Source organism: Gammaproteobacteria bacterium (assembly GCA_035501935.1).
Taxonomy (GTDB): Bacteria; Pseudomonadota; Gammaproteobacteria; order JAJPIJ01; family JAJPIJ01; genus JAJPIJ01.
On sequence record DATJVC010000008.1, the window covers coordinates 1 to 97,904 of the forward strand.

Annotated in this window: 103 protein-coding genes and 2 tRNA genes; 64 read left to right on the plus strand and 41 right to left on the minus strand. The window is 61.2% G+C overall.

Annotated elements, in window-relative coordinates; genetic code table 11:
* Positions 1–98: 98 nt before the first annotated feature.
* A tRNA-Lys gene (locus VMH34_01620) sits at positions 99–174 on the minus strand.
* A gap of 327 nt (positions 175–501) precedes the next feature.
* On the opposite strand from VMH34_01620, the gene VMH34_01625 reads away from it, so the two are divergent.
* The 19 genes from VMH34_01625 to VMH34_01715 all read left to right on the plus strand — a co-directional run bounded on the left by VMH34_01625 (position 502) and on the right by VMH34_01715 (position 15,595).
* A complete protein-coding gene (locus VMH34_01625; GenBank protein ID HTT07477.1) occupies positions 502–858 on the plus strand; it encodes a zinc ribbon domain-containing protein in 357 nt (118 codons plus the stop codon).
* Between the two features lie 275 nt (positions 859–1,133).
* Positions 1,134–2,921 carry an aspartate--tRNA ligase gene (gene aspS, locus VMH34_01630; GenBank protein ID HTT07478.1) on the plus strand — a complete coding sequence of 596 codons (1,788 nt, stop codon included), beginning with the start codon at positions 1,134–1,136 and terminating at the stop codon, positions 2,919–2,921.
* A 10-nt stretch (positions 2,922–2,931) separates the two neighbouring features.
* Positions 2,932–3,483 (plus strand): NUDIX hydrolase, encoded by a 552-nt coding sequence (locus VMH34_01635; protein ID HTT07479.1) that lies wholly within the window; start codon positions 2,932–2,934, stop codon positions 3,481–3,483.
* A 3-nt stretch (positions 3,484–3,486) separates the two neighbouring features.
* Positions 3,487–4,563, plus strand: coding sequence for a quinolinate synthase NadA (nadA, locus tag VMH34_01640; protein HTT07480.1), 1,077 nt, complete (start codon positions 3,487–3,489; stop codon positions 4,561–4,563).
* 38 nt (positions 4,564–4,601) lie between these two features.
* Positions 4,602–5,255 carry an alpha/beta hydrolase gene (locus VMH34_01645; GenBank protein ID HTT07481.1) on the plus strand — a complete coding sequence of 218 codons (654 nt, stop codon included), beginning with the start codon at positions 4,602–4,604 and terminating at the stop codon, positions 5,253–5,255.
* 37 nt (positions 5,256–5,292) lie between these two features.
* Positions 5,293–6,042 (plus strand): YebC/PmpR family DNA-binding transcriptional regulator, encoded by a 750-nt coding sequence (locus VMH34_01650; protein HTT07482.1) that lies wholly within the window; start codon positions 5,293–5,295, stop codon positions 6,040–6,042.
* Between the two features lie 24 nt (positions 6,043–6,066).
* A complete protein-coding gene (gene ruvC / locus VMH34_01655) occupies positions 6,067–6,585 on the plus strand; it encodes a crossover junction endodeoxyribonuclease RuvC (protein HTT07483.1) in 519 nt (172 codons plus the stop codon).
* Positions 6,582–7,196 carry a Holliday junction branch migration protein RuvA gene (gene ruvA / locus VMH34_01660; protein HTT07484.1) on the plus strand — a complete coding sequence of 205 codons (615 nt, stop codon included), beginning with the start codon at positions 6,582–6,584 and terminating at the stop codon, positions 7,194–7,196. Before ruvC ends, ruvA begins: the two co-directional genes overlap by 4 nt.
* A gap of 6 nt (positions 7,197–7,202) precedes the next feature.
* Positions 7,203–8,252, plus strand: a complete 1,050-nt coding sequence (gene ruvB, locus VMH34_01665) for a Holliday junction branch migration DNA helicase RuvB (protein HTT07485.1) — start codon at positions 7,203–7,205, stop codon at positions 8,250–8,252.
* Positions 8,249–8,674, plus strand: coding sequence for a tol-pal system-associated acyl-CoA thioesterase (gene ybgC, locus VMH34_01670; GenBank protein ID HTT07486.1), 426 nt, complete (start codon positions 8,249–8,251; stop codon positions 8,672–8,674). The genes ruvB and ybgC overlap by 4 nt, the downstream gene beginning before the upstream one ends.
* Positions 8,664–9,338, plus strand: coding sequence for a protein TolQ (gene tolQ, locus VMH34_01675; GenBank protein HTT07487.1), 675 nt, complete (start codon positions 8,664–8,666; stop codon positions 9,336–9,338). Before ybgC ends, tolQ begins: the two co-directional genes overlap by 11 nt.
* An 81-nt stretch (positions 9,339–9,419) precedes the next feature.
* On the plus strand, positions 9,420–9,824 hold the full coding sequence (gene tolR, locus VMH34_01680) for a protein TolR (protein ID HTT07488.1): 405 nt from the start codon (positions 9,420–9,422) through the stop codon (positions 9,822–9,824).
* Positions 9,825–9,827: 3 nt separating this feature from the next.
* A complete protein-coding gene (gene tolA / locus VMH34_01685; protein HTT07489.1) occupies positions 9,828–10,721 on the plus strand; it encodes a cell envelope integrity protein TolA in 894 nt (297 codons plus the stop codon).
* Between the two features lie 6 nt (positions 10,722–10,727).
* Positions 10,728–12,035: a Tol-Pal system beta propeller repeat protein TolB gene (gene tolB / locus VMH34_01690; protein ID HTT07490.1), complete on the plus strand. Its 1,308-nt coding sequence runs from the start codon at positions 10,728–10,730 to the stop codon at positions 12,033–12,035.
* Between the two features lie 62 nt (positions 12,036–12,097).
* Positions 12,098–12,634: a peptidoglycan-associated lipoprotein Pal gene (gene pal / locus VMH34_01695; protein ID HTT07491.1), complete on the plus strand. Its 537-nt coding sequence runs from the start codon at positions 12,098–12,100 to the stop codon at positions 12,632–12,634.
* A gap of 31 nt (positions 12,635–12,665) precedes the next feature.
* Positions 12,666–13,703, plus strand: a complete 1,038-nt coding sequence (gene ybgF / locus VMH34_01700; GenBank protein HTT07492.1) for a tol-pal system protein YbgF — start codon at positions 12,666–12,668, stop codon at positions 13,701–13,703.
* Positions 13,704–13,781: 78 nt separating this feature from the next.
* Positions 13,782–14,435, plus strand: a complete 654-nt coding sequence (gene queE, locus VMH34_01705) for a 7-carboxy-7-deazaguanine synthase QueE (GenBank protein ID HTT07493.1) — start codon at positions 13,782–13,784, stop codon at positions 14,433–14,435.
* 5 nt (positions 14,436–14,440) lie between these two features.
* Positions 14,441–15,121 carry a 7-cyano-7-deazaguanine synthase QueC gene (queC, locus tag VMH34_01710; GenBank protein ID HTT07494.1) on the plus strand — a complete coding sequence of 227 codons (681 nt, stop codon included), beginning with the start codon at positions 14,441–14,443 and terminating at the stop codon, positions 15,119–15,121.
* Positions 15,122–15,148: 27 nt separating this feature from the next.
* Positions 15,149–15,595: a hypothetical protein gene (locus VMH34_01715; GenBank protein HTT07495.1), complete on the plus strand. Its 447-nt coding sequence runs from the start codon at positions 15,149–15,151 to the stop codon at positions 15,593–15,595.
* On the opposite strand, the gene VMH34_01720 is transcribed toward VMH34_01715, so the two are convergent.
* From VMH34_01720 to VMH34_01740, 5 genes are all read right to left on the minus strand, one after another.
* A complete protein-coding gene (locus VMH34_01720) occupies positions 15,570–17,528 on the minus strand; it encodes a transporter substrate-binding domain-containing protein (GenBank protein ID HTT07496.1) in 1,959 nt (652 codons plus the stop codon). The genes VMH34_01715 and VMH34_01720 overlap by 26 nt on opposite strands.
* 342 nt (positions 17,529–17,870) lie before the next feature.
* On the minus strand, positions 17,871–18,551 hold the full coding sequence (locus tag VMH34_01725; protein HTT07497.1) for a nucleotidyltransferase family protein: 681 nt from the start codon (positions 18,549–18,551) through the stop codon (positions 17,871–17,873).
* Between the two features lie 7 nt (positions 18,552–18,558).
* Positions 18,559–19,584, minus strand: coding sequence for a phosphotransferase (locus VMH34_01730; protein ID HTT07498.1), 1,026 nt, complete (start codon positions 19,582–19,584; stop codon positions 18,559–18,561).
* 27 nt (positions 19,585–19,611) lie between these two features.
* Positions 19,612–19,923, minus strand: coding sequence for a pyrimidine/purine nucleoside phosphorylase (locus VMH34_01735; GenBank protein ID HTT07499.1), 312 nt, complete (start codon positions 19,921–19,923; stop codon positions 19,612–19,614).
* 92 nt (positions 19,924–20,015) lie between these two features.
* Positions 20,016–21,047: a patatin-like phospholipase family protein gene (locus tag VMH34_01740; protein HTT07500.1), complete on the minus strand. Its 1,032-nt coding sequence runs from the start codon at positions 21,045–21,047 to the stop codon at positions 20,016–20,018.
* 186 nt (positions 21,048–21,233) lie between these two features.
* Here VMH34_01740 and VMH34_01745 point away from each other — a divergent pair, with 186 nt between their 5' ends.
* The 10 genes from VMH34_01745 (at position 21,234) to ptsP (ending at position 29,643) form a co-directional block, all read left to right on the plus strand.
* Positions 21,234–22,247: a KpsF/GutQ family sugar-phosphate isomerase gene (locus VMH34_01745; GenBank protein HTT07501.1), complete on the plus strand. Its 1,014-nt coding sequence runs from the start codon at positions 21,234–21,236 to the stop codon at positions 22,245–22,247.
* A complete protein-coding gene (locus VMH34_01750; GenBank protein HTT07502.1) occupies positions 22,244–22,789 on the plus strand; it encodes an HAD-IIIA family hydrolase in 546 nt (181 codons plus the stop codon). Before VMH34_01745 ends, VMH34_01750 begins: the two co-directional genes overlap by 4 nt.
* 12 nt (positions 22,790–22,801) lie before the next feature.
* Positions 22,802–23,386 carry an LPS export ABC transporter periplasmic protein LptC gene (gene lptC / locus VMH34_01755; protein ID HTT07503.1) on the plus strand — a complete coding sequence of 195 codons (585 nt, stop codon included), beginning with the start codon at positions 22,802–22,804 and terminating at the stop codon, positions 23,384–23,386.
* Positions 23,361–23,909 (plus strand): lipopolysaccharide transport periplasmic protein LptA, encoded by a 549-nt coding sequence (gene lptA, locus VMH34_01760; GenBank protein ID HTT07504.1) that lies wholly within the window; start codon positions 23,361–23,363, stop codon positions 23,907–23,909. The genes lptC and lptA overlap by 26 nt, the downstream gene beginning before the upstream one ends.
* A gap of 3 nt (positions 23,910–23,912) precedes the next feature.
* Positions 23,913–24,638 (plus strand): LPS export ABC transporter ATP-binding protein, encoded by a 726-nt coding sequence (lptB, locus tag VMH34_01765; protein HTT07505.1) that lies wholly within the window; start codon positions 23,913–23,915, stop codon positions 24,636–24,638.
* A gap of 154 nt (positions 24,639–24,792) precedes the next feature.
* Positions 24,793–26,352 carry an RNA polymerase factor sigma-54 gene (locus VMH34_01770; GenBank protein ID HTT07506.1) on the plus strand — a complete coding sequence of 520 codons (1,560 nt, stop codon included), beginning with the start codon at positions 24,793–24,795 and terminating at the stop codon, positions 26,350–26,352.
* 35 nt (positions 26,353–26,387) lie between these two features.
* Positions 26,388–26,699: a ribosome-associated translation inhibitor RaiA gene (raiA, locus tag VMH34_01775; GenBank protein ID HTT07507.1), complete on the plus strand. Its 312-nt coding sequence runs from the start codon at positions 26,388–26,390 to the stop codon at positions 26,697–26,699.
* A gap of 18 nt (positions 26,700–26,717) precedes the next feature.
* The gene (rapZ, locus tag VMH34_01780; protein ID HTT07508.1) at positions 26,718–27,581 is read left to right on the plus strand and encodes an RNase adapter RapZ; all 864 of its coding nucleotides are present in this window, start codon (positions 26,718–26,720) and stop codon (positions 27,579–27,581) included.
* 32 nt (positions 27,582–27,613) lie between these two features.
* A complete protein-coding gene (locus VMH34_01785; protein ID HTT07509.1) occupies positions 27,614–27,883 on the plus strand; it encodes an HPr family phosphocarrier protein in 270 nt (89 codons plus the stop codon).
* Positions 27,880–29,643 (plus strand): phosphoenolpyruvate--protein phosphotransferase, encoded by a 1,764-nt coding sequence (gene ptsP / locus VMH34_01790; GenBank protein ID HTT07510.1) that lies wholly within the window; start codon positions 27,880–27,882, stop codon positions 29,641–29,643. Before VMH34_01785 ends, ptsP begins: the two co-directional genes overlap by 4 nt.
* A gap of 26 nt (positions 29,644–29,669) precedes the next feature.
* On the opposite strand, the gene VMH34_01795 is transcribed toward ptsP, so the two are convergent.
* Positions 29,670–29,891: a hypothetical protein gene (locus VMH34_01795; GenBank protein HTT07511.1), complete on the minus strand. Its 222-nt coding sequence runs from the start codon at positions 29,889–29,891 to the stop codon at positions 29,670–29,672.
* A 149-nt stretch (positions 29,892–30,040) separates the two neighbouring features.
* Positions 30,041–30,409, minus strand: coding sequence for a DUF2782 domain-containing protein (locus VMH34_01800; protein HTT07512.1), 369 nt, complete (start codon positions 30,407–30,409; stop codon positions 30,041–30,043).
* Positions 30,410–30,599: 190 nt separating this feature from the next.
* Between VMH34_01800 and polA the strand changes: the two genes are divergently transcribed.
* The 9 genes from polA (at position 30,600) to tatC (ending at position 38,127) form a co-directional block, all read left to right on the plus strand.
* Positions 30,600–33,332, plus strand: coding sequence for a DNA polymerase I (gene polA / locus VMH34_01805; protein ID HTT07513.1), 2,733 nt, complete (start codon positions 30,600–30,602; stop codon positions 33,330–33,332).
* A gap of 222 nt (positions 33,333–33,554) precedes the next feature.
* Complete coding sequence (gene hisA, locus VMH34_01810; GenBank protein ID HTT07514.1) at positions 33,555–34,298, plus strand: 1-(5-phosphoribosyl)-5-[(5-phosphoribosylamino)methylideneamino]imidazole-4-carboxamide isomerase; 744 nt, start codon at positions 33,555–33,557, stop codon at positions 34,296–34,298.
* A gap of 28 nt (positions 34,299–34,326) precedes the next feature.
* Positions 34,327–35,100: an imidazole glycerol phosphate synthase subunit HisF gene (hisF, locus tag VMH34_01815; GenBank protein HTT07515.1), complete on the plus strand. Its 774-nt coding sequence runs from the start codon at positions 34,327–34,329 to the stop codon at positions 35,098–35,100.
* Positions 35,101–35,194: 94 nt separating this feature from the next.
* Positions 35,195–35,572 carry a phosphoribosyl-AMP cyclohydrolase gene (gene hisI / locus VMH34_01820; protein HTT07516.1) on the plus strand — a complete coding sequence of 126 codons (378 nt, stop codon included), beginning with the start codon at positions 35,195–35,197 and terminating at the stop codon, positions 35,570–35,572.
* Positions 35,573–35,622: 50 nt separating this feature from the next.
* Positions 35,623–36,276 (plus strand): lipid-binding SYLF domain-containing protein, encoded by a 654-nt coding sequence (locus VMH34_01825; protein HTT07517.1) that lies wholly within the window; start codon positions 35,623–35,625, stop codon positions 36,274–36,276.
* A 2-nt stretch (positions 36,277–36,278) separates the two neighbouring features.
* Positions 36,279–36,599: a phosphoribosyl-ATP diphosphatase gene (locus tag VMH34_01830; protein HTT07518.1), complete on the plus strand. Its 321-nt coding sequence runs from the start codon at positions 36,279–36,281 to the stop codon at positions 36,597–36,599.
* Between the two features lie 11 nt (positions 36,600–36,610).
* Positions 36,611–36,832 carry a Sec-independent protein translocase subunit TatA gene (gene tatA / locus VMH34_01835; protein ID HTT07519.1) on the plus strand — a complete coding sequence of 74 codons (222 nt, stop codon included), beginning with the start codon at positions 36,611–36,613 and terminating at the stop codon, positions 36,830–36,832.
* Positions 36,833–37,020: 188 nt separating this feature from the next.
* Entirely contained in the window at positions 37,021–37,320 is a 300-nt protein-coding gene (tatB, locus tag VMH34_01840) for a Sec-independent protein translocase protein TatB (GenBank protein HTT07520.1), read from the plus strand.
* Between the two features lie 6 nt (positions 37,321–37,326).
* The gene (tatC, locus tag VMH34_01845; GenBank protein ID HTT07521.1) at positions 37,327–38,127 is read left to right on the plus strand and encodes a twin-arginine translocase subunit TatC; all 801 of its coding nucleotides are present in this window, start codon (positions 37,327–37,329) and stop codon (positions 38,125–38,127) included.
* On the opposite strand, the gene VMH34_01850 is transcribed toward tatC, so the two are convergent.
* The 3 genes from VMH34_01850 to rpiA form a co-directional block, all read right to left on the minus strand.
* On the minus strand, positions 38,128–39,012 hold the full coding sequence (locus VMH34_01850; GenBank protein HTT07522.1) for a sulfite exporter TauE/SafE family protein: 885 nt from the start codon (positions 39,010–39,012) through the stop codon (positions 38,128–38,130). It lies immediately after the preceding gene.
* Positions 39,013–39,134: 122 nt separating this feature from the next.
* Positions 39,135–39,335, minus strand: coding sequence for a DUF2905 domain-containing protein (locus tag VMH34_01855; protein ID HTT07523.1), 201 nt, complete (start codon positions 39,333–39,335; stop codon positions 39,135–39,137).
* 2 nt (positions 39,336–39,337) lie between these two features.
* A complete protein-coding gene (rpiA, locus tag VMH34_01860) occupies positions 39,338–39,991 on the minus strand; it encodes a ribose-5-phosphate isomerase RpiA (protein HTT07524.1) in 654 nt (217 codons plus the stop codon).
* Positions 39,992–40,183: 192 nt separating this feature from the next.
* On the opposite strand from rpiA, the gene ilvA reads away from it, so the two are divergent.
* From ilvA to VMH34_01885, 5 genes are all read left to right on the plus strand, one after another.
* Positions 40,184–41,698, plus strand: a complete 1,515-nt coding sequence (gene ilvA / locus VMH34_01865; GenBank protein HTT07525.1) for a threonine ammonia-lyase, biosynthetic — start codon at positions 40,184–40,186, stop codon at positions 41,696–41,698.
* Between the two features lies 1 nt (position 41,699).
* The gene (locus VMH34_01870) at positions 41,700–42,341 is read left to right on the plus strand and encodes a class II aldolase/adducin family protein (GenBank protein HTT07526.1); all 642 of its coding nucleotides are present in this window, start codon (positions 41,700–41,702) and stop codon (positions 42,339–42,341) included.
* Between the two features lie 11 nt (positions 42,342–42,352).
* Entirely contained in the window at positions 42,353–42,934 is a 582-nt protein-coding gene (locus VMH34_01875; protein ID HTT07527.1) for a YajG family lipoprotein, read from the plus strand.
* 94 nt (positions 42,935–43,028) lie between these two features.
* Complete coding sequence (locus VMH34_01880; GenBank protein HTT07528.1) at positions 43,029–43,358, plus strand: hypothetical protein; 330 nt, start codon at positions 43,029–43,031, stop codon at positions 43,356–43,358.
* Positions 43,359–43,756: 398 nt separating this feature from the next.
* Positions 43,757–44,131 carry an EF-hand domain-containing protein gene (locus VMH34_01885; protein ID HTT07529.1) on the plus strand — a complete coding sequence of 125 codons (375 nt, stop codon included), beginning with the start codon at positions 43,757–43,759 and terminating at the stop codon, positions 44,129–44,131.
* A gap of 82 nt (positions 44,132–44,213) precedes the next feature.
* Here the strand turns inward: VMH34_01885 and fae are convergent, their stop codons facing one another.
* The gene (fae, locus tag VMH34_01890; GenBank protein ID HTT07530.1) at positions 44,214–44,762 is read right to left on the minus strand and encodes a formaldehyde-activating enzyme; all 549 of its coding nucleotides are present in this window, start codon (positions 44,760–44,762) and stop codon (positions 44,214–44,216) included.
* A 149-nt stretch (positions 44,763–44,911) separates the two neighbouring features.
* Between fae and typA the strand changes: the two genes are divergently transcribed.
* Entirely contained in the window at positions 44,912–46,735 is a 1,824-nt protein-coding gene (typA, locus tag VMH34_01895; protein ID HTT07531.1) for a translational GTPase TypA, read from the plus strand.
* A 9-nt stretch (positions 46,736–46,744) separates the two neighbouring features.
* Positions 46,745–47,185, plus strand: coding sequence for a D-aminoacyl-tRNA deacylase (gene dtd, locus VMH34_01900; protein ID HTT07532.1), 441 nt, complete (start codon positions 46,745–46,747; stop codon positions 47,183–47,185).
* A 48-nt stretch (positions 47,186–47,233) separates the two neighbouring features.
* On the opposite strand, the gene VMH34_01905 is transcribed toward dtd, so the two are convergent.
* From VMH34_01905 to hemF, 3 genes are all read right to left on the minus strand, one after another.
* Positions 47,234–48,505 carry a DEAD/DEAH box helicase gene (locus tag VMH34_01905; protein HTT07533.1) on the minus strand — a complete coding sequence of 424 codons (1,272 nt, stop codon included), beginning with the start codon at positions 48,503–48,505 and terminating at the stop codon, positions 47,234–47,236.
* 305 nt (positions 48,506–48,810) lie between these two features.
* A complete protein-coding gene (locus VMH34_01910; GenBank protein HTT07534.1) occupies positions 48,811–49,773 on the minus strand; it encodes a methyltransferase domain-containing protein in 963 nt (320 codons plus the stop codon).
* A gap of 14 nt (positions 49,774–49,787) precedes the next feature.
* Positions 49,788–50,699 (minus strand): oxygen-dependent coproporphyrinogen oxidase, encoded by a 912-nt coding sequence (gene hemF / locus VMH34_01915; GenBank protein ID HTT07535.1) that lies wholly within the window; start codon positions 50,697–50,699, stop codon positions 49,788–49,790.
* Between the two features lie 119 nt (positions 50,700–50,818).
* Between hemF and hisB the strand changes: the two genes are divergently transcribed.
* Positions 50,819–51,412, plus strand: coding sequence for an imidazoleglycerol-phosphate dehydratase HisB (gene hisB, locus VMH34_01920; GenBank protein ID HTT07536.1), 594 nt, complete (start codon positions 50,819–50,821; stop codon positions 51,410–51,412).
* Between the two features lie 25 nt (positions 51,413–51,437).
* Positions 51,438–52,082, plus strand: a complete 645-nt coding sequence (gene hisH, locus VMH34_01925) for an imidazole glycerol phosphate synthase subunit HisH (protein HTT07537.1) — start codon at positions 51,438–51,440, stop codon at positions 52,080–52,082.
* A gap of 95 nt (positions 52,083–52,177) precedes the next feature.
* Here the strand turns inward: hisH and purD are convergent, their stop codons facing one another.
* From purD to cutA, 12 genes are all read right to left on the minus strand, one after another.
* Positions 52,178–53,470 (minus strand): phosphoribosylamine--glycine ligase, encoded by a 1,293-nt coding sequence (gene purD, locus VMH34_01930; protein HTT07538.1) that lies wholly within the window; start codon positions 53,468–53,470, stop codon positions 52,178–52,180.
* Between the two features lie 152 nt (positions 53,471–53,622).
* Positions 53,623–55,194: a bifunctional phosphoribosylaminoimidazolecarboxamide formyltransferase/IMP cyclohydrolase gene (gene purH, locus VMH34_01935; protein HTT07539.1), complete on the minus strand. Its 1,572-nt coding sequence runs from the start codon at positions 55,192–55,194 to the stop codon at positions 53,623–53,625.
* A complete protein-coding gene (locus tag VMH34_01940; GenBank protein HTT07540.1) occupies positions 55,191–55,499 on the minus strand; it encodes a helix-turn-helix domain-containing protein in 309 nt (102 codons plus the stop codon). Before VMH34_01940 ends, purH begins: the two co-directional genes overlap by 4 nt.
* Positions 55,496–56,476 carry a tRNA dihydrouridine synthase DusB gene (dusB, locus tag VMH34_01945; GenBank protein HTT07541.1) on the minus strand — a complete coding sequence of 327 codons (981 nt, stop codon included), beginning with the start codon at positions 56,474–56,476 and terminating at the stop codon, positions 55,496–55,498. The genes VMH34_01940 and dusB overlap by 4 nt, the downstream gene beginning before the upstream one ends.
* A 156-nt stretch (positions 56,477–56,632) precedes the next feature.
* Positions 56,633–57,544, minus strand: coding sequence for a zinc-ribbon and DUF3426 domain-containing protein (locus VMH34_01950; GenBank protein HTT07542.1), 912 nt, complete (start codon positions 57,542–57,544; stop codon positions 56,633–56,635).
* A gap of 30 nt (positions 57,545–57,574) precedes the next feature.
* Positions 57,575–58,456, minus strand: coding sequence for a 50S ribosomal protein L11 methyltransferase (gene prmA, locus VMH34_01955; protein HTT07543.1), 882 nt, complete (start codon positions 58,454–58,456; stop codon positions 57,575–57,577).
* A 161-nt stretch (positions 58,457–58,617) separates the two neighbouring features.
* Positions 58,618–59,958 (minus strand): acetyl-CoA carboxylase biotin carboxylase subunit, encoded by a 1,341-nt coding sequence (gene accC, locus VMH34_01960; GenBank protein HTT07544.1) that lies wholly within the window; start codon positions 59,956–59,958, stop codon positions 58,618–58,620.
* 8 nt (positions 59,959–59,966) lie between these two features.
* The gene (gene accB, locus VMH34_01965) at positions 59,967–60,401 is read right to left on the minus strand and encodes an acetyl-CoA carboxylase biotin carboxyl carrier protein (GenBank protein HTT07545.1); all 435 of its coding nucleotides are present in this window, start codon (positions 60,399–60,401) and stop codon (positions 59,967–59,969) included.
* A 27-nt stretch (positions 60,402–60,428) separates the two neighbouring features.
* Entirely contained in the window at positions 60,429–60,869 is a 441-nt protein-coding gene (gene aroQ / locus VMH34_01970) for a type II 3-dehydroquinate dehydratase (GenBank protein HTT07546.1), read from the minus strand.
* A 132-nt stretch (positions 60,870–61,001) separates the two neighbouring features.
* Complete coding sequence (locus VMH34_01975; GenBank protein ID HTT07547.1) at positions 61,002–61,526, minus strand: TlpA disulfide reductase family protein; 525 nt, start codon at positions 61,524–61,526, stop codon at positions 61,002–61,004.
* A complete protein-coding gene (gene dsbD / locus VMH34_01980; GenBank protein HTT07548.1) occupies positions 61,496–63,358 on the minus strand; it encodes a protein-disulfide reductase DsbD in 1,863 nt (620 codons plus the stop codon). The genes VMH34_01975 and dsbD overlap by 31 nt, the downstream gene beginning before the upstream one ends.
* The gene (cutA, locus tag VMH34_01985) at positions 63,346–63,666 is read right to left on the minus strand and encodes a divalent-cation tolerance protein CutA (protein ID HTT07549.1); all 321 of its coding nucleotides are present in this window, start codon (positions 63,664–63,666) and stop codon (positions 63,346–63,348) included. Before cutA ends, dsbD begins: the two co-directional genes overlap by 13 nt.
* 162 nt (positions 63,667–63,828) lie before the next feature.
* Between cutA and groES the strand changes: the two genes are divergently transcribed.
* The 3 genes from groES to VMH34_02000 all read left to right on the plus strand — a co-directional run bounded on the left by groES (position 63,829) and on the right by VMH34_02000 (position 66,125).
* Positions 63,829–64,116: a co-chaperone GroES gene (gene groES / locus VMH34_01990; protein ID HTT07550.1), complete on the plus strand. Its 288-nt coding sequence runs from the start codon at positions 63,829–63,831 to the stop codon at positions 64,114–64,116.
* A gap of 41 nt (positions 64,117–64,157) precedes the next feature.
* On the plus strand, positions 64,158–65,786 hold the full coding sequence (groL, locus tag VMH34_01995) for a chaperonin GroEL (protein ID HTT07551.1): 1,629 nt from the start codon (positions 64,158–64,160) through the stop codon (positions 65,784–65,786).
* 84 nt (positions 65,787–65,870) lie between these two features.
* Positions 65,871–66,125 carry a hypothetical protein gene (locus VMH34_02000; GenBank protein ID HTT07552.1) on the plus strand — a complete coding sequence of 85 codons (255 nt, stop codon included), beginning with the start codon at positions 65,871–65,873 and terminating at the stop codon, positions 66,123–66,125.
* Positions 66,126–66,169: 44 nt separating this feature from the next.
* Here the strand turns inward: VMH34_02000 and VMH34_02005 are convergent, their stop codons facing one another.
* Both VMH34_02005 and VMH34_02010 read right to left on the minus strand, forming a co-directional pair.
* Entirely contained in the window at positions 66,170–67,486 is a 1,317-nt protein-coding gene (locus VMH34_02005) for an EAL domain-containing protein (protein ID HTT07553.1), read from the minus strand.
* Positions 67,487–67,640: 154 nt separating this feature from the next.
* The gene (locus VMH34_02010) at positions 67,641–68,723 is read right to left on the minus strand and encodes a 3-deoxy-7-phosphoheptulonate synthase (protein ID HTT07554.1); all 1,083 of its coding nucleotides are present in this window, start codon (positions 68,721–68,723) and stop codon (positions 67,641–67,643) included.
* A gap of 135 nt (positions 68,724–68,858) precedes the next feature.
* Between VMH34_02010 and VMH34_02015 the strand changes: the two genes are divergently transcribed.
* Entirely contained in the window at positions 68,859–69,473 is a 615-nt protein-coding gene (locus tag VMH34_02015; GenBank protein HTT07555.1) for a hypothetical protein, read from the plus strand.
* 15 nt (positions 69,474–69,488) lie between these two features.
* Here the strand turns inward: VMH34_02015 and VMH34_02020 are convergent, their stop codons facing one another.
* Both VMH34_02020 and VMH34_02025 read right to left on the minus strand, forming a co-directional pair.
* Positions 69,489–69,884 carry a heme-binding protein gene (locus tag VMH34_02020; GenBank protein HTT07556.1) on the minus strand — a complete coding sequence of 132 codons (396 nt, stop codon included), beginning with the start codon at positions 69,882–69,884 and terminating at the stop codon, positions 69,489–69,491.
* Positions 69,885–69,913: 29 nt separating this feature from the next.
* Positions 69,914–70,297 carry a hypothetical protein gene (locus tag VMH34_02025; protein ID HTT07557.1) on the minus strand — a complete coding sequence of 128 codons (384 nt, stop codon included), beginning with the start codon at positions 70,295–70,297 and terminating at the stop codon, positions 69,914–69,916.
* Between the two features lie 357 nt (positions 70,298–70,654).
* Here VMH34_02025 and yrfG point away from each other — a divergent pair, with 357 nt between their 5' ends.
* A complete protein-coding gene (gene yrfG, locus VMH34_02030; protein ID HTT07558.1) occupies positions 70,655–71,332 on the plus strand; it encodes a GMP/IMP nucleotidase in 678 nt (225 codons plus the stop codon).
* A gap of 7 nt (positions 71,333–71,339) precedes the next feature.
* Here the strand turns inward: yrfG and trmB are convergent, their stop codons facing one another.
* The 5 genes from trmB to VMH34_02055 all read right to left on the minus strand — a co-directional run bounded on the left by trmB (position 71,340) and on the right by VMH34_02055 (position 74,641).
* Positions 71,340–72,035, minus strand: a complete 696-nt coding sequence (trmB, locus tag VMH34_02035; GenBank protein HTT07559.1) for a tRNA (guanosine(46)-N7)-methyltransferase TrmB — start codon at positions 72,033–72,035, stop codon at positions 71,340–71,342.
* Between the two features lie 229 nt (positions 72,036–72,264).
* Complete coding sequence (locus VMH34_02040; protein HTT07560.1) at positions 72,265–73,068, minus strand: thiazole synthase; 804 nt, start codon at positions 73,066–73,068, stop codon at positions 72,265–72,267.
* Positions 73,069–73,116: 48 nt separating this feature from the next.
* On the minus strand, positions 73,117–73,314 hold the full coding sequence (gene thiS, locus VMH34_02045) for a sulfur carrier protein ThiS (GenBank protein ID HTT07561.1): 198 nt from the start codon (positions 73,312–73,314) through the stop codon (positions 73,117–73,119).
* Positions 73,315–73,329: 15 nt separating this feature from the next.
* Positions 73,330–74,238 (minus strand): MBL fold metallo-hydrolase, encoded by a 909-nt coding sequence (locus tag VMH34_02050; protein ID HTT07562.1) that lies wholly within the window; start codon positions 74,236–74,238, stop codon positions 73,330–73,332.
* A complete protein-coding gene (locus VMH34_02055) occupies positions 74,231–74,641 on the minus strand; it encodes a response regulator (protein HTT07563.1) in 411 nt (136 codons plus the stop codon). Before VMH34_02055 ends, VMH34_02050 begins: the two co-directional genes overlap by 8 nt.
* Positions 74,642–75,008: 367 nt before the next feature.
* Here VMH34_02055 and VMH34_02060 point away from each other — a divergent pair.
* Positions 75,009–75,082: transfer RNA gene (locus VMH34_02060), tRNA-Gly, on the plus strand.
* A gap of 40 nt (positions 75,083–75,122) precedes the next feature.
* Positions 75,123–75,752, plus strand: coding sequence for a hypothetical protein (locus tag VMH34_02065; GenBank protein ID HTT07564.1), 630 nt, complete (start codon positions 75,123–75,125; stop codon positions 75,750–75,752).
* A gap of 51 nt (positions 75,753–75,803) precedes the next feature.
* Here the strand turns inward: VMH34_02065 and VMH34_02070 are convergent, their stop codons facing one another.
* From VMH34_02070 to VMH34_02090, 5 genes are read right to left on the minus strand one after another with little or no spacing between them, the layout of a single operon-like run.
* Positions 75,804–76,394, minus strand: a complete 591-nt coding sequence (locus VMH34_02070) for an SPOR domain-containing protein (protein ID HTT07565.1) — start codon at positions 76,392–76,394, stop codon at positions 75,804–75,806.
* Positions 76,394–78,175, minus strand: a complete 1,782-nt coding sequence (argS, locus tag VMH34_02075; GenBank protein ID HTT07566.1) for an arginine--tRNA ligase — start codon at positions 78,173–78,175, stop codon at positions 76,394–76,396. Before argS ends, VMH34_02070 begins: the two co-directional genes overlap by 1 nt.
* Positions 78,176–78,206: 31 nt before the next feature.
* Complete coding sequence (locus VMH34_02080; GenBank protein ID HTT07567.1) at positions 78,207–80,216, minus strand: primosomal protein N'; 2,010 nt, start codon at positions 80,214–80,216, stop codon at positions 78,207–78,209.
* Positions 80,203–80,841 carry a hypothetical protein gene (locus tag VMH34_02085; GenBank protein HTT07568.1) on the minus strand — a complete coding sequence of 213 codons (639 nt, stop codon included), beginning with the start codon at positions 80,839–80,841 and terminating at the stop codon, positions 80,203–80,205. Before VMH34_02085 ends, VMH34_02080 begins: the two co-directional genes overlap by 14 nt.
* Positions 80,842–80,855: 14 nt before the next feature.
* Positions 80,856–83,285, minus strand: coding sequence for a penicillin-binding protein 1A (locus VMH34_02090; GenBank protein HTT07569.1), 2,430 nt, complete (start codon positions 83,283–83,285; stop codon positions 80,856–80,858).
* Between the two features lie 221 nt (positions 83,286–83,506).
* Here VMH34_02090 and VMH34_02095 point away from each other — a divergent pair, with 221 nt between their 5' ends.
* The 10 genes from VMH34_02095 (at position 83,507) to VMH34_02140 (ending at position 97,805) form a co-directional block, all read left to right on the plus strand.
* On the plus strand, positions 83,507–84,568 hold the full coding sequence (locus tag VMH34_02095; GenBank protein ID HTT07570.1) for a pilus assembly protein PilM: 1,062 nt from the start codon (positions 83,507–83,509) through the stop codon (positions 84,566–84,568).
* Positions 84,568–85,179 carry a PilN domain-containing protein gene (locus VMH34_02100; GenBank protein ID HTT07571.1) on the plus strand — a complete coding sequence of 204 codons (612 nt, stop codon included), beginning with the start codon at positions 84,568–84,570 and terminating at the stop codon, positions 85,177–85,179. The genes VMH34_02095 and VMH34_02100 overlap by 1 nt, the downstream gene beginning before the upstream one ends.
* Entirely contained in the window at positions 85,179–85,814 is a 636-nt protein-coding gene (pilO, locus tag VMH34_02105; protein HTT07572.1) for a type 4a pilus biogenesis protein PilO, read from the plus strand. Before VMH34_02100 ends, pilO begins: the two co-directional genes overlap by 1 nt.
* Positions 85,815–85,878: 64 nt before the next feature.
* Complete coding sequence (locus tag VMH34_02110) at positions 85,879–86,379, plus strand: pilus assembly protein PilP (protein HTT07573.1); 501 nt, start codon at positions 85,879–85,881, stop codon at positions 86,377–86,379.
* Between the two features lie 17 nt (positions 86,380–86,396).
* Entirely contained in the window at positions 86,397–88,532 is a 2,136-nt protein-coding gene (locus VMH34_02115; protein HTT07574.1) for a type IV pilus secretin PilQ, read from the plus strand.
* Between the two features lie 146 nt (positions 88,533–88,678).
* Positions 88,679–89,182 carry a shikimate kinase AroK gene (gene aroK / locus VMH34_02120; protein ID HTT07575.1) on the plus strand — a complete coding sequence of 168 codons (504 nt, stop codon included), beginning with the start codon at positions 88,679–88,681 and terminating at the stop codon, positions 89,180–89,182.
* Positions 89,163–90,272, plus strand: a complete 1,110-nt coding sequence (gene aroB / locus VMH34_02125; GenBank protein ID HTT07576.1) for a 3-dehydroquinate synthase — start codon at positions 89,163–89,165, stop codon at positions 90,270–90,272. Before aroK ends, aroB begins: the two co-directional genes overlap by 20 nt.
* A gap of 20 nt (positions 90,273–90,292) precedes the next feature.
* Positions 90,293–91,696 (plus strand): AAA family ATPase, encoded by a 1,404-nt coding sequence (locus tag VMH34_02130; GenBank protein ID HTT07577.1) that lies wholly within the window; start codon positions 90,293–90,295, stop codon positions 91,694–91,696.
* Positions 91,697–91,807: 111 nt separating this feature from the next.
* On the plus strand, positions 91,808–96,361 hold the full coding sequence (gltB, locus tag VMH34_02135; GenBank protein ID HTT07578.1) for a glutamate synthase large subunit: 4,554 nt from the start codon (positions 91,808–91,810) through the stop codon (positions 96,359–96,361).
* On the plus strand, positions 96,354–97,805 hold the full coding sequence (locus VMH34_02140) for a glutamate synthase subunit beta (GenBank protein HTT07579.1): 1,452 nt from the start codon (positions 96,354–96,356) through the stop codon (positions 97,803–97,805). Before gltB ends, VMH34_02140 begins: the two co-directional genes overlap by 8 nt.
* Positions 97,806–97,904 lie beyond the last annotated feature (99 nt).

A 97,904-nucleotide genomic window follows, 5' to 3' on the forward strand; every position in this document is an offset into this window, starting at 1 on the left:
GACCATCTTAAACATGCGGCGAGCCGAATTGAGGACACAAAATTGGCACACTCCGCAAGGATGAATGTACATGCTGACGTGTAAGTTTATGTAAGAACTGGTGGGCCGTGCAGGAATCGAACCTGCGACCAACTGGTTAAAAGCCAGCTGCTCTACCGACTGAGCTCACGGCCCGTGTTTGATGGGCTCTGAATAAGTCCATCCTGGACTTCTCAGAGCACGTAAAGCAAAAAAACGTGGTTTTAGCTTTCCTCCATTTTCAATCACCTGACGGCTATTGAAAATGGCAGTGCCTCCCTGCACTGCAGAACCTCTGATTTAGTCAGGGGTTCTTTGATTCGCACTGAATAAAGTCATCCATGGGACAGTGCGCGAAGGGCGGCGATGATACCCCAAGCCCCTGCAGCAAGGAAGCCGACCGCAGCGTTCGCACTTGAAATTCAGCCTCTTTCCCCTCATCTTTCTGAGCCAGTCACATTTATATATGTTGGGATTGGACTTATGCCGATTTACGAATACGCCTGTTCCGCCTGCGGCAAGCAGGTGGAAGTCATGCAGTCCATCAACGACAGGCCGCTCAAGCAATGCCCGAGGTGCAGGCGCCGGACGTTGAAGAAACTGGTGTCGGCCGCCGGCTTCAAGCTCACGGGCACGGGCTGGTACGTGACCGATTTCCGCGACAAGCAGCCCCCCGGCAAGGACAAGGAAGCGGACAAGGGGAAAGCCCCCGGGGAGAAGAAGACCGAAGGCACCGGGAAAGAGGACAAGCCCAGCGAGACCAAGACCAAGCCCGCGAGCGAGGCCAAAGCCAGGCCCGCGAAGAAGGAAGGCGACAAGAAGAAGGGCGCCGCGGAGTAGAACCTATCTCAAAATACCGTTCGCCCTGAGGTATCGAAGGGCGAAAATTACCTAAGTATTTGAGTCGTCCGTGCTTCGATACCTCAGCACGAACGGCTTGCATGTTCTGACAACATTTTGAGACAGTTTCTAGTAAACTCGCCGCCCCGCTAAGGGCCGGCTATATAAACAGATTGCACCGCCGCCGCCCTGCCCGTAACATTCCCGCCCCGACCCGGCTTGCAAGCGCGATCGGCGGCCGGAAAGAGCCCCTTTAATAAATGACAGAGGCGGGTATGCGTAGTCATTACTGCGGCGAGGTTACCGCCGCGCAACTGGATCAAACCGTCACGATTTGCGGCTGGGTGCATCACCGCCGCGATCACGGCGGCGTCATCTTCATTGATTTGCGCGACCGCGCCGGCCGCGTGCAGGTGGTGTTCGATCCGGACGGGCGCGAGGGCTTCGCCGTCGCCGAGAAGGTGCGCAATGAATACGTGCTGAAGATCACCGGCCGGGTGCGCCGCCGCCCGCCGGGCACTGAAAATCCGCACATTGCCACCGGCGAGATTGAAATACTGGCGAAGGCGATCGAGGTGCTCAACCCCGCCGAGGCCCTGCCATTCCAGATCGACGAGGAGGGCGTCAACGAGGAGACGCGCCTCAAGTACCGCTACATCGACCTGCGCCGCGAGCAGATGCGCAAGAACCTCATGCTGCGCGCCAGGGTCGCCGGCATCATGCGCCGTTATCTCGACGCGCACGGCTTCATCGAGTTTGAGACGCCCATGCTCACCAAGGCCACGCCGGAGGGCGCGCGTGATTACCTGGTGCCGAGCCGCACCCACGAGGGCAAGTTCTTCGCGCTGCCGCAGTCGCCGCAGCTCTTCAAGCAGCTGCTGATGATGTCGGGCATGGATCGCTACTACCAGATCACGCGCTGCTTCCGCGACGAGGACCTGCGCGCCGATCGTCAGCCCGAGTTCACGCAGCTCGACATCGAGACGAGCTTCCTGGACGTCGCGGAAATCACCGCCATCATGGAGGACCTGGTCCGTACGCTGTTCCGCGAGGCCATCGGCGTCGAGCTGCCGGATCCGTTCCCGCGCCTGACGCACGCCGAGGCCGTGCGGCGCTTCGGCACCGATCGGCCGGACCTGCGCGTGCCGCTCGAGCTGGTCGAGATCGGCGATCTGCTGAAGCAGGTCGAGTTCAAGGTGTTCTCCGCGGCCGCGAATTCACCGGGCCATCGCATCGCCGCGCTGCGCGTTCCCGCCGCTGGCGAGCGGCTGTCGCGCAAACAGATCGACGATTACACGTCCTGGGTCGCCAACTACGGCGCCAGGGGTCTGGCCTACATCAAGGTCAACGATGCCGCCAGGGGCCGTGACGGACTGCAATCACCCATCCTCAAGTTCCTGCCGGACGACGCCATCGCCGCCATCATGCAACGCACGGGTGCGCAGACCGGGGATCTGGTTTTCTTCGGCGCCGACAAGAACAAGGTCGTCAACGATGCGCTGGGCAACCTGCGCGTGCGCGTCGCGCAGGACCTCGGCTTGGTGCAGGAGGGCTGGAAGCCGCTGTGGGTCGTCGATTTCCCGATGTTCGAGTGGAACGAGGACGAGAGGCGCTGGGACCCCATGCACCACCCCTTCACCTCGCCGGTGAACCTCGATCACGCCGCGCTGATGGCGGCGCCGGGCGAGGCCATCGCCAAGGCCTATGACGTGGTGCTGAACGGCTCCGAGATCGGCGGCGGCTCGGTGCGCATACACAATCAGACCCTGCAGCAGACCGTCTTCAATCTGCTCGGCATCGACGAACGGGCCGCGCAGGAGAAATTCGGCTTCCTGCTCGAGGCCTTCCGCTACGGCTGCCCGCCGCACGGCGGCATCGCCTTCGGCCTCGATCGCATCGTCATGCTGATGTCCGGCGCGCAGTCGATCCGTGACGTCATCGCCTTCCCGAAGACGCAGACCGCCACCTGCCCGCTGACCGGCGCGCCCTCGGAGGCGAGCGAACAGCAGCTGCGCGAGCTGCATATCAAGCTGCACCGCCCGCCGGGCAAGCCGGAAGTCTGAGGCACACCCCATGCCGTACACCTGCGACCATCCGCACCCAGCGGTGACGACGGATGTAGTGCTGTTCGCACGCGATCGCCGGCAGTTGAAGGTGCTGCTGATTCAGCGCGCGTACGATCCGTATGCGGGATGCTGGGCGCTGCCGGGCGGATTTCTCGACGCGGGCGAGGATTTGATCGACTGCGCGTTGCGCGAACTGCTGGAGGAGACCGGCATTCACGCCCCCATGCTGCAGCAGTTGCATGCGTTCGGCCGCGCGGATCGCGACCCCCGCGAGCGGGTGATCACGGTGGCGTATTACGGCCTGCTGCCGGGCGGCCCGGTCGAGCCACGGGCGGGCTCCGACGCGGACGCGGCGCGCTGGCACGATCTCAAGCGCCTGCCCCCGCTGGCCTTCGATCACCGGGACATCATCCAGATGGCCGTGGCCCGTCTCGGCAAGAACCCGCCGCCTCCGGGCCAGTCAAAAGTCGGAGGAAATGCAAAGCGCAGACAGGCGGCAGGCCCGCGGAGTAAAGTAGGCGCAAAGCGATCGAAACAACGGCATTCGCAGCGCAGGTGACGAATGAGCCCGCCGATACCCTCGATTATTCATCCGCACAGCACCCGCTTTGAGGTGCCGCCGACGGTCGTTGAGTCGCTCGGCGCCGGTGAGCGCGAGCGGCTGCGCGAAAAGATCAAGCGGCTGCTGAAGGAGCAGGACGCGGTGCTGGTGGCGCATTACTACACCGATCCGAACATCCAGCAACTGGCCGGCGAAACCGGCGGCTACGTGTCGGATTCGCTGGACATGGCGCGCTTCGGCCACGAGGCGAAGGCGCAGACCCTGATCGTGGCCGGCGTGCGGTTCATGGGCGAGACCGCGAAGATCCTCAATCCGGAGAAGCGCGTGCTGATGCCGGAGCTGAAGGCGGAATGCTCGCTCGATCTCGGCTGCCCGCCGGAGGAATTCTCGAAATTCTGCGATGCCAATCCGGATCGCGTGGTGGTGGTCTATGCCAACACCAGCGCGGCGGTGAAGGCCCGCGCCGACTGGATGGTGACCTCGAGCATCGGCGTGGACATCGTGCGCTACCTGCACGAGCAGGGCGAAAAGATCCTGTGGGCGCCGGACAAGTATCTGGGCGACTACATCCAGCGGCAGACCGGCGCCGACATGCTGTTGTGGAACGGCAGCTGCATCGTGCACGAGGAATTCAAGGCGCTGGAACTGGCGGCGCTGCGCAGGCAGTATCCGGACGCCAGGGTGCTGGTGCATCCGGAATCTCCGGCGCCGGTGATCGCGCTCGCCGACGCGGTGGGTTCCACCACGCAGCTCATCAGCGCCGCGAGGAAGATGAACGCCAGACGCTTCATCGTGGCGACCGACAAGGGCATCTTCTACAAAATGAAGGAGGCGGCGCCGGACAAGGAGTTCATCGAGGCGCCGACGGCGGGGCACGGCGCCACCTGCCGCAGCTGCGCGCACTGCCCGTGGATGGCGATGAACGGGCTGCGCAATCTCGCGCGCGTGCTGGAAACCGGCGAGGGCGAGATTCTCATCGACGAGGACGTCCGCCGCCGCGCGGTGGTGCCGATAGAGCGCATGCTCGATTTTGCGCGGGCGCGCAAGCGGCAGGTGCTGGGCGCCGGCTCTGCTTAATCGCTTCGTATCAATCAGCATAGGTTCGAGAGTACGAAATGGCCGCGGACATTGAGGCGGTGGTCCTGGTGCACGGCCTGTTCATGCGCGGCGCGATCATGCTGCCGCTGGCCTTGCAACTCGAGTTGGCCGGATATGAAACCCATCTGTTTTCCTATCCCACGCGCGCCAAATCGCCGGCGGAAAATGCCGTGGCCCTGCGCCGGTTCATACACAACATCGCCACCTGGCGAATGCATGTGGTGGCGCACAGTCTGGGCGGGCTGGTGCTGCGGCATGCCGCCGCCCAGGGGCTGTCGGGCCGATTCGGCCGGGCGGTGACCCTGGGCACGCCGCACCGGGCGAGCGCCACGGCGCGGTTGCTGGCGCGCTTTCCAGCCGGCCGGCAGTTGCTCAATCGCAGCCTGGAGCGGGGCCTGCTGGGCGATGACCTGCCGCCGTGGCCGAGGCCGCTGTCACTGGGCTCGGTGGCCGGCATGCTGCCGGTGGGCCTGGGCCGGCTGTTGCCCGGACTGCCGCAGCCCAACGACGGCACTGTCGCGGTCGAGGAAACGCGGCTCGAAGGCATGACCGACCACATCGTCATGCCGGTGTCGCACACCGGTCTTTTGCTCCGGCCCGCCGTCGCCGCGCAGGTCGCAAGCTTCCTGCGCCACGGCCATTTTCAACACGATGCCGCGGTGAAATGGTAAAATTTCGATTCGATATCACCGTCTTCAGGGGTTGTTCATGGCCGGGCACAGTAAATGGGCCAATATCCAGCATCGCAAGAACGCGCAGGACGCCAAGCGCGGCAAGCTGTTCACCAAACTCATCCGTGAGATCACCGTTGCCGCCCGGACCGGCGGCGGGGATCCGGCTTCCAATCCACGCCTGCGTGCCGCCATCGACGCGGCGTTGTCGGCCAACATGACCAGGGACACCGTCGAGCGCGCCATCAAGCGCGGCACCGGCGAGGCCGGCGGCGAGCAGCTCGAGGAAGTGCGTTACGAGGGTTACGGACCCGGCGGCGTGGCGCTGATGGTCGATTGCATGACCAACAACCGCAATCGCACCGTCGGTGAGGTGCGCCACGCCTTCACCAAGGGGGGCGGCAATCTGGGCACCGACGGCTCGGTGGCGTATCTGTTCAGCAAGTGCGGCGTGCTTGGGTACGCACCCGGCGCGTCCGAGGAAAAAATCATGGAAGCGGCGCTGGAAGCCGGTGCGCAGGACGTGATCACCGATGAGGATGGTGGTATAGAGGTGATCACCGCGGCGGATGATTTCGGCGGGGTGAAGGACGCGATGACGGCCGCACGGCTGCCGCCCGATCGCGCGGAGATCACCATGCGCGCCGCGACACAGGTATCGGTGGATGGCGAACAGGCCGAAAGAATGATCAAACTGCTGGAATTGCTCGAGGACCTCGACGACGTGCAAAAGGTGTATTCCAATGCGGCGATCAACAATGCGGTGCTGGCGCGACTGTCAGCATAAATTCCGCGCCCCTGGAGCGGTGGATTGATCTGCATCCTGGGCGTGGATCCCGGTTCTCGGGTGACCGGCTACGGCCTCGTACGCACCGCGGGTTCCCGGCTCGAGCATGTCGCCAACGGTTGCATCCGCACCCCGCAGGGCGAGCAGGCCGTCAGACTCCACGCCATTTTTGAGGCATTATGCGGAGTCATCGATCAATTCCGACCGGATGAAATGGCTGTTGAAAAGGTCTTCGTGAAGCGCAACATCGACTCCGCGCTGAAACTCGGTCAGGCCCGCGGCGCCGCCATCGTGGCGGGCGCCAGCCGCGGCCTGCCGGTGCATGAATTCACCCCGGCGCAGATCAAGCAGGCCATCGTCGGCCGCGGCGGCGCCGACAAGGTGCAGGTGCAGCACATGATCAAAATGTTGCTGCGCCTGGACGCACAGGCGCAGAGCGACGCGGCGGACGCGCTGGCGGTGGCGGTGTGCCACGCCCACACGCGCGAGGGCTTGCGGCGCATGCCGCAGCTGACCGGCAGTCGTGCGGGGCGGTGGCTGTGATCGGCCGGCTGCGGGGGAAGCTGATCGCGAAACACCCGCCGCTCCTGGTACTGGAGGTGCAGGGCGTGGGTTACGAGGTCGAGGCACCGATGACCACGTTCTACAAACTGCCGGAACTCGACTCCGACATCAGCCTGTTCACGCATTTGATCGTGCGCGAGGACGCCCATCTCCTGTTCGGGTTCGCCACCGACCGCGAGCGCGGTCTGTTCCGCAGCCTGCTCAAGGTCAACGGCATCGGCGCGCGCACGGCGCTGGCGATTCTTTCCGGCATGGACGCGGATCAATTCGCCGCCTGCGTACAGGGGGGCGATCTGGCGCAACTGACGCGCATTCCGGGCATCGGCAAGAAGACGGCCGAACGCCTGCTCGTGGAGATGCGCGACCGGCTCAGGGACTGGGAGCTGGCCGCGAAGGCCTCCCTCGCCGCGACGAGTGACGCCGGCGAAGCGCATGACGCCGTGGCGGACGCGGTGAGCGCGCTGATTGCATTGGGTTACCGGCCTCATGAAGCCAGCCGGCACGTGCACGCCGTGGCCGGGGCCGGCATGAACAGTGAAACCTTGATCCGCGAGGCGCTGAAAAATGTCGCCCGCGCCAGCGGCGGCTGATCGATCATGACCGACAAGGCAGATTCACTGATCCGGCCGGTGGCGCAGACGGACGAGGCGGTGTTCGAGGAGCAGATCCGCCCCAAGCGGCTGCGAGATTACGTCGGCCAGCCGCCGGTCAAGGAGCAGATGGAGATCTTCATCACGGCGGCGGCAAAGCGGCGCGACGCGCTGGATCACGTCTTGATCTTCGGGCCGCCGGGGCTGGGCAAGACCACGCTGGCGCACATCATTGCCCATGAGCTTGGCGTCAACCTGCGCCAGACCGCCGGCCCCGTGCTCGAGCGCCCCGGCGATCTGGCGGCGCTGCTGACCAATCTCGAGCCCCGCGACGTGCTGTTCATCGACGAGATCCATCGCCTGAGCCCGGTAGTGGAGGAGGTGCTCTATCCGGCGCTGGAGGACTTTCAACTCGACATCGTGATCGGCGAGGGACCGGCGGCGCGCGCCATCAAACTCGACCTGCCGCCCTTCACCCTGGTCGGCGCCACCACGCGCGCGGGCCTGCTGACCTCGCCGTTACGCGATCGTTTCGGTATCGTGCAGCGGCTGGAGTTCTACACCCCCGTCGATCTTGAAGCCATCGTCAGCCGCTCCGCGCGCATCCTGAACGTCGAGATCGACGCGGAGGGCGCGCGCGAAATCGCCCGCCGCTCGCGCGGCACGCCGCGCATCGCCAACCGGCTGCTGCGCCGGGTGCGCGATTATGCCGAGGTGCGCGCGCAGGGGCGCATCGAGAGCGAGGTCGCCCAGCGCGCGCTGGACCTGCTCAATGTCGACATGCTGGGATTTGACATGATGGATCGCAAGCTGCTGCTGACCCTGCTGCAAAAATTCGACGGCGGGCCCGTGGGCATCGACAGCCTGGCGGCCGCCATCGGCGAGGAGCGCGGTACAATCGAGGACGTCATCGAACCGTTTCTCATCCAGCAGGGTTATCTCATGCGCACCGCGCGCGGGCGCATGGCCACCCGCGGCGCCTGGCAGCACTTCGGCCTCACGCCGCCGCGCGAGCCGCCGCTTGACGCGGATTTGTTCAAGGAGGAGGGTGCTTGAAGCAGCGCCGCCGATCGGCGGAATTTGTCTGGCCGGTGCGGGTCTATTACGAAGACACCGATGCGGGCGGTGTGGTGTACTACGCGAATTATCTCAAGTTCATGGAGCGGGCGCGCACGGAATGGCTGCGGCAACTGGGATTTGAACAGGATCAGTTGCTGCGCGATGCCGGCATTGTGTTTCCGGTGCGGCGGCTCACCGTCGAGTATTTCAGACCAGCGCGGTTCAACGAACAATTGAGGATTATGAGCAAAATCATCAATCCAGCGCGGGCCAGTTTGGAGTTTCAACAGCGCGTCCTGCGCCGGGATGATACCCTCCTGTGCCAGGGGGCGGTGACCGTGGCCTGCGTGGACGCGCGAACCTTCAGACCGAAACCCCTGCCCGACAATCTGCGTGCGGAGATCGAACATGCAAGTTGATTTCTCCATCGCCAGCCTGGTGCTGAACGCCAGCTGGCTCGTCAAATTCGTGATGGCGGTGCTGCTGTTCGCCTCGCTGTGGTCATGGACCGTCATCTTCGCCAAGCGCAGCCTGCTCAACCGGGCGCGCAAGAACGCCGAGGAATTCGAAACCCGCTTCTGGAACGCGGACGATCTGGCGGCGCTCTACGGACGCCTGAACCAGGGCCGCCGCCAGCCCAGCGGCATGGAGAAGATCTTCGAGGCCGGGTTCAAGGAGTTCGCGCGGTTGCGCAAACGCGAGGGCATACAGCCCATGGCCATACTGGAGGGGGCGCAGCGCGCCATGCGGGTGGCATTGAACCGCGAGATCGAGGATATGGAGACGCACCTGCCGTTTCTGGCGACGGTCGGTTCGGTCAGCCCCTACATCGGCCTGTTCGGCACGGTGTGGGGCATCATGAATTCCTTCCAGGCGCTCAGCAACGTGCATCAGGCGACGCTGGCGATGGTGGCGCCCGGCATCTCCGAGGCGCTGATCGCGACCGCCATGGGCCTGTTCGCCGCCATTCCCGCGGTCATCGGCTACAACCGTTACGCCAATGACATTGAGCGATTGTACAGTCGCTACGATATTTTCCTTGAGGAATTTTCCTCGATTTTGCAACGTCAGGCGCATGTTTAGCGATTCGCTTAACCCTTACCGGCAGAACAAACGTTTAAGGATGAAGTGAACATGGCGCAACGCAGCCGTCGGAGAAAACTGATGTCCGACATGAACGTCGTGCCGTACATCGATGTCATGCTGGTGTTGCTCATCATCTTCATGGTCACGGCGCCGCTGGTGACCCAGGGTGTCAAGGTCGATCTGCCGCAGGCGCCTTCGGAGGTTGTCGATACCAGCAACAAGGAACCGGTGATGATTACGGTGGACGCGGAAGGCCGCTATTACATCAACTTCGGCGATGATCCGAAGAAGCCCGTGGATCTCGAAACATTGCTGACACGCGTCAGTGCACTCGCCAAATACACGCCCGGCATTCCGGTGCTGGTCGGCGGGGATCGCAACGTGCCCTACGGACGGGTGGTGGAGCTGATGGCCGCGTTGAGCAGCGCCGGCGTCGGCGGCGTGGGACTGTTGACGGAATCGCCTGAAAAACCGGGGAAGTGAGTTTTGCAACAGCCACGCATCGATCGCTTTCAGGCGTTTGTATGGGCCGTGGCCCTGCACGTCGCCGCCCTGATCCTGCTGATGGTCAGCCTGCACTTCAACAAACCGCAGGTCATCACGCCGCCGTCGAGCCGGGTCATGAACGCCGTGGCCGTCGATCAGAACAAGGTCGAAGCGGAGATCAACAAACTGCGGGAGCAGGATCAGAAAAAACTGGACCAGCAAAAGGCCCTGGAGGAAAAGCGCAAGGCGGAGGAAAAAAAGATTGAGGATTTGAAACAGGAACAGGAAAAGCTCAAACAGCAAAAAGAGGAGGAACAGAAGCGTCTGAAGGAGGTCGAAGCACAAAAACAGAAGCAGGAAGAGGAAAAAGCGAAGATAGAAGCGGAAAAGCAGAAGGCCCTGGCCGAGAAAAAGCAGCTGGAGGATGAGAAGAAACAGGCCGAGGAACAGAAGCGCAAGGCGGAAGCGGACAAGAAACGCCAGGCCGAGGAAAAAAAGAAGGCGCTGGAGGCGCAAAGACGTCAGGAAGCGGAGGAGCTGGAGAAACAACGGCAACAGGAGTTGGATGCCGCGGAAAAGGCGCGCGAGGCGCAGGAACAGGCAAAGGCGGACAAGAGTCTCATCGATCAGTATGCGGCCCAGATCAAGGACAAGATAGAAGGTGTGTTCATCAACCCGGTGCCGGAGCAGGATTTGTCCTGCAAGATATTTGTGCGCTTGAGTCCGGCCGGGGACGTGCTGGAGGCGAAAATTGTGGAATCGAGCGGTAATCCGGCCTTCGATCAACAGGCCAACACCGCCGTGTTCGCGGCGCAGCCCCTGCCGGTGCCGGCCGACCCGCGCGTGTTTGATAAGATGCGGGCCTTCAATTTTATTTTTCATCCCACGAGGTAGCCGTAGATGAAGAAAAAAATATTGTTGTCCGTGTGCGGCCTGTTATGGTTGAGCGCCGCGGCCGTCGGGGCCGAGGAGGCGCAGTTCGACGTGGTCATCGACAAGGGCGTCGAAAAACCACTGCCAATCGCCGTGGTGCCGTTCCGCGCGAACGATCCCAACATGCCGGTGGACGTGGCGGCGGTGATCAGCGGTGATCTGGAGCGTAGCGGCCGGTTTGCCCCCATGCCGCCGCAGGACATGGTGAGCCGTCCCGCGGACTTCAACGAGATTCATTTCGACGATTGGCGCCGGTTGAGCATGCCGCACATGGTGATTGGCAAGGTGGACGCCGCCGGCGGCGGCGCCGACGTCGAATTCCGGCTGGTCGATGTCTATACCACCCGGCAGTTGACCGGCTACCGCTTGAACAGCTCGCCTGCGCGCCTGCGGTTCACGGCGCACCAGATCGCCGACATCATCTACGAGCAGTTGCTGGGCCAGAAGGGCGCGTTCGCCACGCGCATCGCCTACGTGACCGTGCACAAACTGGCCGCCGACAAGAAACAGTACAAGCTGGAAATCGCCGACGCCGATGGTTACAACCCCCAGGTACTGCTGGAGTCGCCGCAGCCGATCCTGTCTCCGGCATGGTCGCCGGACGGCAGCCGGATCGCCTACGTGTCCTTCGAGGGTCACAATTCGGCCATTTATGTGCAGGACATCAGTACGGGGCGGCGCGAGGCGGTGGCCGCGGGCGAAGGCATCAACAGCGCGCCGGCGTGGTCTCCCGATGGCACCCGGCTCGCGATGACCCGCTCCGCCGAGGGCAATCCGGACATTTATGTATTGACGCTGGCCGATCGACAGTTCCAGCGCGTGACTACCGAACCGGCCATCGACACCGAACCCGTATGGTCGCCGGACGGCGGCCGGCTGGCCTTCACCTCGGATCGCGGCGGTCAACCGCAAATCTATGAGAAGGACTTGGCGAATTCGCAGGTCCGGCGTATTACTTTCAATGCGGGAGGTTATAATGTCCGTCCCAGATATTCGCCCGATGGCAATATGATGGCGATGGTGCACCGGGACGACAACGGCGATCACATTGCGGTGCTGAATATGAAATCAGGCCAGTACAATACCGTAACCAGCGGCCGTTTCGATGAATCGCCAAGCTTTGCCCCGAACGGCAGCATGATCATTTATTCCACCACCGGGACTGGCGGCACCGAGCTGGCGGCGGTGTCGGTCGACGGCCGGGTACGGCAGCGACTCGCCTCACCGGCCGGTGCGGAAGTCCGCGAACCGGCTTGGGGGCCGTTCCGCAAATAATCGCAGATGACAGGAACCCAACGTCCGACGGTAACTCAAGAGTGAGTGATAAGGAGGGAACGATGCTGAAGCCCATGATTTCGTTAGTGTTGATGTTCATCACCCTGTTTGTGCTGGCGGCTTGTTCCAGCGAGAGCACCAAGGAAGGCAATGCCGCCGTCGTCGACAAAACGGGCCTGAGCGACGAGGAGAAGAATGCCAAGGCACATGCCGTCCCCGGCTCGGGCGATTTGCAAGGCAACGCTCTGGAGGGCGCCAGCAACCCGCTGTCGAGAACGGTGGTCTATTTTGATTACGACAGCAGCGATGTTCATGCCGACGACCGGCCGGTGGTCGAGGCCCATGCCGCCAAGCTGGCCGGCAATCACGATCTGATCGTGACGCTGGAAGGCCACGCCGACGAGCGTGGTTCGCGTGAATACAACCTTGCCCTCGGCGAGCGCCGCGCACAGGCGGTGAAGAAGCAGATGGTGTTGCTGGGCGTGGCGGCGGATCAAATCCGCACTGTGAGCTACGGCGAGGAGCGTCCCGCCGATCCCGGCCACGATGAGGCCGCCTACAGCAAAAATCGCCGCGTAGAAATCATCTACGCGAAGTGAGGCGGAATCGGGAAATCTCGAGGGCCTGACCATGGGCGTCATCCGGATGATGAAACTTGGAGCGATGGCGCTCGGCATGCTTGCGGCGTTGCCTGCGCTCGCCGATCCGCGCGAGGATGTCCCGGTGGTGCATGCCGCCGGCAGCGGCGATCTGGAGGCGCGCGTGGGGCGGCTGGAAAATCTGGTGCAGAGCAATGGCCTGCTGGATTTGTTGTCGCAGGTGGAAAAGTTGCAGGAGGAAGTGCGCCAACTGCGCGGCCAGGTTGAAACCCAGTCACACCAGATGGACGAGTTGGACGCCAAGCAAGCCAAACTCTACGACGACCTTGAACGCCGCCTGCAGGCCCTGGATCACGGCGGCGCGCCCGCCATCGCGGCGGCGATGCCGCCCCCCGCCAATCCGCCGCTGCCCACTGTTCCCGCCGCCGCTTCGCCTGTTCCCAATCAGGCTGCTGGCGGTCAGGGGCTGAATCCGCCGGCCCAAAATTCCGCTGTTGCCGACAACGCCGGTGGCGATGCCACCGCGCCCAATACCGCGCCAGCCGCAACGGCTGCGGGTGGCGGTCAGCCATCAAATCAACCGGTACCGAGTGCAACGCCTCCCAATCCAACCGGCAGCCCGGGCGGCGGCACCAATGTCGCTGCATTGGCGCCGGCAGGCGGCACGGCGAATACGAGCGGTAATCCGGACCAGGATTATAAACAAGCGCTCGAGTTGCTCAAACGCAACCGCTACGACGAAGCCATCGCGGTGCTCAACAATTTTCTGGTGAGTTATCCCACCCATCCGAATGCGGAATCGGCCGAATACTGGTTGGGCGAGGCCTACTATGTCTCCAAGCAATATCCCGCGGCGATTTCTGAATTCCAGAAATTCGTCCAGGCCTATCCGAAGAGCACCAAGCTGTCGCAGGTGCTGCTCAAGACCGGTTTCAGCTACCACGAGATGGGCCAGATCGATCAGGCCAAGTCCACGCTGGAGGACGTCAAGCAACGTTTCCCCGGCACCACTGCCGCGAACATGGCGGACCAGCGGCTGCAGCGTATACGTATGGAGCAGAAACCCTGAGAGGTAGATGCATAATCCGCGGCGTGCGCCCCGGATTGCTTTGTCACGTTCTGCACCAACCTGTTTTCTGCCATGACCATGTCGCTTACCGAACCCGCGCTGCGCGTCACGGAAATTTTCTTCTCCCTGCAGGGTGAAACCAGCCGCATGGGTTTGCCGACGGTGTTCATCCGGCTGACGGGCTGCCCGCTGCGCTGCCTGTATTGCGATACCGCTTATGCCTTCCACGGCGGCGAGAATCGCAGCATCGAGGAAATACTGAAGGAAGTGGAACGCCATCGCACGCGCTACGTCACCGTCACGGGCGGTGAGCCGCTGGCGCAGAAGAAATGCCACGCCCTGCTGAAGGAACTGTGCGACCGCGGTTATGACGTGTCGCTGGAAACCAGCGGCGCCATCGATGTCTCCGCCGTCGATCCGCGGGTGGTGAAGATTCTCGATCTGAAGACCCCGGGTTCGGGTGAAGTCGGGAAAAACCGGTACGAGAATCTCGCCTGTCTCACTGCAACCGATCAAATCAAGTTCGTCATCTGCGATCGCGACGATTACGAATGGTGCAAAACCCAGCTTGGCAGGCATCAGCTGACGGAGCGCTGCGAAGTATTGTTCTCACCCAGCCACGAGCAATTGAGCGCGCGTGAACTGGCCTCATGGATACTTGCCGACAACCTGCCGGTGCGCCTGCAGATCCAACTGCATAAATATCTCTGGGGCAACCAGCGGGGGAGGTGACGCCGATGGCCGCCCCACACCGTGCCGTGATCCTGCTCTCCGGTGGATTGGATTCCGCCACGGTGCTCGCCATCGCCAAATCGCGTGGGTTTGCCTGTTACAGCCTGAGCATCGATTACGGACAGCGCCACCGCGTGGAGCTGGACGCGGCGCGACGGATCGCGCAGAGCCTGGGCGCGGTCGAACACAAAGTGCTGGGGCTGGACCTCTCGGGGATCGGCGGCTCCGCGCTAACCGACCGGCAGCTCGCCGTGCCGGAAACCCCGACCGAGGGCATCCCCATCACCTACGTGCCGGCACGCAATACGCTGATGCTGGCCCTGGCGCTCGGCTGGTCAGAGGTGTTGCAGTCCCGTGATATCTTCATCGGTGTCAACGCCGTGGACTACCCGGGTTATCCGGATTGCCGCCCGGCATTCATCGAGGCATTCAATGCACTGGCGCAAGTGGCCACGCGCGCGGGCGTGGAAGGACAGCGCCTTGCGATCCACGCGCCGCTGATTGAACTCAGCAAGGCGCAGATCATCGAGGCGGGAACGAAACTGGGCGTTGATTATGGCCTCACGGTCTCCTGCTATCAGGCCGATGCAAAGGGCCGCGCCTGCGGCAGATGTGATTCCTGCCGCTTCCGCATCATGGGCTTTGCCCAGGCCGGTATTCCTGATCCCACCCGCTACTACCGGTGATCGTCGCGCGTATCAAAGATGGAGCGCTTGATCGGAAATTTGCATCGCTGGTTTGGCCTCGCCACGCTGGTTTTGTTCATGTTCACGGGACAGATCATGATTCACCACCAGCCGCCGGTGGCGGACATGGAGATGCCCTTGCGGCTTTTGTTCCGATCCCGGCATATCTACGTCCTGCTCGGCGGGCTGGTTAATCTCCTCGTCGGTTTGCGGTACGTGCTTCCCGCCGCGGGTTGGCGTCGCATCGCGGCCCTGTCCGCCTCGGGTCTTGCGCTGTCTTCAGCCCCTTTGCTCGGCGCCGCGTTTTTCGCCGAAGCCGCAGGCACCGGTCGTCCCGGACCGCTCAGCCCGTTGGGATTGGTGGCTGCTTTTTTGGGCGCGTGTGTTTATGCGTCAGTGACGTGGAATTTGCCACCGGATGGCAGGAGGGAATGCCGGACTGTGACTATCAGGAACGCGGCCGGCGAAAATTGATGTCGGATGACACCGCAACGGCGGCCGGCTGCAGTTGCAGATAAGCTTCATAGCGCGAGCGGATCTCGCGCACGTAGCGGACGGTGGTATTACTCCAGGACTGGACCGCATCCCGCGGCGCATTCATGCCGGGCATGGCCCGCTCCACCTGGCCGAACCAGCGGTTGGGATCCAGCCCCAGCCGCGTGGCACGCAATCGCGCCGCCCGGATCTGATCGAAACCGGCGTGATAGGCGGCGATGGCAAACCATGTCCGGTCCTCAACCGCCAGACTGTTCTCGAAACGCCGCCGCAGATTGCCAAGATAACGAATACCGCCGTGCACCGACAGTTCAGGGTCGTCAAGATTGCCGTGGTAACCCAGCGTCTGTGCGGTCTCCGGCATCAGTTGCATCAGGCCGCAGGCGCCCAGCACTGAACGGGCCCGCGGATCAAACCGGCTTTCCTGATACATCTGCGCGACGATCAGCCGCCAGTCAAACCCGTAACGTTCCGCATACTGCCGCACCAGTTGATCGTAGGGCGACAGACGCCACAGCGGATCATTCGACCTGGGGGGGAATTCATTTTTATCGAAGTATCGGGCCAGCAGCAGATTATGAAATTCCGAGCCTTGCACGTGCCTGAGGAAATCGGTCAGTACGGCGGTCAATCGGGGGTTAATGGCGCGGGTGGTAAATCGGTAGGCGTAGGGGTCGGGCAGCGACATGATCGGTTTCAGATTTGGATGAGCGATCATCGCCATCGCCAAATCGGGTGCATTGATGATGGTGTATTCCGCTCTGCCGCCAGCCACCGCATTCACCATGTTCATCGACGGTTCATCATCCGCGGTCTCGATGATTTTGAGCCCCGAAGGCACGGCCAGCGGATCCTTGCGCCAGGCACGCGCCAACGTGCTGTTGTGGCGAATCAATACGCGGCGGCCCCGGGTCGCCGCCGCCGCGTCGATGTCTGTACGCGCCAGCAGCACGGGAGCAACATAATTGTAGACCGGTGTCGTTGTCAGATCTGCGGCCGATTCCGTCCGCCGGCCGTCCAGGCGGGCGGTGATCACGTCACCATAACCCTGGCGCAGCCAGGCCAGCATCTGCTCCTCATTGTCGGCAATGAGAAATTCCACGCGCCAGCCTTTGCGCCGTGCGAGTTCGCGGATTAATTCATATTCATAACCGGCGCGTTCGCCATTGCGGATGAAATAATTCTCCGGGTCCGGGCGCGTGATCACCCGCAATAACCGCCTCTTCTCGATGGAATCCAGATCGCTTTGATAAATTTCATGTTGATGCCAGGCGATTGGGTGCAGATTAATGTGACGGTTCAAGGCCTCGCGCAACACCGGATTGTTCTTGCGCACCAGCCACGATACCGGTTCCTCGCCATTCAATTCGAAGGCGATGCGCAAATCCCGCCGCGCTTGCAGGGCATTGTCCGCCTGGTTTCTTTCCATCACCGTGAAGTCGTAAAGCCCGTTGGACAGGCCGTCGAGCAACTCCGATTGCATCGTGCGATCAGCGAGGGAAACCAGGCGCAAAGGCGCATGGCCGGCGTTGATCTGTTGCAACAGGGGCCACACGGGCGAGGCGGCGTTCAATCCGACCCGCAGTCCCGCAAGGTCTTGCGCGCCGAGCACGCGCACGTCGTGGGCGCGGGCGACGGCGGCGTAGCGAATGCGTTTCAGCGTGGTGGTCGGCTCCACCCCGCTGCCTGGCCAGCGCAGCGGAACATCCCCAATCACGACGTCGCCGCGACCTCGTTCCAAATCCGACAACAGTGACGACGGGCCATCGCATGTCAGCCAGGTGAGCTTGAGTTTCTGATCGGAAGCGAAACCTTGCAGCATTTCGCGTTCCTGATCGATGTCCCGCCCCAGGGCCTCGCCGCCCTGTTCCCGCAGCATCAACACGCGCAGATCGCCATGCTGGCGGATCACGGATAGATCGCCGATCCCGAGTGCAGGGACAGGAACGGAACGGGACGGGTGCGCGTTGAAGGAAGACGAAGTGAATCGTGCCCAATAGGTTGGGGAGAACGCGGGGACCGCGAGCGCCCATCCTGGGGAAATATCGCTTCCCGCCAGGAGCAGGCATAGCGCAGTAACGGCAGTGGCCAGCGGTTTACGCTTAGTCATCAACAACTCCGTTATAGTTTTATTGGGGGTACGACGATGCAAGTCAAGCTTGCAGAACAAATAACAAAAGAAAAACAAAGAGTTAATATGTATATAATAAGTTTAACACGAATAGATATTGCGTTGCAACAACCACGTCCTTTTTCAACTTCCCATGGGTAAGACATCCAATTTCAGCGATTGCTCCAACTCGTGCAGCCGTTCTGGCGTGCCGATGTCCAGCCAACGCCCTTCATAAAGATGACCGGTCAGCAAGCCGTGGGAGGCGGCTTGACGGAGCAGGGGTGCGAGAGGGAAGCGGCCTGGCGAGCATTCATCGAATAGCGCAGCTTGGAAAACACCCATCCCACCGTATGTATGGCGCGGTCCGTCATCCAACGAAATATATCTGCCCTTGAGGGCGAAGTCGCCATCGATGTGGTGGGCGGGATTGGGGACGAGTACAAGGTGGGCATGGGCATCCAGGGCCTGTGGCAGCCGGGCATAGTCCATATCGCTCCAGACGTCGGCATTGACCAGAATAAACGGCCCCGTGCCTAGTAGCGGCAATGCCCGAAATATCCCGCCGCCGGTGTCCAGGGGTTCGTCACCCTCGGCGGAATAGATGATTTTCATACCGTAGCATTCCGTCCCCACGGCCTGCTCAATCTGACGGCCTAGGCGGCCATGATTGATGATTACTTCCCGTACACCCGCCGCCGCCAGTTTTTCCAGATGATAATCAATCAACGTCCTGCCACGCGCCTTGAGAAGCGGCTTGGGCAGCGTGTCCGTGAGCGGACGCATGCGCTCGCCCCTGCCCGCCGCCAGTATCATCGCCTTCATGGGGGGGTCATGTGGTCTGATGATTCAACGCCGTCTGCTTCTCCAGTTCATCAAGCAAACGGAGCAATGGCGTCAGTGCGGAATAACGCGCGGCGGCATGACGCACGTAATTCACGAAGCGCGGCGTGTCGCTGAGATAACGCGGTTTGCCGTCGCGGTGATGAATGCGGGCGAAGATGCCAAGCACCTTCAGATGGCGCTGCAAACCCATCCATTCCAGATCGCGGTAATACTCGCCGAAATCCGCGGGCACGGGCAGTCCCGCTTTTCTGGCCTTTTCCCAATAGCGGATGACCCAATCCAGCACCTGCTCCTCCTCCCAGCTGATGAAGGCGTCTTTGAACAGTGAAATCACATCGTAAGTGACGGGCCCGTAGACCGCGTCCTGGAAATCGATAATGCCTGGATTCGGATCGCTTACCATGAGATTGCGCGGCATGTAGTCGCGGTGCACGAACACCCGCGGTTGCGACAGATTCTGCCGGATGATCGACGTGAATGCCGCCGTCAATATTTGCTGTTGCCGCGATGTGAGCGTCAGTTTCAAATGCCGCCCCACGTACCATTCCGGAAAAAGATCGAGTTCGCGCCGCAGCAGCGCCTCATCATAAGACGGCAGGATTTCAGGCCGGCTGGCCAGCTGCCATAGAATCAAGGCATCGACTGCATCGCGGAAGAGCGAAGCGGCGTTTTCATTGTTCAGCACATCGAGGTAAGTCCGGGTACCCAGATCGCTCAGCAGCAGAAACCCCTGCGCCAGATCCTGGGCGAGAATTTCCGGTGCATGCAGTCGCGCTGCATGCAGCAGCCCCGCCACCTTGATGAATTGCCGGCAGTCCTCCTTGTCCGGCGGCGCGTCCATGACGATGACGGTGCGACCGGGCAGTTGCGCGCGGAAATGGCGGCGGAAGCTCGCGTCCACCGAAACGGGCTGCAAATCCAGCACCGGCTCGGCAACCGCCTGCCGCAACCATTGACGCAACGACTCCAGCCGAGAGTCAGCAGCAGTGGTGAAATCCGCAGCAGTGCTCACGTGGGGGCCGGATGGGGGAAACGGTTTCTAGCCGAAATGGCAGACATAATCTAGCGTCTCCAGCGTCTCAATTTCAAAGTTCGAATTGCCCGGTACGCGAAACTGCCCGCCCGTCTTGAAAGTATGCCAATCCGGCGAACCTGCAAATTTCACGCGGCACACGCCGCTGTTGATCTCCATTAACTCCGGGGTGGACGTATTGAAGGTCAGTTTGCCCGGGAGAATCACCCCCACCGTCTTGCGTGCGCCGTCCGCAAACAAAACGGTGTGGCTGACGCATTTTCCGTCGAAATAAACATTGGCCTTTTTGATGATGCTGACGTTGTCGAATCGTGACATGAAAAAATTATCCGGAAGTGAAATGAATGACGAATGGTAGCAAATACCGCTGCGTGGACGGAACTTGGTGATAACGGCGGGAAGGCGGAGGGCTACAAAAACAATCCAGGCAAATCCACGCTGGAACGTTCTCCAAGCGCGTCGAAATTGGACGCAAGCCAGATCCCGGCGCGTTGCCGGCCTTCATCCCGCAAATGGCCTAGAAACGAGGGCAGGGTATTGTAATGGCTGCCGGCGCCGAGTTTCTGCATCATGTCATTGGCCTCGATGATGTGCAGGCGCAGCTGGCGTAGACGACGCTCAAGCTTACCGCCCGGAAACCAGCTTTGTTCAATCTGCTCCTTGCACAATGTGATGGCGCGCATCTCGCGCAGAAACGCGGTATTAAAACTGATTTCCTGCTGGCGGCGGCGTATGCCGGCCACCGTGGTCGGCACTTTTTTCCGTTCCAGCGGCTCGAGCATGATGACGGTGATGTCGGGACAGTTGACGTTGAAAATCAGCGGGAAGAGCGGTGGATTGCCGGCATAGCCGCCATCCCAATAATGCTGGCCGTCGATCTCGATCGCGTGATGCAAGGACGGCAGACAGGCGGAAGCCAGCACCGCGTCGAGCGAAAGCTCGTGGTTTTCAAAGACACGAATCTTGCCCGTCTGGACATTGGTGGCGCTGATGAACACGCGGATGGCGTTCTTGCTGCGCAGGCGATCGAAATCCACCAACGGCGCCAGGACATCCTTGATGGGGTTCAGCCCCAGCGGATTCATCTCATACGGCGACCAGACCTGGTACAAATCAAGATAAGACTTCAAGGCGGGCAGGGGTGAAGCGGTCTTCCGCCAGGCCGCGAGCGGGTGCGCTGCCTGAGCACCGAGCGAACTGAGTTCGGCGATTCCGGTCCAGAACTGGTGGAGGGCGGTGCGCGCCGCTTCCGGCCCGCCGCAAGCCAGGCCGTGGGCCAGCACCACCGCATTGATGGCGCCGGAACTGGTGCCGCTGACGCCGTCAATGCAGATGTGATTGTCTTCGAGCAGACGGTCGAGCACGCCCCAGGTAAATGCACCATGCGAACCGCCGCCCTGCAGGGCGAGGCTGGTGCTCTTAAGGTTGTTATTCGGGATCATCCAAACATCATATTGCAGTGCAGCAAATACCACAACGCCATTCGGGATATTAGTGCGTACTTATTGACCAACTATATGATGGGACAACCGTTTTATTTACTTAAACGAATAATTGCGAGCGCCGGTTTGCGCCCAACGGCGGGATCAGTTGAAATACGTCCACAAGAACCGATTTCGCAACCACTCATGCCAAAAATCAAATCCTCCAGCGCGGCCAAATCGCCGACGCCGGCGTCATCTGGTGTACTGATTCTGGGCCGGGCCGTCATTGAAACGGAAGCGGCGGCCATTGGTGCGCTGGCGACACGGGTGGATGAGAATTTTGCCGCTGCGGTGCGCTGCATGCTCACCTGCACGGGCCGCATCGTGGTCATCGGCATGGGCAAGAGCGGCCACATCGGCGGCAAGATCGCCGCGACACTTGCCAGCACCGGCACGCCCGCCTTTTTTGTACACCCCGGCGAGGCCAGCCACGGCGACATGGGCATGATCACGGCCAAGGATGTCGTGCTGGCATTATCAAATTCCGGCGAGACCACCGAATTGCTGGTGCTGCTGCCGCAGATCAAGCGGCTGGGTGTGCCATTAATCGCGCTGACCGGCAGCCCCGCCTCCACGCTCGGAAGGGCGGCAACCGTCGTGATCAATGTCTCGGTGGCGCAGGAGGCCTGCCCGCTCGGTCTGGCGCCGACGTCCAGTACCACAGCGGCGCTGGCGATGGGCGACGCGCTGGCGGTGGCGCTGCTCGACGCGCGCGGTTTTTCACCGGAGGATTTCGCCCAGGCGCATCCGGGCGGCAGTCTCGGACGGCGTTTGCTGCTCAGGATCAGCGACATCATGCACACCGGCGATGACATGCCGGCGGTGGCGGAGGATACGCTGCTGCGCGACGCGCTGATGGTGATGACGCAGAAAGGCCTGGGCATGACGGCGGTGGTGGACGGGAACCGCCGCGTGCTGGGCGTGTTCACCGACGGCGATCTGCGCCGGGCGCTGGATGGCGGCATCGATGTGCACCGCGTGCGGGTGGGCGGGGTCATGACGCGCAACGGCAAGACCGCGCGCGCCGATCAACTGGCGGCCGAGGCGCTGGCGCTGATGCAAAAACACAAGATCAACGCGCTCCTGATTGTCGACGACCGGCAAACGCTGCAAGGCGTGCTCAACATGCATGACCTGCTGCGCGCGGGGGTGGTGTGAGCAAAGGAGGCAAGGCGCTGCGCAAACGCGCCGCGGCGATCAAACTGGTGGTGTTCGACGTGGATGGCACGCTCACCGACGGTGGCCTGGTGCTCGGCCCCAACGGCCAGGAATTCAAGGTATTCCACGTCCGCGACGGCCAGGGGATGGTGATGTTGCGCGAGGCGGGGCTGGAGGTGGCGATTGTCACCAGCCGCAGTTCCGAGGTCGTGGCCGATCGCATGCGCGCGCTGGGCATCCGCTACGTGTACCAGGGCTACAGCGACAAGCTGTCGATATTTCAGGAGTTACTGACGGCGTTGAATCTGCGGCCGGTGCAGTGTGCCTGTGTCGGCGATGATCTGACTGATCTGCCGCTGCTGACGCGCGCCGGGCTGGCGGTGGCCGTGGCCGACGCGCACCCGGCGGTGCTTGACAGCGCCCACTGGTGCACGCAATTGCCGGGTGGCCGGGGCGCGGCGCGCGAGGTGTGTGATTTCATACTGGATGCCCAGGGGCGCCTGGCCGCCATGACCGCAAGATATGCGGGTGGCAAATTCTGATGCCGATCGACCATGTGGCGTGATTTAGCGCGGCGCCACGGTGTGCAACTGGCGTTGCTGGTGGCGGTGCTGCTGACCGGCTGGTGGCTGTACGACCTCGATCGTGAAGCCATGCGCGCCAAGGCGTTGAAAACGCATGAGCCGGATTATTTCATGGAAAATTTTGTACGCACACAGCTGGACACCGCGGGGCAGAAGAAACACCGCCTGCAGGCCAAAATGATGCTGCACTATCCCGATGATGGCAGCACCGAGCTGGTTCAACCGCTGCTGGAAGTCTACAATGCCGACGGCCCGCCCTGGCACGTCAAGTCGGAACGCGGTTGGATCAGCGCGAAACACGATCTGGTATTGTTGCGGGGCGAGGTGCAGATTTGGCGCGAGACCGCGGGTGGCGCGCGCGATTTCGAGGTGCTGACGCGCGATGTGCGCGTACTGCCCGATGATCGTTACGCCGAGACCGCGCAGCCCGCAATCATCCGCTCGCCGAGCGCCGAATATCACGCCGTGGGCATGCGGGCATGGCTCGACGAAAACCGGCTGGAACTGCTGAAGCAGGTGCGAGGACATCATGAAGTCCATGCGAATGCGTCGTAAATCCGCGTGGTGGCTGTGTCTCTGGATGGCGTGGGGAGCCGCCCATGCCCTGTCCACCGACAAGGACCAACCCATAGAAATCGAAGCGGACACCGCGCAACTCGACAAGGGCAAACAGGTGACGATATACACCGGCAATGTCGTGGTGGTTCAGGGCAGCATCCGCATGACCGGAGACAAACTGACGGTATATTACGATGACAGCCAGCAACTCAAAGACGCCTTCCTCGACGGCCATCCGGCCTATTTCAAGCAGCGTCCGGATGGCAAAAAGGAGGATTTCGAAGGCTGGGCGCTCAAGATGGAATATCACGCCAAGGAAAATCTGCTGCACTTGATCGATCAGGCCAAACTCAAGCAGGGCGATCAGGTCATGACCGGCGCCCGTATCAGCTACGATACCCAAAACAGCGTGCTCACCGCCCGCGGCGCGGCCGCCGTCAAGACCGGCCCAGAAACCGGCAAGGCCGGCGCGCCGTCCGGCCGCGTAAAGATCATCATCCCGCCCAAGAAGAAACCCTGACGCATGAGCGTATTGGCCGCCCGCCATCTCAGCAAGAAATACAAACAGCGCGAGGTGGTGAAGGATGTCAGTCTCACGATCCAGGATGGTGAGGTTGTCGGTCTGCTGGGGCCGAACGGCGCCGGAAAGACCACCAGCTTTTACATGATCGTCGGACTGGTGCCGTGCGACGAAGGCACCATCCATCTGGATGACCATGATCTGACCCGGCTGCCCATCGACCGCCGCGCCCGGCTGGGTCTCGGCTATCTGCCGCAAGAGGCCTCAATATTCCGCAAACTGACGGTCGAGGAAAACCTGCTGGCGGTGTTGCAGGTGGTGCCGGGATTGTCCCCCGAACAACAAAGGCGGCAGATGGAGGAACTGCTGCGCGAATTCCATCTGGAGACGGTACGCAGATCCCAGGGCGTGAGTCTTTCAGGCGGCGAGCGGCGCCGCGTCGAGATCGCGCGGGCATTGGCCCTGCGGCCGCGGTTTCTGCTGCTGGACGAACCCTTCGCCGGCGTCGATCCGATCTCAGTCAACGGCATACAGGAGATCATCCGGAAGCTTTCAGGCAAAGGCATCGGCGTGCTGGTCACCGATCACAACGTGCGCGAGACGCTGACCATCTGCCACCGCGCCTACATCGTCAACGAAGGGCGCATTATCGCCGAGGGCGGCCCGAAAACCATCCTTGAACACAAGCAGGTCCGAGACGTATATCTCGGCGACGGATTCCGCATGTAATTGATTGTTAATGTAAATTCAAATCAATAGTCGAGAGGTGCAGCGCAGTATGCATTTCTCATGCCTGTTGCTGTTTTTGAGCTAAACTAAAAGTATAAAATAAGCTCAAAACAGAAAATCACCCAACGATAAAAAACAGGCGGCGCGCGGCGACATGAAGCAGTCCATTCAACTCCGGTTGGGCCACAGTCTGACCATGACACCGCAATTGCAACAGGCGATCCGGCTGTTGCAATTGTCGAGCATGGAATTAAGCGCCGAGATTCAACAGGCGCTGGAATCCAACATGATGTTGGAAATGGCCGATGATGAAAACGAACCGGCGGCCGCGGATTCAAATAACGGCGGGGAGCATGTGGCTGATGCCGCCGCCCCGGCGTCTTCTCCGGAGACGGAACCGGCGGCCGAATCACGGACGGAATGGGAGTCTGAAGTCGATCGTTCCGCGCCTGCCGAGGCGTCGTCTGCCGAGGAATCGGAAACAGATTCTGAAACGGCCCGTGAAAGAGAAATTCCCGATGATCTGCCCGTGGATACAGCCTGGGATGATATTTACGACGGCACGCCAGTGCGCACGCCATCAGGCGGCGAGGCGGATTCGGAATGGGAGGAACAGCGATGCGCCGCCGAGTCGCTCAGGGATCACTTGTCCTGGCAGCTCAACGTGACGCCGATGAATGAATCCGACCGCGCCATCGCCGTTGCGGTCATCGACGCCATCAACGCCGATGGTTACCTGACCGCCACGCCCGAGGAGATCAAGGAGACACTGGGACCGGACAGCAGCGTGGAGCTCGATGAAGTCGTCGCGGTCATCAAGCATATCCAGCAGTTTGATCCGCCCGGCGTGGCCGCCCGCGATCTGGGGGAGTCGCTGCGCCTGCAGTTGGATCAGTGTCCGCCGGAGATGCCATGGCTGGCCGAGGCCCGGAAGCTGGTCAACGAACATCTGGCCCTGCTGGCAGAGCGTGATTTCCAGCAGCTCATGCGGCGCCTGAAACTGACGCGCGAGGAATTACAGCAGGTGGTGGCGCTCATCCAGACCCTCGACCCCCGCCCCGGCACCCGCTACAGCAGCGAGGCAGTGGAGTACGTCACGCCGGACGTCTATGTGCGCAAAAAAAACGGCGCCTGGCTGGTCGAACTCAACCCGGATCTGCTGCCCAATCTACGCATCAATCGGCGCTATGCCGCCATGATCCGGCGCGCCGACAACAGCCCCGATAACGCCTCGCTGCGCGCCCATCTGCAGGAGGCGCGCTGGTTCATCAAAAGCCTGCAGAGCCGCGGCGAAACCCTGCTCAAAGTCGCCACCGCCATCGTCGAGCGCCAGCGGGCCTTCCTCGAGCACGGCCCGGAGGCGATGAAGCCGCTGGTGCTTGCGGACATCGCCGAGGCACTGGGCCTGCACGAATCCACCATCTCGCGCGTGACCACGCGCAAATACATGCACACTCCGCGCGGTATTTACGAACTCAAATACTTTTTCTCCAGTCACGTCAGCACCGCCGGCGGCGGCGAGGCCTCCTCCACCGCCATCCGCGCCGTGATTAAGAAACTGATCGACGCCGAGACACCGTCAAAACCCTTGAGTGACAGCGCGCTTGCGAAGATATTGACGGAGCAGGGCGTCAACGTGGCCCGCCGCACGGTGGCGAAATACCGCGAGGCGATGAACATCGCGCCGTCGCACGAACGCAAGCGGCTGACTTGAAATTTAATTCACGGATAACAAATGAGGAAACAACAATGCGCATCAATCTGACCGGCAGCCATCTCGAGGTGACCCCCGCGCTGCGCGAATACGTGCAGGACAAATTCGCCCGTGTCGAGCGGCATTTTGATCATGTCACGGCCATCCACATCATCCTGGCGGTGGAGAAGCAGCGGCACAAGGCGGAGGCGGAACTGCATGTCAGCGGCGCCAATCTGTACGCCGGTGCCGAACACGACGACATGTACGCCGCCATCGATCTCATGATGGACAAGCTCGACCGGCAGGTGAAGAAGCACAAGGAAAAACTCACCGATCACCACCGCCGCGAGGCCAGAAGGCGCTGATGCCGGAGACAATCGATCATGGGCCCCAAACGGCTGGTCGTGATTTCAGGGCTGTCCGGCGCCGGCAAGACCGAGGCGCTGCACACCCTGGAAGACACGGGTTTCTATTGTGTCGACAACCTGCCGCTGGGGTTTCTGGCGGAATTCGCGGGCGAGGTCGCCGCCAGCCGCTGGCCAGGCTATCAACAGGTGGCGGTGGGCATCGATGCGCGCAGTGCGGTGGAAAATCTCACCGGCCTTCCGCCTGCGCTGCGGCAACTGAAGTCCGCTGCCCTGGCGGTGGAACTTGTCTTCATTGAGGCCAGCGATGAGATACTGCTTAAACGCTTCAGCGAAACACGACGGCGGCACCCGTTATCGGGCGAAAGTCTGCCGCTTCCGGGCGCCATCGCCGCGGAGCGGGAACGGCTGGCGCCGCTGGCCGAGTACGCCGATCTGCGCGTAGATACCAGCGCCATGCACGTCCACCGGCTGCGCGAATGGGTTCGGGAACGAGTGGCCCGTCGCGTTGTCGGACGGTTATCGCTGCAATTGCTGTCCTTCGGCTATAAAAACGGGGTGCCGCCGGAATCGGATTTTGTTTTCGATGCGCGGGGCCTGCCCAATCCGCACTGGGAGGCGGAATTGCGCGATCGATCTGGTCTGGATGCGGAGGTGCGGGCGTTTCTGGACGCCTCCCCGCTGGCGCAGGAGCTGGCGGAGCAAATCGGGCGATTCATGCTGGCTTGGATACCGCGGTTTGAAGCGGAAGATCGGCCCTATTTGACCGTGGCGGTGGGCTGCACTGGCGGCCGCCACCGTTCGGTCTATGTGACGGAACGCCTGGCCGAGTCCCTGCGCGACGGTGGCCGTGCGGTGCTCATCAGTCACCGCGATTTGTAAATCGTGCTTAACATGACGAAGAGAGAATGAAAATGATGCGGCAGACGGTGATGATCAGCAACAAGCTCGGGCTGCATGCCCGTGCCGCCGCCAAGTTCGTGCAGCTGGCCTCCAGCATGGCCAGCGATATCAAGGTACTGCGCGCGGGCCGCGAAGTGGACGGCAAGAGCATCATGGGCATGATGATGCTGGCGGTGGGCCAGGGCGTGGCCATCGAAATCACCGCCAACGGTCCCGACGAGGAACGGGCCCTCAATGAACTCACGCGGCTGGTGCAGGCGCGCTTCGGGGAGGAGCAATGAGTTTCACGATGCACGGCGTCGGCGTCTCCCGCGGGATCGTCATCGGCCGCGTACATCTGCTCGAGCGCAATCAGCTGGAGGTCACGGAGTACGCCATCCCGCGCGAGCAGGTCAACACGGAAATACTGCGCTTGCAAAACGCCATCACCGCCGCCCGCTTGCAGCTGCGAACGGTCCGCGAGCACATCCCGCGGGGCGCGGCGGCGGATGTCGCCGCCTTCATCGATACGCACCTGATGATGCTGGAAGACTCCTCGCTGACACAGGAGCCGGTGCGGCTGATCGCCGAGTTGCGCTGTAACGCGGAGTGGGCGCTCAAGTTGCAGCGCGACGCCCTGGTTGCGGTGTTCGACGAGATGGAGGACCCCTATCTGCGCAGCCGGCGCGATGACGTCGATCACGTGGTCAATCGTATCCAGCGCATTCTGTTGAACCACGGCCCGCTCAGGCACGAGACGCCGGACGAACGCCTGAAAGACTGCATCATCCTTTCCGATGACCTGACGCCCGCCGACACCGTGCTGTTGCAGCATCATGGCATCGCCGCCTTCATCACCGAGTACGGCGGCCCCACCTCGCACACGGCAATCCTGGCCCGCAGCCTCGGCATACCCGCCATCGTCGGCCTGCACCAGGCGCGCCGCTACATCCGCGACGAGGAGCAGGTCGTCGTGGACGGCACCCAGGGCGTCGTTGTCGTCGATCCGGATGATGCGCTGCTGGCCTACTACCGGGAGGGACAGGAACAAGAGCGTCGCTACTTCGCCGAACTGATCAAGCTCAAGGAGGCGCCGGCGATCACGGCCGACGGCGTCGCCGTCGAGTTGCACGCCAATATCGAACTGCCCTCGGATTTCGAGGCCGTGCGCCGGGTAGGCGCCAAGGGCGTGGGGCTGTATCGCACCGAGTATCTGTTCATGAATCGTGAGGCGCCGCCGGACGAGGCGGAGCAGTATGAAAACTACCGCGAGATGATCAGCCAACTCAATGGCATCCCCGTCACCATACGCACGCTGGATCTGGGCGCTGATAAGGCCGTTAATGGCGGCAACCAGGACCGTCCGCTGGCCGCCAATCCCGCGCTGGGTCTGCGCGCTGTGCGGCTGTGTCTGAAGGATGCCGCGCTGTTCCGTCCGCAGCTGCGCGCCATTCTGCGCGCCTCGGCATCGGGGCCGGTGCGATTGCTGATTCCCATGTTGTCGATGGTGCAGGAGGTCGAGCAGGTACTGGGCATGCTGCGCGAAATCCGGGAGGAATTTGACCGCCACGGCGTCGCCCATGATCGGAACATGCCGGTCGGCGGCATGATCGAGGTGCCCGCCGCCGCCGTCTGTGCCGACGTGTTCGCGCGCCAGCTGGATTTTCTATCCATCGGCACCAACGATCTCATCCAGTACACGATGGCCATCGACCGGGTGAATGATGAGGTCAATTATCTCTATGAACCGCTGCATCCGGGCGTGCTGCGTCTCATCCGGGCCACCATCCAGGCCGGCGAGCAATACGGCAAGCCGGTGGGACTCTGTGGTGAGATGGCGAGCGATCCGCGCTACGTGCGCCTGCTGCTGGCCCTGGGCCTGCGGGAATTCAGCGTCCATCCCGCTGCGTTGCTGGAAGTCAAGCACATCATTCAGCAAACGAATCTGAAATCTCTGGCGGGGTTGAGCGCCCGCGTCCTCGGCTGCGCCACCGGCGCGGAGATTGCCGCCCTCCTGAATGACATCAATTCACCGCCCGTCGTAAGCGGCGTGGCGGCGTGAATTATATTGAAGGCCGGCTGGAAAATTCAGCGGCGCAGGATGTCATCGCCCACGTCTTCCTGAAGCGCCTCCGCCAGGCGTTTCCGCTCCCGGTATTCCTCTATGCGTTGCCTGGAAGTTTTTGCGCAACCCGCGCCCGGCGCCAGCGATGCCCCCTCGATATCACCGAGACCGTCATCGCCATCGTACTCTTCATCCTGCCACGAGCTGATCTTGGGCTCTGGTTCCGACGGGATTTTTTTCCCCATCCGGCGTTCCTCCACACGCATCTTTTACGTTTGAAGAACAGCGAATGTTAATTATCTAGAACAAAAAGACCTGCTTGTAAAGTGGCATGATTGCCACAGGATGAAAAATGCAAAGCAGCGCACATTAACGGTGCGGGATTAACGCCGGACTATTCCCAACTGAAGATGACCCACTGAGGGATGACGAAATTGGAATAGAGCTGACTCATGCGGCTTTCCAGCACCCCGTTGCCATCGGTGTCGAACAGGTAATACGGTTTGCCGATCTTGGGCGTGATCTTGACGTACTGGAGGCGGCCGCCGACCTTGTGTTCCTCCACTTTGGCGCCGCCCTTGACGTCGCGCTCGACCTGCTCCGGGCTGATGGTCACTTCCGGCTCCAGCGCCACGCCGCTTTGCACCGCGGGGGGTGGCGGAGGCGCGGCGTCGGGCAACGCCTCCAACGGTTGTGACTCCTCCGCAGTCAGGTGCGTGGTTGACGCCAGCAGGGTTGCCAATAAAATCGAGTGCAAACGCATGGGCATGCTCTTTAGTATTTGTTTAGTCAGTGAAACACCATCCGCCTCGTTGGAGAATGGTCAGCAACTTCCAGCCGCCCTTATATGTGGGGAGAAAGCGGCAATTCAAGATAGGATAGCATCGATCACTTCCGGCGGTTTGTCCAATGCAGCAGCGTCGATGTACGGGGAAGAGGGAGAAACGACACAGATGACGGCCAAACCCACGCTGGCGCTGGTCGATGGTTCATCCTACCTCTATCGGGCCTTTCACGCGCTTCCGGCGCTGACCACGTCAACCGGCCAGCCGACCGGCGCCATCCACGGCGTCATCGCCATGCTGCGGCGGCTGATCAAGGATCACGCCCCCGCCTGTATGGCCGTGGTATTCGATGCGCGCGGCCCGACCTTCCGCGACGATCTGTACCCCGCCTACAAGGCCAACCGCGCGCCCATGCCGGATGAGTTGGGCGCGCAGGTCGAGCCGTTGCACGCCATCATCCGCGCGCTGGGGCTGCCGCTGATCTCGGTGGAAGGCGTGGAGGCGGATGACGTAATCGGCACGCTTGCCACGCAGGCGCATGCCGCCGGCATGAAGACGCTGATCGCCACCGGCGACAAGGACATGGCGCAACTGGTGACGGACGATATCGTGCTGGTCAACACCATGGACAATTCCACCCTCGACCCCGCCGGCGTGCAGACCAAATTCGGCGTCGCACCGGCGCAGATGATTGATTACCTGACCCTGATCGGGGACAGCTCGGACAACGTGCCCGGCGTGCCCAAGGTCGGCCCCAAGACCGCCGTCAAATGGCTGGCGGACTATGTGACGCTCGACAACCTCACCGCCCATGCCGCGGAGATCGGCGGCAAGGTGGGCGAAAATCTGCGCGCAAGCCTGGGTCAATTGCCGCTGTCACGCCAGCTCCTTACCATCAAGCGAGATGTGCCGTTGCCCTTTGAACCGCGGGATTTGACGCCGGCGCCGCCGGATACGCAAACGCTGCGCGAGTGGTATACAAAACTGGAGTTCAAAACCTGGTTGAACGAACTGCTGGGCGGCGGTTCGCCGGCGTCAAGCCCGGCACTGGAGGCATCACCCTCTGCGATTGCCGCCCCGCCGCCGTCTGCACCCGTCAAATATGATTGCGTGCTCACACGAGAGGATTTTGCGCGCTGGCTCGAGCGGTTGCGGCAGGCGGAGTTGTTCGCATTCGATACCGAGACCACCAGCCTGGACTACATGCAGGCGCGCGTCGTTGGCGTTTCCTTTGCGGTCGAACCCGACCAAGCTGCTTATGTGCCCTTGGCGCATGACTATGCCGGCGTGCCGGATCAAATTGATCGGGAGTGGGCGCTGGCTCAATTGCGGCCGCTGCTCGAAGACACCGGCAGGCCCAAGCTGGGACAGCATCTCAAGTACGACCGCAACGTGCTGTCACATCACGGCATCCTGCTTGCCGGCATCCGGCATGATTCCATGCTGGAGTCCTACGTGCTGGACAGCACGGCGACGCGCCATGATCTCGATTCTCTCGCGCTCAAATATCTGGGCCATCGCACCATCCATTTCGAGGATGTCGCTGGGAAGGGCGCCAATCAGATCACCTTCAATCAAGTGCCCGTGGAACAGGCCGCGCCCTATGCCGCCGAGGACGCCGACGTGAGTTTGAAGCTGCATCGGCACTTGTGGCCGCGCCTTGAGGCGGAGCCCGCCTTGAGGAGGCTGTACGAAGAAATCGAAATCCCGCTCATTCCCGTGCTCTCGCGCATGGAATTGACCGGCGTGGCGATCGACACCGCCATGCTGGCGCGGCAGGGCGCGGAACTGGCCCAACGCATGCGGGAGGTCGAGGAGGCCGCCTACAAGGCGGCGGGTCAGCCGTTCAATCTGGGATCGCCCAAGCAGATCCAGCAAATCCTCTTCGAAAAGCTCAACATCCCGCCGCTGGAGAAGACGCCAGGCGGCCAGCCGTCCACTGCCGAGTCCGTGCTCGCCGAACTGGCGCAGGAACACAAACTGCCCGGCCTCATCCTGGAGCATCGATCCTTGAGCAAGCTCAAATCGACCTACACCGACACCCTGCCGCTGCAGGTTTCTCCAGCCACGGGCCGCGTGCATACGAGTTATCATCAGGCGGTGGCCGCCACCGGCCGGCTGTCCTCCTCCGATCCCAATCTGCAAAACATCCCCATCCGCACCGAGGAGGGCCGCCGCATCCGTCAGGCGTTCGTCGCGCCAGCGGGGCATGTGCTGCTGGCCGCGGATTACTCCCAGATTGAACTGCGCATCATGGCGCACCTGTCCGGCGATCGCGGGCTGATCGAGGCCTTCGCGCGCGGCGAGGACATCCATCGCGCCACGGCGGCGGAGGTGTTCGGTCTGCCGCCCGCGCAGGTCAGCGACGATCAGCGCCGTGCCGCCAAGGCCATCAATTTCGGCCTGATTTACGGCATGTCCGCCTTCGGACTCGCCCGCCAGCTCGGCATCGAACGCGGCGCGGCGCAACAGTATGTTGATCTTTACTTCACCCGCTATCCGGGCGTGAAGGCATACATGGAGCGCACGCGCGAACAGGCCCGGGAACGCGGCTTTGTGGAAACCCTGTTCGGCCGCCGCCTTTATCTCCCGGATATCCGTTCGCGCAACAATCCCCGCCGCCAGTACGCCGAGCGCACCGCCATCAACGCACCCATGCAGGGATCGGCGGCGGATATCATCAAACGGGCGATGATCAGCGTCGATCGATGGCTGACGCAAAGCCGAATACCGGCGCGGATGATCATGCAGGTGCACGATGAATTGGTGCTGGAGGTGGCAGCGGGCGCCGCCGCCGAGGTGGCGGGAAAATTACGCGAGTTAATGAGTGGCGCGGCATCATTGTCGATACCATTGGTGGTCGATGTCGGCACCGGCGCCAACTGGGACGAGGCGCATTAATTCATCAGTTACCCATGTTGTGATGCAATGTATGACAGCCGTGTGACTGCTTGACGCGGAGACGAAAAAAGCGGAGGCTAAAGGTTAATGAAATGCACAAGTTAAAATCCGTGCTACGCTTTATATAACCACACCAACATCAACAACAAAGGCGCGAATCCACCTCTCGCTTTTTCGCCGCACCCAACCGCTTTTATTTGAGTACAACCATCGCGTCGCCGCATGCTGCTCATACCGGCCATTGATATCAAGGATGGAAAGTGCGTCCGCCTGCGCCAGGGTCGGATGAACGATGACACCGTTTATTCCGAGGATCCGGCGGCGATGGCGGCGCGCTGGATCGCGGCCGGCGCGCGGCGGCTGCACATCGTGGATTTGAACGGCGCGGCCAAGGGCAGGCCGGTCAACGCCGAGATCATCCATCGTATCTGCGCCACGCACCCCGACATCCCCATCCAGGTCGGCGGCGGCATCCGCGATGAGGACACCATACAGCAATACCTCGACGCGGGCGTGAGTTACGTGATTTTGGGCACCAAGGCGGTGACGGCACCGCACTTCGTGGCCGACATGTGCATGGAATTTCCCAGCCATATCATCGTGGGCCTGGATGTCCGCGACGGCAAGGTGGCGATCGACGGCTGGTCCAAGCTGTCGCGGCACGATGCCGTCGATCTGGCGAAAAAATTCGAACAGGACGGCATCGCCGCCATCATTTACACAGATATCAGCCGCGACGGCATGTTGAACGGCATCAGCCTGGAATCGACGGTGGCCTTTGCCCGCGAACTGGCCGTCCCCGTCATTGCCTCCGGGGGGCTCACCAATCTGGAGGACATCAAGGCGTTGTGCCGGGTCGAGGGCGAGGGCATTGCCGGCGCCATCACCGGCCGCGCCATCTACGAAGGGTCGCTCGATTTCGCCGCCGCGCAAAAGCTCGCGGATCGGCTCGGTAAAGCCGGGTAAGACCCCGCTGCCTGACCCGGACACGTTGATGGCCCTGGCCAAACGCATCATCCCCTGTCTCGACGTGGACGCCGGCCGCGTCGTCAAGGGCGTAAGATTTGTCGACATCCGCGATGCCGGCGATCCGGTGGAGATCGCCCGCCGCTACGATGAACAGGGCGCCGATGAGATCGCCTTTCTCGATATCACCGCCAGCAGCGATGACCGCGAGACCCTGATGCACGTGGTGGAGGCGGTGGCCGCGCAGGTTTTCATTCCGCTGACCGTGGGCGGCGGCATCCGCAGCGTGGAGGATGTCCGGCGGCTGCTGAATGCCGGCGCCGACAAGGTCAGCATAAACACCGCCGCGGTCGCCCGGCCCGAATTGATCGCCGAGGCCTCCGCGCATTTCGGGGCGCAGTGTATCGTGGTGGCCATCGACGCCCGCCGCGCCGCGGGTGCGGGAACGCCGCCGCGTTGGGAGGTGTACACGCACGGTGGCCGGCGGCCGACGGGACTCGATGCGGTGGCGTGGGCGCAGAAAATGAACGCGTTCGGCGCCGGGGAAATCCTGCTGACCAGCATGGATCGGGACGGTACGCGCGATGGTTTTGACCTGGCGCTGACCCGCGCCGTCTCGGATGCGGTCGGCATCCCGGTCATCGCTTCCGGCGGCGTGGGTGGGTTACAGCACCTGGCCGATGGGGTTACGATGGGCCATGCCGACGCCGTGCTGGCGGCGAGCATCTTCCATTTTGGCGAATACACCATCGGGGATGCCAAACGCCACATGGCGGCGGCGGGTATTCCGGTGCGGTTGTAAGTAAACTCTGAATCAGTCCATCCCGGACTTTTCGGAGTCGGGAAACAAAAAACGTGGTTTTTGTTTCCCTTCCGTTTCTCAATGGACCCAAACCATGTCATGGCTTGATGCGGTGAAGTGGAATCCCGACGGCCTCGTGCCGGCGATCGCCCAGGAGGTGAAGACGGGCCGGGTGTTGACGCTCGCCTGGATGAACCGGGAGGCCCTGCGCTTGACGCTTGATGAGGGGCGCGCGGTGTACTGGTCGCGTTCGCGTCGGAAACTGTGGCGCAAAGGCGAGGAATCCGGCCATGTGCAGACCGTGCACGAGATTCGCCTCGATTGCGACAACGATGCTATCCTGTTGCATGTGACGCAGCAGGACGGCATCGCCTGCCACACCGGGCGGCACAGCTGCTTCTTTCAGCGGCTGGAAAACGGCGCGTGGGTGAACGCCGATCCCGTCATTGATGCCCGCAAATCTTCCACTTGAACTGGAGATATTCCATGCGACTACGCCACTTGTTTCATTGGATGATGCTGATGTTCGCGGCGGCGGTGCTGCATTCCGTCCCGGTGCGCGCCGACGATGAACAGAGCGCCAAGGTGCGGGAGGCTGATGAAGTCATGGGAGAGATCATGGCCATACCGGAGAGCAGCATTCCGCCTGCGTTGCTCGCCGAGGCGCACGCCATCGCCATCATTCCCAGCGTACTCAAGGCCGGGTTTATCGTCGGCGGCCGTTTTGGCAAGGGGGTTGTGATGGTGCGCGGCAAGGCGGGCTGGAGTGACCCCGTGTTTCTGACGCTGGCCGGCGGCAGTTTTGGCTGGCAGATCGGCGCGCAGGCCGCGGACGTGATCCTGGTGTTCAAGAACCGCCGCGGGCTGGACAGCCTGGTCAACGGTAAATTCACACTGGGGGCGGATGCCGCGGTATCGGCCGGGCCGGTCGGTCGCAATGCGGCGGCGGCCACCGACGTGCAGTTGAAATCCGAAATTTATTCCTATTCGCGCAGTCGCGGCCTGTTTGCGGGCGTGGCGCTGGACGGCTCGGTGCTGGACATCGACAAGGATGCAGATGCCGCCTATTACGGCAAGGCCGGGATAACGGCGACGGAGATATTCGACGGCAACGCGCCCAAACACCCCGCTGATTCCCAGAAGCTCAAGTCCACATTGGGAAAATACGCACGCTGAGTGTGGATACGACATTGGACAAACTGGCGGAGGTTCTGGAGTCGCGCAAGACGGCGGGCGCCGACACCTCCTACGTTGCCGGTTTGTACCGTCAGGGGCTGGATGCCATCCTGAAAAAGATGGGCGAGGAAGCGACTGAAACGATCATTGCCGCCAAAAGCGGGAAGCGCGAGGAGATCATTCATGAGACGGCGGACCTGTGGTTCCACACGCTGGTCATGCTGAGCCATTTGAACCTCAAACCGGCGGAGGTGCTGGCGGAACTCGATCGCCGCTTTGGCCGTTCGGGGCTGGAAGAAAAGGCAGCGCGCCAGAAACAGTAGGAGGAAGACTTATGGGCGGATTGAGCATATGGCACTGGCTGATCGTTCTTGCCATCGTGGTTCTGCTGTTTGGCACCAAAAAGCTCAAAAATGTGGGCACGGATCTGGGCGAGGCCATCAAAGGCTTCCGCTCCGCCATGCGTGAAGGCGAGCAGGACGCTGCGGCCCGGAAAACGCCGGAAGGCAAGGTCATCGAGGGCGAAACCGAAAAGAAGGAACCGCCCGCCGGCTGACAGATTGATGTAAAACTATTGCGGAGGCCGTCTGCGTTGTTGCTGCTCGCCCGAAAGCTTGCCGTACTGTCCTGTAGTCTCGCCTTCTCGCTCGCGGCGCCTAGCAGCCGGGCCTCCTCACAACGTTTTACATCAATCTGCCGGGTAAACTGACGGCGCTATTTTATTTTTCTTAGCGGATTTCTCTCATGTTCGGCGTCGGATTCTGGGAACTCATCGTCATCGCCGCAGTGGCGCTGATTGTCTTCGGCCCGGACAAACTGCCGGGTCTGGCGCGTACGGTGGGATTCTGGGCGGGCAGGGCGCGGCGCCAACTGGCCGAGTTCCGCAGGCAGGTCGAGCGCGAGATGGCCTTCGGGGAGATGCAGCGCCTGCAGGAGCAGTTGCGCGCCACGGCCAAAAACACCCCCAGCATTCATCCCGGCGAAACCGCGACAGAATCGGCCGAAAAGAAAGCGGCTGATGAAAAGCCGGCGCCGCAGGAATGACGTGTCGTGAATGAATCCGACGCGCCGCCCGGGGATCAGGAACAATCCCTCATTGCCCACCTGACCGAACTGCGCACGCGCATCATCCGGAGCGGCCTCGCGGTGATCGCGGTGTTCGTGGTGCTGTCGTTTTTCGCCAATTCCCTCTACACGTGGCTGGCGCAGCCGCTGATGAGACTACTGCCGCCGAACACGACCATGATAGCGACCGAGGTCACCGCGCCGTTCTTCGCGCCCTTCAAGCTCGCCGCCGTCGTGTCGCTGTGCGTGGCCATGCCATACGTGCTGTATCAGGCGTGGGCGTTCGTGGCGCCGGGACTGTATCTGCACGAGCGCCGCCTGGCCCTGCCGCTCATCGTCTCCAGCACCACGCTGTTTTATCTGGGCATGGCCTTCGCCTATTACGTCGTCTTCCCGGTGCTGTTCCGGTTCTTTACCCGCACCGCGCCGGCGGGCGTGGCGGTGATGACCGACATCAGCCGTTATCTGGATTTCGTTCTGTCGATGTTTGTCGCCTTCGGTGTGGTGTTCGAGATTCCGGTGGCGACCGTGCTTTTGCTGTCGACGGGCGTCGTCAGCCGCGCGCAACTCATCGCGCTGCGCCCTTATATCATTGTCGGTTGTTTCGTCGTCGGTGCCGTGCTGACGCCGCCGGACGTGCTGTCGCAGGTGATGCTGGCGGTGCCGATGTGGCTTTTGTTCGAGGCGGGCCTGTGGGCGGGCCGGTTCATCCGTTTCCCGGCTTCGACCGACGTATCCACGCGAACAACCGCATCTGAAACCGGATCTCCGGTCAACCCGGAGTAATCAACGCGGACGATCCTCGCGGTACGCTGAATAGAGCATGGCGATGGCGGTGTAGAAGACAACAACCGCCACCAGCCAGCGCACGGTTTCGAGCGGCAGCGACTTGACCATGAAGGCGGCCAGCAGCACCGCCGGCACGCCGCCCAAGGTCAGGCCCAGCGCCGCCTTCAACTGATAGCGGCCGCTGTCGATGAAACGCACGGCGCCCACGGGCATTAAAAAGGCGCAGGAACCCATCATGATTGGAAACGCGGCGCTGGGGTTCATGCCCAGCAGCGCGACCGTAATCATGCATGGCGCATAGAGGCCGATCCCGAGCGTCATCAGCGCGCCCAGCACCAGATTGATCCCGACCGCCAGCCACAGGTGCACTCCCGATAGCGCCAGCGTATCGCCGCCCGCCGGCAATAGGTTGAGATTTTTCATGACGAACAACATCCCGGCGATGGCGAGCGCGATACCCATCCCCAGACGTATCGGACGGCGCGGCCAGCGCGACACGACGCCGGCTCCGAACCAGGCGCCGATCACCGACGCCGCGATCATCGACGCGAGTGTCCGGGCGTCGACCTCGATGATGGCGATGTAAATGAACGCCTGTACAACGGATGGCAGGGTGTGGCCGACGTTGAGCGTGCCGGGAATGAGTTCATCGGGCACCAGCCGGAACAATTTGAACAGCGCCGTAGTGGTGGCGAACGAGCCGATGCCCAGCGTGTCGAAGAAATCCGCCCCCAGACCAATGGCCGTCTGTTTCAGGCCGGTAATCCCGCGGCCCATCCGGTGATCGCCGGCGCGGATCAGGGTGGCCAGCCAGCGGCCACAGAAAATTACAGTGAACAGGGCAAGAATGATGAACAACCAGCTTTTAAGATCAGGGCTCATCCTGGATCCCCGCCCCGTCCGTTCGCCCTGAGCTTGTCGAAGGGTTTCTACGAATGGGCGGGGCGCCTAGGACAGGTTCCGCAAGAAATCTTGAAAGATTCCTCATCGTTTGCCTCATCCTGTCAGCGGCGCAAAAGCCAGAGTAAAAGCGAAATGACAGCGCTGATCAAAAGACACGTTACGATCGGAAAATAAAACCGGAAGCCTTCGCGCTCGATCACAATGTCCCCCGGCAACCTGCCCAATCCCAGTTTCGCGATCCACGGCCAGGCTGCTCCCAACAACAACAAACACACTCCCAGCGCCAGTAGTAATTTTTGCATCTTTACAATGTCCGGACGCCAGCATCAGTGCCCACCAGCAGCACGTCCGCCGGGCGGCGGGCGAAGAGGCCATTGCAGACCACGCCGGTGATTTGATTGATCTCGGATTCCAGCTTCACCGGATCGAGGATTTGCAGGTTGCGCACGTCGAGGATGACGTTGCCGTTGTCGGTGGTGAATCCCTGTCGCAATTCGGGCTGGCCGCCCAGTTTGACCAGTTGCCGGGCGACGTAACTGCGGGCCATGGGAATCACCTCGACCGGCAGCGGAAAGCGGCCCAGTACATCGACCAGCTTGGAATCATCGACGACGCAGACGAACTTGCGGCTGGCCGCCGCCACGATCTTCTCGCGCGTGAGCGCGCCGCCGCCGCCCTTGATAAGCTGCCGGTGGCGGGTGGCCTCATCGGCGCCATCGACGTAAACGCTTAGATCGAACTGCGCGGTCAGATCCACCACAGGGATGTTGTTTTTTTTGAGCAGCGCCGCGGTGGCACTGGAGCTTGCTACCGCGCCGTTGATGCGATGCTTGATGCGCGCGAGCTGAGCGATGAAATAATTGGCCGTGCTGCCGGTGCCCACGCCGATGACCGCGTCATCCTCGATGTAGGCCAGCGCCGCCTCGGCGACCTTTTGCTTTTTCTCGTCCTGGGTCATTGCCATCTTTCCCGGTTTTCGTTACTCAATGTTATTCTAGCAGGGTAATGCAAAACGTTATGAGGAGGACCGGATGCTAGGCGCTGTGAGCGAGAAAGCGAGACAGTACGTAAGCAGTACGGCGAGCTTTCGAGCGAACAGCAACAACGCAGATGGCCTCCGCAATAGTTTTGCATGAGCCTGCTGACCATGATGAATCCCGACTATCCAAAAATGATCAAGGGAGCGCGCGTCTACGACGTGGCGCGCGAAACGCCGCTCGATCGCCTGCCGGAGATATCGCGCCGCTTGGAGAATGAGATCTGGCTCAAGCGCGAAGACCTGCAACCGGTGTTTTCCTACAAATTGCGCGGCGCCTACAATCTGATGGCTTCTTTGCCGGCGGACCAGCGCGCCCGCGGCGTAATCACGGCTTCTGCCGGCAATCACGCCCAGGGCGTGGCGCTGGCGGCGCAAAAAATGGGCGTACCGGCGCTGATCGTGATGCCCAAGACCACGCCGGAGATCAAGGTCGCCGCCGTGCGCCGTCTGGGCGCGGACATCCTGTTGCACGGCAACACCTACGATGAGGCAAGCGAACACGCCCACAAACTCGCGCAAGAGCGCGCGCTGAGCTACATTCCGCCCTACGATCACCCGCTGGTCATCGCCGGCCAGGGCACGGTGGCCATGGAGATCCTGCGCCAGCATCCTCAACCCATCGATGCCGTATTCGTGCCGGTCGGCGGCGGCGGACTTATCGCCGGCGTCGCGGCGTACGTCAAATCGGTGTCGCCGCAGACGCGCGTCATCGGCGTGGAATCGGATGAGGCACCGACGCTGCACGCCGCCATGCGCGCGGGCAAACGCGTGGTGCTGGAGCACATCGGCATCTTCGTGGACGGCGCCGCGGTGCGCCAGATCGGCGAGGAAACCTTTCGCGTGGCGCGCGAGCTGGTGGACGAGGTCCTGCTGGTGAGCAACGATGAGGTCTGCGCCGCGATCAAGGACATCTTCGAGGACACTCGCTCCATCGCCGAGCCCGCCGGTGCGCTGGCACTGGCCGGTTTGAAGCAATACGTGGCCGCGTCAGGAGCGCGCGGGCGCGAACTGGTCGCCATTTTCAGCGGCGCCAACGTCAATTTCGACCGCCTGCGCCACATCGCCGAACTGGCCGAATTGGGCGAACAGCGCGAGGCGCTCCTGGGCGTGACCATCCCGGAGCGCGCCGGCAGTTTCCGCAGGTTCTGCGAGGCGCTGGGGGCGCGCGCCATCACTGAATTCAATTACCGCTACTCCGATCCCAAGGTGGCGCACGTGTTCGTCGGCGTGCGCATCCGGCACGGCGTCGAGGAAAAGGATCAATTGATTGAAACCCTGCGCGGCGAGGGTTATGAGGTGGCCGATTTTTCCGCCGACGAGATGGCGAAGATGCACGTGCGTTACATGGTCGGCGGGCACGGCCGGCAGGTGGAGAATGAGCGCCTGTATCGCTTTGAATTTCCCGAGCGCACCGGCGCGCTGTTGCATTTTCTGACCGAGATGGGCAGCCGCTGGAACATCAGCCTGTTTCATTACCGCAATCATGGCGCCGCCTATGGACGGGTGCTGATGGGCATGCAGGTACCGCCCAAGGAACAGAACGAATTCGAAGCTTTCCTTAAAGGTCTCGGCATGAATCATGCCGAGGAAACCCGCAATCCGGCCTATCAAATGTTCCTGCGCTGACATGAACGAAGCCGCCCTGCGGCGAGCGGTCATCATCACCGCCCGCGCCATCAACGACTCCGGCCTGAACCCCGGCAAGGCCGGCAACGTCAGCGCCCGACTGCGCGGCGGCTTTTTAATCACGCCGACCGGCGTGACTTACGACCTGCTGCGGCCGGCGATGATTGTGCGGATGCTAAGTAACGGCACCGCGCCCGGCGGGCAGCTCAAGCCCTCCAGCGAATGGCGTTTTCATCGCGATGTCTACCGCGCCCGCCCGGAGGTTGGAGCCATCGTGCACGTCCATTCACCTTATGCCACCGCGCTGGCCTGCCAGCGCCGCGGCATCCCGGCGTTTCACTACATGGTGGCGGTGGCAGGGGGTGATTCCATCCGCTGCGCGCCGTACGCCACCTTCGGCACTCAGGCGCTGTCCAATCATGCCGTGCGCGCCTTGCGTGGTCGACGCGCCTGTCTGCTGGCCAATCATGGACTGATCGCCCTGGGGGACGGCCTGCCGTCCGCCTTGGCGCTGGCGGTGGAAGTGGAATTTCTTGCCCGCCAGTACTGTCTCAGTCTACAAGTGGGTGATCCCGTGATGCTCGGCAAACGGGAGATGCGCGTGGTGTTGGAGAAGTTCAAGACCTACGGCAGTCAAGACTGACTGAGGTGGCCATGATGCGCAAACCAGCGGCTGGATGGCTTTTGTTTTTAATGGCGATGTGCGGTCTGGCGGCCTGCGCGTTGAGTCCGCAGACGGTGGACATCGCGCCATCGATCTCCGTCAATCCCGAAACCATTGGACATGAGCGCCGCGTGGCTCTCTCCGTCATCGATGCGCGCGTGCGTCCGGTACTCGGGACGCGCGGCGGCGTTTATGGGGATACCGCCACTCTTTCCCCGAGCGGTGATATCACCGCGGGGGTCAGAAAAGCAGTGGCGGAAGCGCTGGTGACCAAAGGTTTCAAGATTGCAGATGCGCCACCCGCGGATCTGAGTATGCGGATTGAGGTGAACGATGTGGGTTATGCCGGCAAGGGCGCGCCCGTGGTGCGCAAGGTGGGAACAGCCGCGAAGGTGAGCGTGATCGCAAGCCGCGAAGGCAGGGAATATACGAGCCATGCCGCTGTCACCCAGTCCAAGGAAGTGCTGGAGGCGCCGGATGTGGCCGAAAACCAGACCCTCATCAACACCACCCTTTCCAAGGCACTGGAAAAACTGCTCAATGATCCGGGTTTGATGGATTTTCTGCGTTGATGGGCATGCCCCATAGCCGCATGCTTGGGCCTGTTCTACGGAACCTTTCAAAATGAATCAGGACAGAATGACTGCCAAGAGGCGGGAGATGGGCATGCGCTGGATATTCTTATGTATGGGTTTGCTTGCAGGCGCCGGCGGTCTGGCCGCCGACAATCAGGTGCCGTGGACGGAAGCGGTGAAGGCGGCGGATACTGATGGCGACCACCAGATCAGCATGAGCGAAGTCAGTGGATTTTCCCGGCAAAAGGAGTTCAAGGGGTTCCAGGCATTCATGGCCGATCATTTTGTTGATTTCGACACCGATGGCGATGGCAAGGTCAGCGAACAGGAACTGAAGCTCGGCATAGCGAGGCTTGGGATCAGCGAACCGCAATTATCGCAGGGCTTCCGGGAGGGTTTCGCCTTTATGCCCAAGGATTAAAGGGCCTCGCTGCAGAATAGTTACGCCCGCTTTTGTGCCGATTGTCCGTAGTCAGTTCTATATTCAAATACCGCCGCAGAATTTGGTGGCGCCACGAAGGTCGGTGGCCCCACTCGTGACGAACAGTACCGTCAGACGCCCTCAATAATTTGTTAACCCGATGATCTTGATACATTTTGGTGTAAACGAATACAATTGGCATGGGGTTTGTAATAGGGCTGTTAACGGTGGAAGTAACTGCTAAAATGACGAAGTTGTGAAACCCCTGTAAGTTTTACGGCATCGAATTTGGCAGACCGGAAGATGCTTTGGATGGAGAATGACGACGGTAACAAGGGTGGGCCAGTACCGGCGCATTCAGTCACAACCACGGCCCTCGATAGTTTAGGAGAATGAAAATGAAGAAGACTTTGCTTGCAGTCAGCTTGGCCGTGGCGATGTGTGCAATGGGCACGGCGTCGGCCGCGGGTGGTTTCATGCCGTGGTCGAACATGATGAAGGACATTTGGAAGGCCTATGACAAAAATGGCGACGGCAAACTCAGCATGGAGGAGATGGAGGAGATGGATCATGTGCTGGGCCAGGACGTTCCGGGCTTCGCCCCATGGTTCAAGGATCACTTTTCCGACCTCGATGCCAACCACGATGGCGTGGTCGACAAGAAAGAACTTCACAATATGATGGTGAAGATGAGCTGGACGGACAAGGACATGGTCAACGGCTGGTACAAAAACACCGGCTTTATGCCGCTCAATCCCGCCAACAAGCAATAATTTGACAGTAGCGGAAGCCGTTTCCCCGCTTGGTAAAAAGCCCATCCCTACGGATGGGCTTTTTGCTTTTTAAGGCGCGGGATCAATACCAGGCGCCGCTGGCGGCATCAAACATGTCGTGCCTTATCTTTTTGCGCGTTTTGATCAAATCCTGAATCGTCGGCTCACCCTTCATGGCCCGCCGCACGGCGAGTTTCATGGCCTCGTAGTTGTTGCGATAGAGTTCATCCTTGTCCATGTTCTTGTCTTTGGGCGCCCGCGGATCGATCCACACCAGGCACAAAATGCAAAGATCATTCACCTGCTTCTTCGGCAACACCCCCCCGGCGACGCAATCGACCACGGCGTCGGCGATGGCCGACTGTACAACGCCGCCAAACAGGTTGACGTAGGCCTCATCCTGAATGGTCACCTTGGTGGCCATCATGGTGGCGGGGCGGACCTGATGGTTGCAGGCCCGCACGGCGAACATGCAGGTGTGCCCCTTGCTTTGTGCCATCATGTTGGCGAAGGCATGACCGACCGGTCCGCTGACATCACCGATCAGCACCTCCGGCATGGCATCCGTATATTGACCTTCCGAGGCGAACACGGTCGCCTCGCCGCTTTTGAAGATGATCTTTTTGGGCATGGTTCTCTCCGGAATGAGGGATGACAGGTAATTTTGGAGCGCACATTATACCGGGTGACCCCGCCGCCGGTTTCCTGTCGCGCTGGCTTTCGCGCCCCGCATCCGTATAATGGCGGGCCTTTTGCTGATGCCTGTTCCGGGTTTACCTCATGATTGAGAATCTACGCAATATCGCCATCATCGCCCACGTCGATCATGGCAAGACCACGCTGGTCGACAAGCTGCTGCAACAGTCCGGCACGCTCGGCGCGCGCGCCGCCGCGCCGGAGCGCATCATGGACAGCAATGATCTGGAGCGCGAGCGCGGCATCACCATCCTGGCCAAGAACACCACCCTGCAGTGGCGCGATTTCCGCATCAATGTCGTCGATACGCCGGGTCACGCCGATTTCGGCGGCGAGGTGGAACGCATCCTGTCCATGGTGGACTCGGTACTGCTGCTGGTGGACGCCGTCGACGGGCCCATGCCGCAGACCCGCTTCGTGACGCAGAAGGCCTTTGCGCAGGGACTGCGCCCCATCGTGGTGGTCAACAAGGTGGATCGCCCCGGCGCGCGCCCCCACTGGGTGGTGGATCAGACCTTCGATTTGTTCGATCGTCTCGGGGCCAGCGAGGCGCAACTGGATTTTCCCATTGTGTACGCCTCGGCGCTGGAAGGCTGGGCGGTCAAATCGCTCGAGGGCGAACCGCGGACCGACATGACGCCGTTGTTCGAGACGATTATCGAGCATGTGCCGCCACCGCGGGTGCAGATCGACGGGCCGTTCCAGATGCAGATCAGCGCGCTGGATTATTCGAGCTATGTCGGCGCCATCGGCATCGGCCGGGTGACGCGCGGCGCCATCCAGCCGAACACCGCCATTGTGCGGCTCGGAGCCGCCGGCGAACAGCAATCCGGACGCATATTGCAGGTGCTGGGTTTCAGCGGATTGCAACGCGTCGAACGCGCCATCGCCCAGGCGGGCGACATCATCGCCGTCACCGGCATCGAAGGCATACGCATCTCGGACACTCTGTGCGATCCAAAATGCGTGGAGGCGCTGCCGCGGCTGACTGTCGATGAACCGACGGTCGGCATGACATTCCAGGTCAACGATTCGCCTTTCGCCGGCCGTGATGGCAAATATGTCACCAGCCGCCAGATCAGGGAACGGCTGGATCGTGAATTAATTCACAACGTCGCGTTGCGCGTCGAGGACACCGGCGATCCCAGTTCGTTTCTGGTCTCCGGCCGTGGTGAACTGCACCTCGCCATTTTGATCGAGAACATGCGCCGCGAGGGCTATGAACTGGCGGTCGGCCGCCCGCGCGTGATCGTCAAGACCATTGATGGAGTGGTGCACGAGCCCTTTGAACAGCTCGCCATCGATGTGGAACAGCAGCACCAGGGCGCGATCATGGAGCAACTGGGCGCGCGCCGCGGCGATTTCCTCAATATGACACCGGACAGCCGCGGCCGGGTGCGTCTGGAGTATTCCATCCCGGCGCGTGGGCTGATTGGGTTCCGCACCGAGTTCATGACGCTCACCTCCGGCACGGGGTTGATGTATCACTCCTTCGACAGCTACAAACCCGCCAAGGCCGGCGCCATTGGCCAGCGCATAAACGGCGTGCTGATCGCCATCGATCAGGGCCAGGCGCTGGGCTATGCGTTGTTCAATCTCCAGGACCGGGGACGTCTGTTCATCGGCCATGGCGAGGAAGTTTACGAAGGCATGATCATAGGCCAGCATTCGCGTGACAACGATCTGATTGTAAATCCACTCAAGGGCAAGAAGCTGACCAACATCCGCGCCGCGGGGTCGGACGAAAACATCATCCTGACGCCGCCCATCCGCATGGAACTGGAGCAGGCGCTGGAATTCATCGATGACGACGAACTGGTCGAGGTGACTCCCAAGGCCATCCGCCTGCGCAAGAAGAAGCTCAAGGGACACGAGCGCAAGCGCGCCGACCGCGTCGCCGCCGCCTAGCGGGCACGCATGATCGGCCTGTTGCAGCGCGTGACCGAAGCCCGTGTGACCGTCGATGGGCGGACGGCGGGTGAAATCAATTCCGGACTCTTGGTGCTCATCGGCGTGGAGCGCGAGGACACGGAGGTTGATGCCGATCGCCTGCTCGAAAGATTGCTCGGCTATCGCATTTTCCCGGATGCGGAAGGCAAAATGAATCTGAGCGTGCAGGATACGCGCGGCGGCCTGTTGTTGGTGCCACAGTTCACCCTGCCGGCGGACACCCGGAAGGGCATGCGCCCCAGCTTCACGCCCGCCGCGCCACCCGAAGAAGGCAAAAAGCTGTTCGATTATCTGGTGGCGAAGGCCCGCACCGCACATTCGCCGGTGGAAACTGGCGCCTTCGGCACGCACATGCAAATCTCGCTCATCAACGACGGCCCCGTCACTTTCTGGCTGCAAACCAAATAAAAACCCCGCCGGAGCGGGGTTTTTGTTCTTGTCATTAGAATGCGTCTGTTACGACGCCCAATGGCGACGATTGCCGCTGGAGCGACCGCCGGCCGCCCCGCTGTTCCTGTGGGCGCGGTGTTTCTTCTGCGCCTGATGGTTGTGCCGGCGATGTGCGGCAGGCTGTGGCTGCGCCGGCCGCTGCACAATTGCCGGCGGCGAAAAGTCCTCCACCACCGATGACGGTATGGATCGCTTCAACAGGCGCTCGATGTCCTTGAGTTGCTGCCGTTCCTCGGGGCAAACCAGCGACACGGCCACGCCGCTGGCGCTGGCGCGTCCGGTGCGGCCGATGCGGTGGATGTAGTCCTCCGGCACGTGCGGCAACTCGTAGTTGACCACCTGCGGCAACTGCTCGATGTCGATGCCGCGCGCGGCGATATCGGTCGCCACCAATACGCGCACCCGGCCGGCCTTGAATTCAGACAGCGCCCGCGTGCGCGCACCCTGCGATTTGTCGCCATGGATGGCGGCGGTGCTGATGCCGTCCTGCTCGAGCTGACGGGCCAGTCGATCGGCCCCATGCTTGGTGCGTGTAAACACCAATGTCTGGCCCCAGTTGCGGGAACTGACGAGATGCGACAGCAGCGCCCGCTTGTATTCCCTGCTGACCGGATGAACATGCTGGGTCACGCGTTCGGCTGTCGCGTTGCGCGGCGCCACTTCAATGACTTCGGGATTGTGCATGAAGGAAGCCGCCAGTGTTCGCACCTCCGTCGGGAAGGTGGCGGAGAACAGCAGGTTTTGCCGGCGTTGTGGCAACACGGAAAGAATCCGGCGGACGGCGGGAATGAAGCCCATGTCCAGCATGCGATCGGCCTCATCCAGCACCAGGACTTCGATGCCGGAAAGCCGCACGGTTTTCTGCTCGAGATGATCGATCAATCGTCCCGGAGTGGCGACCAGAATATCCACGCCACCACGGAGCGCCCTGATCTGTGGATGTATGCCGACGCCGCCAAAGACGGCCTCGATTTTGAGCGACAGGTGTCGACTGTAGGCGCGCAGGCTTGCGGCCACCTGCGCCGCGAGTTCGCGCGTCGGGGTGAGGATCAACGCACGCGGCAGGCCGCTGGACGCGCGTCCGGATTTCAGTCGCTCCAAGAGCGGCACGCCGAACGCGCCGGTCTTGCCAGTGCCGGTCTGTGCCGCCGCGAGTACGTCGCGGCCGGCAAGGATGACCGGAATGGCCTTGGATTGTATGGGTGTAGGCGTGCCATGGCCTTGATCGGCAATGGCGCGCAATAAGGCCTCCGAGAGGCCAAGTGATGCAAATGACATTATGTAACTCCAATATTATTTGGCCTCTGGCGAGGCCGAGTGGCTGTCTGCCGGTGCGCAATGTACGACGCACAGGACCGGTCCAGACAGCGGTATTGATAAATCGGGGAACAGCCGATGAAGGCGATAACCGCGACAGGTTTGCGGGAGGAAGGACGGACGATGCGCCCGTTTATTGGCAATTTGCCCGGAACTGCAAGGGATGGATTTGCCGGAACCTCAAGGCATGGACCGGACCATGCCGCTACAAACTCGGGGCGCACTCTACCACATCATTGCGTATTTACCTAATCAAACGATCACCGTCATCCCGTCTTGCGTAATTTGAACAGGACATAGCGCCACGAACCTTCCAGATAATGACGATACCGCGCACGCCAGGTTGCCGCGACTCCTGCAATGATCATGCGGGCGAGACGCTCGTCGGCGAGCCAATGAGCCCGCTCGCGCTCGAGCAGTTCCGCAGCCAGTGTCGCCCCCCCGGAAGATTTCCCCCGCGCGGCCGTCAGATATCCGATGATCGCGCAAAAGGCCGCCAGTTCTTCGTCCGACACGGCCGCCCTGTCGGCCGGCGAGAGCTGATCAAATTCCCGGAATGCGATGAGCAGCCCATCCAACAGCGTGGCACGAGCCAGTTCCCGGGCCAGACGCGGGCCGTGACGGTCGATCAATTCGATCAAATGCGCGCAGGAATCGCACGCCTGGCGCGTGAGGTCCGTGAGTTCTTCTGCAACCAGCCCCGTGTCCGGTAGAATTTCGCGCAGCCGCTTCAATTTGGTCAGCGGGAACTCATCCATACCCGCAACTGTCCCGTGCGGCGCCAGGTGGCGCGCAGAATCCAGCAGCAACCTTTCTGCGGGCTGTATGTATTGCGCAGATTCCTGGAACAGAACGACATCGAACGATGGGGATGCCGCCTCCATGTCCTCAAAGCGCGTACAGATCAGACGACCGGCGCCCCCGGCACGATTTTGCACCGCCTTGATTTGCTGGTGATCGGGAGTGACCCCGGTAACCTCGTATCCCGATCGCGAAAGGCGCTCAAAGGTCTTACCCAAGCCAATACCGACCTCCAGTACGCGACAGGGGGGCGGCGGCAGCAGTGCCAGCAATCGCTCGGTTGCCCGCGCCTGTGCGCGCGCCAGCGAGGCATCCCCCGACTCCATGAGCCCCAGGTGCAGGCTGTCGACCGCACCATATTCCAGCCGCAGGGCTTCGGCGTATACATTGAGCGGAAAGACCAATGTGGTCAGCGGAGTTTCCATCATCCGTGTCCCACCCGTCAGAGCCAATCACGGACACGGAGGAATTTTTCATAGAGCGCGGCCTCGGGCGTGCCGGGGGCCGGACGCCAGTCATAGCGCCAATGCACCTGCGGCGGCAACGACATCAATATAGATTCGGTGCGGCCGCCGGATTGCAGACCGAACAACGTGCCGCGATCGTAGACCAGATTGAACTCGACATAGCGACCACGGCGGTATAGTTGAAAATCGCGTTCGCGCTCGCCATAGGGTGTCGCCTTGCGCCGCTGGACAATGGGCAGGTAGGCCTTGAGGTAACCTTCGCCCACGCCGCGCAAAAAGGCGAGGCAACGCTCGAATCCCCATTCGTTCAAGTCGTCGAAGAACAGACCGCCGATGCCGCGCGGTTCCCGGCGGTGCTTGAGGAAGAAATATTCGTCGCACCATTTTTTGAAGCGCGGATAGATATCATCGCCATACGGCGCGCAGGTGTCACGGGCAACGGCGTGCCAGTGACGCGCGTCATCCTCGAAGCCATAGTACGGCGTGAGATCGAAACCGCCGCCAAACCACCAGATCGGCGGTTCGGTGGAATGATGGGCGATGAAGAATCGCACATTGGCATGTGAGGTGGGCACATAAGGGTTGCACGGATGAACAACAATGGACACACCCATCGCTTCAAAGGCCCGGCCGGCGAGTTGAGGGCGCTGGACGGTCGCCGAGGCCGGCAGGCTCGGGCCGCTGACGTGTGAAAATCCCACTCCCGCCTGTTCGAAGACCGCGCCGTCGCTCAAGACAGAGGTGCGGCCACCGCCGCCTTCGGGGCGTTGCCAGACATCGGTCTGGAAACTTTGCCGCCCATCTTCCCGGGTGAACGCGGTCACTACCTGATCCTGATATCCCCACAGGTGGTCACGCACTGATTGGACATCCATTTTGGTCGTCATTTTTTTAATTTGATCGTGTAAAGGTCTGAGTATGACAATAACACGAAGCGTGGGATTTTTGAGATGGGCCCTGATTAAGGTAAAGTAACGGCCCCATAAACTCGTCCCGGCAATCTGTCATGAAAGCACGCAAGGCGCAGATCCAGCGCGACACCAAGGAAACGCAAATCCGCATTGCCGTCAATCTCGACGGCAGCGGTAAATCCAGGCTCAGTCTCGGCGTGCCGTTTCTGGAGCACATGCTGGATCAGGTCGCCCGCCACGGCATGATCGATCTCGAGATCACGGCCAGGGGCGATCTCCAGATCGACGCGCATCACACCGTGGAGGACGTCGGCATCACCCTGGGCCAGGCCTTCAATCAGGCGCTGGGCGGCAAGAAGGACATCCGCCGCTACGGCCATGCCTACGTGCCGCTGGACGAGGCGCTGTCGCGCGTGGTCGTGGACTGCTCCGGGCGGCCCGGCCTGGAATACCACATTCAGTTCCCGCGCGCGCAGGTGGGCGATTTCGACGTGGATTTGTTCTACGAATTTTTCCAGGGTTTCGTGAACCATGCCCTGGTGACGCTGCACATCGACAACGTGCGTGGCCGCAACGCGCACCACATCGTCGAAACCGTGTTCAAGGCTTTTGGCCGGGCGCTGCGCATGGCGGTCGAGATCGATCCGCGCAGTACCGGCAAGGTGCCGTCCACCAAGGGTTCGCTGTAGCCGCCGACATCCGCAGGCCGCACGCATGCAAACGGTCGCCGTCATCGACTACGGCATGAGCAATCTGCGCTCCGTGGCCAAGGCCCTGGAGTTTGCAGCCGTGGGCGAACATCGCATCGTCGTCAGCAATGAGGCCGATGCCATTCTTAACGCGGATCGCGTGGTGTTTCCGGGGCAGGGGGCCATGGGTACTTGCATGCGCAATCTGCGCGAACAGGCCCTGCTGGAGGTGGTCAGCGAGGCGATCTGCGCCAAGCCCTTCCTCGGCATCTGTCTTGGATTGCAATCACTGATGGAAACGAGCGATGAGGACAGTGGACAGCAGGGCCTGGGCGTGCTGCGCGGCCGCGTGGTGCGTTTCTCACAGGCGATGACCGATGCGCGGGGTGAACGGCTCAAGGTGCCGCACATGGGCTGGAACCAGGTGACGCAGGCGAAAAAGCATCCACTCTGGACCGGCATTCCCTCGGGCGCCTATTTTTATTTCGTGCACAGCTATTATGTCCAGCCGCAGGATGGGAATGTTGTCACAGGTACGACGGACTACGGCGTGAACTTTGTTTCCGCGGTCGCCCGCAGCAACTATTTCGCGACTCAATTCCATCCCGAGAAAAGCCAGAAGGCCGGCATCGCACTGCTCAAGAATTTTCTCGCCTGGGACGGCGGATAATTTAGCAAGCTCCGAATAAGTCCATCTTGGACTTTTCAGAGCCGGGAAACAAAAAAGTGGTTTTTGTTTCCCTCTACTTTTTCAGAGGTTCCTTATTATTTCGTGTTTGCTCGCTCGCGGGCGATGGCGCGGTAGCCGATGTCCCGCCGGTATTGCATGCCGGGCCAGCGGATTTCAGCGATCTGTTCGTAAGCGCGTTGCCCGGCCAGCCGCACGTTCTCACCCAACGCGCTGACGCAAAGCACGCGGCCGCCGGCGGTGACAACGGCACCATCCTTTAATGCCGTGCCGGCATGAAAAACCTTGACGTGTTTATGTGTGGTGCCCAGACCCCCGATCACGTCACCCTGGCGCACCGTGCCGGGATAACCTTCGGCGGCGAGCACAACCCCCAGCGCCGCACGCGGGTCCCAATCGCATTTCACAGTATCTAATTTTTTATCGAGCGCGGCTTCGCACAGTGTCACCAGATCGGTGCGCAGGCGCATCAGGATCGGCTGCGTCTCTGGATCGCCAAAGCGGCAGTTGAACTCCAGTACCTTGGGTTCTCCTTCGGGAGAAAGCATGAGACCGGCATATAGGAAACCGGTGAAGGGGCAGCCCTCGGTGGCCATGCCGCGCAGCGTCGGTTCTATCACCTCGCGCAGCACGCGCTCGTGCACGGCGGGCGTCACCACCGGCGCGGGTGAGTAGGCGCCCATGCCGCCGGTGTTGGGTCCGCGATCACCGTCCAGCAGCGCCTTGTGATCCTGCGACGACGCCAGCGGCAGGTAATGCTCGCCGTCGGCCATGACGATGAAGCTCGCCTCCTCACCGCGCAGGAATTCCTCAATGACCACGTGTGATCCGGCCTGACCGAAGATATGGGCGTCCAGCATGTCACGCACCGCCTGCTCCGCCTGCGTCGTCGTCTCCGCAAGGATGACGCCCTTGCCGGAGGCAAGCCCATCGGCCTTGATTACCATGGGCGGCGTCCGCTGCCGCAAATAGGCGCAGGCCGCGTGCAGATCGGTGAAGGTCTCGTATCGCGCCGTGGGGATGCGATGACGCGACAAAAAGTTCTTGGCGTGCACCTTCGATCCCTCCAGCCGCGCCGCTGCCTGCGATGGTCCGAAGCAGCGCAACCCGGCGGCGGTGAATTGATCGACGATGCCCGCGACCAACGGCCCCTCTGGTCCGACGATGGTCAGCTCGATCCGCCGTTCCAGTGCGAATCGAAGCAGCGCGGGAATGTCCGTTGCCGCGATGGATGCATTCTCTGACTTGGGTTCACCGGCGGTGCCGGCGTTGCCCGGTGCGACATACACTTTTTCAACGCGCGCCGACTGCGCCGCCTTCCATGCCAGTGCATGCTCACGCCCGCCGCCGCCGACAATCAACACCTTCATATTGTCAGGTTCCTGCCACTGTCAGCATGTTGAAATGCAGGCATCCTGGCTCAAGACAAGGCGCGGTGATGTCGAGCAGCGGAGCATACACGCCGGTATGTGAGCAGCGCAGGCGGACCGCAACGCAGTATTGAGACAAGAGGCGCCGCTTTTCAGTGGCGGAAGTGGCGGACGCCCGTGAAGACCATCGCCATGTCGTGTTGGTCCGCGGCAGCGATGATTTCATTGTCGCGGATCGATCCGCCAGGCTGGATGACGGCCGTGATCCCGACGGAGGCGGCGAAGTCGATGCCATCGCGGAATGGGAAGAAGGCATCGGAGGCCATGACCGACCCGCGTACCTCGAGTCCTGCGTCGACGGCCTTGATGCCAGCGACCTTGGCGCCGACCACGCGGCTTGTCTGCCCGGCGCCGATGCCAACGGTGCGCGCCCCCCTGGCATAAACGATGGCGTTGGATTTGACGCAGCGAATCACCCGCCAGGCGAAGAAGAGATCGCGGATCTCGTTGTCAGTGGGCGCGCGGCTGCTCACGATCTTGAGTGTGTCGAGGCTCAACTCCTGCGGCGGTGTATCGCGATCCTGAATGAGTACGCCGCCGCTGACCCGGCGCAAGTCCAGAGCGGTGGCGTAGTGCGCGTCAAGCGAGCTGCATGCAAGCACGCGCACATCGGCCTTTTGGGAAAGTATGGCCAGGGCGTCGGAATCCACCGCCGGCGCGACGATGACCTCCACGAATTGGCGATCGATAATGGTCCGCGCGGTGGCCCCATCCAGCGGCCTGTTGAAGGCGATGATGCCGCCGAACGCCGACTTCGGATCGGCCGCATGGGCGCGGTCGTAGGCCTGTAGTGGCGTATGGCCGGTCGCCACGCCGCAGGGATTGGAATGCTTGACGATCACACAGACCGGTTCTTCGAACGCCGCCGCGCAATCGAGCGCCGCGTCGGCGTCGGCGATGTTGTTGAAGGAAAGTTCCTTGCCCTGCAACTGTCTGGCCGTGGCGATACTGCCGGGTACCGGCTTGAGTTCTCCGTAAAAAGCCGCCTTCTGATGTGGATTCTCGCCGTATCTCAGGTCTTGTCTCTTTTCAAACTGCAGGGTGAGCATGCGGGGAAAAGCAACACGCGTGCCGCCGGCCTGGCAGGAATCAAGATAATTGCTGATGGCGGCGTCATAACGGGCGGTGTGTTCGTAGGCCTTTATTGCCAGTGAGTAGCGACTTTCCTTACTCAAGGCCCCCTGATTGGCGGTCATCTCCTCGAGTACGGCGCGGTAGTCGGCAGGATCAACAATGACCGCCACATCGCGATGATTCTTGGCGGCGGCGCGTATCATCGCCGGACCGCCGATGTCTATGTTTTCCACGGCCTCATCCAGCGTGCAGCCGGCTTTGGCGATGGTCTGCTCGAAGGGATAGAGATTCACGACCACTAGATCAATCGGCATGATGCCTTGCTGCGCCATGACCGCATCATCCCGTCCGCGCCGGCCGAGGATGCCGCCATGGATCTTCGGATGCAGTGTTTTTATCCGGCCATCCATGATCTCGGGGGACCCCGTGTATGCGCTTGCTTCCTTTACGGCGATCCCCGCATCTGCCAGGAACTTGGCGGTGCCGCCGGTGGAGAGTATTTCCACCTTCAACGAGGCCAGTCCACGACAAAATTCCGCCAGTCCCGTCTTATCCGAGACACTGATCATTGCACGCCGGATCGAATTCATTCGCGCAGCTCCTTTTTGTTGAGCCGGTATTTCCTGAGCTTTTTGCGCAGCGTGGCGCGGGTCAGGCCCAGCATGCCGGCGGCGCGCGTCAGGTTGCAGCGCGTCTCGCGCAACACCACCCGCAGCAGCGGCGGTTCGATCTCGGAAAGCACGAGTTCGTACACTTCGCCAGCCTCGTGGCCATTGAGCTCGCGGAAATAGTTTTCGATGGAGCGGCGCACGCACTCCGACAGGGGGGGCAGCGGCCCGTCACCCGACAGCCCCGGCGGCGCTGACGCGCGTGTCCTGCCGCGGCGCCTTCTCATGCCGCGATCCCTCCGCTCAAGCGCATGAAATAACCGCGCACGAGATCGATTTGCCGCGTTCCCGATTCCTCGCGATTGACGACCTGCAGGAAGACCTGCGCGCCCGGCAGGGCCTTGAGGTACCAGGAGAGATGTTTGCGGCCGATGCGCACGCCGTCGCGTTCGCCATAAAGATCATGGAGGTCCGTGAGATGCTCAATCAGCGTGCCGCCGATTTCCTCATGCGACGGCGGCGCCAGCCGCCGGCCGTGCACCAGGTAATGGGCGATTTCGCGGAACAGCCACGGGTTGCCCTGCGCGCCGCGGCCGATCATGACCGCATCGGCGCCGGTCTGTTGCAACACGGTCCGCGCCTGTTCCGGTGTGGAGACGTCGCCGTTGGCGATCACGGGTATGCGCACGGCGGCCTTGATGTCCCGTATCGTGTCGTATTCGGCATGGCCGGTGAACCCATCGGCCCGCGTGCGGCCGTGCACGGCCAGAGCCCGTATGCCGGCGGCCTCGGCCAGCCGCGCGATGGCCACGCCATTGCGGCGTTCCGGTGACCAGCCAGTGCGTATTTTGAGTGTCACCGGCACTGCTACCGCAGTCACCACCGCTTCCAGGATCCGCGTCACCAGCGGTTCATCGCGCAGCAGGGCGGAGCCGGCGGAGACCCCGCAGACCTTTTTCGCCGGGCAGCCCATGTTGATGTCGATGATCTGGGCGCCGCGATCCACGTTATAGCGCGCGAAGTCGGCCATCTGCCGGGGATCGCTGCCGGCGATCTGCACCGAGTGCGGTCCCGGTTCGCCCGTGTGGTCCCGGCGGCGGCGGCTGACAAGCGTGTCCCGCAATTGCGGGTGGCTGCTGAGCATCTCCGAGGCCGCCAGCCCGGCGCCAAGCCGGCGGCACAGCAGCCGGAACGGGCGGTCTGTGACACCCGCCATGGGCGCCAGCACCGCCGGGGCGGCTATTGCGTACGGTCCTATATGCATCACGAGGCGACTCAGGAATCGGCCGGTCAAAAAACCAGCCGGTGAATTTTTATATTTACTGTGGAAATGATAGCGGCAAAGCGGGCGCCGAGAAAGCGCTGATGTTCGGAAATGTGCCGCGCACCGCACGAATTACTGCTTAACCCGGAGATTCCCTTATAAAAAATTGAACTCGAAGCTGGCGGCCTCATCCATGGAGGGGGCGGCGAGTTCCAGCACGGCGTAGATCGACTGCCCCGGCGGCATGCCGCTTTCAACCACGGTGCCTGCGGGCAGGTACTCGCGTGGCTGGAAGCGGCGCTCGCCAATGGCCTGCCCCGCCTGATTAAACAGCACCAGGTCAAGCACGGGATAAGGTTGCACGAATCCCGCTTGATTCATGAAGGTGAGTTTGAGCAACAGACCGTGCTGGAAGCGCGGATGCTCGCTCACATCGCGGTTGACGATGTGAATAGCACCCAGGTCGCGCCGTACCCCGACAGTACAATGTAAGCGCTGGCATACCTGCTCAACAATGGGGCGCAATTGCGGCCACCGTCCGAGCACCTCGTCGTACTGCCACCAGGCCAACTGGCCCGCCAGCAGCAACAGCAAAAGCATGGAAAAAAACGTCCAGATGGAGGAAGTTCTTTTTTTGGCGGGCGCAGCCTCCAGCGGGTAGGGCAGTTCCTCATCGAAGGATATTTGTGATGATTCTTCGCCTTCTTCGGACGGAACGTCCTCATCGCCGATTACAGCCCCTTCCACTTCAACGGATGATTGGTCCATTTCTTGGAGCGGGACGTTTCCCATCTCCGGTTCATTGGGGGAGAAGGACAGGTCCTCGTCCATGGTTGTGTCCGGCACGGCGGCCGGCTGCGGTACGGGCATGAGTCTGGGGGTCGACGGTTCTCCGCTGACGGCGCCGTCGGTGGTGAACGGCGGCGACCCGGCGGCGGCATCGATCAGGTTTTCCAGGGCATCGAACTGGATGTAGCAACGCCCGCATTGCACGCGCCCGTGCGCCGCGCGCAGATGTTCGGCCAGCAGCTTGAAGGTTGCGCTACAACGTGGGCAACGGGTCATCATGAGTGTGATGGCTTCGGAACGCCGGGTAACTCAGCGCCGCCGCCCGGTCAACATGGCCCAATCCCCCTCGACATGTGGCGGGTTCATGTTAAATGAGGTCCGGTAGGCGGCCAAGCAGTCGTTGACCTGATCGGAGAGCAGGCCGGAGAGCACCAAATCGCCGTCCGGTTTGAGCAGACCGGCAAACACGGGGACCAACTGAACCAGTGGGCCGGCAAGAATATTGGCGAGCAACGCATCAGCACCGATTTCCACGGGCAGCTGGTCCGGCGGTCCCGTCCACAACTCATCGCCTATGTCGTTGCGCCCCGCGTTTTCGCGCGTGGTGATCAGACATTGCGGATCGACATCCACGGCGTAAGCGCGCGCCGCGCCCAGCTTGAGTGCGGCAATGGCGAGGATGCCGGAGCCGCAGCCGTAGTCGATGACGACCCTGCCACGCAGTTCCGCCCGTTCCAGCCAGCGGAGGCACATCGCGGTGGTGGGATGCGTGCCGGTGCCGAAGGCCATGCCCGGATCAAGGCGGAGATTGACCGCCGAAGGGTCCGGCGGCTCATGCCAGCTGGGCACCACCCACAGGCGGCGGCCGAATCGCAGCGGCTGGAAGCGATCCATCCACAGCCGGTTCCAGTCCTGATCGTCGAGATGCGCCACCTCGCAGGGGGGCAGGGGCAATGGATCAAGCGCATCCGTGACCTGGAGAATGATGAAATCCGTTTCGGCGTCGGCGTCGAATAACGCGGTCAGTCGGGTTTGCCGCCACAAGGTCGGCGATTCGTCGACCTGATCAAAAACGGCTTCGTTGCCACCGGATCGCAGTGTGACCGCCAGCGCGCCGAGTTCTTCTAGGATCGGTGACAGGCGCTCGGCGCCGTCACTGTCGACGGCAAACGATATTTCTATCCAAGCCATGTGATGAATTACCCGGGGGGAACCGCTTGGAAGCGTTACGAGCGGGTGTCAGATGAGGGCGGACGGAGCGCAGGAACCGGGGCATACCAATCAGTATGTGACGATTCCGGGCACCGCCCGACCCCGGATCACACTCGCGCAGTAGCTCTCCAAGCGGTTTTTCAGGCCAGGCCCAGCTTCTTTTCCAGATAATGGTTGTCGATGCCGCCGGTCTGAAAGGCGGCGTCCGCCATCATGTCCCGGTGCAACGGCAGGTTGGTCTTGATGCCCTCGATGACGATCTCGTTCAGCGCATTCGACATGCGGGCGATGGCAAATTCGCGTGTCTCGCCATGAGCAATCAGCTTGCCGATCATCGAGTCGTAATAGGGCGGCACCTTGTAGCCCTCATAAATGTGCGTGTCGATGCGGATGCCCGGACCGCCCGGGGGATGATACAGCGTAATGGTGCCGGGTGAGGGCGTGAACGTCTCCGGATCCTCGGCGTTGATGCGGCACTCAATGGCATGGCCGCGGAGCATGATGTCCTTCTGCTTGAACAACAAAGGTTCGCCGGCGGCGATGCGGATCTGCTCCTTGACGATGTCTATGCCCGTGATCATCTCGGTAACGGGATGCTCAACCTGCAGGCGGGTGTTCATCTCGATGAAATAGAATTCACCTTCCTCGAACAGGAATTCAAAGGTACCGGCGCCACGGTAGCCGATCTCCTTGCAGGCATCCGAGCAGAGCCTGCCGATCCTGTGGCGCTGGTTGTCCGTGAGACCCGGCGCCGGCGCCTCCTCAATGACCTTCTGGTGATGGCGCTGCGTCGAGCAATCGCGCTCACCGAGAAACACCGCGTTGCCGTGGGTGTCGGCCAGCACCTGGATTTCAATATGACGCGGGGATTCCAGATATTTTTCCAGATACAGCACCGGATTGCCGAAGGCCGCCTGTGCCTCGCCCTGCGTCACGGTAATGGCGCTGCGCAATGCCGCGTCGCCATGCACCACCCGCATGCCGCGTCCGCCGCCGCCCGCCGCCTTGATGATGACCGGATAGCCGATGTCACGCGCGATCCTGCCGCATTCATCGAGATCGGCCGGCAACGGGCCATCGGAGCCAGGCACACAGGGCACGCCGGCCTCCTGCATGGCGTTGATCGCGGAGATTTTGTCGCCCATGAGCCGGATGGTCTCGGCGCGGGGACCGATGAAGATGAAGCCGCTCTGTTCGACTCGGTCGGCAAAATCGGCGTTTTCCGACAGAAAACCATACCCCGGGTGGATGGCCACGGCGTCGGTGACCTCGGCGGCGCTGATGATGGCCGGGATATTGAGATAGCTGTCCGTTGAACGCGGCGGGCCGATGCAAACGGATTCGTCCGCCAGGCGCACGTGCTTCAGATCGCGATCGGCGGTGGAATGAACCGCCACCGTTTTGATGCCCAGTTCGCGGCAGGCGCGAAGAATGCGCAGCGCGATCTCGCCACGATTGGCAATGACGATTTTTTCCAGCATGGCGGCGGTTACTGGACGGCGAACAGCGGCTGGCCGAATTCGACCGGTTGTCCGTTTTCAACCAGCACCGCGGTGATCACGCCATCGCGATCCGCTTCGATCTGGTTCATGATTTTCATCGCCTCAATGATGCAGAGAATGTCACCCTTCTTGATTTGCTGGCCGATGGCTACAAACGCCGGCGTGCCGGGAGTGGGCGAGGCAAAGAAGGTGCCGACCATGGGCGCATTGACGGTATACCGTTCCGATATCGCGGGCTCGGCCCCGGTTTGCGATGGGGCCGCCGGCGCAGAGGTGAGGGCGGGCACGGTGTGCACCACGGTCGTGGCGGCCGGACTGCCACGGTTGATGCGTACGGATTCCTCGCCTTCCTTGATTTCAATCTCGGCCAGGCCGGATTCCTGCAGTAGTTCAATCAGTTTTTTTATTTTCCGTATGTCCATGGCCATAAAATTGTCAGAATCTTCGAACTAGTGGGGAAGACGGTGGATCGCCGACTGCAGCGCAAACTCGTAGCCGGCTGAACCCAGGCCCGTGATCACGCCGACGGCGAGGTCCGACAGATAGGAATGGCGTCGAAACGCCTCGCGCGCGTGAACGTTCGACAGATGTACCTCGATAAACGGGATTTTTACGCTGGCAAAGGCATCGCGCAGCGCGATGCTGGTATGCGTGAAGGCGCCGGGATTGATCAATATGAAGGCGACACCCTCTTTGCGCGCCGAGTGGATGCGGTTGATGAGATCATGTTCGGCGTTGCTTTGAAAATTCAAAAGCTCGTGACCCGCCGCCCTGGCCTGCGCAGTCAGCCGCTGCATGATGTCCTGCAGCGTGTCGCGACCGTAGATTTCAGGTTCCCGCTCACCCAGAAGATTCAGGTTGGGGCCGTTGAGGACCAATATTTTCGCCATTTATATTTCTGCTAATTTGACGACGTTCACGTCATATTAGCATATGATATACGCTAAATCGAAGAAATTACGACAGTACGAGGATATTTGCTCTTTTTGGAACCCCTGTCCTTGGGACAAGACTTGATGGGGTTAAGGAATTAACAGCTTTTTAATGGCGGCCTCCAAGTCTGCATGGTGGAACTGGCCACGGCTGGTGACGCTGATTTTTCCCTTGCGATCGATGACCGCAGTGTAGGGGAGGGCGCCGATGTTGTTGCCAAACTGTTTTGAGAGCGAACCCTCTTCGTCGCCGACCAGTATAGGGTAATTGATGGGTTGTGTCTTGATGAAATCGCGGATGGCGTCCGGTTGATCCGCCGCGACGCCGACGAACTGCACTCCCGCCACGGCGTATTTTTCCTGCAATTGCACGAAGTCCGGAATTTCCTTGCGGCAGGGCGGGCACCAGGTGGCCCAGAAATTGACGATGATGATTTTGCCGGCCCACTCACTCAAATGGTGGACCTTGCCATCGAGATCGGGCAGCGCAAAGTCGATGCGCGGCTGTTCAATGGCGGGCGCGTTCGAACCGCTGACATGCCGACTGACGACGAATCCCGCCGCCAGCGCCAGCAGCGCGGTGATCAGCAGGCCAGCGTTTCTGGCGCTGAGCATGGCGCGCGCGCATTATCCAGGTGCTTGATAAACGGCGCGGGCTCAACGAAGCCCTGCAAGCGGGAAGTACGCCGCTCGCGGCCTTCACCGTCGAAGAACAAAATCGCCGGCGGGCCAAAAAGACCGAGGTCTTTCAGCAGCGATTGATCGGTTGCATCGTTGGCGGTCACATCGGCGCGCAACAGCACGGCGCCTTGCAGCGCCTTTTGCACGGTCTGGTCGGTAAAGGTTTCGCGTTCCAGGCGTTTGCATTCGACGCACCAGTCGGCATAAAGGTCGAGCATCACCGGCTTGCCCGCGGCCTGCGTCAACGCGGATTTAAGCTCGTCACTGCCATGCACCGGCGTGAAAACCGGGGTTGGCCTGGCCGCCGATGCCGCCGCGCCGGAAGCCAGCGAGAATTTCTGCAGGGGATGGAACGGATCCTGTCCACCGGTCGCCACGCCAACCAGCATCAGCACGCCATAAAGACTTAACGCCAGACCCAGCGCCTTGGCCGTCTGGCGGCCGCCGCCGCTGTGGGCTGTATGCGTGAACGTACCCATGAAAACACCGGCCGTCAACGCCAGCAAGGCCCACAACAGCAGGATGACGTGGCCGGGCAGCAGCCGGCTCAAAAACCAGATCGCCACGCCCAACATGACGAAGCCGAAGAACCGTTTGATGGCGTCCATCCAGGCGCCGGCGCGCGGCAGCAAGGCGCCGGCCGATGCGCCCACGAGCAAAAGCGGCAGGCCCATTCCCAACGCCATGGCGAAGAGCGCGAACCCGCCCAGCACTGCGTTGCCATTCTGGCCTATGTAGATCAACGCGCCGGCAAGCGGCGGCGCCACGCAAGGGCCGACAATCAACGCCGAAAACACACCCATGACTCCGGCGCCGATCAGGGAGCCGCCGCGTTGCCGGCCGCTAACAGCGGACAGCCATGTCTGCCAGCGTGCGGGCAGTTGCAGCGTGAATACCCCGAACATGGACAGGGCCAGTATCACGAATATCAGCGCAAAGGCGACAAGCAATGCGGGTTGCTGAAACCAGGCCTGCAGGTTCTGGCCGAATGAACCGGCGGCCACGCCGGCCAGCGCATAAGTGCAGGCCATCGCGATGACATAAACAAGCGAGAGTACCAGGGCCCGACCGCGGTAGGCCTGCTGGCCCACGATCAGGCCGGAGAGAATGGGCACCATGGGATAAACGCAAGGGGTGAAGGCAAGCACCAATCCAATCAGGAAAAAGACGCCAGCGATGTTCCACAACGAGCCATGGGCCAGAATCGAACTGTAGTGATCGGTGTCGTTGGTACCGGGCAGCAGGGTGGTGGATGTGGGCATCAATCCGCCTGCACTTGCGGGCAGATTGATCGTCAGGGTCTTGTGGATGGGGGGATAGCAGATTCCATCCTTGGCGCAGCCCTGGTAATTCATGGTCAACTGCACGGGTTGTGCGATGGCCTGCTGCCGTTGCAGCGGCAGCAGGATATCGAACTGATGCAACATGATTTCGACGCGGCCGAATGTCGGGTCCTCTTCCATCTCGCCCGCCGGGATCATGACCTGGCCCAGCGTCATGCCATCGCCCTTGATGGAGAATGAAAAGCGCTGGTGATAAAGGTAGTAGCCATCGGCGACGTCCCAATGGGCACGCAAGGTCTTCGCGTCTGTTGCATCCACTATGACCTTGAAGGCATCCTCAGGATCGAGGAATTCACGCTCTCCACTCTGGCCTGCAGCACTCTTCAGCACGGCGAGCGGACTAACGCCGGAATCGGCCGCCACCGATGTCGTAAGCAGCAGTCCCAAGCCAAAGCCGGCCAGCAGGTAGACTAGTTTTTGCATTGCTCGTCCATCCACTTCAGGTACTCCGTCAATCCTTCGACAATGGGAACGGCAATAATTTCCGGAAGCTCATAGGGGTGATGGGCGCGCAGGGTATCCTGGACGCGGTCATAGCATTCACGTTGGGTTTTGATGATGAGTAGATGCTCATCCACAGTTTCGCGTTTCCCCTGCCAGCGGTAAATCGAACGTATCCCCGGCAATACATTAACGCAGGCAGCCAGCTTCATATCGATGAGCTTGATGGCCATGGTTTCCGCAGTGCTTTTATCCGGGCATGTATTGATAATTAGTATGTGCTCACTCATCAAAGTCGATTGATTTTAATAAAGTATTTTAATGTAACTTAAATAAATTTTTCCTTGACAAGCCCATGGCCATATTTATAATTAGCACTCACAAATACAGAGTGCTAACAGCATACTCAACTACAAGCTTACCATCAACTCGAAGAACAGGAGATTCAAGTCATGAAACTTCGTCCTCTACACGACCGGGTCATCGTCAAGCGCCTGGAAGAAGAGCGTAAAAGCGCCGGCGGCATCGTCATCCCCGACACCGCCGCGGAGAAACCCATGCGTGGCAAGGTACTGGGCGTCGGCCCCGGCAAAATGAACGACAAAGGCACCCTCAACGCGATGAGCGTCAAGAAGGGCGACACGGTGTTATTCGGCAAGTACTCCGGCACCGAGGTCAAGATGGACGGCGAGGAAATCGTCGTGATGCGCGAAGACGACATCATGGCCGTCATCGAATAACGCCAACCACCACGATACAACCCATTTAAGGAACGAAAGCAATGAGCGCAAAAGATATTCGTTTTGGTGAAGAAGTCCGCCAGCGCATGCTGCGCGGCGTCAACGTCCTGGCCAACGCCGTCAAGGTGACGCTGGGTCCCAAGGGCCGCAATGTGGTGCTGGATAAGAGCTTCGGCGCCCCCACGGTGACCAAGGACGGCGTCTCCGTCGCCAAGGAAATCGAGCTGGCGGACAAGTTTGAGAACATGGGCGCGCAGATGGTGAAGGAAGTCGCTTCCAAGACCTCTGACGAGGCCGGCGATGGCACCACCACCGCCACCGTGCTGGCGCAGTCCATCGTCACCGAGGGCGTCAAGGCCGTCGCCGCGGGCATGAATCCGATGGATCTCAAGCGCGGCATCGACAAGGCCGTGATCGCCGTCGTCGAGGAACTGAAGAATCTCTCCAAGCCCTGCAAGGACGACAAGTCCATCGCCCAGGTCGGCACCATCTCCGCGAACTCCGACGAGGACATCGGCAACAAGATCGCCGAGGCCATGGGCAAGGTCGGCAAGGAAGGCGTCATCACCGTTGAGGAAGGTTCCTCGCTGCAGATGGAGCTGGAAGTGGTCGAGGGCATGCAGTTCGACCGCGGCTACCTGTCTCCTTATTTCATCAACAACCAGCAGAACATGACGGTCGATTTGGAAAACCCAGTCATCCTGCTGCACGACAAGAAGGTGTCCAGCATCCGTGACATGCTGCCGCTGCTGGAACAAGTCGCCAAGGGCGGCCGTCCGCTGTTGGTCATCGCTGAGGAAGTCGAAGGCGAGGCGCTGGCGACGCTGGTCGTCAACAACATCCGTGGCATCGTCAAGTGCTGCGCCGTCAAGGCGCCGGGTTTCGGCGACCGCCGCAAGGCCATGCTGGAGGACATCGCCATCCTGACCAACGGCACCGTGATCTCCGATGAGGTCGGCCTGTCGCTGGAGAAGGCGAGCATGGACGACCTCGGCACCTGCAAGCGCGTCACCGTCACCAAGGAGGAGACCACCATCGTCGACGGCGCCGGCGCCAAGAAGAACATCGAGGGCCGCATCAACCAGATCCGCGCCCAGATCGAAGAGACCACCTCCGACTACGACAAGGAGAAGTTGCAGGAGCGCGTCGCCAAGCTGGCGGGCGGTGTGGCCGTCATCAAGGTCGGCGCCGCCACCGAGGTCGAGATGAAGGAAAAGAAGGCCCGCGTCGAAGACGCCCTGCACGCCACGCGTGCGGCGGTCGAGGAAGGCGTGGTGCCGGGCGGCGGCGTCGCGCTGGTGCGCGCCATCGCCGCGGCCAAACTCAAGGGCGACAACGAGGACCAGAACACCGGCATCGCCATCGCCCGCCGCGCGCTGACCGAACCGCTGCGCCAGATCGTCGCCAACAGCGGCGCCGAGCCGTCCGTCGTGCTGGCCAAGGTGGAGGAAGGCAAGGGCACCTTCGGTTACAACGCCGCCACCGGCGAATATGGCGACATGATCAAGATGGGTATCCTCGATCCGACCAAGGTCACGCGCATGGCGCTGCAGAACGCAGCCTCCGTCGCTGGCCTGATGATCACGACCGAGGCCATGGTCGCGGAACTGCCGAAGAAGGAAGAGCACAAGCATGGACCCGGCGGTGGCGGCATGGAAGACATGATGTAATGCTGTTGCCGACTTTTTCAAAAGTCATCAGTAAACAAAAGCCCCGCTTATGCGGGGCTTTTTCTTTAAGTTGAGGAGAACAAAATGATCTCTGAAAGAGAACGACTTCAATATCAAGAAAGTATAATTTTTGTGAATAAAAAAACTATAGAAATAGCGAATCAAAAAAATATCCGTTTGCGGGCGCCTAGATGGGATGACGGAACGACAAAGATAGTGACGGGATTACACCATTTAGAGCTCATGACTAATAATGCGTCAGTAACGGTAAAGTTGAAACACGAATGGTTAATAAATCACGCCGATTACTACGACAAAGTTTATAAAGCCACTTCTTAATGAAGCGGTCGATAACTTGAGAGCAAAAGAAGGCGCTAAGTAAATTAAGGATTTTCGTCGTCGATATCAAAGCACAGCACACGGCGTTGACCTTCCACATCGGTGCAAATGGACAGCGTGATGCACATGCGCCCATCGGGCAGGGAGAGATAGGGCCGCGTCACCTGTATTTCGCCGGGATGATCGACGGCCTGGCGGAAGTAGGGGCGTTGGAACCAGTTGGCGCCTTTGGCGACGCTGAGCGGCTGTAATCTTGGATCGCTCTTGTGCCGCTTCGATTCGTGGTTGATGTTGTGAGTGGACTGGCCGCCGTGCGTGTCCAGCATGTAAAAGCGGATTCCCCGTTCCAGTCGGAATAACCGTTCGGTGATTGTCTCGACGTTGCCGCCGCTCAAAAGCGCCTTGACGGCCTGATCGAAGGCCTGGATGTAGGGCGCCATCTTGCGCCGCGCTTCCTGCGTCTGCTGATTGCTGTGGTCGATGAAGCGCATGTGAATGCCGCGCAATGTCGGCAGATCCATCGCCCTCGGGTCGTTGATCGGGAACGGATGCGCGAACAGATGTCCCTGCGCCAGATCGACGTTGGCGTCCAGCATGAGCATCGCCTCTTCCTCGGTCTCCACGCCCTCGGCCAGCACCATGCAGCCGGCTTCGTGCAAGAGGCTCACCAGTCCCGGCAGGCTGCGGCGGATCAGATCGCGCCGCGTGGCCTCGGCGATCATCCGGCGATCCAGTTTGACGATGTCCGGTTCCAACCGCCATATCCGTTCGAAGTTGGAATGGCCGGCGCCGAAGTCATCCACCGCGACCAGACAACCTTGATCGCGGTAATAATGCACGGCCTCCTCCAGAACTTCCTCGTTGGCGATGGCATTCTCCAGTATTTCGACCACGACCTGATGCACGGGAAAGTGGAAATGGTCCAGCATGTCGCGGAAAAAATGGCCGCGCTTGCGACCGTGAATGACCACCATCGGATTGATATTCAGAAACAGCCAGGCCGGCGAGTTGAGCGCCTGAAAATTGCCGACGTGCAGTGTCCGGCACAGACGATCGAGATGGATTAGATCCGGCGTGCGATTGGCGCATCCGAACAGGAGTGGCGGCGGGACGTCGATGCCGGTGTTGTCATGGGCGCGGACCAGCGCCTCGCATCCCACCGGCCGCTGGTGCGACAGGCTGTAGATCGGCTGGAATACGCTGCCGAGATGAAAGCGATCATAATTGGCGGTGAGCGCGCCTTGCTCAAAAATCGTATTCTGCAGGGTCGCGGCCAGCGGATCGCTGCCATACTTTTTGCGCGCAGTTTTAGGCTTGGGCTGCGCAACGCTGGGGATGGGCTGATCCGGCGGGTTTTCCATGATGATCCTTGCCGACTAATCCGTTTTGCTCATTTATCAGGCAAAAGCCATGCCCGACCTTTTCTGAATAGTAATCAGCCTGCGCAGGGTTTACTGTGAACTGCGTCACACCTGAATGGAAACTCATTGCCCTAGAACCGGGCAATGCAAGAGATTAGTTCGTTGCGGCTCTCGGGCGTGCCGATGAACGTCGTCGGCGAGCGGCGACAGCGAATTCTCGCAGCACCGGCTCGGTGTCTTCCCAGCCTATGCAGGCGTCGGTAATACTCCGGCCATATTCGAGCGGTACGCCGGGTTTCAGATCCTGGCGACCGGCGTGTATGTGGCTCTCAAGCATGACGGCGAAGATGCGCTGTTCGCCGGCGGCAAGTTGCGCGGCGACCGCGTGCGCAACATCGATCTGCTTGCGGTGATCCTTCTCGCTGTTGGCGTGGCTGCAATCGACGCAAATCACGGGCTTCAAACCGGCCGTGACGAGCCTCGCCCCCGCCGCCTCGATGCTGGCGGCATCGTAATTGGGCCGCTCGCTGCCGCCGCGCAGGATAAGGTGGCAATCCGGGTTGCCGCTGGTGGCGAAGATCGCCGAGTGGCCCTCTTTGCTGACGCCGAGAAAATGATGCGGATGTGACGCCGCCTTGATGGCATCCACCGCGACCTGGACCGTGCCGTCGGTCGAGTTCTTGAAGCCGATGGGGCAGGAAAGTCCGGAGGCCAGTTCGCGATGCACCTGACTCTCGGTGGTGCGCGCGCCGATCGCGCCCCAGGCGATGAGATCGGCCACGTATTGAGGGCTGATGGGATCCAGAAACTCCGTGCCCGCCGGCACCCCCATTTCGTTCAAGTCCACCAGCAGGCGGCGGGCAATACGCAGGCCGTCGTTGATGCGGAAGCTGCCGTCGAGGCCCGGATCGTTGATGAGTCCCTTCCAGCCCACGGTGGTGCGCGGCTTCTCGAAATACACGCGCATGATGATGAGCAAGTCATCCTTGAGTTCGTTGATCAGCGGTTTGAGCCGCCCGGCGTAATCGCGCGCGGCCTCGGTGTCATGGATCGAGCAGGGACCGGTGATGACAAGGAGCCGGTGATCCTCGCCGCGCAGGATGTTCTGTACGGCTCGTCTCGCCTGCACCACGGTCTGCGCCGCGCGGTCGCTCACGGGAATCTCGGACAAAAGCTGCTCCGGCGGGATCACCTCCTGCAGCGAGCGAATGCGTAAATCGTCGGTTCTTATGGACATGCGGTTCCTTTCGGGCGCGCTATTGTAATTTAGTCCGTTATAATTCCAAAAATGCACAGTGGCACTTTGGCAATCGTTGGTTTTCTTTCTGTTCTTCTCAGCGCCTGTGGCTCCAGTGAAGAAAGTTATTTCCCGTTGGATGCCGGACGTACCTGGCAATACGATCTGGACATACAAACCATGGATGGCCTCCAGCACCGCCGTTATGTGGTGGAAAATCTGCCGGCGGTGAAATCAGATCAACAGCGCTGGGTGCCGCGCCGCAAGGGCGACAACAGCATCTCGTACTTTTTCGAGGACGAACAAGGCATAAGCCGCGTGGCGGAACGGAATGCCGAGGGCGCGCTCGTCACGTTGCAGGCGCCGGAAGCCGTGTTGCGTTATCCGTTGACGGCGGGCTCAAAGTGGAGCGGCAGGGGCCGTACCGTGACGCTGGAACGCAGGACACCGCCGGAGGAATCGCTGACCAAGATCGACGTGGAAATGGACATGGAATACACCGTCACCGATGTTGATGCCACCGTGACGGTGCCGGCTGGAAATTTCGCGCATTGCCTCGTGGTCAGGGGTTCCGGCGATGCCAGTCGCGACGTTGGCTATTACATCGGCCAGACCAATCTGCACATCGAATCCACGGAATGGTACGCGCCGGATGTGGGACTGGTGAAGGTGACGCGCACCGAGACCACGACCGACAGCTCGATCCCGCACGGCGAATACACGCTGCAACTCACCGCATACCGCAGGTAATGGTGTGAAGTGACGTCACAACGCGGCGGCGCCGGCCTGCGCGATCTGGCTGTCTTCGGAGGACTTGACGCCGCTGACGCCGATGGCGCCGACGATCTCGCCATCGTGGATCAGCGGCACGCCGCCTTCGAGCGGCAACATGCCCGGCATGGCGAGATACCCCAACCGTCCGCCTGCCAGTGTTTCCTCCCATATCTTGGTCGGGCGGCGGAATTTGAGCGCCACCTGGGCCTTGGCGATGGCCACCTCGATGCTGCCCAGTTGCGCCTTGTCACGCTGCAGGTACAAGAGATGACCGCCGTCATCGACCACGGCGATGACCACGTTCCAATTGTTGCGCCTGGCCTCCGTCTCGGCGGCGGCGGCGATGCGCCTGGCATCACCCAGTTCCAGTGTTTTTTTATCTTGCATGCATTCCCCCGGGTCGAAAGTTGATGTATTTAATTGGAATGGTCGCCGGTTAATTGTTTTACGGCTTGATAGAACGGCGCATCTTTATGCGCTTCGCAGTAATTGATCAGTGTGTAGTTAAGTCCGCCGGGATCAATGGCAATGTCACGGCCCTGCGAGTTCAGCCAGTTGTATCCACTCAGGAAGCCTTGTGCCCAGGACACGTAGCCGTTGATATCCACTTCGGATTTCAATTTGATCGCTTCGAGAAAGTCACCGCAATGCCTGCCCCCTGCGCCGGAGATCGTGGCCGCCCTGGCTGGTATAGGGGCAACCGCGAATAACAGCATGGTCAATGCCAACCGCCCACGGAATGACATGAATCCCTCGAAGGTTGTGATCTGAAAATAAATTTCTAGACCGTTCAGCGCCAATTAAGTTTACCGCATTACAGTGCATTTTGACTGGCGCATTCCGCGACGAACCGGGGTATAATTTCCCACCTATGAATATATTCAAGACATTCAGAATCGTCCTCGCCGCGGGGGTGGTTTGCGTGGCGGTGAACGTGTTCGCCGATGAACCTGCCACCCCGCCCGCGGATACGACCGCCGCACCGACCCCGCCGCCACCGTCCACTCCCCCGGCCGCTCCGGATCAATCGTCTTCCGGCAACAAGGAAAAAGGCAAGGATTGCATTTGGACCTGTCTCCAATGGACCAAGGACTGCAATGTTGATCCCCGCGGAGTTTATAAATGCAACCGTGTCTGTGCGCAATTCGGCGAGCAATGTGAGTAATACTGAAGTGTTGTCCGGCCTGCGCTGGCGGGCCATCGATACCGTCCTCCTCGACATGGACGGCACCCTGCTGGATCTTTATTTTGATAGTTACCTGTGGCGGGACTGTCTGCCCAGGCGTTACGCCGAGCGCCATAACATCACCTTCAGCGCGGCGGAGGCGCATATCAATCCGCGCATCAAGGCCAGGGAAGGTACGCTCAAGTGGTATTGTCTGGACCATTGGACGCAGGAGTTCGGGATCGACATTTCCGGGTTGGAATACGAACATCGCGAGCGGATCACCGTGCGTCCGCAGGCCAGGGAATTCCTGCACTGGCTCAGGACGCAGGGAAAGCAACTGGTGCTGACCACCAATGCCCACCGCCGCAGTCTGGATCTCAAGTTACGGCAGACCGGGATCGGCGTTTTCTTCGATGAGATCTTCAGCGCCCATGATTTCGGCGCGCCAAAGGAAGAGGTGGAATTCTGGCGGCGACTGCAAACCCGTTGCGGGTTTCAGCCGGCGCGCAGCCTGCTGGTGGATGACAACCCGCGAGTGCTGCGTTCGGCGCGGAATTTCGGCATCGCTTTCGTCCTGGGCGTGCATCTCCCCGACAGCCGGGCGCCCGCGCGTTCTTCCACGGAGTTCCCGCACCTGGAGGATTTTCGCGAAATCATGGCCGCGTAATGGGCCGTCAAATGCGGCCGTAGGCAAGGTCGTAAATTCGATGTCCCGGCTTCAATGCGCGTTGCTCATAGCGCGTGAGTGGACGCCAGTGAGGGCGTGGCGACCACAACGCGGCGCCGGCCAGGTTGATCACGCCGTGAACGCCGTGCATCACCTCCGCCATCTGCCTGGCATAATCCTCCCAATCCGTGGCCAGAAACAACCGGCCATGAGAGGCCAGCTTGTCGCATAATGTCCCGGCAAAATCCGGCTGCAACAAGCGGCGTTTATGATGGCGTTTCTTCGGCCACGGGTCGGGAAAAAACACACAGATGTGTTCGAATTCGCGTGCCGGCAACAGCGCCAGCGTCTCCGCGGCATCACCGTTCAGCAGGCGGATGTTGTACAGGCCCAGTTTGTGGGCACGGCGCAGCAGGCTGCCCAAACCCGGGCGATGCACATCGATGCCGAGGTAATTATTGTCGGGCCCCGATTGGGCCAGGGCCAGCAAGGTGTCGCCATTGCCGCAGCCGATTTCCAGATGACTTGCCGCCGCCCGCCCGAAGAAGCATGACAACGATTGCCGTTCCAACGCGCCGGGATCGATGCCGTAACGAGGCCACAACTCGGCAAGGGCGTGTTCCTGCCCCGGCGTCATCCGGCCTTCACGGCGGACGTAACTGCGAACCGCGCGCCGCGGCCTCGAATCTATTGAGTCGGCCATTATCGTGGTGAAATTTGTTTTAAGCGTAGCGAGGCGCCCCGGACACGAGGCTGCAGAGCAGCGCTTTCGGGGAGGGGGGCAAACGGTTGCGCTCGATGCTGGACCGGGCCGCAGCCGCGGCAGAACAAGGCGCGTGCAGGCGGAAAACCGGAGTTGACGCGCCAGCCAATGAGGATATTGAGTCTGCGTGCAACACAGCCATGCCAAGCGCGGCAGCTTAAAACGAATTTCAGAAGAAGGTGCCGTCGATGGGGGACGAGGCGCTGGCATACGCACGGCGGGGGATGCGCCCGGCGAGATAAGCCTCGCGGCCGGCCTCCACCGCCTTGCGCATCGCCGAGGCCATCAGCACGGGATTTTTCGCCTGCGCGATGGCGGTGTTCATCAGCACGCCGTCGCAGCCCAGTTCCATGGCGATGCTGGCATCCGAAGCGGTGCCGACGCCGGCGTCCACGATGATGGGGAGGCTGGCGTTTTCAACGATGGTGCGGATGTTATAAGGATTGCGGATGCCCAGCCCCGAACCGATCGGTGCCGCCAGCGGCATCACCGCGACGCAACCCATTTTCTCGAAACGTCTGGCGATGACCGGATCGTCATTGGTGTATACCATCACTTGAAAGCCATCCTTGATCAGCGCCTCGGTGGCCTTCAGAGTTTCGGGAATGTCGGGGAAAAGCGTTTTTTCGTCACCCAGTACTTCCAGCTTGACCAAATCGTGGCCCTCCAGCAGTTCGCGCGCCAGTTGGCAGGTGCGGATCGCAGACCCCGCATCATAACAACCGGCGGTATTGGGCAATATCGTGTAATGGGCCGGCGACAGCATGTCGAGCAGATTGGGCTGACCGGCGTCCTGGCCGATGTTGGTGCGGCGCAGGGCAACGGTGACGATCTCGGCGCCGCTGGCCTCGACCGCCCTGCGGGTCTCCTCAAAATCGCGGTACTTGCCGGTGCCGATCAGCAGGCGCGAATGGAACCGGCGGGCGCCGACGCGCCAGCTGTCGAGATTTGCCGTTGAATTCTCCAAGCCCATGACATGCGCGGAAAGTAATGGCCGCGAGTATAGCTCCCGATCCTCGGACTAACCACCGCCGACGGCATGCACAATCTCAATCCGATCGCCCGGCCGCAAGCGGTGATCCGCATGACTGGATCGGGGAATGATTTCGGCGTTCACTTCCACGGCAAAGCGCCCGGATACCGCCAGCCGTTGCAGCAATGTCTGAAGAACGCAATCCTCCGGTGTCTCCACGGGCCGGCCATTGACGGTGAGTTGCATACGCCAATGCCGCGATCAGAGATCGACGATCAGGCCCTCACGGGCGATGTGGCATTCCATGTGCGACCCCCGCTCGCGGATGATCGCGAGTGCATTCGTGTGCATCGACTCAATATGCTGATCATCGTAGGTCGGATCATGGTGGTAAAGGTAAAGCACCTTGACGCCGGCTTCGATCGCGCTGTTGACCGTGTCCACGTAGCACGAATGTCCCCAGCCGCGCTTGCGGTTGTAATCCTCCGGCGTGTACTGCGCGTCGTGGATCAAAATATCGGCGTTTCGTATGCGCTGCAATTCATTGGCGCGTTCCTCGTTGCGCATGTTGTCCAGCAGTTCGCGTTCCTCGTGGTCGAATTCGTCATAGCGCTGGGCGATGGATTTTTCCAGAAACAGGAATTCATTGTCGGAGATGTAGACAATGTCCTTGCCCCGCAGGGTGATGCGGTAACCGTAGGTCACGCCCGGATGATGGACGTTGTGGTAGGAGAATGTCATGGGCCCATGCCGGATCCCCTGCCTGCCCGGCGTCAGGTATTCGATATTGGCCATCCAGTTTTCCGTCTCCACGGGAAAATAAGGCGCCTTCATCTGATCGGCGATGCGCCGCTGAATGTCGGTTTTATTTTCGCCAGGCCCGAAAAAGCGGATGTTCCAATCGCGCGCGAACGCGGGCTGGAAGAAAGGCAGGCCGCAGATGTGATCCCAGTGATAATGGGTGAGGATGATAAGCACCTCATGGCGGCCGTCCTCGGCGATCAGCTTTTCGCCCAGCGGAATGATGCCCGTACCGCCGTCGCAGATCAGCACGTAATCATCGGCGCGGATCTCGACGCAAGAGGTGTTGCCGCCGATCTTGAGGTGGCTGGGAAACGGCGCGGCATGGGAACCCCGCACGCCCCAGAAGCGCAGATAAGCCTTACCCATCCTTCACCGGCTTGCTTTGCTTCTGGCGGGCGCCGGTGTGAAGGATGATGAGATCCCGTATCGCTTGAGTGTTCATTGGCTTGGCCACGAAATCAACCGCCCCCAGTTTCTTGGCAATGGCGCGATCCTGCATGTAGTCCTTGGAGCTGATCACGATCACCTTGGTATGTTCCCAACCGGCGATGCGGCGCAGCTCCTGCAGGAAGGTCAACCCATCCTTCTCCGGCATGATGATATCAAGAAATAGCAGTTCCGGTTGATGAGTGCCGAGAGAATCCATTGCTTCGGAGGCGGAGGCGTAGGCCTTGAAATCCACGGCCAGCGGCTCCACACAGCGTTGAAAAAACTGCCGCACGCTGAGGCTGTCGTCAATCACCGCAATTGTAGGGGCCGTCGAATTCATGTATGTGCAGCAAGGGCGCGCGACCACATTATTATTAGCTTAGGCCGGGCATTAGTATAACCTTTTGAGTTGACGATGGAATCCATGGCTGTTCCCGCCGCGAAGCGGAACCGGTATCAGCGGTATTCTGTTTCTTCACCGATCTTTTCGAGACGCGAAGCCTGCATTTGGCCGCCAGTAAAGACGTAACAAAGCCACACTTTTCATTGGTTTAAATTTACATGTCACGCGAAATGAGCTGTTCCCGCCCGCGCCGCGCCGGCAGGCTGTCAGACTTCACCGCCTCGGTTAGAATGCAGACCTCTGTCCAGCGTTGGCTGGCAAAGGGGGGCATGCGACCGCCGGTTGCCGACGCGTGCGGGGAACAGCGGGTGTAGTTCAATGGCAGAACTGTAGCTTCCCAAGCTACTAACGTGGGTTCGATTCCCATCACCCGCTCCAAAAACACTAGCGACAACGACCAGCAGGTGGGACCACACCGATGGTACGCGATAAAGAGCTTGAGCAATATGCCGCGACCCTATACAGCGATACGCTGCCCTACCACAATTTTACCCACGCCCTCCAATGCATTGAGGCCGGCCACGAATTAGTTCGCCGCTGCCGCGAGGAGGGCGTGGCGATTGACGAACACGTGGTGTATTACGCCCTGCTGTTCCACGACGCCGGCTATCACGAGGATCATTTCGGCAAAGGCTACCCGACCAAGGAGGCCTATTCCGCGGCCCTGGCAGAGGCGGCCTTGAACCAGCGTGGCGTCGCGCCTGCGACGGTGCAACAAGTCACGGCCGCCATCCTCGCCACCCGGCGTGACGCCCGATTTGTGTCGGTCGAGGAGAAAGCGGTGCGTGCAGCGGATCTCTCGGGGTTGGCAGCCGACTATGGTGTATTCCGCGCCAATACCGAAAAACTGAAATACGAGTATGAAATCATGACCGGCGGCCCCATTTCCTGGGATGAATGGATAGCCATGGCGGATGAAGTGGTGAGCTATTTTCTGTCGCAGGACATCCGGCTCACCCGGTATTATTTCGACGAAAGCGGCGATTCCATTTTTCACAAGCGCACGATGGCAAATCTCAATCGCTTGCGCGCCGAACGCGGCGCCTAAGCGGGATTGGCCGGCCGTGAACCGGCCGCGACTGACGTTTTTGGGTGTGCGCTAAGTCTGCCCGTCCTTGACCCGCAGCAGCATGAAGTCCTGACCGTTATCCATCAGCTTGGCGCGCATGGCCTGCACTTCACTTATATCCTTGAATGGCCCGATGCGTACCCGAAACCAGGTGTCGCCGCCATTGACGACCACCTTCTGAATGTCGGCGCTGATGCCGTGGAGCGCCAGGTTGGCCTTGGCCTTGTCAGCTTCTTCGAAGCGCTGATACGAGCCGACCTGCAACACGTAGGCCCCCGGAGCCAGTGTAGGCTGGTTGCCCTTGTCGGTATTGCCCAGCTGCCAGTCCGGTACCTTGACCTCCATTTCGGGCAGGATGGTGTAAAAGTCAAAGCGGGGTTTGACAGCTGGCGCCGGTTTGGCTGCCGCGGCCGCCGGCGCCGGCTGGGTCGCCGCGGCAGGCGAACGGCTCAAGGCCGGGACACCGGCAACGGGGGTGGCCACGGGCGCCGGCCGGTGCAGGTAAACGAACAACGTGATCAAAAGCCCCAATCCCAGTCCCGACGCAAAGGCGAGCCAGGCCGGTGTCGCTGCCGGCTTGTTTTTTTTGCGTGATGTCGCGTGTTTGTAATCGCGGGCCATTACATGACCTCGGGGGCCGATACCCCCAGCAGCGACAACCCGTTTTTCACCACCAAACGGGTCGCGGCGCAGACGTTAAGCCGGGCCTCGCGTAGCGTCTCGCTCGCACTCAGAAATTTGTGCGCGTTGTAGTAGGCATGAAATTGGTTGGCCAATTCCGTCAAATAATGCGCGAGTTGATGTGGTTCACGCAACTGCGCCGCTGACTCCACCACCTCCGGATAACGTGACAGCGTGCCAAGCAGCCGGCGTTCATGGGGCTCCGTCAACTGATGCAAATGGGCGTTGCCGCGCGCCGGATCCCAGGCCAGCCCTTTTTCGGTCAGTTGCCGGAAGACGCTGCAAATGCGTGCATGGGCGTACTGCACGTAATACACCGGGTTGTCGCTGGTCTGGGAACGCGCCAGATCGACGTCGAATTCCAGATGCTGGTCATGCGAGCGCATGAGGTAGAAAAAGCGCGTGGCATCACGTCCCGCCTCATCGACAAGCTCCTTCAGGGTGACGAAGTTGCCGCTGCGCTTGCCCATGCGGCCGGAGGCCAGCGTGACGAATTGGATCATCAGCACTTCCAGCGCATCGTTGCGGCCGGTGAGCGATTCAAGCGCCGCGCGCATGCGCACCAGCAAACCATGGTGATCCGCCCCCCACACGTCGATCAATTGCGGCCAGCCGCGTTCCAGTTTATCCACATGATAGGCCAGATCGTTGCCGAAATAAGTCGGAGAGCCGTCCGCCTTGATGAGGACGCGATCCTTGTCATCGCCATGTTCGGTGGTGCGAAACCACAACGCCCCGTCCTTTTCATACGTATGGCCGGACTTGACCAACTCCTTGCGCCGCTTGTCCGCCAGTCCGGATTCGACCAACTCGCGCTCGGAATACCAGTTGTCGAAGCGTACGCCAAACGCTTCAAGTGCGGCCCGGATGTCAGCGAGCTGGCTGTCAAGGGCAAACCGACGCAAATCGATGAAGGCCGCGTTTCCCAGATTCTGTTTGCACACCTTGATCAGGGAATCGAGGTAATGTTCCTGCTGCTTCTTCAGGGACTCTTTTTCGGATTCGTCTGCGGTCTCTGGAATTTCCGGATCGACGGGCAATTGAAATTGCAGATCAGCCCGCAGCTTGAGCCGGTCGCCGTTTAGTTGGTGATATTTTTCGGCAATGGCCTTGACGTAAGCACCGGGATATCCGCGCTTGGGAAAGGAAATGGCGGCCGGCCCAAGCAGTTCAAGGTACCGCACCCATGCACTGACGGCGAGCGCCTCCACCTGCCGGCCTGCGTCGTTGATGTAGAACTCGCGGAAAACTTCGTAACCCGCCGCCTCCATGATGTTACAGAGGCTGTCGCCATAGGCGGCATTGCGGCCGTGGCCCACGTGCAGCGGGCCGGTCGGGTTGGCGGAGACGAATTCGACCAATACTCGGCCGCGCGATCCCGCACGCTCGCGACCGTAGTTCTCCCCCGCCGCAAGGATGTCCACGATAACATCCGCATAAGCGCTGGAGGTCAGAAAAAAATTGATAAAACCCGGACCCGCGATTTCTATTTTTTCTACGTGCGGGGAAGCAGACAGGCTGGCCTTGATCTTTTCCGCCAGGGCGCGCGGCGGCATGCCGCACGCCCTGGCTATGGTGAGGGCGAAATTTGAGGTGAAATCGCCGTGCTGCTCGTCGCGAGTGCGCTGCAGCTGAATATCCACCACCGCAGGCAGGGCGACACCGGATTCACGTACCCGGTCCAGTGCTTTTCCCAGCTCTTTGCGCAAGACTGATTTCAACAAGATGCAGTATCCTCAAAGGCGTCGCATTCTAAAACATATCCTGTGGGTCAACATCCAGTGACCAGCGCACCCGCCGGGCCGCCGGCAACGTCTCCAGTGCCGGCAGCCACTGCATCAACACCCTGTGCAAAGGCTGGCGGTGGGCGGCCTGCAGCCATAGCTGGGCGCGGTGATGACCGGCACGGCGGGGGCGCGGCGCGGGCAGCGGGCCATGCGCCTGCATGCTGGAGGGCAGCGGGGGGAGCAAGCCGCGCGCCTGCTCGAGAAATTGCCGGGCGGCTTCCATGCGCGCCGCTTCGGCGCGCAGAAGGGCCAGATGGGAGTAAGGCGGCAGATGTGTCTCGCGTCGCTCCGCGAGCAGTTGCATGCCGTAAGCGGAATAATCCTGCCGCAGCAGGGCTTGCAGCAGCGGGTGATCGGGATGATGCGTCTGTACCATGACCTCGCCCTGATGTCGCACGCGTCCCGCCCGCCCGGCGACCTGCAGCAGGAGTTGCATCAGGTGTTCGGCGGCGCGGAAATCGGCGCTGTACAAGGCGCCATCGGCATCGACGACACAGACCAGCGTCACTCGCGGGAAATCATGGCCCTTGGAAAGCATTTGGGTGCCGACCAGAATGGATGCCTGTCCAGTGTGCGCCTGCTCAATCGCAGCGGCGAGCGCGCCCTTGCGGCGCGTACTGTCACGATCTATGCGCATAATCGCCGCATCGTGAAAACGTTGTCGCAGGCTTTCCACCAGCCGTTCCGTGCCCTGACCGGCCTTCACCCAGGCTGCCGCCGCGCCGCACTCACCGCAGTGATCCGGTAGTGCCCGCTGACTGCCGCAGTGGTGGCAACACAAGCAGCCACTCTCCCGATGATAAGTCAGATGTGCGTCACAACGCGGACAGTCCAGCACCCGGCCGCATTCATGGCACAATACTGCCGGTGCATAGCCACGCCGGTTGAGGAACACCAGTACTTGTTCCTGCGACGCCAGCCGCCGGGCGATGGCGTCTATCATGGGCTGGCTCAAGCCACCGGCGAGCGACCGCTGCCGCAGATCGACAAGCCGCAGGACGGGCATGGGCACGCCGGTGGCGCGTTCCGGCAGGCTGAGGCGCGTATACCGTCCGCGGCTGACGTTGTGCAGCGTCTCCAAACTGGGCGTGGCCGATCCCAGCACGACGGGTATCTGCTCCTGCTGTGCGCGGGTGATGGCCACGTCACGCGCCGAATAGCGAAAGCCTTCCTGCTGTTTGTAGGAACCGTCATGTTCCTCATCGACGATGATGGCACCCGGCCGCGCCAGCGGCAGCCACACCGCCGAACGCGTGCCGATAATGATCGGTGCCTCACCGCGTTTGGCGCGCCACCACGTGTGCGCCCGTTCGGCGTCCGTCAGCGTCGAATGATAGAGCGCCACCGGATGTCGCAGCCGCTGTTCAAAACGTCGCACGGTCTGCGGGCTCATGCCGATCTCCGGGATGAGCACCAGGATTTGCCTGCCTTTGGCGAGCGAGTCCATGGCGATTTCCAAATACACCTCGGTTTTACCGCTGCCCGTCACTCCGTGTAACACGAAAACCTGGAAATGATCCCTGGCGGCCAGGATCTGGGTGACAGCACCCTGCTGCGCCGGTGTGAGCACGGGTACATCGCCGGCCTGTGGGTCGACGTCTGTTACCGTCTCGGCGCTGATCTCCCGTGGACTGCGACCCAGGCGCAGAGACTGCGGCAGCGCCGCGGCGATGACCTCACCCAGGGGATGGTGATAATACGTCGCTGCCCAACGCAGTAATCTGCGGGCGGGCGCATCGAGTAACGGCGTTTCGTCGACCAGGGCATGGATGGACTTGAGACGCTCACGGGGCAGTTCGCTTTCCGTGGTTCGATCCCAGAGGATGCCGATGCAATCCCGGCGGCCAAAAGGCACCCGCGCCCGCGCGCCGATATGCGCCTGCGCCCGCAGCGGCTCCGGGATCAAATAATCAAAGCAGCGGCGGAAGGGAACAGGCAGCGCGACCCGCGCGATCGGACCATCAGAAGTGGACATCTGGATTCCACGTCATCGACGCGCCCTGCTCGCCGAGCAGGCGGCGCACCGCACCGATGTCCGCGCGCCGGACGGGACGGCCGTCGATGGGGCTCACCGGCGCGGCCCGATGTTGCGCGCCGGTGGGGAACAGAACCAGCCGTATGGATTGTCCGCCCGCGAGGAAGGAGAGGGTGATGTACATGCGGTCGCTGCCGGCGTAACGGCGCTCGCCCAGTTGATGGGGGATGCCGCGTTCCTCCAGGAATCCGGTCAACTCCTCCAGCGTATCGCCAAAGACGTGCAGGGAAATGGCGCTATGCGGGCGGGCGGTGCCGGCGAGCACAGGTCCGACGAGGCAGGGCGAATAGGGCGCCAGCAGGCGCATGGCTTCAAGCGCCGCTCGACGCATGACCTGTTGCCGTCCCCGATGCTGCTCGCCACCGAAGAGTTGCTGGTGGGCGATCAATGCCGCCTCGATTTCCGCGAATGTGGGCAGGTCGCGCGGCGAATGCCGCATCATCTGTCCCGCCTTGAGGCGGGCCTGGGGGAAACCCAGCTTCCCGTCCACGGCCAGAAGCCCGGCGGCCATTTGCGCCAGCTGTTGTCGGATTTCACTGCTTTTCTTGCGGAGTTTGGCGCGCATGCCGGAGAGGAGGCCTAAAACAGTTCGGAGTCCTGGCTGGTTCCCGGTGTCCCCGAATTATTGACCGCCGCGCTGGTCGGCGGCGCGATGCTTGTCGGCACCTGCTCCTCGCGGAAGGTCTCGAAGATGGCTGCCGGGTCATCGGGCCGGGCCAGCAGGCCGGTCTGCGGATCGATGCGAACGGTGACGAGCCCCGGCGGCTGCGGCCACAGCGATTCAGGCATCCCCTCCAGCGCTACGCGCATGAAATCGATCCACATCGGCAGCGCCGCCTTGGCGCCGGTCTCGTCCTTGCCCAGCGGCTGCACCTGATCGAAGCCCACCCAGACCGTTGTCTCCAGCTGTGTGTTGAAACCCGAAAACCAGGCGTCTCGCTGGTCATTGGTCGTGCCGGTCTTGCCGGCAATATCGCTGCGTCCCAGCACCCGCGCGCGCTGGCCGGTGCCGTAGTTGATGACATCGCGCATGATGGAGGTCATCATCCAGCAATTTTGGGGGTTGATGACGCGCGGCGCGAAGGTGGTGTCCGTGGGCGCGGGCGCAGCCGGAGCGCCAGGGGCCGTGATCTCACAATCATGGCAGGCTCGCCGCGGCGATGCCTGCATCAAGATATGCCCCTGAGCGTCCTGGATGTGATCGATGAAATAGGGCTCGATCAGAAAACCGCCGTTGGCGAAGACGCTGTATCCGCGTGCCACTTCAATAGGTGCCAGTTCACCCGTGCCCAGCGCCAGCGAGAGACTGTGCGGCAGGCGGTCCACATCGAAGCCAAAATTCCGCACGTAATTCAGGGCCACATCGACCCCCATCTCGCGTACCAGCCGGATGGAAACCAGATTGCGTGACTTGGTCAGCGCTTCACGCAGGCGGGTGGGGCCGGCGAAATCGCGCTCGTAATTTTCCGGTCGCCAGCTTTCCTCCAGCCCCGGTTCATCAACCACGATGGGTGCGTCATTGATGATGCTGGCCGGTGTGAACCCATTGTCCAGCGCGGCGGAGTAAAAGAAAGGCTTGAAATTGGAGCCCGGCTGCCGCCGCGCTTGGGTGACACGGTTGAACTTGCTGTGGGCGTAGTCAAAGCCGCCAACCAGGGCACGGATGGCGCCATCCCCCGGCACCATGGAGATCAATGCGCCCTGCACGGCCGGAATCTGCGCCAGCCGCCATTGGCGTTGGGATGGTTTGACCGCGGCCTCACTTTTCTTTTTGCGGGCACTGTCATCGCCGGGCTCTTCGTCGGCCGCCAGCTGTACGCGCACTATATCGCCAACTTTTACTGTTTCCCGGGCCGTTTTGGGCGCCGGGCCGTGTTTATCCTTGTCAATGTAGGGAGCCGCCCAGGACAAACCGGGCCACTCAACATGGATCACCCCCGCGGTTGGGGTGTAAACGTCGATGGATTTGTCGGCGACAGCGGTCACGATGCCCGGCAGCAGATCCACTGAAACTTCGTCATTGGCCAGCGCCGTCGCCCATTGTGTCTGGGCGCTGTTGGGCGGGAGATCGACATGGCGTTCTGCGCCCCGGTAACCATGGCGTCGATCGTAGTCGATCAACGCGGTGCGCAACGCGGTGTTTGCCGCCTCCTGCAAACGTGAGTCCAGTGTGGTGTAGACCCGAAAACCGGAAGTGGTCGCCGTCTCTTCACCGTATTTCTCAATTAAGGCAGAGCGCACCATTTCCGCCATATCCGGGGCTTCGACTTCGATCGGCAGGCCATGGAGGGATGTCGCGATGGGCGCGCGCATGGCCTCGTCATACTGGGCCTGCGTGACATGGCCTTTCTCCAGCAGGCGGCGCAGCACGTAACTACGACGCTTGAAGGCGGCATCCGGGTCATGCACCGGGTTGTAATCCGTGGGGGCGGGGGGGATGCCGGCGATGGTGGCCACTTGATCCAGCCGCAGATGCTGCATGTCCGTGCCGTAGTAGACCTCGGCTGCGGCGGCAATGCCGTAGGCGCGCTGGCCCAGAAATATGGTGTTCAGATAGAGCTCGAGGATTTCATCCTTGCTGAATTCCTGTTCAATCTTCAATGCCAGCAGGATTTCCCTGGCCTTGCGTACGTAGTCCTTGTGGGGCGTGAGAAAGAAGGCCCGCGCCACCTGCATGGTGATGGTGCTGCCACCCTGGCGCTTGTTGCCGGCGCGCAGTTCGTTGGCAATAGCGCGCACCAGCCCCTGCCAATCAACCCCGGGATGTTCGTAGAAACGATCATCCTCGGCGTCCAGAAACGCATGAACGACGATCGGCGGCACGTCTTTCAAATGTACCGGTGTGCGGCGCTTCTCACCGAATTCACCGAGCAGTCGTCCGTCGCGGGTGTAGATGCGCAGCGGCACCTGCAATTGCACATTCTTGAGCATTTGGACGTCGGGTAATCCGGGCAACAGGTAGTACACCGTGCCTCCGGCGGCGAGCAATACCGCCAAAAAACCAGCCAAGAGGAGATTGAACGCAAAACGCAACATATAGTGTTTCGTATTTTTTAATACCGCTATAGGTTATGAAAGTAAAATTTAAACAATAAAAACTTATTTATAGCAATGAATTACGATAAATATTTAATTTGTTTTTTAAATAAAATTTGGCTATAGTTATCGCCGGGAGTTAATGTTTAGAGCGATGTATGCTGTATAACCATGCACCATAGAAGGGAAAAACAGTGGCATTGCTAGCGCGAAAAAAGCCGCAGCTGGTGGGCATCGATATCAGTCCTACCACGATCAAGTTGCTCGAGATCAGCCGCAGCGGAAAGAACTATAAGGTCGAAAGCTACGCGGTGGAGCCGCTGCCGCCCAACGCGATTGTCGATCGCAACATTGCCGATGTCGCCACCGTGGGCGAAGCCATCGGCCGTGCGGTCAAGAAATCTGGCACACGAACCAAATTCGCCGCCTGCGCAGTGTCAGGCGCCGCAGTCATCACCAAGGTCATTACCATGGACAAAGGTCTCACGGATGAGCAAATGGAATCCCAGATCCAGCTTGAGGCCGATCAGTATATACCCTATCCCCTGGAGGAAATACGCCTGGATTTTGAAGTCCAGCGCGCTTCTCCGCAGGACGCGAACAAGGTGGAGGTACTGCTGGCTGCTTCGCGCAGCGACAATGTCGAAGCGCGGGTGGCGGCGCTGGAAGTGGCGGGATTGACCGCCAAGGTGGTGGATGTCGAGGCCTTCGCGCTGGAGAACTCCGTCAACCTGATCGTCGATCAAATGACCGGTGGCGGGGAGCCCGGAATCATCGCAGTCGCAGACGTCGGGGCGACGGTGACGACTTTGAGTGTGCTGCAAGATCGCAAGATTATTTACAACCGCGAGCAGCAATTCGGGGGTCGTCAGCTGACTGAGGAAATCCAGCGGCGTTACGGATTGTCCTATGAAGAGGCGGGGCTGGCCAAGCGCCAGGGCGGATTGCCTGAAAATTACGAGCCGGAGGTGCTGGAGCCTTTCAAATCCTCCATGGCCATGGAAATCAGCCGCGCCCTGCAATTCTTTTACTCCGCGAGCCAGATAGGCGCCGTCGATCACATTCTGGTGGCGGGCGGTTGCGCCGCCATTCAAGGCATAGCCCAGGTCATCGAGAGCAAGACCGGCACCCGCACCTCGGTGGCGAATCCCTTTGCCCAGATGCAAACCTCGTCACGCCTGCGGGAGGAGATTCTTCGCGCCGATGCGCCAGCACTGATGGTGGCTTGTGGTTTGGCCTTGAGGAGCTTCAGCTAATGGCCCGCATAAACCTTCTACCCTGGCGCGCCGAACTGCGGCGTGAGCAACGCAACCAATTTGCCACCATGCTGGGCATCACGGCGGTTGTGGCGATTGTCGCCGCGGCCGCGGTGTGGTGGTACTACGACCAGAAGATCGATTATCAAAAGCAGCGCAATACATATTTGGATGCTGAAATCGCCAAATTGGACAAGAAAATCGATGAGATTAAGGACATGGAGCAGGAACGGGAACGCCTGGTGAAACGCATCGAGGCGATCCAAAACCTGCAGACTGTCAGGCCACTCGAAGTGCGGCTGTTTGATGAGATTGTCACGACCCTGCCTGAAGGCGTGTTTATCAAGCAGATAGATCAAAAAGGCTCCGCGATCACCATCAGGGGATCCGCACAGTCACAATCGCGGGTGTCAAATTACATGCGCAATATCGAGGCCTCGAAGTGGCTGACCAATCCGAGGCTCGAAGTGGTGCAAACCCAAACCGCGCCCAAGGAAGGGGAACGCACCAGCGATTTCATACTGCACGTCGATCAAGTACTGCCCACCCTTGAGGCGGAGCAGCCCAAGGGCAAAAAGGGCGCCAAGAAGCCCGTCAAGAGGGGTGCGTGATGAAACTCTCTGACCTTCAAAATTTATCCCTGGATAACGTCGGTACTTGGCCGCTGCCGATCAAGGCGTTCACCATGCTGTTGTTGTTTGCCCTCCTTGTAGGCGGAGGTTACTACGAATTCACCATGCCGCAGCTCGAAGAATTGGACAAGGCCCAGAAACAGGAAGCGGACAAACTGTCTGATCTGGACACCAAGCAACAAAAGGCGGCTAACTTGGAGGCTTTGCGCCTGCAATTGGATGACATCCGCAAAATCATGGATGAGATGAAACAGAAACTGCCCAGCAAGACACAGATTCCGGACCTGCTGCAGAGCGTATCGCAGGCCGGACTGGGCGCGGGTCTGGAGTTTGAAATTTTCAAGCCCGGTGCGGAAAAACCCGTGGAGTTCTACGTCGAGTTGCCCATTGATATCCGGGTGAACGGCCAGTACCACGAATTCGGCAAATTTATCAGCCAGGTGGCCAACTTGGAACGCATTGTGACGGCCCATGACATCAAAATAAAAAGTTCGGGCAAGGGCGACAAATTGGTAATGGAGGCCACCGCCAAGACTTACCGTTATCTCGATGAGAAGGAAGAACAGGAGGCTGCGGCTAAAAATGTCAAAGCGAAGCCCGCGAAGAAAAAATAGCAACGCGTTACTGCTAATCCTGACGCTGCTGGGCGTTGCACTGACGGGTTGTGTATCCCGTGACATGAGCGACCTTGAGGCCAGGGTGCAGGAACTGCTGGCGCGCAAGGCCAGCACATCGATCGAGCCGCTGCCCGAGGTGAAGCTGCCGGAAAGTTACGCCTACCAATCCGCCGATGCGAACCGGCGCGATCCGTTCGAAAGCTTCAAGAAGGAAGCCGCCACGGCTCAGGCTGCCCAGAAGGGCGCGCCTCAGGATGCCAAGACGGCGGAACTGATGAAGGAGATTGAGGGGCACAATCTTGAGGATCTGGAGAACTTCGAGCTCGACAGTCTGCGCATGGTTGGCACGTTGCAGGATGCCAATGAATTATGGGGCATTATCCTGGACAAGACCGGCACGGTACATCGGGTCAAGGTCGGAAACTACATGGGCAGGAATCACGGCAAGATTTTGAGCATCAGCGAAGACAAGATCGAGTTGAGGGAGATTGTCAGTACAACAACTGGCAGCAATGGCTTGGAAGAGCGGTCCGCCAGCATAGCGCTGTCGGAGCCGAAATAAAGCAGAAGGGGTGACTTATGAACGGGATGAACGTGAATCGGAAATGGCATTGGGAGCGGATGTGCCGCTGGCTCTTGGTGGCGGCATGGTCGTTATGCAGCCTGGACGCCCTGGCCGATGAACCCAGCTTGAACGGCATCAAATCGACCGCCCTGCCCGGCGACAAGGTGCAGGTGCGTCTGGAGTTGTCCTCGCCGCCGGCGGACAAGCCGCTCAGCTTCACCATCGACAACCCCGCGCGCATCGCGCTGGATTTCCCGGGCACCAAACTCAATCTCGCCAACAAGACCCAGACCATCGGCTCCGGCGCGGCGCAGAGCGTCAGCGCCGTCGAGGCCGGTGGCCGCACCCGCGTCGTACTGAACTTGGTACGCATGGTGGGTTACGACGTGAAGGTTGACGGCAATGACGTCGTGGTCACCCTCGACAGTGCCCCGGCTTCGATCAGCACCTCGACGGCCAGCCTGGCGACTGCCGCGCCCGCGGGGCCGGCGGGCGCCGCCAAGGGCGCCATCGAGGGCATAGACTTCCGCCGCGGCGACAGTGGTGAAGGCATGGTCATGATCAAGCTGACCGACCCCGCGACGGTGGTCAACATCAACGAGGAGGGCGGGCAAATCATCGCCGACTTCGTGAACACACAGTTGCCGGAGAACCTGGACCGAAGGCTGGAGGTGACGGATTTCGCCACGCCGGTAAAGGATATCGACACCCGCCGTCATGGCAATGGCACGCGCATGCGGATCACGCCCGTCACCAATGCGCAATTTGAACATCTGGCCTATCAGATGGACAATCTCTTTACCATCGAACTGAAGCCGTTGACCAAGGAAGAGCAGGAAGCGTCGAAGAAAGACAAGTTCGGTTACACGGGCGAGAAACTATCGCTCAACTTCCAGAACATCGAGGTGCGGGCCGTGCTGCAGTTGCTGGCCGATTTCACCGGTCTGAATCTGGTGGCTTCTGATACGGTGACGGGCAATGTGACGCTGCGTTTGAAGAACGTCCCCTGGGATCAGGCGTTGGACATTATCCTGCGCTCCAAGGGGCTGGCCATGCGTCAGGCGGGCAACGTCATCATGGTGGCACCCGCCGAGGAGATCGCCACCCGTGAGAAGCTCGAATTGGAGCAACAAAAGCAAGTCAAGGATCTGGCGCCACTGCACACCGAGTTCGTGCAGGTAAACTACGCCAAGGCCGACGATATCGCCAAATTGCTCAAGGCGGAAAAAAACACCCTGATTTCCGATCGTGGCAGTGTCTCCACGGATGAGCGCACCAACACGTTGTTGATTCAGGAGACCGTCGACAAGATTACCGAGATCCGCAAACTTGTCAGCACATTGGATCGGCCGGTCAAGCAGGTATTGATCGAATCCCGCATTGTGGTCGCCGACGACACCTTCAGCAGGCAGCTCGGCGTGCGCTTCGGTTACAGCCGGGCCGCGAAGGTTAATGACCTTGGCAATAATGGTACGTATATTGTCGGTGGCAAGGTTCCTGGCGATACGACATTTTTCTCCAATGGCACCGCCACACCGACGGCCTTTAATGTCGGCAACGTCGAAAACTACATTGTCAGTCTGCCGGTGACGAGTCCAGCGGGCGCCGTGGAACTGGCCGTCGGCAAGATCGGCAGCTACCTGCTGCAATTGGAGTTGTCCGCGCTGCAGGCGGAAGGCCGGGGTGAGGTCATCTCCAGTCCGCGCGTGATTACCGCCGATAAAAAGGAAGCAGTCATCCAGCAAGGCACGGAAATTCCCTACCAGCAGGCCAGCTCCAGCGGCGCCACCTCGGTGTCCTTCAAATCCGCGGTGCTGAGTCTGAAGGTCACGCCGAACATCACGCCGGATGATCGCATCATTATGGATCTGGCGGTCAACAAGGACGCGGTCGGACAGTTGTTCGCCGGCATACCGAGCATCGATACCAACAGCGTAACCACGCAGGTGCTGGTGGATAATGGCGAGACCGTGGTGCTGGGTGGCGTGTATACCCAGACCAACCGGAATGATACGACGCGCGTACCGTTCTTCAGTGACCTGCCTTATTTCGGATTCCTGTTCAGGAATACGAGCATACAGCACGACAAGAAGGAATTGCTGATCTTCGTTACGCCCAAGATCATCAAGGAAAGTTTGGCCCTGCAATAAGATATTCCCATCGATGTTCGGGGGAGTGCCATTGGCACTCCCCTTTTTATTTGGCGCGTCGCGTGCCAAGCTATCTTTTGATCCTTGTCGCCCGTCTCCCCCACGTGTCACGATCCGCCGCACACAATCTATTCCTGATCGGTCCCATGGGGGTGGGCAAGACCACCATTGGCCGGCAACTGGCCAAGAGCCTGCATCGTGAATTCATCGACAGTGATCGCGAGATCGAACAGCGCACCGGCGTGCGCATCGCGCTGATTTTCGAGATCGAAGGCGAGGCGGGTTTTCGTGAGCGGGAAAGCCAGATGCTGACTGATCTGACCCGCCGGCGGGATATTGTGCTTGCCACCGGCGGCGGCGCCGTCATCCGCGCGGAGAACCGGCGACTGCTGAGTGACCGCGGCGTGGTGGTATACCTGCGCGCGCCGCTGGCGTTGCTGGTGGAACGCACGGCCCGCGATCGACAACGCCCGCTGCTTCAGAATAACGATCCCAAGGCCACATTGACCGCGCTGCTGGCCGAGCGTGAACCGCTGTACCGCGAGATTGCCGATTTGATTGTCGATACCGGCCACCGTACAGTACGCCACATCGTGAATGAAATCCGCGTCTTTCTTGACGCCTGCCAGGATGCACACCGTCCACGTTAATCTCGCGGAACGCGGCTACCCGATATACATCGCGCCCGGACTGCTTGACGATCCGAAATGGCTTGCACATCTGCGTGGCCGGCAGGTGATGATCGTCACCAACACCATTGTGGGCCCGTTGTATCAGGCGCGGGTGGAACACACGCTCGCGAAACATCATCCCGGCTGCGAGGTGCGGAGCGTGGTGCTGCCGGATGGCGAGGAACACAAGACGCTTGCGGTCATGAGCGAAATCGTAACGGCGCTGCTGCAAAATCGGTTTGACCGCGGTTGCGCGCTGTTGGCGCTGGGCGGCGGCGTGGTGGGCGACCTCACCGGCTTCGCCGCCGCCTGTTACCAGCGGGGCGTGGATCACTTGCAATTTCCGACCACCCTGCTGGCGCAGGTCGACTCCGCCGTGGGCGGCAAGACCGCCGTCAACCATGCGCTGGGCAAGAACATGATCGGCGCATTTCACCAGCCCCGGGCGGTGGTTGCCGATACTGCGACACTGCACACGCTGCCGGAGCGGGAACTGCACGCCGGCCTCGCCGAGGTGATCAAATACGGATTGATCCGCGATGCGGAATTTTTCAACTGGCTGGAAAACAATCTCGATGTCCTGTTGCGCCGGGACGACGCGGCACTGGCCTATGCCATCGCCCGCTCGTGCCGCAACAAGGCGGAGGTGGTGGCGGCGGACGAGCGCGAAGCCGGTGGGCGGGCGCTGCTAAATCTGGGTCATACCTTCGGTCATGCCATCGAGACCGGCCTCGGCTACGGCGTATGGCTGCATGGCGAGGCGGTGGGCGCCGGCATGGCGATGGCGGCTGATCTTTCCCATCGACTCGGCTGGCTCAGCCAGGTCGATGCAGCGAGGATCCGCGCCCTTCTCAAGCGCGCCCATCTGCCCGCAGCCGCGCCGGCTTCGCTGGACGCCGCGCGTTTACGTGAACTCATGGCGGTGGACAAGAAAACCCAGGCCGGTCGTCTGCGACTGGTTCTGCTCAGACGCATCGGTGAGGCGGTGGTGACGGCGGACTTCGAGACGGCGGCGCTGATGACCACGCTGCGCACCTGCTGTGCCACGGACGCGACGTCCGCCGCATGATTTTTCAGGGTGTGTGAGTCATGCACGAGGCGCCTGCGTCCACACCGCCTCAAGACACCGCTGCGATCTTTCTCACCCACGCCTGGGAAGAGCGGTTGGAGATCATCCGCCACCTGATCGATCACAGCCGGCAGATTCTGCTAATCCTGGGTGATGCGGGCAGTGGCAAGTCGACATTGCGCGGACACCTGACCCGTGTTGCGCCCGCCGCATGGCGGGTGGTCACCCTCGACGCCGCACCCTTCGACGATGCCCTCACGTTGGTGGAACGGCTGGCGACCGGTCTCGGGATGACCCCGGGGCCGAAGGATCAGCTGGAAGTTCGCACCCGGGCAATGGAGGAGCACCTGAAAGGCCTCCATCACACCGGCGCGCTGCCGGTGGCGTTGATCGATGACGCGCATCAGTTGCCCGCCGACGCCCTGTTGCTGTTGCTGCGCCTCGCCACTTCGGGGGCCGATGCCCCGTTGCGCGTGGTGCTGTTCTGCGATCCGCGCGTCACCCGCCTGCTGGAAAGTCCGCAGCTACTGGCCTATCAACGCGCCATCCTGCATACGGTCGAAATGCCCGCCTACACAGTGGAGGAAACAGCGGCGTTTCTCGTCTGGTGGCATACCCATACAGGGCGGGATCCCAACCTGCTGGTCGAAGCCCGCGTCCGTGCCGTGTATCAGGCCTCCCAGGGATTGCCGGGGCGCATTCTGGCATTGGATGCGGGACGCTTGACGCAAGAGCCGCAAAAAAACATTCGTGTCATCACTCATGGCCGTTCCCATCGCATGTATTTTGTTGGTGCCGCGGTACTCCTGTTGCTGGTGGTATTGATGGTATTTATCTGGCGCGCGCCGACACCGGCGGAAAAATCACCCGAACCGGTCGCGCCAGAAGCTCCCCCGAGCAACGCGATCACGACAGCGCCTGTCCGGCCGCCGGCCAGTCTCGAAAGTTCACCCATGCAAACTCCGACTGTGCCAGAGGCAACCACGTCGGAGAAGATCAGTCCGATCCAAGCAAATATCAGGACGGCCGATAATCGATCAACGAAAATTTCCCCGCCGCCCGCTCCGGCTGTCGCACTGGCTGCAAGGTTACCCAAGGCCTCCGCCGTGGACGGCAATCGCGTGCCCAAAGATGATGCCTGGCTTCGCAAACAGTCCCCCGATCGATATGTAATTCAGTTATTCGGCAGCCACGACCAAGGTACAGCCAGGAAATACGCGGAACGCCCCGATCTAGCAGGCCACACCGCGATCTACACCACCCAGCACGACCAGCAACCTCTCCACGTCGTGGTCTACGGTCTCTATGACAACCGCGCGGAGGCGGTCACCGCCATCGACCGGCTGCCCGCCGACGTGGTGCGCCAGAAACCGTTCCCGCGTTCTGTGGGTGAGGTGCAGCGGCTCATGAATGCAGGACCATGACGCGATATCAGTGACACAACCGGCTGCCGGGCTATATAATTTCCGCCCTTTTCTCCGGCTTTTAAGGATGTGACGGCGGCGGTGAGTGAATCCGTGGATAGAGGCAATCTCATGACCAGGCCTGCGGCGCAAGGTCTGTATGACCCCGCTTATGAGCACGATGCCTGCGGCGTGGGGTTTGTCGTGCACATCAAGGGCAAGAAGTCGCACAGTATCGTTGAGCACGGCATCACCATCCTGAAAAATCTGCTGCATCGCGGCGCCTGCGGTTGCGAGGAAAACACCGGCGACGGTGTCGGCATACTCATCCAGATGCCGCACGCGTTTTTAAAGCGCGTTTGCGGTGAATGCGGCATCAACCTTCCGGAAGCCGGCCATTACGGATGCGGACTGATCTTTCTGCCGCGCGATCCGGCGCAGTCGCAGTGGTGTCGGCAGCAGTTCGAAGTCATCATCCGCGAGGAGGGGCAGGAATTTCTCGGCTGGCGCGACGTGCCGACCCAGGATGCCGAGGTCGGCCCCACCGCCCGCGCCTGTGAACCGGACTTCAAGCAAATCTTCATCAGCCGCGCCCCGGGCCTGGACGACATGGCCTTCGAGCGACGGCTGTACATCATCCGCCGGCGTATTGAGAACGCCGTCCATACCAGCAAGCTCGGCGAGAAGGAATTGTTTTACATTCCCAGCCTGTCCGCGCGGACGCTGGTGTACAAGGGCATGCTGACCGGCGTGCAGATCGAACCGATGTTCCCGGACATCACCGCGCCGGACGTGGAAAGCGCATTGGCGCTGGTGCATCAACGCTTTTCCACCAATACCTTTCCGTCGTGGCCGCTGGCGCATCCCTTCCGCTATATCGCGCACAATGGCGAGATCAACACCCTGCGCGGCAACATCAACTGGATGCGTGCGCGCGAAGCAATGTGCGCGTCGCCGATCTGGGGCGATGAAATACGAAAGCTGTTTCCCATCGTGCAGGAAGGCGGTTCGGACTCGGCCTGTTTCGACAACGTGCTGGAATTTCTGCACATGTCCGGCCGCACGCTGCCGCACGCCGTGCTGATGATGATCCCGGAGGCCTGGAGCGGTCATGAAGGCATGGACGCGGCGCGCAAGGCGTTTTACGAGTTCCACGGCTGTCTCATGGAACCGTGGGACGGCCCGGCCTCCATCGCCTTTACCGACGGAACCGTCATCGGCGCAGTGCTGGATCGCAACGGCCTGCGGCCGTCGCGCTATTACGTGACAAAAGATGACATGGTCGTCATGGCCTCCGAGGTCGGCGTGCTCGACATCCCGCCGGAGAACGTCTTGATCAAGGAACGCCTGCATCCGGGCCGCATTTTCCTCGTCGACACGCAACAGGGCCGCATCATCGACGACGCGGAATTGAAACGCGAATTTGCGCAGGCGCAACCTTACGGTGAGTGGCTGCGGCAGTATCATGTGCCGCTGGAGACCTTGCCGGCGCCGCCGCAGGCTTCCGAATCCGATCACGCCAACGTGCTGCAGCGCCAGCAATGTTTCGGTTATACGCACGAGGACCTCCGTTTGCTGATGACGCCCATGGCGAAGAACGGCGAGGAGGCCGTCGGCTCGATGGGCACCGACGCGGCGCTTGCCGTACTCTCGGATCGCCCGCGGCTGCTGTACGACTATTTCAAGCAGTTGTTCGCGCAGGTGACGAATCCGCCCCTGGATGGCATCCGCGAGGAATTGGTGACGCAGGTGGCCACGCCCATCGGGCCGGAGGGCAATCTGCTCGCGCCGGGGCCGGAAAGCTGCAGGCAGATCAAACTCGCCAGCCCCATCCTGGACAGCGAGGAACTGTCGCGCATCCGCCATTGCGACAGGCCCGGCCTCAGGGCCGTTACGCTGCCCATCCTCTATCCGGTGGCGCAGGGCGGCCTGGGGATGACTGCCGCACTGGAGGAGATCTGCCGCCAGGCGGATCGCGCCATTGCCGAAGGTTATGCCTTCATCATCCTTTCTGATCGCGGCGTGAATCGCGAACTGGCGCCCATCCCGGCGTTGCTGGCCACCGCCGGCGTGCATCATCATCTGGTGCGCGTCGGCACGCGCTGCCGCGTGGGTTTGATCCTGGAATCAGGAGAGCCCCGCGAGGTGCACCATATGTCGGTGCTGATTGGTTATGGTGCCGGCGCCATCAATCCGTACCTGGCGCTGGAAACCCTCGATGACATGATCAGCGCCGGTCTGCTGGAGGGGCTGGATCACAAGAAGGCCATCAAGAATTACATCAAGGCGCTGAACAAGGGACTGGTGAAGGTGATGTCCAAGATGGGCATCTCCACCGTGCAATCCTACCGCGGGGCGCAGATCTTCGAGGCCGTCGGTCTCGACAAGGCGTTCGTCGATCAATATTTCACCTGGACGGCGTCACGCATCGGTGGCATCGGAATTGACGTCGTGTCCGAGGAAGTCCGGCGGCGTCATCACAAGGCCCACCCGGAACGGCCCGTGGGAACGCCGGATCTCGATTGGGGTGGCGAATATCAGTGGCGCCGCGACGGTGAATACCATCTCTTCAACCCGCAGACCGTCTTCAAGCTTCAACACGCCACCCGCACCGGCCAATACCGTATCTTCAAGGAATATTCCAGGCTCGTCGATGATCAGAACGAACATCTGGCAACGTTGCGCGGGTTGTTTGAATTCAACTATGCGCCTGAACCGATTCCTCTCGATCAGGTGGAATCAGCCGAGAGCATCTTCAGACGGTTTGCGACCGGCGCCATGTCCTACGGTTCCATCAGCAAGGAGGCGCACGAGACACTGGCCATCGCCATGAACCGCATCGGTGGCAAGTCCAACACCGGCGAGGGCGGCGAGGATGCCGCGCGGTTCAAACCCGACGCCAACGGCGATCTGCGCCGCAGCGCCATCAAACAGGTGGCCTCGGGACGCTTCGGCGTGACCAGTGAATATCTGGTCAATGCCGACGATCTGCAAATCAAGATGGCGCAGGGTGCGAAGCCCGGCGAAGGCGGGCAGCTCCCCGGCAAGAAGGTGTATCCATGGATCGCCAGGGTGCGTCATTCAACGCCGGGCGTGGGCCTGATCTCGCCGCCGCCACACCACGATATCTATTCCATCGAGGATCTGGCGCAGCTGATCCATGATTTGAAGAATTCCAATCCCAGGGCCCGCATCCACGTCAAGCTGGTGGCCGAGGTCGGCGTCGGCACGGTCGCCGCCGGTGTGGCCAAGGCGCATTCGGATGTAGTGTTGATTTCCGGTTACGACGGTGGCACCGGCGCCGCGCCGCTCACCTCGCTCAAACACGGCGGCGTGCCGTGGGAGCTGGGCCTGGCCGAGACGCAGCAGGTGCTGGTGCAGAACAAATTGCGCGACCGGATTGTGGTGCAGACGGACGGCCAGCTGAAAACCGGCCGCGATGTGGTGGTCGCGGCCCTGCTCGGCGCCGAGGAGTATGGCTTCTCCACCGCGCCGCTGGTGGTGCTGGGCTGCATCATGATGCGCGTCTGCCATCTCAACACCTGCCCGGTCGGCATCGCCACGCAGGATCCGCGTCTGCGCGCGAAATTTGCCGGCCGCCCCGAGCATGTCGTCAATTTCTTCCGTTTCATCGCCGAGGAAGTGCGCGAATACATGGCGAAACTCGGCTTCCGGGCGGTGGAAGAGATGATCGGGCGCACCGACAGGCTGCACATGCGCAGGGCGGTGGAGCACTGGAAGACCAGGGGACTCGATTTCTCCGCCATCCTGTACCGTCCGCCCGCGGGACCGGAGGTTGCGACACGTTGCGTGCGCGCGCAGGATCATGGTTTGGAGAAATCCCTGGATGTTACGACCCTGGTGCCGCTGTGCCGCTCGGCCATCGAAGATAAGAAACCCGTTTCCGCCATCCTGCCCGTGCGCAACATCAACCGCACGGTGGGCACCATTCTGGGATATGAGATCACCCGCCGCCACGGCGGCGCCGGCCTGCCCGATGACACCATCAAACTGCACTTCACCGGCTCGGCGGGCATGAGCTTTGGCGCCTTCCTGCCACGCGGCGTCACCATGACGCTGGAGGGGGACGCCAACGATTACACCGCCAAGGGGCTTTCCGGCGGCAAGATCGTCATTTACCCGCCGCGCCATGCCACTTTTGTCGCGGAGGAGAATATCCTCGTCGGCAACGTGGTGCTGTATGGCGCCACGGGCGGCGAGGCCTATTTCCGCGGCATCGCCGGCGAACGTTTCTGCGTGCGCAACAGCGGCGCGCTGGCGGTGGTGGAGGGAGTGGGCGATCACGGCTGCGAGTACATGACCGGCGGCCGGGTCGTGGTCATCGGTCCGACCGGCCGCAACTTCGCCGCCGGCATGTCGGGCGGCACCGCCTACGTGCTCGACGCGAAGGGTGATTTCAAGTCCCGCTGCAATATGCAGATGGTGGGGCTGGAGCCGCTGCGTGACGATGAGGACGTGGAAATGGTCAAGGAACTGCTCAACCGCCACGTCAAATACACGCAGAGCGCGGTGGCCAGAAAAATACTCAACAACTGGGCGGCCACGCAACCTAAATTCGTCAAGATACTGCCGAACGACTACAAGCGCGTGATGCAGGCCATCGCCAGGGCACGACAGACCGGCGCCTCGGAGGACGAGGCCGTGATGGAGGCCGCGCATGGCTAAGATCACCGGGTTTCTCGAATACCATCGCGCCAAACAGCCCTACCGCCCCGTCAGGGAGCGCGTGCTGGACTGGAAGCAGGTCATGGCCGGCTGGCAGGACGAGCCGCTCAAGCAGCAGGCGGCGCGCTGCATGGATTGCGGCATACCCTTCTGCCATCAGGGCTGCCCGCTCGGCAACCTGATCCCGGACTGGAACGATCTCGTTTATCGCAACCGCTGGCGCGACGCCATCGATCGTCTGCACGCCACCAACAACTTCCCGGAGTTCACCGGCACCCTGTGCCCGGCGCCCTGCGAGGGCGCCTGCGTGCTCGGCATCAATGACGACCCGGTGACCATCAAGGCCGTGGAAATCACCATCATCGACCATGCCTTCAAGGAAGGCTGGGTGGTGCCGCAGCCGCCGAAGGTTCTGACCGGCAAGAAGGTCGCCGTGGTCGGCTCGGGCCCCGCCGGTCTCGCCGCCGCGCAGCAACTGCGACGCGCCGGGCATGGCGTCACGCTCTTCGAGCGCGATGACCGCATCGGCGGGCTGCTGCGTTATGGCATTCCCGAATTCAAGATGGAGAAGCGCGTGCTGGACCGCCGTCTGGAGCAGATGCGCGCCGAGGGCGTCGTGTTCAAGCCCAACAGCCACATCGGCGTGAATGTCCCCGTCGATGACCTGCGTAAAAACTTCGATGCCGTTTTACTCACGGGCGGCGCCTGCCATGCGCGCGATCTGCCGGTGCCGGGGCGCGAACTCAAGGGCATCCATCAGGCCATGGTGTTCCTGCCGCAGCAGAACCACCGCTGCGAAGGCGACACCATCGCCGCTGAACGATCGATCACCGCCAGGGACAAGCACGTCATCATCATCGGCGGTGGCGACACCGGCGCCGACTGCCTGGGCACTGTGCACAGGCAGGGCGCGAAGTCCGTGCACTCGCTGGAGATCATGGCGCGGCCGCCGGACAAGCGCGCCGCCGCGGTGAATCCCTGGCCGGAATGGCCGAACATTTTTCGCACGGCCTCGGCGCACGAAGAGGGCGGCGAACGCGTCTACGCCGTGTCCACCAAGCGCTTCATCGGCGATGAACAGGGCCGGGTCAAGGCGCTCGAACTCGTCAAGGTGGAAATGAAAAAGGTGGATGGCCGCATCACCTTCGAGGAGATGCCTGATTCCTTGCACACACTGCCCGCCGATCTGGTGCTGCTGGCCATGGGATTTCTGGGCCCGGAAAAACCGGGCATGCTGGAGCAACTCGGTGTCAAACTCACCGAGCGCGGCAACGTCGCGCGCGACGCCAACTGGATGACCTCGGTGCCGGGCGTATTTGCCGCCGGCGACATGCAGCGCGGCCAGTCGTTGATCGTCTGGGCCATTGCCGAGGGCCGCTCCGCCGCGCGCGGTGTCGATCTGTATCTGATGGGGAAGTCCGACCTCCCCGCCCCTTTGCCCTGAAAAACTACCGCGGGGCCCGTTTGCGTGTTGTTCGTCTCATCCCTGAGACGAACCCCTTCGGGGCTAAAGCGCCGTTTCGCTACAGGCGAAACGGTATCT

What these genes read in the sequence shown, in the direction of transcription:
- polA (HTT07513.1), top strand. Translation starts at nt 30,600, where the DNA reads ATGACGGCCAAACCCACGCTGGCGCTGGTCGATGGTTCATCCTACCTC.
- VMH34_02100 (HTT07571.1), top strand. Translation starts at nt 84,568, where the DNA reads ATGGCCCGCATAAACCTTCTACCCTGGCGCGCCGAACTGCGGCGTGAG.
- tolB (HTT07490.1), top strand. Translation starts at nt 10,728, where the DNA reads ATGAAGAAAAAAATATTGTTGTCCGTGTGCGGCCTGTTATGGTTGAGC.
- rpiA (HTT07524.1), bottom strand. Translation starts at nt 39,991, where the DNA reads ATGACCCAGGACGAGAAAAAGCAAAAGGTCGCCGAGGCGGCGCTGGCC.
- lptC (HTT07503.1), top strand. Translation starts at nt 22,802, where the DNA reads ATGTGGCGTGATTTAGCGCGGCGCCACGGTGTGCAACTGGCGTTGCTG.
- VMH34_01625 (HTT07477.1), top strand. Translation starts at nt 502, where the DNA reads ATGCCGATTTACGAATACGCCTGTTCCGCCTGCGGCAAGCAGGTGGAA.
- aspS (HTT07478.1), top strand. Translation starts at nt 1,134, where the DNA reads ATGCGTAGTCATTACTGCGGCGAGGTTACCGCCGCGCAACTGGATCAA.
- accB (HTT07545.1), bottom strand. Translation starts at nt 60,401, where the DNA reads ATGGACATACGGAAAATAAAAAAACTGATTGAACTACTGCAGGAATCC.
- VMH34_01940 (HTT07540.1), bottom strand. Translation starts at nt 55,499, where the DNA reads ATGAGAAGGCGCCGCGGCAGGACACGCGCGTCAGCGCCGCCGGGGCTG.
- queE (HTT07493.1), top strand. Translation starts at nt 13,782, where the DNA reads ATGTCGCTTACCGAACCCGCGCTGCGCGTCACGGAAATTTTCTTCTCC.
- VMH34_01875 (HTT07527.1), top strand. Translation starts at nt 42,353, where the DNA reads ATGATGCGCAAACCAGCGGCTGGATGGCTTTTGTTTTTAATGGCGATG.
- hisF (HTT07515.1), top strand. Translation starts at nt 34,327, where the DNA reads ATGGCCCTGGCCAAACGCATCATCCCCTGTCTCGACGTGGACGCCGGC.
- VMH34_01745 (HTT07501.1), top strand. Translation starts at nt 21,234, where the DNA reads ATGCCAAAAATCAAATCCTCCAGCGCGGCCAAATCGCCGACGCCGGCG.
- VMH34_01650 (HTT07482.1), top strand. Translation starts at nt 5,293, where the DNA reads ATGGCCGGGCACAGTAAATGGGCCAATATCCAGCATCGCAAGAACGCG.
- hisA (HTT07514.1), top strand. Translation starts at nt 33,555, where the DNA reads ATGCTGCTCATACCGGCCATTGATATCAAGGATGGAAAGTGCGTCCGC.
- tolR (HTT07488.1), top strand. Translation starts at nt 9,420, where the DNA reads ATGTCCGACATGAACGTCGTGCCGTACATCGATGTCATGCTGGTGTTG.
- VMH34_01795 (HTT07511.1), bottom strand. Translation starts at nt 29,891, where the DNA reads ATGGGGAAAAAAATCCCGTCGGAACCAGAGCCCAAGATCAGCTCGTGG.
- purH (HTT07539.1), bottom strand. Translation starts at nt 55,194, where the DNA reads ATGAATTCGATCCGGCGTGCAATGATCAGTGTCTCGGATAAGACGGGA.
- VMH34_02080 (HTT07567.1), bottom strand. Translation starts at nt 80,216, where the DNA reads ATGTCCACTTCTGATGGTCCGATCGCGCGGGTCGCGCTGCCTGTTCCC.
- ybgF (HTT07492.1), top strand. Translation starts at nt 12,666, where the DNA reads ATGGGCGTCATCCGGATGATGAAACTTGGAGCGATGGCGCTCGGCATG.
- aroK (HTT07575.1), top strand. Translation starts at nt 88,679, where the DNA reads ATGGGGGTGGGCAAGACCACCATTGGCCGGCAACTGGCCAAGAGCCTG.
- VMH34_02070 (HTT07565.1), bottom strand. Translation starts at nt 76,394, where the DNA reads ATGGCCCGCGATTACAAACACGCGACATCACGCAAAAAAAACAAGCCG.
- VMH34_01950 (HTT07542.1), bottom strand. Translation starts at nt 57,544, where the DNA reads ATGATGACCCGTTGCCCACGTTGTAGCGCAACCTTCAAGCTGCTGGCC.
- VMH34_01880 (HTT07528.1), top strand. Translation starts at nt 43,029, where the DNA reads ATGCGCTGGATATTCTTATGTATGGGTTTGCTTGCAGGCGCCGGCGGT.
- thiS (HTT07561.1), bottom strand. Translation starts at nt 73,314, where the DNA reads ATGCAACTCACCGTCAATGGCCGGCCCGTGGAGACACCGGAGGATTGC.
- VMH34_01725 (HTT07497.1), bottom strand. Translation starts at nt 18,551, where the DNA reads ATGAAGGCGATGATACTGGCGGCGGGCAGGGGCGAGCGCATGCGTCCG.
- VMH34_01635 (HTT07479.1), top strand. Translation starts at nt 2,932, where the DNA reads ATGCCGTACACCTGCGACCATCCGCACCCAGCGGTGACGACGGATGTA.
- VMH34_01905 (HTT07533.1), bottom strand. Translation starts at nt 48,505, where the DNA reads ATGTCATTTGCATCACTTGGCCTCTCGGAGGCCTTATTGCGCGCCATT.
- groES (HTT07550.1), top strand. Translation starts at nt 63,829, where the DNA reads ATGAAACTTCGTCCTCTACACGACCGGGTCATCGTCAAGCGCCTGGAA.
- VMH34_02115 (HTT07574.1), top strand. Translation starts at nt 86,397, where the DNA reads ATGAACGGGATGAACGTGAATCGGAAATGGCATTGGGAGCGGATGTGC.
- VMH34_01975 (HTT07547.1), bottom strand. Translation starts at nt 61,526, where the DNA reads ATGCTCAGCGCCAGAAACGCTGGCCTGCTGATCACCGCGCTGCTGGCG.
- tatA (HTT07519.1), top strand. Translation starts at nt 36,611, where the DNA reads ATGGGCGGATTGAGCATATGGCACTGGCTGATCGTTCTTGCCATCGTG.
- dsbD (HTT07548.1), bottom strand. Translation starts at nt 63,358, where the DNA reads ATGCAAAAACTAGTCTACCTGCTGGCCGGCTTTGGCTTGGGACTGCTG.
- VMH34_02005 (HTT07553.1), bottom strand. Translation starts at nt 67,486, where the DNA reads ATGGAAAACCCGCCGGATCAGCCCATCCCCAGCGTTGCGCAGCCCAAG.
- fae (HTT07530.1), bottom strand. Translation starts at nt 44,762, where the DNA reads ATGCCCAAAAAGATCATCTTCAAAAGCGGCGAGGCGACCGTGTTCGCC.
- raiA (HTT07507.1), top strand. Translation starts at nt 26,388, where the DNA reads ATGCGCATCAATCTGACCGGCAGCCATCTCGAGGTGACCCCCGCGCTG.
- purD (HTT07538.1), bottom strand. Translation starts at nt 53,470, where the DNA reads ATGAAGGTGTTGATTGTCGGCGGCGGCGGGCGTGAGCATGCACTGGCA.
- VMH34_01740 (HTT07500.1), bottom strand. Translation starts at nt 21,047, where the DNA reads ATGATCCCGAATAACAACCTTAAGAGCACCAGCCTCGCCCTGCAGGGC.
- VMH34_02020 (HTT07556.1), bottom strand. Translation starts at nt 69,884, where the DNA reads ATGCAAGATAAAAAAACACTGGAACTGGGTGATGCCAGGCGCATCGCC.
- VMH34_02110 (HTT07573.1), top strand. Translation starts at nt 85,879, where the DNA reads ATGAGCGACCTTGAGGCCAGGGTGCAGGAACTGCTGGCGCGCAAGGCC.
- hisB (HTT07536.1), top strand. Translation starts at nt 50,819, where the DNA reads ATGAAAGCACGCAAGGCGCAGATCCAGCGCGACACCAAGGAAACGCAA.
- pilO (HTT07572.1), top strand. Translation starts at nt 85,179, where the DNA reads ATGAAACTCTCTGACCTTCAAAATTTATCCCTGGATAACGTCGGTACT.
- aroQ (HTT07546.1), bottom strand. Translation starts at nt 60,869, where the DNA reads ATGGCGAAAATATTGGTCCTCAACGGCCCCAACCTGAATCTTCTGGGT.
- groL (HTT07551.1), top strand. Translation starts at nt 64,158, where the DNA reads ATGAGCGCAAAAGATATTCGTTTTGGTGAAGAAGTCCGCCAGCGCATG.
- VMH34_01770 (HTT07506.1), top strand. Translation starts at nt 24,793, where the DNA reads ATGAAGCAGTCCATTCAACTCCGGTTGGGCCACAGTCTGACCATGACA.
- hisI (HTT07516.1), top strand. Translation starts at nt 35,195, where the DNA reads ATGTCATGGCTTGATGCGGTGAAGTGGAATCCCGACGGCCTCGTGCCG.
- VMH34_01910 (HTT07534.1), bottom strand. Translation starts at nt 49,773, where the DNA reads ATGATGGAAACTCCGCTGACCACATTGGTCTTTCCGCTCAATGTATAC.
- VMH34_01825 (HTT07517.1), top strand. Translation starts at nt 35,623, where the DNA reads ATGTTCGCGGCGGCGGTGCTGCATTCCGTCCCGGTGCGCGCCGACGAT.
- queC (HTT07494.1), top strand. Translation starts at nt 14,441, where the DNA reads ATGGCCGCCCCACACCGTGCCGTGATCCTGCTCTCCGGTGGATTGGAT.
- lptA (HTT07504.1), top strand. Translation starts at nt 23,361, where the DNA reads ATGAAGTCCATGCGAATGCGTCGTAAATCCGCGTGGTGGCTGTGTCTC.
- hisH (HTT07537.1), top strand. Translation starts at nt 51,438, where the DNA reads ATGCAAACGGTCGCCGTCATCGACTACGGCATGAGCAATCTGCGCTCC.
- VMH34_02055 (HTT07563.1), bottom strand. Translation starts at nt 74,641, where the DNA reads ATGAATTCGACGGCCCCTACAATTGCGGTGATTGACGACAGCCTCAGC.
- VMH34_01885 (HTT07529.1), top strand. Translation starts at nt 43,757, where the DNA reads ATGAAGAAGACTTTGCTTGCAGTCAGCTTGGCCGTGGCGATGTGTGCA.
- VMH34_01785 (HTT07509.1), top strand. Translation starts at nt 27,614, where the DNA reads ATGATGCGGCAGACGGTGATGATCAGCAACAAGCTCGGGCTGCATGCC.
- dusB (HTT07541.1), bottom strand. Translation starts at nt 56,476, where the DNA reads ATGCATATAGGACCGTACGCAATAGCCGCCCCGGCGGTGCTGGCGCCC.
- VMH34_02050 (HTT07562.1), bottom strand. Translation starts at nt 74,238, where the DNA reads ATGGGTAAGGCTTATCTGCGCTTCTGGGGCGTGCGGGGTTCCCATGCC.
- VMH34_01855 (HTT07523.1), bottom strand. Translation starts at nt 39,335, where the DNA reads ATGCAAAAATTACTACTGGCGCTGGGAGTGTGTTTGTTGTTGTTGGGA.
- VMH34_01645 (HTT07481.1), top strand. Translation starts at nt 4,602, where the DNA reads ATGGCCGCGGACATTGAGGCGGTGGTCCTGGTGCACGGCCTGTTCATG.
- nadA (HTT07480.1), top strand. Translation starts at nt 3,487, where the DNA reads ATGAGCCCGCCGATACCCTCGATTATTCATCCGCACAGCACCCGCTTT.
- dtd (HTT07532.1), top strand. Translation starts at nt 46,745, where the DNA reads ATGATCGGCCTGTTGCAGCGCGTGACCGAAGCCCGTGTGACCGTCGAT.
- accC (HTT07544.1), bottom strand. Translation starts at nt 59,958, where the DNA reads ATGCTGGAAAAAATCGTCATTGCCAATCGTGGCGAGATCGCGCTGCGC.
- ptsP (HTT07510.1), top strand. Translation starts at nt 27,880, where the DNA reads ATGAGTTTCACGATGCACGGCGTCGGCGTCTCCCGCGGGATCGTCATC.
- VMH34_02085 (HTT07568.1), bottom strand. Translation starts at nt 80,841, where the DNA reads ATGCGCGCCAAACTCCGCAAGAAAAGCAGTGAAATCCGACAACAGCTG.
- typA (HTT07531.1), top strand. Translation starts at nt 44,912, where the DNA reads ATGATTGAGAATCTACGCAATATCGCCATCATCGCCCACGTCGATCAT.
- VMH34_01870 (HTT07526.1), top strand. Translation starts at nt 41,700, where the DNA reads ATGAACGAAGCCGCCCTGCGGCGAGCGGTCATCATCACCGCCCGCGCC.
- ilvA (HTT07525.1), top strand. Translation starts at nt 40,184, where the DNA reads ATGAATCCCGACTATCCAAAAATGATCAAGGGAGCGCGCGTCTACGAC.
- VMH34_01735 (HTT07499.1), bottom strand. Translation starts at nt 19,923, where the DNA reads ATGTCACGATTCGACAACGTCAGCATCATCAAAAAGGCCAATGTTTAT.
- rapZ (HTT07508.1), top strand. Translation starts at nt 26,718, where the DNA reads ATGGGCCCCAAACGGCTGGTCGTGATTTCAGGGCTGTCCGGCGCCGGC.
- aroB (HTT07576.1), top strand. Translation starts at nt 89,163, where the DNA reads ATGCACACCGTCCACGTTAATCTCGCGGAACGCGGCTACCCGATATAC.
- cutA (HTT07549.1), bottom strand. Translation starts at nt 63,666, where the DNA reads ATGAGTGAGCACATACTAATTATCAATACATGCCCGGATAAAAGCACT.
- VMH34_02065 (HTT07564.1), top strand. Translation starts at nt 75,123, where the DNA reads ATGGTACGCGATAAAGAGCTTGAGCAATATGCCGCGACCCTATACAGC.
- gltB (HTT07578.1), top strand. Translation starts at nt 91,808, where the DNA reads ATGACCAGGCCTGCGGCGCAAGGTCTGTATGACCCCGCTTATGAGCAC.
- VMH34_02140 (HTT07579.1), top strand. Translation starts at nt 96,354, where the DNA reads ATGGCTAAGATCACCGGGTTTCTCGAATACCATCGCGCCAAACAGCCC.
- VMH34_02130 (HTT07577.1), top strand. Translation starts at nt 90,293, where the DNA reads ATGCACGAGGCGCCTGCGTCCACACCGCCTCAAGACACCGCTGCGATC.
- lptB (HTT07505.1), top strand. Translation starts at nt 23,913, where the DNA reads ATGAGCGTATTGGCCGCCCGCCATCTCAGCAAGAAATACAAACAGCGC.
- tatB (HTT07520.1), top strand. Translation starts at nt 37,021, where the DNA reads ATGTTCGGCGTCGGATTCTGGGAACTCATCGTCATCGCCGCAGTGGCG.
- VMH34_02010 (HTT07554.1), bottom strand. Translation starts at nt 68,723, where the DNA reads ATGTCCATAAGAACCGACGATTTACGCATTCGCTCGCTGCAGGAGGTG.
- VMH34_01800 (HTT07512.1), bottom strand. Translation starts at nt 30,409, where the DNA reads ATGCGTTTGCACTCGATTTTATTGGCAACCCTGCTGGCGTCAACCACG.
- trmB (HTT07559.1), bottom strand. Translation starts at nt 72,035, where the DNA reads ATGGCCGACTCAATAGATTCGAGGCCGCGGCGCGCGGTTCGCAGTTAC.
- hemF (HTT07535.1), bottom strand. Translation starts at nt 50,699, where the DNA reads ATGACGACCAAAATGGATGTCCAATCAGTGCGTGACCACCTGTGGGGA.
- pal (HTT07491.1), top strand. Translation starts at nt 12,098, where the DNA reads ATGCTGAAGCCCATGATTTCGTTAGTGTTGATGTTCATCACCCTGTTT.
- VMH34_01850 (HTT07522.1), bottom strand. Translation starts at nt 39,012, where the DNA reads ATGAGCCCTGATCTTAAAAGCTGGTTGTTCATCATTCTTGCCCTGTTC.
- prmA (HTT07543.1), bottom strand. Translation starts at nt 58,456, where the DNA reads ATGGCTTGGATAGAAATATCGTTTGCCGTCGACAGTGACGGCGCCGAG.
- VMH34_02040 (HTT07560.1), bottom strand. Translation starts at nt 73,068, where the DNA reads ATGGGCTTGGAGAATTCAACGGCAAATCTCGACAGCTGGCGCGTCGGC.
- VMH34_02000 (HTT07552.1), top strand. Translation starts at nt 65,871, where the DNA reads ATGATCTCTGAAAGAGAACGACTTCAATATCAAGAAAGTATAATTTTT.
- tolQ (HTT07487.1), top strand. Translation starts at nt 8,664, where the DNA reads ATGCAAGTTGATTTCTCCATCGCCAGCCTGGTGCTGAACGCCAGCTGG.
- ruvB (HTT07485.1), top strand. Translation starts at nt 7,203, where the DNA reads ATGACCGACAAGGCAGATTCACTGATCCGGCCGGTGGCGCAGACGGAC.